Source organism: Micromonospora sp. NPDC023888, from assembly GCF_040639415.1.
GTDB lineage: Bacteria > Actinomycetota > Actinomycetes > Mycobacteriales > Micromonosporaceae > Micromonospora.
The window spans coordinates 56,025-167,693 of sequence record NZ_JBEZZW010000009.1 but is presented as its reverse complement, the minus strand read 5'-3'; the positions used below and the strand labels follow the sequence as shown (position 1 = coordinate 167,693).

Here is a 111,669-nt window from a genome sequence, read left to right as displayed (position 1 = left end):
GTTCGCTCGCCCTGGCCGGGGTCGGTCGCTCGGTGCGCACGGTGTTGTCGATCACCTCGGTGGACCGGGTCATCGACGTCTTCGACACGGTGGACGACGCCGAGAAGGCGGCACGGGTGGTGTCGTCACCACCCACGCTAGGGGAAGGTGCTGGCGCGGGCGGTGTCCGCGCCGGCGGTGCTCGACCGTGATCCCTGGCCCCCGTACCAGTCGATGATGAGCAGGGTGGCGTCGTCGGCCAGGACCGGCCCGGCGATCGCCAGCACCGCGTCGGACAGGGCCCGGACCGCCTCGCGTGGGTGCAGGTGGGAGATGTCGAGCAGGGCGGCGGGCAGGTCCAGGTCGGCGGCGTTGCGTTCGCGCATCCCGTCGGTGACGATGACCAGCCGGTCGCCGGGCAGCAGGGTCACCGCACCGCTGCGGTAGCCCTCGTCGGGAAACATGCCGAGCGGGAAGTTGGCGGGCAGTTCCAGCGGTGCGGCCCGGCCGTCGCGGACCAGCATCGGCGGAACGTGCCCGGCGTTGAGCAACTCGCACCGCCCGGTGTCCAGGTCGATGCGGCCCAGCACGGCGGTCACGTAGGCGCCGCGTACGTTCGCGTGCTCGGCGACGGCCCGGTTGGCTCCCTCGGCCTGTCCGATCAGGCTGTCACCGCGGCGACGGGTGTTGCGCAGGCTCCCCACGCCGAGGGTGGCGGTCAGCGCGCTTGCCACGCCGTGGCCCATCGCGTCGGTGACGCTGACGTGCAGCGCGTCGCGGGCCACGCTGTAGTCGAAGGTGTCCCCGCCGACGCTGGCGGCGGGCTCCAGCCAGCCGGAGAGCGCGAATGAGTCGGCCTCGCAGGTGAACGAGGCGGGCAGCAGGCGGCGTTGGATCTCGGCGGAGAGCGTGAACGGGGTGCTGCGTTGTCCCCATTCGAATAGGTCCGTGTGCCGGCGGTTGGCGATGACCACGAACGCCAGCGCGTGCGCGGTGCGGGCGATCTCCGCGACCGCGGCGGTGTCCGGCTCGTCGGGCAGGTCGATCTCCAGCAGGCCGATGGCCTCGCCGCGCTCGGTCACGGGCGCGAGCACCGTCCAGCGGCCGCCCCGGGGAAGCACCAGGGTGGTCTGCTGGCGCAGTGCCTGCTCGTAGGGCCCGCCGTCGAAGGGGAACACCTCGGCGGTCTCGGTGCCCTGACGCCGACTGGGGCGGCCGGCGATCGCCTGGTCGGTCAGCCGGACCAGTGCCCGGCCGCTGAGGTCGGCGATGAGCAGCGAGACGCCGAGCGCGTCCAACGCCGTCGCGATGGTGCCGGTGACCGCCTCGACCGCCTCGACCGGCGCGGCCTCCTCGGCCGACTGGAGCATCCCGGCCAGCACGGCCTGATCGTTGTCCTCCACCCGTCGAGCATAGGCAACCAGCGGATGCGCCGGCATGTTGTGCCAGCGGCGCGGCTCAGTCGGCCCCCACCGTGGCGGCCACCTTCTCGTCCGGCTGCCGCTCGTCGGACGGCAGCAGCGGTTCGGCGAGCAGGATCAGCAACGACGCGGCGGTCAGCGCACCACCCAGCAGGAACCCGGCCCGTGCGTCGAACGGCCCGAGCAGCAGGCCACCCATGAGCGCGCCGAGCGCCACGCCGATGTTGAACGCGGCCGAGTTGGCCGCGAACCCGATCTCGGTGCGCCCGGGTGCCACCCGGAGGATCCGTGCCTGCGTGGCCATGAAGACCGGTGCCGCGGAGCAGCCCAGCACGGCCAGCAGGATCACGACCGCTACCTGGTTTTCGGCGAGGACGCCGAGGCTGAGCAGGGCGACCGCCTGCACCCCGACCGTCAGGAGCAGTGATCCCCTGGGCATCCGGTCCAGCAGGGGTCCCACCGCCACCACACCCGCGGTGCCCGCCGCGCCGAAGACGAACAGCATGGTCCCGACGCTGTTCGCACTGAATCCGGACAGGTTGGTGAGGAAGTCCGTGATGTAGGTGAAGCCGGCGAACATGCCGGTCACGGAGAGGGCGGTGGTGGCGATGACGATGCCGAACCGCCGTCCGTCCGGGTGGGATCCGAAGGCGCCGTGGCTCTCCTCCGGCCGGCTCGTCGGCAGCAGGGTCGCGACGACGACAAGCGCCACCAGGGCCAGCGCGCTGAGCACGAGGAACGGCACCTGCCAGCGGCTGTGCTGGCCGAGCCAGGTGCCGGCGGGAACGCCGAGCACCGTGGCCAGCGACCCGAAGACCGACATCACCGCGATGACGCGGCCACGGCGCTCCGGGGAGAACAGCCCGACCGCCGTGGGGCCGAGGACCGCCCAGAACAACGCCTGCGCGATCGCCGTCGCCACGCGGGACCCGAACAGGATCGGGTACGACTCGACGAGCACCGAGGCGAGTGTGCTGACCACCAGGACGACGAGCAGTCCGCTGAGGACGTGCCGGCGCGGCATCCGCCGGGTCAGGAACGCCAAGGGTAGGGAGAACAACGCGACGGTGAGGCCGTAGCCGGTGACGAGGAAACCCGCCGACGGCAGTGACACGTCCAGATCCGCCGAGATGAGGCTCAGCAGACCGATGGGCAGGTTCTCCGTGGTGTTGAAGACGAAAGCCGACAGGGCCAGTGCCGCCAGGACTGTGACCCGGCTCCAGAGCGTGGACCGCATACGGTGAGAGCTCCTCTCGAATGACTGATTCACGTGCCGTTCACCTGTTGACCGTCGTCTAGTCCCCGCTGGATCAGCGCACCCATTGCCGCCAATGCCAGGCCATGCCAGATCGTATAGTGATCTCCCTTTATCGTGCAGTCGTCGAGGCTGTTGACGATCGCGCGCCACCGGTCGGCTTCCGCCGACGACTCGGTCGCCCGGATGAGCGTCACCGGGCCGGGATAGCTGCCGGTCGGCCGGTAGGAGCCGAGGGCGCGCAGGTGGGCGTCGAAGGGACCGTACCGGGCGTGCAGGAACTCGGCGTCACACTCCGGTGGCAGAACGCCGCTGCGGATCACCGCCGCGAAGACGTCGTCGACGTCCGCGTCCTCGGGGATCTGCGCCAGGGCGTCCCGGACTGGCTCACGCGGGCCGCCGCCGAGCGCGACGAGATCCTGCACCAGCAGACGCGCCGCGGTCCCCCGGGCGGGGACGGTGAGCGGGCCGGGTGCCGGCGGGTCGACGAGGATCAGGCTCGGGACGACGGCCCCGGCAGCGATCAGGCGACAAGCCAGGTCGTACGCCACGACAGCCCCCATCGACCAGCCCAGCAGCGCCACCGGACGACCCCCGCGGTGCCGGTGCAGCGCGGCCAGATAGCGCTCCGAGTGCGCCGGCACGGAGTCGAGTGGGCTCTCCTCGTTGTCGAAACCGGGTGCCTCCAGGGCGTAGACGGGCTGCTCGGGATGCAACAGCGGCACCAGGGGCCGGTAGCCGTGCGGCGACCCGGAGATCGGTGGTGCGCAGAAGAGCGGTGCCCGGGATCCGCCCTCGCGCAGGGGCAGCACCGGGTCGAAGCTGTCCGTCACGACGGGCCCCCGCCCGTCTTCGCCGCGCCACCGTCGATGCGTTCGGCGATGGCCCGGACGGTGGACGTTCCGTAGAGCTGCCGCAGGTTGAGCTTGACGCCGAACTCGCGGGTGATCCGGGTGATGACGCGCATCGCCTGCAACGACGAACCGCCGAGTTCGAACAGGTTCGCGTCGGCCCCCACGTCGGCGCGGCCGAGCACGTCGGCGAAGATCCCGACGAGTGCCGCCTCGGTGGCGGTGGCCGGGGGAGTGACAGTACCCGCGACGGGGTCGTCGGCGTCCGGGTCGGGCAGGGCGGCCCGGTCCACCTTCGCCGAGGACGTCATGGGCAGCTCGTCGCAGAACACCCACGCCGAGGGGATCATCGGCTGGGGCAGGGTCGCACCGAGGAACTCCCGCAGTTGGCTCGGGGTGGGGTGTTCCCGCCCCTCGGGGACGAGGTAGCCGACCAGGCGCTGACCGCCGTCGCGGTCGGGGCGTACGGCCACCACGGCCAGCCGGATCCGGGGGTGGGCCAGCAGGGCGGACTCGACCTCGCCGGGTTCGACGCGGATGCCGCGCAGCTTCACCTGCTGGTCGATCCGACCGAGGTACTCCAGGTCCCCGTCGGCGTTCCACCGGACGAGGTCGCCACTGCGGTAGATCCGGCCGTCGGGACGAAGCGGGTCGGTCTGGAACCGGTCGGCGGTGAGTTCCGGTTGGTTGAGGTAGCCACGGGCCAGGCCCGCCCCACCGATGAGCAGTTCCCCGGGCGCGCCGCGCGGCACGAGGCGATCGGCCTGGTTCACCACGTACAGCCGGCGACCCGGGTGCGGCCGGCCGATCGGCGGCGGTGTTCGCCAGGTGTCCGACCCGCAGTCGTGGTCGGTGCAACCCACGGCGACCTCGGTCGGGCCGTAGAGGTTGAACAGGGTGCGCCCGGGACGGATCCAGGCGTTCGCCAACTCCGCCGACAGGGCCTCGCCGAGGCTCACGATCCGAGTCAGCGTCGGGTACGGGTCGGTCTCCAGCAGGCTCAGCATGGTCGGTGTCAGCGCCGCGCAGGTGACCTCCTCGCGGCGTACCAGCGCCGCCACCTCGGTCGGTGACGCGCCCTCCTCGGGTGCCACGAGCACCAGCGTGGCCCCGGCGAGCAGGCTGGCGAAGATCTCCCCCCAGGACACGTCGAAGGTGAGCGCCGCGAACTGCAGGACCCGCTCGCCCGGACCCAGGCCGAGCAACTGCCGGTAGTGCTCGGCGTACAGCCCGATCGCGCCGTGCTCGACCTGGACGCCCTTGGGGCGGCCGGTGGAACCCGAGGTGTAGAGCAGGTAGGCCAGGGAGTCGGGGCCGGCCTGGTCCGGCAGCGCCGTGCCCTCCGGCTCCGCACCGGGCAGCTCGTCGAGCAGCAGGACGTGCCACCCGTCGGGTTCGGGCAACCGGTCGGCGAGCGCACGGCGGCTGACCACGACGCGGGCGTCGGCGTCGCTGATGAGGTACGACATCCGGTCCACCGGATCGCCCGGGTCGAGCGGGGCGATGGCACCGCCGGCACGCAGCACCCCGAGCATGGCGGGCAGGACGTCGAGGTCGCGGTCCAGGACCAGCGCCACGACGTCCTGATGGCGCACGCCCTGGGCGTGCAGCCGCCGGGCCAGCCGCTCGGCCTGCGCCCACAGCTCGCCGTAGGTCAGTTGCCGACCACGACAGATCGCCGCGACGGCGTCCGGGGTGGCCGCGGCGACTGCCGCGATGCCCGCGTACAGCGGTTGCCGCGGGACGCTTGCGGGACCGCCGTCGCCCAGTTCGAGCAACGCCTGCTGCTCCGCCTCTGACAGCAACGGCAGGCGGGACAGCGGCGTGGACAACTCGTCGGGCAGGACCCGTAGGACCCGCTCGATCTGGTCGGCCAGGGCTTCGATGCGCCAGCGGTCGAACAGGTCGGTCGCGTAGTCGACATGCAACGACAGGTGGTCGCCGCTCAGCGTGAAGTCGAGCGAGAGGTCGAACGGGGCGCGGCCGGAGGGGGGCACGAGCCGCGCGGCGGCGATGCCGGGCAGGTCGAGACCGTCTCCGGCGGTGCCGTCGCCGAGCAGTTGGGTGACGACCTGGAAGAGCGGGTTACGCGATCCGTCGCGCACCGGGCGCACCCGCTCCACGACCTTCTCGAACGGGACGTCCTCGTGGCCGTACAGCCCGAAGCTGGCGTCGACGACCCGCTCCAGCAGCCCGCCGAGGGTGAGGTCACCGCTGAGGTCGAGCCGCAGCACCACCATGTTCACGAACAGGCCGACGGTGTCCTCCAGGTCGGGGTCGGCACGACCGAGCATGGGTACGCCGAGCGGGATGTCCTCCTGCCGGGAGTGGGCGTGCAGCACCGCGGTCAGGCCGGTGTTGAGCACCATGAACAGCGATGCGTTGACCTCACCGGCCACCGTTCGCAGCGCGGTCAGCAGCGCGTCGTCGAAGTGGCGTACCACGGTGCCGCCCCGCTGGCTGGGCACCGGCGGTCGCGGGCGGTCGGCGGGCAGCTCCAGGGTGGGCAGCCCGCGCAGCGCCTCCTCCCAGTGCTGGAGTCCCTCCTCCAGGGCGTCGTCGGTCAGCCGCTTCGCCTGCTCCCGCAGGTAGCTGGCGAAGTCGGACCGGGGGACCGGCAGGTGCGGCGCCTCGCCCTCGACGAGGGCCCGGTAGACAGTGGAGAGGTCCCGCTCGACGATTCCGGTCGACCACCCGTCGGTGACCACGTGGTGGAACGCGAGTACCAGGATGTGGTCGGACTCGTCGACCCGGATCAACCGGAACCGGTACAGCGGGCCGACGTGCAGGTCGAAGGGTGCGGTGACCTCCGCGTGCAGCGCGTCGGTGATCGCCTCGTCGCGGTCCCCGGACGCGACGGCGGGCAGGTCGACGACGTCCAGCTCGACGTCCTCCGGTGGCGGACCGAGCACCTGGTACGGCACGCCGTCGCTGACGGCGAACCGGGTGCGCAGGCCGTCGTGCCGGCGCAGCAACACGGTCAACGCGGCACGCAGCGCCCCGACGTCGACCGCGCCACGCAACCGGTAGATCAGCGGGCTGTTGTAGGTGGACTCACCCGGGCTGAGCTGGTCGATGAGCCACAGCTGGCGCTGCGCGTGGGAAAGCGGCAGCCGTACCTCACTGGATGGCGTCGTCATGGCGGTCCTCCATCGGTAGGTTTAGCGGTGTCGATATTGCGCGGTGCCCGGGTGCTGGCCGACCCACGGCATCGGGGCATCGTGATCGGGGAGGCGGGGGAATGATGCGGGAACCAATCGCGGAGATCGCGGCCTTGTTCGACGTGTACCAGAGCGGGCTGGTCTTCCACTGCCTGTGCGCGGTCACCCGGCTGGGCGTACCTGACCAGCTCGGCGAGGAGCCTCGGCCGGTGACGGAGGTCGCGGCGGCGGTGGGTGCCGACGCCGACGCGTTGCGGCGGGTGCTGCGGTTGCTTGCCGGACACCACCTGGTCGACTTCGACCCCGGGACCGACGCGGTGACCCTGACCCCACGCGGGGTGCTGCTGCGCGGCGACCATCCGCTGTCGCTGGCCGCGACCTTCGCCACCCTTGGCGTGTCAGATGTGGCGCACCGGACGACGGACGCCCTGCGTACCGGGCGGGCGGCCGCGCCGGTGGCGCTCGGCGAGGACTTCTGGTCCTTCCTCGCCGCCCGCCCGCAGCGGCAGGCCGTCTTCAGCCAGGCCATGGCCGAACAGGCGCGGCTGCTGTCGCTGCCCTGCGTCGACCTCGTCGACTGGCCCACCGAGGGGGTGGTGGTGGACCTGGGCGGCGGTACGGGCGCCCTGCTGGCAGCGGTGCTGAACACCGCCCCGAAACTTCGGGGGGTGCTGGTGGACCAGCCGCAGGTGCTCGACCGGTCCCGTGCCGCCGTCGCCGAGCGGGGCCTGGCGGACCGCTGTGAGGTCCGGGCAGGGGATCTCTTCGGCCCGGCGCCGGCCGGCGACGTGTACGTGTTGTCGCGGGTGCTGCACGACTGGGACGACGAGGCGGTGGTGCGCATCCTGGCCGCCGCGGCGACGAACGCTCCGGCCGACGCGCGTCTGGTCATCTTCGAGGACGTGCTGCCCGAGGACGGCTCGGCCACGGCCGCCCAGGCATGGGCCGACATCGCGATGATGCTGCTGTACGAGGGTGCCCGCGAGCGCACCGCCGAGCAGTACCGGGTGCTGCTGGACCGCGGCGGCTGGCAGCTTCTGGAGACGGTGCCCGGACCGCCCGGAATGCACGTCATCGACGCGACCCGCCGGCCGGCGTGACAGTGGTGACCGCCGGGTCGAGGACCACGTCCAGTCGTCGCAGGCCGTTCAGGAAGTTGGAGGCCTGCCGGGCCGGCCGCACCGTCTCGTGGATCTCCGCGACGGTGCCGAGCATGCTCTCCAGCACGCAGCGCAGCTCCAGCCGGGCCAGGGCCGCGCCCACGCAGTAGTGCGGCCCGCCGCCGAATCCCAGGTGCTGGTTGGGTCGTCGGTCGACGAGGAACCTGTCCGGCTCCGGAAACACGTCCTCGTCCCGGTTGCAGGAGGGCAGCCAGACGACGACGCGGTCGCCCTCGGCGATGTGCGCGGCACCGAGGGCTGTGGGCCTGGTCGCGGTGCGCATCGCGTGCCCCGGTGGGGACGTGTAGCGCAGGATCTCCTCGATCGCGGTGTCCAGCAGTCCGGGGTCGGCGCGCAGCCGACGCCACTGCTCGGGGTGACGCGCGAAGGCCAGGATCGCACCGGAGATCGCGTGCGGGGTCGTCTCCAATCCACCGTTGAGCAGGCCGTCGCAGTTGAGCACGATCTCTTCGTCGGTGAGTGGTCGGCCGCCGTGGTCGGTGGTCGCCAGGGTGGAGATGATGTCGTCCCCCGGATCAGCGCGACGCTGCTCCAACAGGTCGAAGAAGTAGGCGAAGATCGCCGAATGGGCCGCCGTCCGCTCCGCCGCCGCGGCCGGTGTGGTGTCGGCGTCGTCGAACCCGGCCGCGGTGAGTCCAGCCAGTTCGTCCCAGTCCTCCCGGGGCACGCCCATCATGGTGAACAGCACCCAGGACGGCACCGGAAGCGCCAGCTCCGCGACCACGTCCACCGGCCCGCCGCGCCCGACCAGGTCACGCAGTCGGTGCTCGACGGTGTCGCGGAGGCCCGACGCCAGGTCCGCGAGCCCTCGACTGGAGAACCATCGGGCGTGCGCGGGACGCAACCGCTGGTGGTCGGCTCCGTCGGAGACGACGAGCATCCGGCCGCTGGCGGCCGCCACCGAGGCGCCACCGCCACCGAGGCGCATGCCCCGGGTCGAGGTGAAGGTTTCCGGTTGCCGCAACACCTCGCGGGCCGGGCGGTACGCGGTGACCGACCAGAAACCGTCGCGGCCCGGGTTGGTCCAGGCGACCGGATGCCGGCGGCGGGCCTCACCGGCGACGTCCAGGAAACGGTCTCCGGTGAAGAACTGTGGGTCCGCCAGGTCCACGTCCGACCCGCCGGCGACGAATAGTGGAGTGCGATCGGTCACAACCATCCTCCGATAATTCCTGCATTTGGGTCACGCAATTATTACCGATGCCGAAAAGCATCGGAAACGGTCTTTCCTCATTCCTCTTCTTTTGAAACTCTGGCAATTTCGCAGAGGCCCCCTACAATTGATTCATCCGGCCACCTAGCAGTCCGGGAGACCACGGGCACCCGCAGCGTCGCCCGACGTCCGGCATCGTCACGCCGATATTTCCCGCGCGCTGACGACCACCGCCAGGGCGTACCGCGCATTCATTTCGGCCTATCCGCCGTGGTGTGTGGCGGCAGCGGGCGCAGGGCGCGTGGTTGCCACCGCACCGACGCACGATCGACAAGTGGGAGAGGGAAGCCACCATGTTCGAAGAAGCCACCGTCTACTCACCGGTGATCCGGCAGGAGAACGGGACAGTCTCGGTGATATTCGCCCGCGAACATCCCGGCTTCGAGGATGCCGACTATCAGCGCCACCGCGCACGGATCGCGGAGCTGGCTCTGACGTACCAGCTCGGCGATCCGGTGCCCGAGGTCGAGTACACCGCCGAGGAGGTCGACCTCTGGCGACAGGTCGTCGCCGATCTTCAGGAGAAGCACCGCAGGTACGCCGCGCCGGAGTTCCTCGACGGATCGCGACGCCTCGACATCCCGACGGACCGGCTGCCGCAACTGCGCGAGGTCTCCGGTCGGCTGCGCACCCTGACCGGGTTCCACTTCACGCCAGCGGCCGGCATCGTCGGCCTCCGCGATTTCTACGGCTCCCTGAACGAGAGCCGGTTCCAGGCCACGCAGTACATCCGGCACTGCTCGATGCCGTACTTCTCGCCCGAGCCGGACATGATGCACGAGGTGATCGGTCACGGGAACGCCCTGGCCAACGACCGCCTCGCGGCGCTCTACCGCCGGGTCGGCCGGGCCGCGAGCCGCGCGAGCAGCAGGAAGGCTCTCGAGGTCCTCTCGCAGGTCTTCTGGTTCACCCTGGAGTACGGGCTGGTGCTCTCCGACGGCGAGCCCAAGGTGTACGGCGCGAGCCTGCTGTCGTCGGTCGGCGAGCTGGAGCAGTTCCGCAGCGCCGCGGAGGTGCGCCCGCTGGACGTCACGGCGATGGTCCAGCAGAGCTACACGGTGCAGAACTTCCAGCCGGTGCTCTTCTGCGCCGAGTCGTTCGACCAGCTTGAGGCGTTCTACGACGAGTTCCTGTCCTCCATCGAGGCCGGCGAGCCGGTGCTCACCGGCTCCTGAGCGGCGTACGCGGCCCCGGCGGCCGGCCGGTGTGCGGCACCGGCCCGGCCGGCCGGGCCGGTCGCCGGCCGGGTCGCCGGGCGTGCTCATGTCGTCGCTCCCGAGCGGGGGCGATCGGGGGTCGGCCCGGCGGAGGCAACGCTCGCCGGAGACAGCACCCGCAGCAGGTTCTCCCGCAGGATGAGGTCCTGGTCGCGCTGGGAGACCCCGGCGAACACCTCACCGCCGTCGCGGATCTCACCGACGAGTCCCTGGAGGCCGCCGGTGAGCTGGTTGAGGGGCCAGTCCGTACCGAAAATGATCTTGTGGTTGATGCCGAGGCGGAACAGCCGGTTCAGGTGCGCGGCCCAGCCGCCCATCACCGGGGAGCCGGCGAAGCCACCGGTGTCGACGTAGATGTTGGGCCGGTGCGCCGCCAGGTACGAGCTGACCTCGACGTCGGTCACCCCGCCATGGCCGAGTACGAAGGGCACGTCCGGAAAGTCCCGGGCGGCGCGGTCGACCAGGATGGCCTCGCTCGTGGTGAACGTCAGCGACTGCGCGGTCGGTCCGGTGTGGACGAAGACCGGCAGGGAGCGACTCCGGCACACCTCGTAGTAGGGGTGCAGGGACGGGTCCGAGGGCGAGTAGCCGCACGGCGGGTAGAGCTTCATCCCGTCGATTCCGAAGCGGTCCACGAGATCGGCGAAGGCGCGCGCACCCGCCTCACCCCGGCGCGGGTCGGCGCCCAGATACACCCAGAACCGGCCGGGGTGGCGCAGCCTGATCTCGTGGTGCCGCTGGGCCATCGCGGCGAGGTCGGGCTGACCCGGCATGACGTACCCGAAGTCGGGCACCATCAGCACCGACCGGGCGACGCCGGCGGCGTCCATCTCCGCGACCAGCCGGTCGGCGTCGTGATCCCGGTGCTGGGCGCGGTAGCTCTCGTGCAGCCGGTCCAGTGGAGGGCCGGCCGCCACCAGGTCCAACCGCCGGTGCATGCCGTAGGCGACGTCGCCGAGGAACGCGTCCGGGATGAAGTCCGTCGAGGCCACGTGGCAGTGACCGTCGTAGATCATGGCTTGAGGCAGTGCTCGACCGTCTGCCGGATGGTCGCGGCGCGGCCTGCGTTGAACGTCATGAGGTTGAACTTTCGGCCGGTGCGGTCCTCCAGGAACGACAGGTAGGCCACCATTCCCATCGAGTCCAGGAGGCCGGTGGTGAGCAGCGGGGTGTCCGCGGTCACCGCGGCCGTCGTCTCACCGTCGTTCCAGTTCTCGATCCACTCGATCAGCTCCTGGTGCAGGGTCGTGGTGTCGACTTCCATCGGTGCCTCCCGAGGCGACGGCGGCCGACGCCTCGCCGTACAGGCGAAGGGCGTTGCCACTCATGATCAACTGACGGTCCCGGCGCTTGACGCCGGCGAAGAGCGCGTCCCCGGTGAACTCCTCAAGCACGGCGGAGAGCGACACGGACAGGCGGAACGAGGGCCAGCACGTCCCGAAGAGGATCTTGTGGTTGATCCCCCTGCGGAACAGCCGGTTGAGGTGCGCCACCCAACCGTCGGCGCTGAGCATCGACGGGAACTGGCTGATGTCCAGGTGGATGTTCGGCCGGTGGGCGCACAGGTACGACGCCTCGTCCACGTGGGTCACCCCGCCGTGACCGAGGACGAAGTCCACGCTCGGGAAGTCCCGTGCGGCGTGGTCCACGAGCAGCGGCCGACCGAGCGTGAAGTCGAGCGGGCCCCAACCCGGTCCGGTGTGCGTGAGAACCGGAAGTCCCCGCGCCGCGCACACCTCGAAGTAGGGGTACAGCCGCCGGTCGCTCGGCGAGTAGCCGGTGAGCGGATAGAGCTTCATCCCGGCGAACCCGTACTCCGTCACGTACCGCTCGAACAGCTCCACCCCCTCCGTGCCGGCCCGGGGATCGACGCCCCACAGCACCCGGAAGCGGCCCGGGTGGCGGGCACAGACCCGCGCGTGCAGCGCTGCCAACTCCGCCGGGGCGACCGCGTGTGGGCTCGCCCACGAGTAGTCGGCGGCGACGAGCACCGCCTGGTCGATCCCGGCGTCGTCGAGTTCGGCGACCAGCCGGTCACCGTCATGGTCCTGATAGCCGGCGAGCAACTGGTCCAGGACGGCCCCGGAGCGGTCACCGACACCGTAGGCGGCGAGCCGGGCCGCGACGTTCGCCGCCTGCGCCGCAAGGAAGTCCCGCGGTGTGGCCCGGTCGCTGGCCAGCGTGACGTGCGCGTCGACGATCATGCGATGGGGACGGCCGAGTCCCGCCGCTCGGCGTAGTAGGCGGCAGCGGCCGCCCGGCTCAGCTTGAGGTTCGCGGTCAGGAACGCCGGATCGCTGCGCAGCGGCTTCGCGCTGAACAACACGGCGGTCAGGCGGTACTGGCCGTCCAACTGCTCGTTGACCTTGGCGATCCCCTCGACGATCGCGGCGCGCTGGCCGTCGTCGTCGTCGGTGGCCGTGCCGATGGCGGCGAGACCGTGCGAGTTCGGGGTGGGCACGACGATCAGGTCCGCGAGGCCGGGCACCCCCGCGAAGTGCGACTCCACCTCGCCGGGATGCACCTTGCGTCCGCTGGCCAGCGCGATGACATCCTTCTTGCGACCCAGCAGGGTGAGGTAGCCGTCCTCGTCCAGGCGCCCGTAGTCACCCGTGACGATGGTGCCGTCGGGCCGGAACGTCTCCTCGGCCACCTGCTGGTCCAGCCCGAAGTAGCCGATGCTCAGCGGTGCCGGACGGTGGATCAGCAGTTCGCCGTCCGCCAGCATGGTCACCGCGTCCGGGTCGATGAGCTTGCCGACCGTGCCCGGACGGTTCTCCGCCAGGGTGTTCCAGCCGATCATGCCGCTCTCGGTCATCCCGTACGCCTCGAGCAGCGGCACGTCCTGGGACCAGTAGGCATCCATCGTCTTGCGTCCGATGGGCGCCATGCCGGTGATGGCGAAGCGCAACCGCCCACCGAGGAACTCGCCGAGTGGCATCCCGGCGCCTGAGGTGGCGGCGAGCTGCAGCACGGCGTCGTAGAAGATCGGCGGCCCGATCAGGAACGTGGGTTTCTCGGCCCGCAGCGCGGCGAAGACCCGCTGGTACGGCGCGAGCACCAGGTCCGCACCGGTCCACAGGCAGCAGTAGACCGACAGTCGCTGCTGGTAGTTCGCGAGCGGCAGGAAGATCAGGTGCCGGTCCCCGGAGGTGACGTCGAAGCTGTCGATGAACCGCTGGATGACGTACTCGGTGCCCTTGCCGCTGATCCGCAGGCCCTTCAGCAGCCCGCTGGTGCCCGAGGAGTAGACCAGGCTGTGCAGGTCCGGGTCGGTGTGCGGGGCCGGACGGCCGGGATCTCCCGGGTAGGTCTCCTCGCCGAGCACCAGCAGCGCGAGACCGTGCTGCCCGATGAACGCCGGCACGTCGTCGACGGGAAAGTCGTCCGGGAACGCCTGGAGCACGGCACCGACGAGCAGGGCGCCGAGATCCCAGGCCAACCAGTCGATGCTGTTGGGCGCGCGCAGCCCCACCACGTCACCCGGTCGGACCCCGGCGGCGCGTAACTCCGCGGCCCGACGCTCGGCGAGATTCGCCAACTCGGCGTGGCTGATCTCCCGACGGTCGCCGGCGGCGTCGATCTCGACGACAACCGAGTCGGTGTTGTCGCGGTAGTGCTCGATCAGACTTGTCAGCTTCACGATCGTCCCTTCGCGTCGGTGGCGCCTGGCGGGCTGGCGTAGCTGGGTGAGCAGGGTGTCCAGGCGGTCGTGCGCGAGCCGGCCGAGGTGGCCGCCAAGCATCGGCTCGTACGGGCCGGTGCCGGCGTCCCAGTCGAGCCGGATGGTGAGCGCGCTGCCGCCCGCCCCGTCGGGTCGCCAGTGGACCGAGCGCTCAAGGGAGTTCCAGAGCCAGTCGGGATCGGCGCGGAGCACGACTCCGTCCGGGGTCAGCTCGACGCGGTCGGTCCAGCGCGCCGACCGGCCGCCGAGCGTCCCGGCGAAGTCCGGCTCGACGGCCCCCCTGGTGGCCGCCGGATCGGCGGCGAACGGGTCGAGCAGGTGCGGCCGCTCGTGCAGCAGCGCAGCCAGCTCGTCGGGGCTCAGCGCCACGGACACCGTCCGCGTCAGCGGGGGCAGCCGGACCGGCACCGGACCGCCGGCCCCGTCCAGGGTGTCGAGCACCTCGTCGAGCACCGCCAGGCCCGCGACCAGGTCGTCGGTGGAGATCACCATGGGCGGCTGCACCCGCAGGACCCGGTTGTTGTAGAGCGAGTACGTCGAGGTGACCCGGCGGCTCAGGAGTTCCCCGAGGACCATCCCGCCCAGCGACTCGTCGTGGAACTCCAGGCCGTGCATCATGCCGACGCCACGGTGCGCGCTGAGCAGCCGCGGATGGCGGGCCACCATGGCGGCCAGCCGCTCGGTGATCAGCGCCCCCTTGGCGACCACTGACTCGACGAAGCCGTCCGCGGTGGCGATCTCGAGCACCTCCAGGCCCACCCGGGAGGCCAGCGGGTTGCCGCCGAGGCTGGAACCGAACGTCGACGGTTGGTCGCGCAGCGACTCCCAGACCCGCGCCGTTCCCAGGACCGCGGAGATCGGCACGATGCCGCCGCCGAACGCCTTGCCGATGCAGACCAGGTCCGGAGCCACGTCGAAGAGCTGGTACGCGAACAGGGCGCCGCACCGGCCGAACGCGGTCTGCATCTCGTCGAGGATCAGCAGCGCCCCGCGCTCGTCGCAGATCCGCCGCACCTCGGCGAGGTAACCCTCGGGCGGCAGCACCACCCCGGCCTCGGCCTGCACCGGCTCCAGCAGCACCGCTGCCGTGTCGGTGCCGACCGCGCGGTCGAGGGCGTCCAGGTCACCGAACGGCACCTGCTGGAAGCCGTCCATGAACGGGCGGAACAGCGCGGCGTGCTCCGGACGGCCGGACGCGCTGAGGGTGGCGAACGTCTTGCCGTGGAAGCAGTCGACGGCGGTGACGAAGCCCGGCCGTCGGGTCGCCGCCCGAGCCAGCTTCAACGCGTTGTCGATGCTCTCGCCGCCGCCGTTGGCGAGGTACGCGTACGGCAACCGACCCTCGGTGACCTCCGCCAGGCGGGCGGTCAGCCGGATCTGCACCTCCTCGAACATGATCTTCGTACTGTTGAGGCGGCGACTGCCGAGCTGCTCCTCGATCGCCCCGATCAGCCGCGGGTGCGAGTAGCCGAACGACTGGTTGCCGTACTGGTCGAACAGGGCCAACAGCCGGGCGCCGTCCTCGTCGGCGACGAAGCTGTCCGACCCTTCGCCCTGGACGCCGCAGCCCATGACGAACGACATCGTGGCGTAGGTGGGATGGTTGTGTGCCGCCTTGGATTCGGCAAGCCGCTGTCGTTGAGATCGCACGATGCCCCGTTCCCCTCGCCGATGTCAGGCCGCGGTCGCGTACGCGTCGTAGTCGGCGAAGAAGTACTGCAGCAGGCGGTTGCTCCGGCCCTGCTCGGTGTGGCAGCGGCGGGCGGCCTCCTCGACGTCGAGGACTCCCACGATGCTCAGTGGCGCGTGGTGGAACCGCTCGTCCGCGTACGGCGCGGACAGCGCCACGAAGCCGACCTCCAGGTAGAACGGCCGCAGCCCGCCGGTGTCGTCGACGAAGAAGTCCCCGAGCACGTGGGTGGCGCGGTACCGGGCGACGCTGTGGACCAGCGCCTCCCGCATCAGAGCCATGCCCACCGACCGCTGCCGGATCCGCGGCAGCGTCATCAGGTGGCCGAACTCCACCAGCCGGTTCCCGGGTTGACGCAGGGCGCCGAGGTCCACGACGTCGTCACAGGGCAGGCCGATCTCCCCGTCGGGCACCACCTTGATGGTGCCCACCGCCTCGGTTCCGTCCTCGGCGAGGATGTAGCTGGCGTATCCGTCGAAGCGGTCGAACGTGTCGGCGGTGTCGGCGACGTCCGCGAGCCGGGACTGCTCGTGCACGTACACCGCCTCACGCAGCCGCCTCACCGCGCTCCAGTCCTCCGCCGACCGCGCCACCCGGAAGCACGTCACGTCCGCCATCAACCCCGCACCACCTTTCGGAAGAAGTCCACGTAACCGGTGTGGAAGTGCTTCAGCCGCGGCCGCACCTCTTCGTGCAGGGCCGGCAGCCGTTCGATCGGCAGGTTGGGCATGAGGTGGTGCTCGACGTGGAAGTTGTTTCCGTTCGTGAACCACGTCATCAGGCGGTTCGACCTGATGGTGCGGGTGTTGGCGAACGCGTCCTGGCTGAGGGTTTCGCAGCGGAAGTGCTCCGGCAGCTCGATGAGCGCGTGCACCGGGCCGGCGACCAGCAGCAGCGGAAGGAGCCACACCCACAGCACGACCGGCTCGCGCAGCACGACGGAGAGCAGCGTGAACGCCAGCAGGAGGGCGAGGATGACGTAGTGGTCGCGTCGGATGCGCCGGGACGTGGTCGCCGACTCACCCTCGTAGTCCCGGCGCAGCACCGCGCGGGCGGCGCAGGCCAGGAACTGCACGTAGAAGTGCAGCATCGTGAACCGGATGGTCCAGGTCAGTGCGGTACGCCACCGCGAACCGCCGCCGCCCACGCCGTACTGGTCGCCGTAGTCGAAGAACTCCCGGTTCTCTGGGGTGCCCAGGTCCCGGTGGTGCCGCATGTGCGTCGCCCGGTAGGCGGCGAACGAGATCAGCATGGGGATGCCGAGGACGATGCCGGCGACGGTGTTGGCACGCCGGTTCCGGAACCCGAGACTGTGCAGCGTCTGATGCTGCAACTCGGCGGCGTGCGCGAACATGCACCCGAGCAGCAACATCCCGGCGGCGCGGCTCCAGAGCGCCGGCTGTACGGCAAGCGCCGCGCCGGCACCGGTCAGCGCGGCCCAGAGAGCCAGCTTGGCGGCGAAGGTCCGGTCGCTGATCCTGGTACGCAGATGCCGGAACTCACCCCGTACGTCCGCCGGGGTGACCGGCGCGGCGCTGTCCAGCGACTGTCGGTCGTCGATCATCTTCATGTGCTCGTCACTTTCTGCCGCTGGCCGGTCTCCCGGTGGGGAAGGTCGGCGGCGGTCGCGGTCAGGCGGTTCGAAACGGCTTGCAGGATCGCCCCGAGGCGGGCCAGTGGCTCCGGATCGAACGGCTCCGCGGAATCGGGGCCGAGATCCTGCCCGGTGACGACGACGGTCTCGCCGCGGTACGCGGGTGCACCGAGACCCACCGGCCGCACCAGCACCAGGGTTCCCGCCGGTGCGCCGTCGGCCGACAGCGCGACGGCGAGCCGGCGGGCGAGGTCCGCCGCTTCGTCCACGCCGACGAGGTGGTACGGACCGGGCAACCCGGTCGCGCGGATGCGTTGGACGTGCGCCGCGATCTCGTCGTCGGTGACCGGAAGCGGCGTGGACAGGCCGTACAGCGGACGATCCGGTAGCTGCGGGGCCAGGCGTAGGTGGATCCACGGGTCCGCGCCGGGTGCCGCGACGCAGAACAGGGGCTCCCGGCCGCCGGCGGGCCGCAGCGGCACCAGCGGGTCCCGGCCCCAGTCGGCTCCGACCACGGCGGCGACCTTCTCGGCCACCGCCTCGACGGTCAGGTTCCGGAACAGTTCCCGGACGTCGAGTCGTACCCCGAACCGGTTGCGGAGCCGGCCGACCAGCCGTGTCGCCGACAGCGAGTGACCACCCAACTCGAAGAAACTGTCCCGGAGGGCGACCGTGGGGATCTGGAGAACCTCGCGGAAGGCGGCGGCGACCGCCTCCTGCACCGGCCCGCGCGGCAGCTTGTTGGCCGGTTCGGTGGAGCCGCGCAGGTCGGGCAGAGCCCGGCGGTCCAGCTTCCCGCTGCGGGTCAACGGCAGTTCGTCGAGTACGCCCAGCAGGTGGGGCACGAGGTGGGACGGGAGATCCGCGCTCAGCGCCCGGCGCAGGCCACGCGGGTCGACCTGGGTGCCGTGGACCGGCACGACGTAGCCGAGCAACCGCCGTTCGCCGGTCGGGTCCTCGTGGACGGTGGCGGCCGCCCGCGCCACACCCGGCAGCCGGACCAGCGCCGCCTCCACCTCGCCCAGCTCGATCCGGAATCCGTTGACCTTCGCCTGCCCGTCGTCCCGGCCGACGAACAGGAGCTGGCCGTCGGCGTTCCACCGCACCAGATCCCCACTGCGGTACATCCGCGCTTCGGGTCCGTCGAAGGGGTCGGGCAGGAAGCGTCGGTCGGTCAGCTCGGGCCTGTTCAGGTAGCCCAGCGCGACGCCCGCGCCGCCGATGTACAGCTCTCCCACCGCGCCGACCGGGACCGGGCGCAGTTGGTCGTCGAGCACGTGGACGCGCAGGTTGCGCAGGGGCGTGCCGATCGGCGGAGCGGTGGCGTCGGCCGGCGACAGCGGCGGACTCATCGCGGTCGAGATGGTGCCCTCGGTTGGGCCGTACCCGTTGATGAGCCGGCAGGCCGGGGCGAAGCGTTCGATGACCGTGGGCGCCGCCGCTTCCCCGACGATGGAGACCGTCGTGCCGGGTGGCAGGTCCGCCGGGGTGAGCTGGGCGAGGACCGACGGCACGAGCACGACATCGTTCACCCGGTGCTCGTGCAGCAGTTTCGACAGGTCGGGACCCGGGACGAGCCGATCCTGCGAGGCACCCACAAGCGTCCCGCCCAGGAAGATCGACTGGGTCATCTCCCCGACGAAGGCGTCGAAACTCGGTGAGGCGAACTGCAGCGTCCGCCGGCCCGGCCCCGGCCCGAGCCGGTCGACCATCGCGTTCGTCACGTTCACCACGCCCCGGTGTGCCACCACGACCGCCTTCGGGGTGCCGGTGGAACCGGAGGTGTAGATCAGGTACGCGGGCGACCGGGGCGAGAACGGAGCGAGCCGGTCGGCGTCGGTGAGCCGCGTCGGCGGCTGGGCGGCCCACGCCGACCTGGTCTCCGGCGCGTCAAGTACCAGGCGCTCGACTGTCTCTCCCGCCACGTCGGCGGTCTCCTCGTGCACCAGGATGACGCTCACCTCGGCGTCGGCCACCATGAACGCGATCCGGGCGGCGGGATAGGTGGTGTCCAGGGAGAGGAAGGCCGCACCCGTCTTCAGGACCGCCAGCACCGACACGATGAGGTCCGGGCAACGGGGCAGGGCGATGCCGACGGTCCGTCCCGGTCCGATGCCGTGCGCCACCAGGAGACGTGCCAACCGGTTGGCACGTTCGTCCAAGGCCCGGTACGCCACGACGGTGTCCGCGTAGTGCAGAGCCGGGGCCTCGGGCGTGCGGTCCGCCCACTCCTCGACCAGTTGGTGCACGCCGATGTCCGGAATCTGGTGGGTCGGGCCGGTGCCGAGGTCCCGCAGGCGGCGCGACTCCGCCTCGTCCACAAGTGGGACGTCGACAAGCGCGGTTGCCGGGTCGGCGTTCGCGGCACCCTCGAAGAAGTACAGCAGCCGCCGCAGGTGGGCGCGGAGCTCCGTGGTCGAATAACCGCCCGCGTCGACGTCGATTATCAGTTCGACGTCGCCACCCGGCAGGTGGAAGAAAATCGCAGAAAAATCCTCGATGTCGGGCTTCGATATCGTCCTGAGCTCGGATCGTTGGCCGGCGAAATCCAACATCGCGTCCGAGCCCATCACGTTGACAATCGGGCCCCACAGGGCGCGCCCCGTGCCGGTCATGCCCAGGTCAGCAATCATGCTGGGAGTGGGATAGCGGCTGTGCGACAGCGCTTCACGCAATTGCAGGGCAACCGATGTCAGAAATTCACCGAGCGTTACCCCCGAGGTCGGCCGCAGCCGTAGCGGCATCCCGTTCGTCGTCATGCCGGGGGTCGCCCGCTCGGCGCGGCTGATCCGGGCGGTCACCGGCATCCCGACCACCAGGTCGTCGGCACCGGTCATCCGGGCCACGTACGCGGTCACCAACCCGACGACCAACTCCGACCAGCCGACACCGCAGCGGTCGGCGGCCGCCCGCAACCGGTCCAGGAGGTCGGTGGGGATGACGGCGCGCTCCCGCAGGACGGTGCCGGAGGGCGCGTACCGCCGACCGGCGAGCCGGACCGGCTCCGGCAGGCCGCGCAGGTGCTCGCTCCAGAAGAGCCGATCCTGCGCGTGCCGGGGGCTGGCCCGATAGGCGACATCGGCGTCGACGAGGACCCGGTAGGGCGGGAACGGCCGGCCCACCTCGACCGCCTCGGCGCCGGGTGACGAGACGAAGGCGCGGTAGAGCTCGGCGGTGCGGCGGTGCAGCGCGGCCAGGCTCCAGCCATCGACCACCAGGTGGTGGACCCGGCGGTAGAGCACGTGGTGCCGTGGCCCGAGCCGGAGCAGCGCGGTCGTGCACAACGAGGGGCCGAGGGCATCGACCGGAGCGGTGGTGTCCGCCTCCATCCAGTCCGCCGCGGCGCGCTCCGGATCGGCCTCGCCACTGACGTCCACGAACCGCAGCGGTGTGCTCGCCGCCGCGTCCACGTACTGCACCGGCCCGTCCGCGGTGGCCCGGAAACGCAGGCGCAGCGCCTCCGCCTCCCGTTCGACCTGCCGATGCGCCGCGGCCATGGCCCTACGGTCCAGAGCGCCGAAGAGGTCGATGCGGTCGCTGATGCTGCTCGACGCGCCGCCGGAGCCGAGTGCCTCGGCCAGCCACACCCCCGACTGCGCGGGCAGCAGCGGCCAATGCTCCGGTTCGTTCGTAGACACGGTTGAGTCCTCCCCGTTGCACGCCGCTCCCTCCGACCGACTGTCCAACCAATTAGCACGGGCCGAAAGGTGTGGACGACACACATTTACCCGCGCGACTGGGAAACATCAAAAGGGCCCACTATTCGGAAGTGCAGATATAGCTAACGGCGATTGTGCGAGGTAATAACTTGTCGCCTAGTTCCACGGACGCCGATGTCTCGGCTACGCTTCGGGGAGCTGGCATTCACCGGGGGAGGGTGCCGTGGTCGATGAGTGAGCTGCCCGAAAGTTTCGCCAGGGAGTTCCGCCTCCTGGCACCGCATCTGGACGAACGTCAGCGTCGCCTCGTACTGGCCGCCCGCGCCGTGTCCCTGGGGCAGGGCGGAGCCCGCCGCATCGCCCGGGCCGTCGGGGTGCACCCGCAAACCGTGTCCAAAGGCATCCAGGAACTCCAGGGGCCCGAGGAGAGCGGCGGCAACCTGCGTCGGCCGGGTGGCGGACGTAAGAAGATCACGGAAAGTAACCCGGAAGTGCTGCCGGCCCTCCTCGACCTGATGGAACCGGGCCCCGCCACGTCGCCGTACCTGCAGTGGACGACCTCGTCCACCCGTGCGCTCGCGGCGGCCCTCAAGCGTCGCGGTCACCGCATCTCGGCCTGGTCGGTGGCGAGCCTGTTGCGGCAGAACGGCTTCCGTCTCTTTCCCGGCTCCCGCCCCACCGATCAGCACCGGCGGCTCGGCCAGCGCGAGCAGTACGAGCGGGTGAACGGCCGGGTCGGTCAGTGGTTGGCCGCGGAACTGCCGGTGGTGACAGTGAGTATTCGCCGCGACCGCCTCGGCTTGCTCCCCGCCGACCCGGATCCGGCCAGGCGGAGCACCGGCCGGCCGCCCCGCGCCGCCGCGGCCGTCACCGGGCCGGGCCGCCAGGCCGACGACGCGAGGCTGATACTGGCCTCCGGCACCATCCGCGCGTGGTGGGAACGGCAACCGGAGTGGAAGGGCCAGCTTCTGGTGGTGGCCGACAGCACACTGTGGACGGCGGGCAGCCGGTCCATCCGTCGGGCCATGACGAAGCTCGCGGGCGAGATGCGGGTCGCCGTCTCCGTCTGCTACCTACCGCCACTCACCATGCGGTGGACGTGGGTCAACGAATGCATCAGCTCAAGCATCGTGGTGCAGCGGCCCGGTCGGGAGGCCTACCGCCACGAGGTCGAGTTGGGCGTCATGGCCGGTGCCGGCCGGGGTGCCCAGTCGCCCGCCCCGGTCGTCGACGGCCCTCCGGCGTGGAACTACACCGTCGGCTCGGCGGCCTGAGCCCGGAGCAGCGGGTCGACGGGCGGCTGTCGACCGCTCAGGTGAGCGGCCGGCAGCCACGAATCGGGTACGAGCGGACACCAACCGGTCAGCCGCGGATCCACTGCTGGTTGCTGCCACCGGTGCAGGTCCAGACCTGGACGGCGGTGCCGTTGGCGGTGCCCGCGCCGTTGACGTCCAGGCAGAGCCCCGAACCGACCCCGGAGATGGTGCCGTCGGCGTTGACACGCCATTGTTGGCCGCTGCCGCCGTTGCAGGTCATGATCCGCGCGCGGCTCCCCGCCGCGGTGCCCGCCACGTCGAGGCACTTGTTGCCGTAGATGGTCAGTTGGTTGCTCGCTGTGAGCGTCCACTGTTGGTTGGCGCCGCCGTTGCAGTCCCAGATCTGCACGACCGCACCGTCGGCCTGGCTGGCTCCGTTGACGTCCAGGCACCGGTTGGAGCCCGCGCCCCGGATCGCTGTGGTCGCGCCCGGCTCCCCGGAGTTGCCGACCGGCGTGATGGAGAGGTTGTCGAACTGGGCGGAGACTCCCTGACCCGTGCCGTACCCGATCTGGCCGGCGACCCAGGTCGAGTCGGAGACCGTGCCGACGGTGTTGCCGTCGATGGCCGCGGTGAGGGTGCTCCCGTTGAGCGTCAGCGCCAGGGTGTGCCAGCGCCCGGTGCCCAGCGCCGAGGTGTTCCCGCTGGCAAGCGTGCGCCAGTTGCCGCTGGTGTTGTTGCTCCGGATGGACCACGCGCCACCGTCGGTCACCCGGAAGTAGTAACCGTTCAGGTTCTGCGGCCCCTGGTGGTTGTACGTGTTGGCGCGTCCGATGAGCTGCGCGTAGCCGGACTTCTCCAGCAGCACGTCAGAAGAGACCGTGTAGTTGCGCCAGGACAGGTCACCCAACAGCGTGTACGGCTCAGCCTGGCCGGACGTCCAGAAGATCGGCGTCTGCTCCGACATCTGGCGTACGCACTGACCCGCGCGACCGGCCGCGCAGCCGACGATCTCGAACGAGCCCTGCTGGTCCATCAGGTACCTGGCCTCGCGCCCCACCGCGTAACTGTCGAAGGTGTCGTTGTACGGCAGCTTCAGGGTGCCCTGCGCCGGGCTGACCGCGGTGCCTTTGCCCTGGCCGGTGGTGGTGGTGATGCTGTAGACGTAGCCGGGCTGGACGGTGAGCGAGAAACGCCCGCCGCTCGGCGTGATGTCGCTGCCGCGGACGAAGTGGTCGGCGGTGTTGTTCGACCGGACGTTCGTCGACCAGACGTGCACGGCGCCGGTGGACAACCCGCCGGTGACGGTGAAGTCGAGGGTCTGCGCGGAGCCGGCGTCCATCGTCTCGATGATGGTGCTGTAGTCGCTGTTGTTGGTGGACTTCAGCGAGACGTAGCTGCCGTTGTTGCGGTTGCCGGCGAGGTAGCCGCTCGATCCGTCGAGGTAGCGCCAGCCCGGGGCGGTGAACTGTGTGGTCTGCGCCATCACCCACGCGTTCTTGCCGATCGAGTAGGCGCCGGACCAGGGCTGCTGGGCCACCGCGACGCCCGTGGTCGCCCAGGGGATGTTGGGGGTGATGGCGGCGATGGCCGGCCAGTTGATGTAGCCGGTCATCTTGCCGTCGATGTAGCCACGGTTGATGCCGCGGGCGAGGGCCTGCGCCCCGGCGTTGTAGTCGTCGGAGCCGTTCTCGCTGGCCCACAGCGACTTGCCGGTGGAGACCGCGTTGCCGGAGCTGGGGCAGCTGGTCTGGGCGCTGCGGTAGCCGCAGACGTAGTGGCTGCCGAAGACCTGTACGGCGTTGGCGAACGCCGGGTCACGCAGCGATTCGTCGGCCGCGGCCCAGCCGAAGTCGTCCGAGGCGACGATCTTCACGTTGCTGTAGCCATGGGAGTTGAGGGCCGAGCGCAGATTCTTGTACCAGGTGGCGTTGTAACCCTTCTCGTTCCACCCGCCGAGGTAGTTGATTGTCAGCCCGTGGGTACCCGCGCAGTCCAACCAGGCCAGCAGGTAGTCGATCGAGTCGTTGGACCAGAAGTTGCCGTTCCCGATCCAGCCCGGCGCTCCCCAGGACAGGCCCGCCAGGGCGATGTTGGCGTTGCGCGCCCTCGCCTGCTCCATCAGCCACCACTCGTAGCCCCGGTTGCAGTTCACGTTGCCCCGGGTGTGTTCGTGGCTGGGCTCCGCGCCGGAGGTGGAGTTGGTGTCGCCGCCGATCTCCACCTTCAGTAGCTGCATCGCGGCGCCGCGACCCGGCTTGAACAGGTAGTCCAGGATGTCGCTCCGTTGCGGTTCCGGGTAGTCGATAAGCAACCTGCTGTTGCCGCCGCCACCACTGACCGCGCCGATCCCGTCGAGCGCCCGTCCACCGGACCCACCGTTGATCGTGATGGCGGTTGCCGCCTGGGCCGGGGAGGCGAAGCCGGTCAGCACAGCCGCCGCAACCACCACCGCCCCGACCACCGAAGCGGTCAGCCGGCGCGGACGCCGCGTGCTCCGCCATGACCGGACGCGTGACCCGATTCCGCCAGTACTGCGCCGATGACTCTCTCGATCGAACATCTGACCCGCCTCCCCAGCCGGTTTCGACTGCGAAGCCGTACGTCACACGTCGAGTTGGCGTACTGCACGCAGTCGCTCTGATCGAAGAACACTGATGATTAAACGTTGTATGTCAGGCAAGCGCCGAAATATCTGATTGATGTCGTCGGGCGGAGCCGGGTGGTGCGGCGGCGAAACCCTGTGGTTCCGCCGCCGAACCGGACCTACCGTCCCGAAACGCTCGCCGGAATCAGCTACGACTCCACCGTTGGTTGGCCGCGCCGTTGCAGTCCCAGATCTGGATGCGGGTGCCGTTGGCCGTGCCGCTGCTGACGACGTCCAGGCACCGGCCCGAGCCAACACCGGTGATCGAGCCGTCGGCGTTGAGCCGCCACTTCTGGTTGGACTGGCCGTTGCAGTCCCAAATGATCACCGAGCTGCCGTTCGCGGTGCCGGCCCCGTTGACGTCGAGACACTTCCCGCCGAAGACGCGCAGTTCCTGGGCGGCGGTCGAGGTCCAGCTCTGGTTGCTCTGGCCGTGGCAGTCCCAGATGATCGCCGCCGCGCCGTTGGTCTGCGAGGCGCCGTTGACGTCGAGGCACCGTCCGGAGGCCGTGTTGCGCACTGCCGACGTGCCATTAGGTGGCGGGGTGCTGGTCGGGCTGGCGGTGGGCGACGTCGTCGGGGTCGGCGTGGGGTCGGTGCTGCCGAACTGGGTGAAGAACCTCCACACCTCGCCCTTGGTCCAGGTCCGTGCGCCGCTGTCCCCGCCGCCGTCCACCGGGCCGGGGGTGTGCCCGCCGTCGAAGGCCGCCCACACCACCGGATAGCCCGATCGGCAGCCCGAGTAGGTGGTGGTGATGTGGGTCAGGCTCCCCGCCCTCGGCTCGGGCGGGCTCTGTGCGGTGCACCCGTTGTTCCGAACGAACGTGTCCCGCAGGGACCGTCCGGCGGAGACGTTCAGCACCGGGTCCCCGATGCCGTGGATTCCCATGTACGCGATCGGCTGGGTGCCGCCGCCGCACCCGCTGAGCTGCCCGCCCGAGTAGACCGCGACAGCGCGGAAGACACCTGCCCGGGAGCAGGCAAGCGAGTAACTCATGCCTCCCCCGTAACTGAAGCCGAGCGCGAAGAGCTGCGTCGTGTCGACGCACAGGTCCGCCTCGATCAGGCTGATCATGTTGTCGACGAAGGTGACGTCCTGGCCGCCGGGGTTGGCCCAGCCGTTCCCGTTGCCCTGGGGGGCGACGAAAATGGTGCTGTTGTTGGCCTGCTGCCGCAGCCCGTAGTAGGACCAGGCCGCCCCGTCCGACCCGCCGCCGTCGACGTCGTTGGCGGTGCCGCCGTTCCAGTGGAATCCGAAGATCAACCGGTAAGGGTGGTTCCTGTCGTAGTTGTCGGGAATCCTCAGGATGAAGCTACGGTTCTGGCCGCCGCTCTGGATGGTTCGTGAGCCGCTGGTCAGCGTGGGCGCCTTGCCGCACCCGGCGGTCGCCGCGGCCGGTGCGACGTCCGCGGCCGACGCGGTGGTGCCCAGGCCGCCGGCCAGTGCCGCAGCGCTCACGGTCACGACGACGGCCGCCGCCGATGCCAGGAAACCAAGGATGGGTCTACGTCTTGTCATGATGGGCTCCCGCCACTCGACACGAACTGACTCAGGTGCAGGGATCCACGGCGACACCCGCACCGCTACGACGCGCCACTCCCGGTCACCACACTCCTCGCGGAGGAAACCGCAGAAGGCGCGATGGGCCCACAGCGCCCGGCCGGCTCTCGCCACAGGTTCCCGCGGCTGGCCTCGCCGCCCAAGCGGGACCAGTCGTTCGTCGAATCGTTGGCGGCCGCAGCGCCGGTGCCCGAACACCGGCGAGCGACCGTCGGGCGGTGCCCGAAGCACCCGGCTCGACGTCGAATCGATTCGCCCCGACGCTAGATCGAGCAGTGAAGTATGTCAATGCTGTGTCCGGCAGGTTGCGGTCCCGTCCCGAGCCTGTCCGCACGATCGGGCTCAGGTGTGCCTGTCACTCGCGGACGAGCCCCGGTGGCAGCGCGTCCTCGTCGGGGTGGACCCGACGGGCGGTGGTGAGCGGGTCGCGTTCGAGGATGTGGATCAGCGGTTCCGGGCCGCCGACGCAGGCCCAGGTGTCGTCCCAGAGCGCGGAGACCAGCCAGGTCCGGTCGGCGGGGAAGAACAGGTCGGGTAGCGATCCGCGGCCGTGGCGCAGGTGGCCGGCCCGCCAGGTGAGAGCCTGCTCGGGGCCGGCCTCGACCAGCACGTAGGGCCAGTCCCAGTAGAGCGACACCCGCCGGGCGTCGGGAAAGACGACGTCGTGGGCGCCGGTGTCGAGGTAGGCCAACCACCAGGGCTGGTCCGGGGTGTACCTGCTGAGGTCTTCGACCAGGGCGCGCTCGTAGGCGGTAATGGTGACGTCGTCCGCCTGGTACGTGGTGGCGTAGGCGTCGAAGATGGGCGGGATGGCGGTGGTGACCGAGGTGCCGGCAGCGGTGTGACCGGCGATCCATCCCACGTCGGCGACAGCACCGATGCGCCAACTCCGTCCGTCCTTGCTGACCTGCACGCCACCATTCAAGTCGCTGCCACGCCGGTTGGCACGCAGAAGCAGGACGAGTCGTCGTCGTGGCCCTGCTGGGGCGCATCCCGGGGCTGTGGCTGCGTCACCGGCCGACGACGACCGGCTCGTCGCGATCGCGTTCCGGGTCCGACCCGGGATGGTCGGCGAGATCGTGAAGGTGACGGACCGGGGAGCAGAACAACACAAGCGGAGCGCAGACCACGGCGATGACCGAGGTCAGCAGGGCGACCCGGCTGCCGTGGAGGCTGGCGAGCGCGCCGGCTGCCAGGCCGCCGATCGGGATGGCGCCCCAGGTGACGAAGCGGACCGTCGCCAGCACCCGGGACAGCAGGTCGGGCGGGCTGGCCAACTGCCGGTAGGTGCGAGTGATGATGCTCAGCAGCACGACGCCGGCGGCGAAGACGGCGCTGCCGACGGCGAAGCAGAGATACCCGATGATTCCGCTGCCCAGCGGCACCACGATCGCGCCGACCACGCAGACCACACTGGACAGGAGCAGCGCTCGGGCTGAGCCGATTCGTCCGGTGAGTCGGGGGGTCAGGGCGGCGCCGATCAGCGAACCCACTCCTTCGACGGCGAGTAGCAGACCGACCAGGCCAGCCGGGGCTTCCAGGGTGCGCACCAGGTGGAGTGGGTAGAGCGCGATCTGGGCGCCACAGGCCACGCAGAGCGCGGTGGCCGCCCAGGTGCCGGGTGCCATCACCGGGTGGCCGGAGACGAAGTGCCACCCTTCGCGGATCATGGCGCGCACCGGCGGCCAGTGGTCCGGTTTCTGTCGGGGGCGGGCGGGCAGCGACCGCAGCAGCAGCGCTGACACTCCGTAGCTCGCCGCGTCGATCAACAGCGTCGGCGCCGCACCGAGCAACTGTACGGCGATGCCGCCAAGTGGCGGGCCGCTTACCTGGGAGACCGCGTGAGTCGCGGTGGTGAGGCTGTTGCGGGACTCCAACTGGTCGCGATCGACGATGCCGGGCAGGTAGGTGGCGTTCGCGACGTCGAAGAGCACGGTGCTGAAGCTGATCACCAACGCCACGACGACGAGTTGGGTGATGGTGAGATGCCCTGTCCACCAGGTGAGCGGGACGGACAGTACCGCCGCCGCCCTGGTGAGGTCCGTTGTCACCTGTATGCCGCGCAGGGGCACCCGTTGCACGATGACGCCGGCAGGTAGTCCGATCACCAGCCAGGCGACGTAGCCGGCGGCCGCGACGAGACCCATGTCGAACGCGCTTGCATCGAGGGCGATCAGCGCGGTCAGGGGCAGCGCGAGTGCGGTGACCGCCGAGCCGAGCGCGCTGATCGTGCCGGCGGACCACCATCTCCAGAAGGTTCCGGCACTGAACCCGTCACTCATCTGATCCGACCCCCGCAATCGCGATCCTGAGTTCCAATATGGAACTCACTATAGTCGGATCCTGGGCTGGCGCGCGGGGTGGCGAGGCCGGGCGAGTCGCAACACATAAACGACTGTCGTTGACCCAATGACGAGTCCGTGCGTCTTGGCAGCGGGGCGTGCCTCCGCTACCGTCCATGGGAACGCTCCCATGAATTCGGTAACATCTATGTGATCAGGAGGCAACACGTCGTGGCTATGCTCTCCTCGCTCCTCCGCAGATCGGTGGCCACCAGCGTGGCGGCCGTCGCGGGCGCCACCGCCGTCGGCGTCTGCCTCGCCGTAGGCAGCGCCTCCGCCGGCACGCTGTCCGGGTCGCTCTACCGCGACCCGAGTTCGGCAGTCGTCCGCTGGGTCGCCGCCAACCCCGGCGACTCGCGTACCGCAGTCATCCGCGACAAGATCGCGAGTCAGCCGCAGGCCCGCTGGTTCGCCAACTTCAACCCCTCGACAGTGCAGTCCGAGGTCTCCGGGTTCATCGGCGCGGCCAACGCGGCGCAGCAGATCCCGGTGCTGGCGGTGTACGAGATCCCCAACCGGGACTGCGGCGGGGCCAGCGCCGGTGGGGCGCCGGACCTCAACCAGTACCAGACGTGGGTGTCCAACTTCGCCAGAGGGCTGGGCAACCAGACCGTCATCATCATCCTGGAAACCGACTCGCTCGCCCTGCTGACCTGCCTGAGCAGCGCCGAGATCAGCGCGCGCAACGCGGCGATCTCGACGGCCACCCGGACCATCAAGTCGGGCAACCCCAACGCCAAGGTGTACCTCGACGGCGGCCACTCCACCTGGAACAGCGCGGGTGAGACAGCCAACCGGCTCCGGGCGGCCGGCGTGCAGTACGCCGACGGCTTCTTCACGAACGTGTCGAACTACAACTCGACCTCCAGTGAGGCGAACTTCGGCCGGTCGGTCATCTCCGCTCTCAACGGCATGGGCATCCAGGGCAAGCGCCAGGTGATCGACACCAGCCGCAACGGGGGCGCCAGCGGCGACTGGTGCGGCGACGACAACACCGACCGGCGCATCGGTCAGTACCCGACGACGAACACCGGCGACGGCAACATCGACGCGTACCTCTGGGTGAAGCCGCCGGGGGAGGCGGACGGCTGCCGCTACACGGCCGGTTCGTTCCAGCCCGACCTGGCCTACAGCCTTGCCAACGGCGCGCCCAATCCGCCGACGACCGCTCCGCCGACGACCGCCCCGCCGACCACCGCCCCGCCGACCACGGCTCCGCCCACCACGGCCCCGCCGACCATGGCTCCCCCCACCACCCCGCCGCCGACCGGTAACGGCTGCTCCGCGTCGGTTGTGGTCAACCAGTGGTCCGGCGGCTTCACCGCGAGCGTGACGGTCACCGCCGGCTCCGCGGACATCAACGGCTGGACCGCGACCATCACGCTGCCCAGCGGCGCCGCGGTCACCAGCGCCTGGAACGCCCAGGCCAGCGGTACCAGCGGAACCATCCGGTACACCAACGTGAGCTACAACGGACGCGTCGGCGCCGGGCAGTCGACCAACTTCGGCTTCCAGGGCACCGGCACCGGTCCGGGCGCGACAGCCACCTGCGCGGCCAGCTGACCCACCCGATGCCACGGGCCCCGGCGCGGAGGACCACTCCGCGCCGGGGCCCGTCCCCGTTTCGTGGTACGAGCCGGCCGGCGCCGGAATGACGGACGAGCCGATTGGCATCCGGTGGGTGAGCGGTTCGTCGTAGCTGTGGATTCGTCGGGTCAGTCGCTCTCGTCCACGAACCTGTAGTACCTCATCCGGAAGCGTTGCAGCAGCGCACGCATGAATTCTCGACCGGCCTCCGGCGGCACCCGCCCCGCACCGATCGGCACACCGTTGTCGTAGAAGTCCTGTGCGAGCGCGCCCCAATCCGGGTCGAGGACGCTCAGCGACACCGCTTCGCCAGGCTGCCAACGGAACTCCGCAACTCGCCGATTGGTGTGCTGGGCCAACGTGTACAGCGCCACGCAGGTAGGCGCCTGCTCGGTCATGCCTGCCTCCTGGGTTGCCACCGCCGGCACGGCCGGGTCGGTGACCGGACAACGGACCTAAACATGAGCCACAGAATGTCCGACCGGTGGTAGGTCGGGACTGCGACGGAGAGTGTCCCGGCGTCTCCTCCGGCGGGACATCTCGTGGCAGGCGAGCATCGCGAACGCCGTGGCGGTCAGCAGGCCAGCGAACAACGGGATGACGCGCGCTCCGGCCGTCGCCAGCAGGCCCGCCCCGATCAGCGAGCCGGCCGCGAGGCCGACGTTGAACGCGACGCTGAGGCTGGCCGACGCCATGTCGGTGGTCGACGGGGCCACCTGCATGATGCGGTGCTGGATTCCCGCAATCAGCGAGCTGAACGACATCCCGGCCACGGCGAGCAACGGGATCGTCAACGCCTTGCTCGTGCCAACCCCGTAGAGCCCGATCATCGCGGCGGTGAGGAGCCCGAGTAGACCCAGCACGACACCGACTGGAAACCGGTCCAGGACCCGGCCGGCCGCCCAGGTGCCGACGACGCCGAACGAGCCCTGGACGAAGAGCAGCATGCCGAGAGATGCCGCGGCGAACCCGCTGACGTCGAGGAGGAAGACGGTCATGTAGGTGAACGCGCCCATGGCGCCGGTGACCGCGAGGATGGTGGCGACGAGGAGCACTACGAAGCGGTGCCGATCCGGCATTGGCCCGATGTCACCCGCACTCTGTTGTGGTGTGACGCTCGGCAAAAGCAGGGCGACCGCGATGCAGGTGACGAAACCGAGGATGGACATCGCGACGAACGCGGCCCGCCACCCGGCCTGCCCGCCCAGCCAGGTGCTCACCGGCACGCCGAGGACCGGCCCGAGGGCGTTGCCGATCGACAGCCGGGCCACGATGCGGCCGCGGATGTTCGCGGGGAACATCGAGATCGCTACCGGGAACACCACCGCCCAGAAGACACCGTTGGTGGTGGCGGACACCAGCCGCGCGGCGAGCAACACCTCGTAGGAGGTCGCGGAGGCCGACACCGCCGTCGCCGCGGCGAACACACCGAGGGAACCGGCGAGCAGTGGACGCCGGGGCAGTCGCCGAGTGACGCGGGTCAGCGGGAGCGCCACAATCATGACCACCACGGCGTACCCGGTCACCAGCAGACCGGCCTCGGACCTGGAACGCCCCAGGTCCGGGGCGATCAGCGTGAGCAACCCGATCGGAAGCACCTCGGTGGTGACGTAACAGAACGTGGCGGCGGACAATGCGGCCAGGGCATAGGCCGCGCGTCGTTGGTGCGCCATCGGCTACCTCCCAGATCCTCGACAAGGTGCGGCAGGAAACCACCACGCGAGCGGTACGCAGGAGACCCTCGATCACCGCGACGGCACCACCCCATGGCAGCCGCGCCGCTGTGATTCCTGTAAAACTGGTTTTGACGGTAGCATAGACAGGTCGAGATCTCTCACCGTCCCCACCTACCTGGAGCTGGCCGAAGCGGCAGACATCGCCGCGCTACCCGGCCCCGTGTCGAGCAGTGCGCAACCCTCTTCACCGGCTTAGGTGGTAGCCTTTTCGGCATGCCGCTCGACGTGTCCCAGCTACCGTTGGTCGGCGGGCACCCTGCCCTCGACCTGGTGAACACACTCGAGCGAGGGGGCGGCGAGTCGCCGCACGACTTCCTGTCCGACAGTTCCGCTCTGCTGCGCTGGTCGGCCCGGCTGGGCGTGCTCAGCGACGCCGAGGCCGACCAGGTCGGTCAGGCGTGGCGCGACGATGCCGCGGCGGCGCACGCGGGACTGGCCGCTGTGCGGGACGTTCGTGAAGGGCTGCATCTCGTGATGCTCGCGACGATCACCGACGCGGCCGGTGGGACGGCAGGTGACCCCGTCGCGGCCGGCGCCGCGCTTGTCGCACTACATCAGCGCTGGGCCGGCGCGGCCGCCCGGGCACGATTCGTGCTCGACTCGTCGAGGGTACGGCTGACCTACGGCACGGTGCCGGCCATGGTGGTGCCCGACCGGATCGCCGAGGCCGCCCGCGACGTCATGCTGACGGCCGACCTGACCCGGGTGCGCCGCTGCCCGGTGCCCGAAGGTGGTTGTGGCTGGCTGTTCCTCGACCAGAGCCGCAGCGGTTCCCGTCGTTGGTGCCGCATGGCCGACTGCGGCAACGCGGTGAAGGCGCGACGGCTCACCGAGCGCCGCCGCGCCGCCCGGGCACCCCGCTCGTGAACAGCCAGCGCAGCTCGGCTGGCTTCAGACGTGATCGGGATGGGCTCGGTCGGTCCACTTCAGCGCGGCTGTCGTGGCACGGAGGGCACGTCCCGGCGGAGGAACAGGGCGGCGCCTACCGTGGCGGCCAGCATGAGGGCCCCGGCGACGACGATGGACAGGCCCGGGTTCTGGACCGTGGCGAGGATGCCACCTGCCAGGGCTCCCAGTGGGACAGAGCCGAGACTGAGCAGCCGGTACACCGAGGTGGTGCGGCCGGCGAACTCCGTCGGCGTGATCGATTGTCGGTAGGACCGGGCCACGACCGAGAACATGACGCCGCACAGGGCAGCGACGCCCTGCAGTGCGAACACCGCCACGAAGCTGTCCATCGACCCGAGCGTGAGCGTGCAGAGCGAGGCGAGCAGCGACGTGCTGATCATCATGGCTCGTCGGGGCACGTGTCGGGCGACCACGCCGGCCAGCCCTGCGCCCAGCACCCCGCCGATTCCGCCGGCGGTCAGCAGAGCCCCGTACGCCGTGCCGTTGAGGCCCAGGGTGTTCAGGGCGAAGAGCACGAACACCGCACCGACCGCGCCGTTCGCCGCGTTCATGACGCTGGTCCACGCCGCCTGCACCAGCAGGTCGCGGTTGCCGACCACCACGGCCAGCCCCTGCCTGGTCTCCCGGGGGATGGCGGCGGCGGCCTCCCGCCACCCGGAGCGGACGGGGGACAGGGCGGCGGTCGGCGACGTGTCCGTAGGGTCCGACGTCCGCGCGTCCGCGGCGCCGGATCTCCTCCGCAACCCTCCGTTCAGCACGAGCGCCGAGATGGCGTAGGCAAGCCCGATGCCGACGAAGGCCGGCCACCGACCCAGGCTGAACAGCCAGCCTCCGGTGGGTGGCCCGAGAAATTCCTCACCCAGCATCTGCCCGGCGACCACTCGGGAGTTCGTCCGCTCCAGCCGCTCGTCGGCAACCAGCAACTGGACGACGACCTGCGCTGCGACGTCGCCGAACACCTCCATCGCGGCCAGCAGCATCGCCAGTGCGTAGACCGCCGCGAGCATCGCGCCGACTCCCAGTACCCCCTGCGCGGCCACCGCACCGGCCAGGGAGAGCACCAGCACGACGCGGACCCGCTGACAGGCCACCATGACCCGGAACGGATCCACCCGATCGAGGATCACGCCAGCCGGCAGCGCCAGCACCAGCGGCGGCACGCGCTGGGCCAGGGTCAGCCCCGCGACCTGAAGCGGATCGTTGGTGATGGCGGCGACGGCCAGGGGCAGGGCGGCCAGTCGCAGTCCGTCGCCAATGCTGGCGCTCGCGGTGGAGACCCAGATCCGGGTTTCCAGGGCGGGCCGCGCCCGGTGACGGGCCGGGGCTTCGGCGCTGTCGTTCAACATGAACGTCGCGGCGTCTGCCACCACACCGGGGATGGCGCGTACCCGGAACGCGGGTTGATGTTTACCGTGGCGCCCGGGTTGACGGCGAACCTGCGCAGTACCGCCCTCGGCTGGGAGTCGAGAATGAACACCCCGTCCACGCTCTCGGTGGTCACCGACGTGACCGTGCCGTCCTCGGCCGAGAACGTGACCGGTGAGGTGTCCGGTGGGTAGACCTCCTGCAGCACCATCAGTGCCTGCTCGGAAGTCGCTTCGAGCCCGGCCCGGACGGCGGCGGCCCACTCGGCCGCGTTCACTTCGGAACCCACAGTGATGCCAAGGCCCGCGTGTCCACGAACGGGTTTGATCAACAGTCGGGTCTGGTGCGCGAGGGCGAATTCCGGCAAGGACACCCGATCACCGAAGTACGTCGTCCCGGCCGGCTGGATCACCCGGGTCCAGGGGACGTGTTTCCGCAGCCGCTCTGCCAGGGCCGTCGGCATCTGCCCGAGCAGGATGTCGTCGGACAGCAGCGAGAGCGAAAGCTTGGACGCCAGGATCTCCCCGCAGTATCCGGTGAACACTCGGACCAGCCCGTCCCGGGCGCGACCGAACACGGCGCGCAGCAGATTCAGCTCGTCGTCCTGGCCGACCTCCGGCGCCTCGAAATAGCGATAGACCACCGTGACGGGATCGCCTTGGTAGTGCAGTCCCCGACGGTCGATCTCCAGATCCTCCAGAGGACAGTGGAAGGCGTCGATCCCATGGCTTTTCAGCCCTTTCACGAAGGAGCCGTAGGACCAGACCGGCGGAGCGTCCGCGATTTCGTGCCGCCAGTAGCAGACCGCGACCCGGTCCACGCCCGGAGTCAGGGGCATCGTGTCGATGAGCGTCTGCAAGGCTCGCGGGGCGGCGGCTTCCACCTGAATACCGAGTTCAACCAGGAGTTCCGCCTGCACCTCCGCCAGCGCGTCGTGGAGGCTGAACAGCCCGGCCGGTGAGTCGCCGTTCATCTCCACGACCACCGGTCGCCCGTCACTGATCACCACGTCGGGTCGCGCGATGGTCTTCCAGTCCTGCCAGGGCTGCATGGCGATCAACTCGTACTCGGTGGGTGCGGCCCGACACAGCTTCGCCATCGCACTGAGGTCACCGTTACAGATCTCGTCCCGGATGGCGTTCAAGCCGTCGATGGCCGCGCTCGTCGCCGCGCCGAGTTGTTCCAGTGTCGCCATCGGCTCCGACGGCGGGGTGATCACGAATCGTTCCCGGATCCGGGCGGGCGCTGAGGGGCCGAGCCGATCCAGCGCACGCAGCACCTGGGCGGGAGACGGAGACATGTGCAGTGCGGATGCGGTCATGGGCGGCACCTCCGGTGAGAGGGAGTGCAGGAGTTGCTCGCGTTACCCGATCAGGCTGAGCGAGGCGGCGAACTCCCGCAGTAGCAGGTCACAGCGCTCGGGTTGGTCCCACAGCACCTGATGGCTGGCGTCCTCGACCTGGTGGACGGTCACTGCGCCGCCGGAGTGCTTCTGGATCTCCGCGGCGACATCGGGGGGAGTGAGCGGATCCCTGGCGCCGACCAGCACCAGGATCGGATCCCGGACGTCGGCCAGGTCCGGGCGCAGGTCCAGGTCGGCGAACGTCGCCATGAAGTGCTCGTTCACCTCGGGGGTCGCCACCCGCTCGGCGACGATGCGGGTCAGCACGTCATCGGGGGGTCGCAGTCGCGAGAACGGCGCACAGAACCGGGCCCAGTCCTGCTCGGCCTCGGGTGAGGGGTCGCGGAGCATCCGTTCCATCACGCGGGCAGGCACGTCGCCGCCGAGATCGCGGTAGCGTTCGGTGATCTCCTCGGCCGAGGCCCGCCGTGGTGACGATCCGATGACCACGCCGCCCCGGACCACGCCCGGGTAGTCGGCCAGGAAGCGCTGCACCACGAAACCTCCGAACGACGTGCCGACCAGGAGGACGTCCTCGAGTCCCAGCGCCTCGACGAGCTGGCGGATGTCACTGGCCCACTGCGCCAAGGTCCAGTCGTCGGGCGTCGATCGATCGCTGCGGCCGTGGCCGCGCTGGTCGGGGACGACCACGGTCGCCCACTCCTGCTGCGGCGTCAGGACGTAACGCATCTGCGATCCGTCGATGCCCGGGCCTCCGTGCAGGCCGAGGAGCACGGGCCCGCGCGGTTCCCAGGGCCGCCGGGTGGACGCGGTGACGTAGAGACCGACATCCGTCAGCTTGATGTGCATCGTGGTGTCCCGTTCAGCTAGGTGCCTCGTCAGGTAGTCAGGCGGTGAACCGCAGCCGCAGGTCCGCCGGAAACAGCGTGCTGGTCGTCGACATCAATTGCGGAGGGTCGCCACTCAGCCCGCTGGTCTGCTGCAGGACCTGGAGAATGAGCTCGTCGAGCCGTTGCAACGACAGTTCGGCTGCCATGCACCGGCGTGCCCCGGCCCCGAACGGGAAGTACTGGACGATGCTGGGGCGCAGGCCCGCCCATCGGTCGGGGGCGAACTGCTCCGGGTGCGGGAAGACCTGAGGGTCACGGTGGCTGACGTACGGTGAGATGACGACCTCGTCGCCCTCGCGCAGCCTCCAGCCCGCGTACACGCCGTCCTGTGCGACGGTTCGGCTGATCAGCCACGTGGGCGGGTACAGGCGCAGTGCCTCATTGATCACCCACGTCCTCACCGTGGGATCGGTGCGGGCCCGGTCCTGCCACTCCGGGTTGCCGGCCAGAAGCGCCAGGACCCACGATCCTGCGGCCGCCGGCACGAGGGTGCCGGCGAGCAGCACGGCCACGGCCAGGTTCGCGATGGTTGCCCGGTCGACCTCGGAGCCGACGAGCTCCCCGAGAATGCCGCTCGGACGCGCCGAGTCGAGCAGGTCGACGACGTGGCGCCGCAGTGCCTCGTCGTTGCGCCGCGCGGTCCGGTGTCGCCGGAACAGCAACGCGAGCGGGCGGGGGAGCCGGGTTCCCTTGTCCACGATCGCGATCAGGCTGGGCAGCAACGCGGAGGTGCCCGCTTCCAGACCCGGCTCGGGGCCACCCGCCACCAGTCGCACGGACGCGCGAAGGTTGAGGCGGGTGAGGTCCTCGACGACACGGACGGTTTCGGTCGCGGCGGTCCACTGGCTTATCTGGTCCGACAGTTCGGAACGCCCCCGAGGATCACCGCCGGTGGCGCTCCCGCGTATCGCCGGTGCCGCCCGTCGGCGGGCGCTCATCCACGCTTCCAGCGCCGCGTCGCCACGGCCTGCGGCGGTCGATTCGAGGCGGCGGTTCAGCGCCAACTGGAAGGCGGTGTTGGTGCCTCGGAACACCGTCTCGATCAGTGCAGGGTCGGACACGTAGACCAGGTTGGCCGCCAGCCGCACGACCGGGCCGACGGCCGGGAGCGCGCTCAGGAAGCCGAGTCGGTCGGCGTTGTAGGCGCGGGTGAAGGCGCGCCACCTCATGCCGATCTCGGCCGGCTCCCGTACGATGTCCATCCGATCGGTCGTGTCCGTTCCCGTCTGACGTGCTTGCAGGATCCGGTGCCGGGGTGTGGCCGGAGGGGACAGTGCTCGACATGGCGGCCCTGGCCCCCTCCAGCGTCGTCACCGTCAGTGCCAGGGGTACCGGCCCGGCATCGACTTACGCGTGAGGCGCGCGATGATCCGCTTCATTCTGATTCACCCCCTCCTCTGAATTCACCGAGTGAGAACGTCCACCTGCCGCACCAGGCGGGCAGGAGGTCTTCGGCGCGGCGCCAGGCCACAGCAGGTCGGGCGTGACCTCTGCTGGGAAGGTCGCCCCGAGTAGAGCCAGCATCTGCCTCAGCTCACCGTCCAGTACGGCGAGCAGATTGCCGACGGCGTCCGCTCCTCCGGCGGCCAGAGCCCACAGCACTGGTCGCCCGACCAGCACCATCGAGGCACCGAGGGCCAGTGCGACGGCTGCGTCCACGCCGCTGCGGATCCCACCGTCGACGAGTACCGGTGCTCGGCCGTGGACCGCCGCGGCCACCACGGGCAGCGCCTCGGCGGTGGACACCGCGCGACCGCACTGGCGCCCGCCGTGATTGGACACGATGATCCCGGCCGCACCGGCGTCCAGCGCGCGGAGCGCGTCGTCGGGCCGCAGCACACCCTTCACCAGTACGGGTAGGCCCGAGACCTCTCGGAGTCGTCGGATGTAGGCGTAGGTGGCGCCCGGACTCTCCTCGAGGGGCGCGAAGTCGCTCTGATCCGCGCCGGGCGTCGCCGGCACGTTGGAGAAGAACTGTTCGTCCGGCACGCGGATCCGGCGGCCGGCCACCCGGTACTTCGGCCCGACCACGGGGGTGTCGCCGGTCAGGACGATGGCCGTCGCCCCGAGTTCGCGGGCCCGGGTCACGAGGCCGAGGGCCGGCCCGGGATCACGGGTGGCGAAGGTCTGGTACCACCAGTCGCCCGAGCCGGCCGCGGCGATGTCGGCCAGCGGCAGGGAGCTGCGCATGGAGGCGACGAACAGCGAGCCGTTCTTGCTGAACGCCGACCGCGACGCCGCCTCTCCCTCCGGGTGGGCGAGCCCCTGGAAGGCGCACGGAGCGGCCCCGATCGGCGAGGTGAAGGTGGAGCCGAGGAGGCGCACCGACGTGTCGACCCGGGAGACATCCCGCAACACGTGCGGCGCGAACCGGTACTGCGACCAGCCGGCGGTGGCTTCCCGGGCGGCCTCCTCACCGAACGCCCCGGACTCGTAGTACGCGAAGACGTCCGCAGGCAGTGACTCCCGAGCCCGGCGCGAGTGGTCCCGGAGCACGGGCGCGGGATCGACGCTCATGAAGCCGGCTCCCGTAGTGCGGGCACCCGGTCATCCGGGCCGAGCCACGGCCAGTCCGTGCCGGGTAGCGGACGCAGGTCGTCGATCCAGGTCGCGGACTCGTCGTACTGGGCGAGGAAGGTCGACCCGACCAGCTCCGGATCGCGGGACTGCATCATCGAACAGACGAAGGCCGGGTCACCCCCGATCCGGACGACCCCGTTGAGCAGGATCTTGCCGTGGTACGTGGACATCACCGGCCCACGCGCGGTGCGCCCGAGGCCCGAGACCCGCTTGATGGCACCAACGTAGATGTCCAGCGCGCGGGCGAGCGGTATCGCGAAGTAGTTCTTGGCGCCGGTGTTTCGCTCCACGAACATGTAGTAGGGGCTGATGCCCAGGTCGGCCTGCCGTTGCCAGAGCGCCGCCCAGACCGCCGCGTCGTCGTTGACGTGCGCGACGACCGGCGCCTGGGAGCGGACCGTCAATCCCGCCCGGAGCATGGCGCGGACGGCCGCCTGCGCTGCCGGCGTCTCCAGTTCACGGGGATGGGAGTAGTGCGCCATGACGGCGACGGGGCGGCCTGCCTCCACAAGCCGGCGCAGTTCGTCGAGGAGGTGGCCCGCGTCCGGGTCGGAAAGGAAACGCTGTGGCCAGTAGGCCGGCGCCTTGGTGCCGATCCGGATCGTGCGGGGACGCGGACCGTCAGCCGCCTCCACCGCCCGGATCCAGGGCAGCAGGACGTGGGTCCGCATCAGCAGAGGGTCGCCACCGGTCAGGAGGACGTCGGTGACCTCGGGGTGGGCCCGCAGGTAGGCGGTGAGCAGGTCCGGTGAGGCGGTTCTGATCTTCCGTTGCGGCTCTCCCGTGAACTGCGGCCAACGAAAGCAGTATGAGCAGTACGCGTGGCAGGACTGGGCCTGGGCGGGGAAGACCAGCAGGGTTTCCCGGTACTTGTGCTGCAGGCCGTCCAACCGGATGCCGTCGAGCTCAGGCACGTTGGCGTCCTGCTGGCCGGCCGGGTGCGGATTCAGCTGCTCGCGCACCTTGGCCACCGCCTGGGCCAGGGCGAGCCGATCGTCGGAGCCGAGCGCGGACGCGACGAGGTCGAACTGCTCGGGATCGAGCATCTGACGGTGCGGAAAGGTCAGGTTGAGAATCGGGTCTTCACGCGGTCGCCGCCAGTCGATCAGGTGGTCCACGATGTAGTCGTTGACGCGGAAGGGAAGCACTGCGCTGACGACGTCGAATTCGCGCAGATATTCCTCACCCAGACCTCGGTCGCCGGCGATCGACCGCATACGGGCATGGCTGTAGAACGTCATTTCATGCTCCGGCCAGCCAATACCGGATCAGATGCCGCCGGGCGTCGGTATAGGGCGTGCGGGCGTGCGCCAGTCGGTGGTTGTCCCACACCAGCACCGCATTTTTGGGAATGCTTATCCGGTGTGCCGCCTCGCGGAAGTGCTCGTGCACCTGATGAGCCAGATCGAAGCCGAACTGGCCCCACGGTAACCGTTCCACCGGGACCTGTCTGCCGAGCTCCGGGTCGTATTCGCCACTGGTCAGGAGGTTGTAGCTGAAGCGGAGAACCTCATCACCCGACTCGTCGGTCGTCAGCATGGGGGCGACGACGCCGGCACTGCCCGTACCGCTCGTGTTCGTCCCGCCCCATGCGATGTCGTGGGAGCGCAGTCGCTCGACGACGGGCGGTTCAAAGCCCTTCAGATAGGCCCTGACGTCGGCCAGGCAAGTCTCGCCACCCTCGCCGCGTGCCTGGACACGGCACCAGAGTGCGAGGTATTTCGGCGGCGGATTCCAGCCCGGGGCCTCGGTGTGGGCGCGGATCTCGTTCCGGCTCTTGGAGTATGCCCGGTCGTCGAACCCCAGTTGAGCCTTGACCTCGTACGTCAGATTGCCGTCGTACTGTGGCATCATCCGGCCGAATTCGATCAGTGCGGAACTGACGTCCTCGTGGCTTTCGACGTCGTCAATCACCAAGAAGCCGTCCCGACGGACCTGGTCTATCATCGGGTTTTGGCGGACGTCAGCCCTGGCGGTAATGGAACGGCCATGATTTACGCCCGCGCGTGGAGCGCTCTGATGCACCGAAATCCCCCGTTGCTTGCTGTCGATCCCTGCTTATCGACGCCAACCCGCGTCAATGCGAAGCGTATCAATGCGAGCACTCTCTGTCCAGGGTGGAAAGGAGTTCCGGTGACTCGGTGAAGGCGTGCCGAATGACGCGCTGGTGTCGTCCGCCCGCACCGCAGCGCGTAGCCGCTGTTTGTTGGGGTTCGGAAGCCGTAGGCGTCGCGGGTGACGGTCTTGACGACCCGGTTGGTTGCTTCCGAGCCGGCGTTGCTGCCAGCCGGTGACCGCGGCGTTGGTGCGTGCCCGGTGCACACTGGATGGGTGCTGATCGGGCTGGGCGCGCTCGCCTTGGCGATATTCGGCGCGCTCGGCTGGTTCGTGGGCGAGATGGTGGGCGGGCACGGTGGGGCGGGCCTGGCCGTGGTGTACGGCATCGGCGTGCTCCTGTGGGCGCTGCTCGACGAGCACACCGGCGAGACGACCTTCATGGCGATCCTCGCCTTCGTCCTCGGCCTGCCGATCGTGTACGCCGTGGTCGTCGCGGTCAAGCTGCTCGTCCTGGCGTTCGGGCTCGCCGACCTGGGCACCCGCGATGTCCTGCTGTCGAGCCTGCTCAGCGCGCTGGCCGGCACGGGCATCAGCGTCGGGCTCTCGCTCGTCGGCGCGTTCAAGCGCGGCTTGGAGCCGTCGGCCAGCCCGGTCCGACAGAATCTGGAAGAGTCGTTCCTGTCCGGCCTGTCGTTTCGGATGCCGCTGGCGCTGCTCATCGCCGGCCTGATGGACCTGCCCGACACGCCCGCCGCTCGGGTCGTGACCGGCGCGGCATGGGGCGCCGCAGCCGCGGTCTGCGCTCTGGTGTACATCGGGGTCGTCGAGAAGGAACCGGTCCGTCGGGCGTGGTTCCACATCGTCGTGGTGCAGGTCGTCATCCTGGTCTGCGGCCTGTTCGCCGTCATCCAGAGCATCGGCGAGACCAACCTCGTCGACGAGGCCGTGCAACTCGCTGTCCCGGCCAGCCTGGCGTGTGGCTTGACCTACCTGCTTGCCCTGCTGGGGGCCACCGCCCGCGGATACAGCTCCGGAACGCGGCGAGCATGAGGTTGAGTTCGTGTTCGCGCTGGTGGCCGGTGGGTGACCGGCGGTGGTCCAGTCGGCTTCTCATACCCTTGTGACCTCGCCGAGTGCTCGGCACTGACGACGGGTTGCGCCAGCGGTTGGCTGGTCACAGGAACTCGCTGCGGTAGGTCGAGGCCAGCTCGGCAGCGCGGCGGCGGCGTTCGGCGAGTTCGTCCGGTGAGAGCTGCGGCGGCGGTGCGTCCTTGCCCGCGACGACGTCGCCGATGCGGGTGAAGTACTCGTCCTGCCCGGCCGGGGTGCACATGCAGAGCATGTGGGCTGGTGCACCGGAGGTGTTGCGGAAGTTGTGCGGTGCATTGGCCGGGATGTTGATCGTGGATCCGGCCCGCACGACGTGCTTCTCGCCGCGGAAGGTGAACTCGATTTCGCCCTCGAGGATCGTGAACATCTCCTCGAAGTCGTGCCGGTGCGGCGGCGGGCCGCCGCCGTCGGGGATGCGCATGTCGATCAGGCAGTACGCGCCGTTGGTCTGCTCGCCTGTGATCAACATGCCGTAGGTGTTGCCCACCAGCGAGATGTAGGTCGTGTCGGGATCGTCAGGGTTCGCCACGGTCAGCGAGCGGGTGGGATCGTCGGCGGGAATCACCGTGATCATCTCCTGGGGTGTGCGGTCGGTTGGTTCGATCCTCCGGGCGACGGCGCGTCTCCCGGAGGCACTCGACGAGGCTGCTCGTCTGATCCTCGTGGAGAACACCGCCACCTCGCGTGCTTTCCGGCCGGGACTTCTACAGCCGCCGCTCCTGCCGCGGTGTGGCGGCTTGACCGCCTGCCCCAGCGCCAGCTCGCGGCGGGCAGCACGTGGGGCGCCATCGCTGGCGCAGGGCTGGTGACCGTCGACCCGGGCATCGCCTCCCGGGCGGCGGAGGAACGCCGGTGGGCCGCGCGAGCGCCGAGGGGCGGTGGGTTGCCGAGAATCGCGGGGCCGCGCGCCGTGGTCGGCCACGATCTCGTCACGGCCCGCCGATCGCCCGGGCAGTTCCTCGTCGCCGCGGCGGCGCTGCTGGTGCCGGCTCTCGTAGGTGTGCTCACCGGCTGGGGGGTCGTGCTGGCCGCTGGCTGGTTGTTGAGCGGGCTCGCCGCCCTCGCACCGTTCACCGTCAACGCGCGACGGGACCGGGACCTGCCGGCGTTGCGTCGGCTGCTCAACCTTCCCGGGCCGGTCCTGCTCGGCACCCGGTCGGTACTGCCGGCCGTCCTCGCCGTCGCGTGGGGTGTCGGGGCGGGCCTGCTGCTGGCGGCCCGGACGCCGGGCGCGGACGGCTGGGCTTGGCCGGTGCTGGGCGCTGCCGCGGGGCCGGGCCTGGCGGCGGGGGCGGTACGTGCGGCCCGACGGGGTGCGGTCCGGCACGAGTTGCCGCCGATCGTCACCCCGATGGGTGTGCTGCCGACCGGCCCGCTGCACTGGGCCGCCACCGGCTGGGACATCGCCGTCCTGTGTACGCTGCCTGCCCTGACCGCCCTGGTCACGGGTGCGCCGACCGCCATGATCCTGCCGCAGGCGATCGTTTCACTGGTCGGGTTGGTGGCGTTCGTGCTTGTCGCCGGTCGCGGCGACGGTGGACGGTAGGGGCGGTCTGGCGCGAAGGACGTCTCACCGTCCACCGTCGAGCAAGGGGATCAGCGATGAAGCCGCGCCGCGCCGCCACCACGTTGGCCGACACCGCCGCTGGCATCGCGCACCTTCACAACATCGCACTTACCGCCTGAACGCAGCCGCTCTTTGAGAGCGACCCGCCTCGGGTTGCGAGACAGCGCTTTGCCGGTTGGCGTCGGACCGGGTGCCTTCGTTGACGCGAGCGGCCTGAGAGCAGGTTCTGAGAACGAATCCGGGATTGACGAGGATCCGGCAGTTCATTCTTGATCTTGCTCGCGCAAGGACTGTTTATGAAAGGAGTACGTAACCCACGGAGGCCCGCGAAGGTATCCCTGTTTGGGACAGGCAGAAAGCGGCGATCGGCGCGACGATGGGCTGGTGGTCAACAAAGGAGCGACCGATCTCGGCGGCTTTCTGCGTAGCCGACGCGAACGCCTGACGCCAGACGCTGCGGGTATCGAGCCCGGCGCTACTCGTCGGCGAGTCCCGGGACTGCGCAGGGAAGAGCTGGCCGAACTCGCCGGGGTCAGTATCGGCTACTACACGCGACTGGAGCAGGGGGTCAGCGGTAGCGCTTCTGGCGCCGTCATCGACGCGCTGGCCGCGGCGTTGCAACTCTCTCCGGCTGAGCACGAACATCTGCGGATCCTTGCTGCTCCGCGACGACCGACTCGTCCTCGTGCCCGTAGAAGCAAGCTGAGGGCCTCGGTACGTGAACTGCTCGCCGCCATGCCTAAAACACCGGCGATCGTGATCGATCACCGCGCCGACGTCCTCGCGTGGAACCGCCTCGGACACGCTCTGCTGGCCGGCCATGTCGACGTCGACGCCCCGGACATGCGGATTCGGCCGAACATCGCCCGAATGCTGTTCCTCGACCCGCACCACCGCGCGTTGTATTGCGACTGGCACGCCAAGGCACAGGTCACCGTCGCGGCCCTGCATCAGGCGGTTGCGCGGCACCCGGCCGACCCAGAGCTCGAACAACTCGTCGGCCAACTCGCCGTCGACAGCCCGGAGTTCGCGCGAATGTGGGTGCGGCGCCCCGTCCGAACGTGCTCGTACTACCTACGAGAACTCGACCATCCTGTCGTCGGGCGAGTGACTCTGGCGAACGAGACGGTCAGCCTGCCTGACGATGACCAGCAGATCGGCCTGTTCTACGCGCGTCCCGGCACATCTGACGCCGACGCGCTCACCTTGCTGGCACAGAGCCTCGAACGACGCGTCGCGCCAGGAACCCTGCCCCGGAAGGAGGAAGCACGATGAGGATCGTCGTCGTCGGCGGCGCCGGCACCATCGGACGACGTTTGGTGCCCGCGCTGCGATCGCGCGGCCACGACGTTGTCGTGGCCGGACGCACCTCAGGTGACGTCCACGTCGACCTGACCTCGCACTCGACCATCGAGGCCATGTACCGCGAGGTCGGGGCGGTCGACAGCGTCGTGAGCATCGCAGCGCATGGCGCGCTCGACGAGTTCACGACGCTGACATCCGACGCGCTGTTTGAAAACATGCGAGCCAAGTTCTTCGGGCAGGCAGATCTGGTGCTCACCGGCCAGCACCACTGCGCCGACGGCGCCTCCTTCACCCTGACCTCCGGTATCTTCGCCGACCAAGCATGGCCGCACGTCACTGGCGGCGGCGTCATCAGCGGCGCCCTGCACAGCTTCGGCTTGTCGGCCGCGATCGAACTACCGCGGGGTATGCGGATCAACGTGGTCAGCCCCACGATGATCGGCGACTCCCTCGACGCCTTCGCCGAACACTTCCCCGGCATGCGTCCGGTGCCGATGGGCGAACTCGTCGGCCACTACCTGCGCTGCGTCGAAGGTGACGACACCGGCCGCATCATCCGGGCGTACGGATGACCACGCGACTCGCGCTTACACATCGTCGCCACGATCATCACGGTTGAACGCGCTGGGCTGCCACCCTTCCGACTGGCACTGGAGCCGCTGACGATCGGTGTCAATCAGAACAGGGTGTCGCGCATACGCAGCGGCCGGTACCCGGTGGGGCCGAGTTGGGCGAGTTCGCCTTCGATGTCGGCGTCGATGGATGTGCGTGTCAGGTAGGCCTCTGAACTTGGTTGGGGTCTTCCGGCCCGACCGTGCCGAGACCGGCCACGATCGGCCAGAGCCCTTGTCGCGTGCGGCTTGTTCAGGTGCCGGAAATCGTCGACTCGACCTGTGGCCGGCCAGCGCCAGGATTCGGAACTTCCCGTCCGGCGAGCCTCCGGGTGCACTGGCTGCCTACGAGTCCGACGATCACGAACGGGCACCAGGCGCACGTCCCTACCGCCACCACTAAGAGGCGTTTCGGCATCACGATCGGCTGAGCGCGCTCTTCCGAACTGACGGCGCCGGGCACAAGTCAGTTGCCGACGCGCTTTTATTGATCTTGATGATGTGGTCGCGATGTGGTCTCCAGCGGAGGTCACCCCGGGTCAATCCGTGCCCACTCCAGGTCAACCGGGTCAACGATCATGGTCGCTGGCCCGTCTTGTGTGATCCGCGTGTGGTCGCCGGTCGGGGCGGTTCCCCCGGGTCAACGCGGGTCACTCCCTGCCAACGCGGGTCGACCCGCAGGTCGTTGCACTGACCACTCGCGCCCCCGTAGCTCAGGGGATAGAGCATCGGTTTCCTAACCCGACGCTCCGCCGGTGTCCACGGGCTGATGACCTGCGGCTTTCTGTCTTCCCCCGTTGGGTGCCGGTCGCTTCGTGGGCTCGCTGCGATCGCTTGCCGAAGATCAGCTGGAACGTTGTGGGTCCTGCGGGTGCAGCTCAACACTGCCGCGAGTCGGGAGCCGAGTCATCCTTGCTCGTCGTCGAGCAGTTCGCGGCGCCACTCCGCAAATCGGCTTCGGAGGTTGTCCAGCGCTCGGCTGGTGACGCCGTACTGCGCGAAGTCGTCAGGATCGAGCAGGGCGGCTTGCCCGAGAGCGTCAGCGAAGATGCGCGGGTCGAAGCCACGGTCGGCGCGCTGCGCGAGGGCGAGAAGGGTGTCGCGGGTGTAGCGACCGGATCGGAGCGTGGCGTCGATGTCGATGAAGTCCCGGGCGAACGCTCGTCCGTAGAGGGCGCTCATCTTGTTCGCGACCGCGTCGTCGGGGTGGAGTACCGGTCCGATCGCCATGAGGATCGGTTCGTTGGCGCGCCAGTCCACGCTGAGCTCGACCTTGGAGGCCCGCACGCCGTCGGTGACGGCCAGCGCGAAGCCGTATCGTTCGGCCGCTCGGAGCCCGGTCCGGGCGAGGCGTTCGTGGAAGGGGTCCACCGCTATGCCGCGTTGCTGCGGGTGGAGGCGAGTTCGGGAAAGGCTTCCTCCCAGCGCTGGCGGAGCTGGGGTGGCAGCCAGAGGGTGGGCCAGAGCATCCGGAGGAGGTCGGCGTCGAGCCAGGTGTGCAGATCCTCGACCGTGCTGGCTTCGGTGAGTACCACCTTGTACATGCTGGCCAGGCGTGCGGCTCGGTTCAGGTCATACTCGGCGTGCCCGGACCAGTCGAGATGACGCGGAAGCGTCACCGTGCCGTCGGTCGGACCGTGTAGCGCGGTAAGGGTTTCGACCACCACGTAGGGCTTCCGGTCTCCGTAGGGCTGGTAGTCCGCCGGCGGCTGGGGGGATGTCCTGCGCCGGCTGAGGTTGGTCGCCCGCCGGACTTCCGGTCGTAGTGCCTGCCGGATCGTCTCCCGGCTGTACCCGGTGACCCGCTGCAGATCCACCGGCCGCCAGCCAGCCGCGTGGAACGCCCGCAGCTGCTCGTCCCGCTCGGTCAACGCGGCAGCGCGCGTCGCCTCGTACCTAGAGACAACCGCGTGCAGCTCATCCTCGGAGAACCGGCCCATGTTCGCCAGTCTACTATGCTAGGCCCAGCACGCTTGGCGTTTGGTGGTATCTCTGTAACCGGCGGGACCAGCCATGGTGGTCGCGATCGGATGCCCTCATGTTCTGGTGAAGCCGAGGGCCCGGTATCCGGGCATGCGGCGTGGGAGTGAAGCGGCGAGGATGGGTGAGGTCCGGTCGTGGTAGTCGTTGACCTCGGCGACGTCCTTGCCGGGTGCGGCGCGCATGACGCGGCCGGCGCATTGGACGAGTATTCCGTCGTAGGAGATCGGGCGGCGAGGAAGAGGGTGTCGAGGGCGGGGCGTCGAAGCCTTCACCGATGAACGGTGTCGTGCCGATGACACCGGCAGGCTTCGTGTGGCTCATTTGGGGCGATCTAACCGCCGTGTACCGCCGCGGCCCGATCCAACTCGGCGCGTATCACCTCCGGCGGCTGCATGCCGGAGAACGGTCGGCCGCCGTCGATGACGAGTGTCGGCACGCCACTCACCCGCAACTCGGCAGCGCGCCGCTGATCCGCGGTAACGGCGTCGGCATACCTGTCACCGGCCAGCACCGCGCCTGCCTCCTCCGCCGGCAGACCCACCTCCCGCGCCAACTCCAGCAGGACGAGTTGGTCGGCGACGTTTCGCCCCTGCGCCTGGTAGGCCCGCAGCAGCGCCTCGACCAGCGCGCCGGCCCGGTCGTGGTCGGCCGCGAAATGGGTCAGGCGATGCGCGTCGAAGGTGTTGACGGGACGCGCCTTGTCGAGGTCAATAGCCAGACCCAGCTCCGCGCCCAGCCGCCTGATCAGGGTCAGCCGCCGGGGAAGCTGGTCCGGCGAGGTCCACGAGGCCATCGCCTCGGCGGCGGTCGGACCAGGGCTCCGCCCCTCGTCCGGTGACAGCTGATAGCTGCGCCACCGCAGCTGAACCTCGTCCCGGCCGGGAAAATCCGTCAGGACCCGCTGCAGCCGGTGCTTGCCGATGTAGCACCACGGGCACAGCACGTCGTAGAAGACTTCGATCAACATGCCGCTCACCCCCGGAGCAGGACGGCGGTCTTGCCGCGGGCGTGGCCGGTGTCGATCCGGCGGTGTGCGTCGGCGATCCGGTCCAGCGGGAAGGTCTCCGACACGGTCAGTGTCAGCCGGCCCGTGCGGTACAGGTCGGTGATCGCCTGTAGCCGCTGGGCTGAGCGCTGGCTGCGCAGGGGGCGTACGCCGAGCTTGTCCGCCCGGGTGAAGTCCACGAGTGTGCCGATCCGGTCCCGGTCGGCGACCAGCTCGAGGCAGGCGTCCAGGGCCGCGCCGCCCGCGGCGTCCAGGGCGACGTCGACGCCGCCCGGTGCCAAGGCTCGCACGCGGTCGGTCAGTCCGTCGCCGTAGCTGGTCGGTGTGGCGCCCAGCGAGCGCAGGTAGTCCTGGTTCTCCGGGCTGGCCGTGCCGATCACCGTCGCACCCGCAGCCAGGGCCAGCTGCACCGCGACGGTTCCGACGCCGCCGGAGGCGCCATTGATCAGCAGGGTGTCGCCGGCGCTGACCTTCAGCTCTTCCATCGCGGTGTGCGCGGTCTGCGCCGACGCCGACAGGGTGCCCGCCTGCGGCCAGGACATCCCGGCCGGCTTGGCCACGACCTGCCCGGTGGGAACGACGACGTACTCGGCGCAGCTGGCGAGCAGGGCCCAGCCGAGCACCTCGTCGCCTGTCCGGAAGTCGGTGACGCCGGGGCCGGTCTGGTCGACGACACCGGCGAAGTCGTTGCCGACGATCTGCGGGAACCGCACAGCCTGACCCGGCGGTGTCCAGCCGGACCGGACCGCCGAGTCGTACGCCTGCACGCCCGCGGCCTCGACTCGGACCCGAACCTCTCCCGGCCCAGCCACGGGCGTGGCCACCTCGATAACCTCCAGCACCTCCGGACCACCGAAGGTATGGAACGCCGCGGCCCTCATGGATCTCCTCTCGCGTCGCATTCCAGCGCCGGCCCACCTGGCCGGGGGACGTCAGGGCCCAGCCTGCAAGCTCAAGCGCGCTTGAGGTCAAGCTCCCCACGGGACGACCGGTGCACGGCGGATAGTCGTGCGCGACCCGCCCGGGACCGGTTGAGCAACTCATACTGGCTCGCCCGCCTCTTTGACGGCCACCGCCGCCCAGTTCCGCGAGGACCGCATCCTGGAAGAACCCGCGCCATCGACGGAGACCCGCTGCACATCGCCGCGATTTTCGGCCTCACCACCAAACCCGAGCGGTCGACCCGGCGGCGTCCGGATCTGCCGAAAGTGGTGTGTGGGCCGAAGGTGATATCCCCGACCGTCATGGTCCGCGTGTGGTCGTCGGTCGTGGCGGTCCGCCGGGTCAACGCAGGTCAACATGGGTCACTCCCTGCCAACGCAGGTGGACCCGCAGGTCGTTACACTGACCACTCGCGCCCCCGTAGCTCAGGGGATAGAGCATCGGTTTCCTAAACCGTGTGTCGCAGGTTCGAATCCTGCCGGGGGCACCAGGCAAGACAGCAATCCGTGATCGTCTGGCCGGCCGCGACTGCCCACCACCAGATTCACCCCGCGCCCACGCGCCGGTAGGTACCCACAAACAAGTGGCTACCGCAGGCGGCACGGAGCCGACGGATCACCAGTGGTAGGCCAGGCTCACCGCCAGCGTGGCGACGGTGGTGGCGAAGAACACCGCCCACCCCACCAGGTGGCGGGAGCCCACCCGCAGGTGCGCGATGAGCGCGCCGACGAAGTAGAGCACGAGGCCAGCGGCGGCGAGGGTGCCCAGCAGGGGTACGGCGAATCCGGCGAGCAGGCCCAGGGAACCCGCCGCCAGCGCCAGCCCCAAGCGGGGCAACCATGAGTGTGGCAGCCGCTTCATGTCGGCTTGGGCCTTCGGGTAGTCGTGGCCGATCAGGTAGGTGACGGCGGCGATGCCGGTGAAGACCGAGGCGAGAATCGTGACCGTGACGTATGCGGCGAACATGTGCCCTCCCTTGTGGTTGTCTGCCTCAAGGACGGGTCGGTGCCGCGGATTGTTACCTGCGGTGCTGTGACCTGGGGCACAGCGTAGACGCAGCGTGGGCTGCGGGAAGGACCCGCAGCCCACGCTTGTGATCCCGACGATGTGTCGGCCGCCTCAGAGGAACGCGTACATCTCGTCGGAGGCCGCCTCGGTGTCGCCGGCCGGCGGAGCCTGCACCGTCACCGGCTGGCCGAAGTCGCTCATCCGCATCTCGGTGACGAGGTCGCCCAACGACTTCGTGGCAATCGTGTAGGAGAGCACGGTCATCCGCCCATCGGCGTCGAGGGTCGCCTCGAACGGGATCGCCGTCGGGTCCTTCGCCAACTTGGCGGACGACTCGATGCCTTCCCGCATTCCGGCCTCGGCGCTCGCGGCCTCGGCGGCCTTGTTGAGGTCGGCGACGCCGGTGTAACGGCCACCGCCGACCTCCTGGGCGGACACGACGCCACCGATGAGGCCGGTCTGCGACTTGAAATCGAAGGACTGACGCAACGTGCTGCTCGGCTTGAGCTTGCTGAGGTCGATCTTCATCCAGGGCTTCTCGCCCTCCATGGACTCCGACTTGATGTAGGCGGCGTCGCCGATCAGCCGGACCTCGATCGGTTCCGGAGCCTTACCGCTGATCTGGATCGCGCGGGCGGCGGGGTCCATCTTTCCGCTGAGGGTGATCGACTGGTTGCCGGCCTTGACCGACGCGGCCATGCTGACCGGGCCGGCGAGGCTGCGGTCCATGCCCTGCTTGACGGCGGCCGCCGGCTCCAGCTTGGACGGTGCGGGGGCGGCCGAGGCGGACGTCCCCGGGTTGTCGGAATTGGTGCCGCAGCCGCCGACGAGGGCGACGGCGAGGACTATCGAAAGGGTAGGGATCAATCGGCGCATAGACGTGACCCTAATAGGCGACCGCTACCCGATTTCGCGCAGTGGTCGCACGCGCACGGACAGGCGTCCGGCACTCGCGCCGATCAGGCCGTCGGTAGCTGCTCGGCCCGGCTGAGCACCTGGTCGATGAGGCCGTAATCCCGGGCCTGCTCGGCGGTGAACCACCGGTCCCGGTCCCAGTCCTGCTGGATCTCGGCGAGGGTCCGTCCACTGTGCTTGGCGATCAGCTCCTGCATCGTCCGCTTCACGTGCAGCATGTTCTCGGCCTGGATGGTGATGTCCGAGGCGGTGCCGCCCATTCCACCGGACGGCTGGTGCATCATGATCCGCGAGTGCGGCAGCGCGTACCGCTTGCCGGCGGCGCCCGCACAGAGCAGGAACTGCCCCATCGAGCCGGCGAACCCGAGCGCCAGCGTGGCCACGTCGTTGCGCACGTAGCGCATCGTGTCGTAGACCGCCATCCCCGCGCTCACCGATCCACCCGGCGAGTTGATGTAGAGGAAGATGTCCCGGTCGGCGTCCTCCGCGGCGAGCAGCAGGATCTGCGCACAGATCTGGTTGGCCGACTCCTCGGTCACCTCGGTGCCGAGGAAGACGATCCGTTCCCGCAGCAGCCGCTCGAACACCTGGTCGCCGAAGGACGGCTGCGTGCCGTCGAGCATCAGTACCCCGGAGGAGATCATGCCGCCGCCTTCCACCACGCCGGCGAGCGGTGGGACCGCCCGATGGACCGGCCCCTTCAGCGTGCGGGCGGTGGTGGTCGCTGGCCCAGTGATTCTGCCGCCGGCAGATCCGCTGACGGCAGAACCAGGCGGCCTACACGGCGGTCAGCCGCCGCGCGCCCGCCCGGGCCCACGCGCAACCCCGCAGAGCGGCGGTACGCGGACCGGGGCGCGAGCCACCAGCGGAGGCCATCGCCCCGACGCAGAGGGTCGGGCCGTTCGCCCCGGGCGTCCGGTGCAGGACCGGCCTGCTCGTCCGTAGGGCGTGCTGGCTCGCGTCGCGTCGGGCGACCTCGGCCCGTTCGATCCGGGTGAGTTGCGCCCGTGGCGCGGCCGGGATGCGGGGTTCGACCCGACGCAGGTCGTCGCGGGCTTCCTCAAGCAGGTCGGACAGGCGGATGCCGAGCGCCCGGCAGATCGCCGCGAGCACCTCGGAGGAGGCTTCCTTGCGGCCCCGCTCCACCTCGGACAGGTAGGGCACGGAGACTCCGGCGGTGGCGGCCACCTCGCGTAGCGTGCGGCCCTGGGTCTGACGCAGTCGGCGTAGCACTCCGCCGATGACTCGTCGCAGCAACGACATGCCGGCCTCACTTTCGCGGTCGTCGTCGGGAACACCCTCATCATGCCCGTCCCCGGCCGTCCGGGCCGACCCATCCGGGCCCGCGCCGTCGAGCGGCGCGGGCCCGGGGCCCTCATTGGTGCAGGTGGCTGTGCCAGGAGACCGGCTCGGCCACCAGCGTGATCGCCGGGAACAGCGCCCGGGTCCCACCGGTGGGAAGCAGACCGCTGTCGTCGATCGACACGTTCGCCCCGTTGACGTCGTAGACGATGAGCGACTCGTTGCCGTCTCCGCTGAGGAACCGGGCCCGGTGCCCGTCCAGCGTGGTGTTCGGGTTGACGAACAACTTGTCGGCCGGGTCGGTGACGTTGCGGTAGCGGGAGACGACCACTGCCAAGGTACGGGCGCGTTGTCGGCCGGGGTCGGCGGTGGCCGGCTCCCGGGTCCAGGTCCACCCGACGTCCCAGGAGTTGGGCTCGTCACGTGACTCGCTCACGTTGACGGTGATCAGCCGTAGGTCGGCCGGCACGCCCGCCACCGTCGCCGGCATCGGGACGGGGTCGGCCCCAAAGCGCAGTGACTGGGCGACCTGCGTCGCCGTGGCGCGTACGTCCAGCCCGGTCCCGACCACCCGGACCTGCGCCCAGCCGTCCGGGGCATACCGCCAGCGCAGGATCGCCTCCGGAGTCTCGGCACCGGAGTAGTTGGCGAAGACACTGGGCCCGCCGTTCAGCGTGGGGCCGGCGACGGTGTCACCGGCCACGGCGGGCTCCGCGCTGTCCCGCTGGGGTGCCGACGGCTGCACGCCCTTCGGGAGGAGCGAGACCGCCACGAACTGCCGTTGGTCGTCGCTGCGGCCGTTGTTGGCACCCAGGTGCACCCCGTAGCCGGGAAGGAGCAGCCCGGCCTGGTACTGGCGATGCCGCAACCCGTCCGGCAGCCAGCCGAACCGGACGTACACCCGCTGGGGGTCGACGGTGGTGAGCGCGGCCGGTAGCCCGGTCCGGCCCTCGCCGGCGGCGGCGCCGATCGGGGCCCTTTCCGACGGGCGGTCAGCAGTGAGCAGGTCGGGGACGGTGAGCCCGCCGACGGTCAGCGCCACCGCCAGCAGCGCGGCGCCGGCTCCCTGGGCAAGGCGGCGTTGCCGCCGCGCGGTGGTCATCGCCCGGTCCACGTCCAACACCGCGGAGGGCTGCTCGGCCGATTCGATCTCGGCCAGCATCAGGTCGCCTATCTGGTGTTCGTCAAGCATCGTCGCTCCTCTCAGTTGCCGGTCAGGCTGGGGGTGAGCAGGGTGCGCAGGGTGGCCAGCCCCTTGGCGGTCTGGCTCTTGACGGTCCCCGTCGAGCAGCCCATGGCCCGGGCGGTCTCCTCGACGCTGAGGTCCTGGAAGTAGCGCAGGACCAGCGCCGCCCGCTGGCGCGGTGGCACCTGCCGCAGCGCGCCGACCAGGGTGATCCGGTCGGTCGGGTCGGCGGCGGTCGTCGACACGTCGGGCAGCGCGGTGCCGAGCCGGACCCGGGCCCAGCGCAGCCGCCGTTCGTCGATCAGCCGCCGCAGCAGCATGGTGCGGACCACCGCGTCCAGGTGGTCGGCCTGTCGCAGTCGCGCCCAGGAGCGGTACAGCTCGGTGAGCACGCGTTGCAGGATGTCGTCGCCCCGGTCCCAGTCCCCGCACATCAGGTAGGCGGTCCGTCGCCACTGGACCATCCGGGATCGGACGTACTCGGTGTAGTCGTCGTCGGCCTCGGCTCGCCGTCCGCCGCTGGTCGTCACGAGGGTCGTGCCCCCTCCGTCTGCCGGCCTGCACCGGTTCGTCGTTGTCATCAGGTAGTCGGGTGCGGGAGGGGTGCCGGTTGTCCGCGCCGCGCAACCCGGACGTGCCGGGGACGGCGTACCCGCTATGTTGTGCTCGTGCAGGCGACGGTGACGGGGCAGGTTCGACGGTGATCCATTTTCCCGCGCAGCGCCGGGGTCCGCTGAGCGCGCTGAGCCTGCGGCTCGCCGCAGCCCTGGGCCTGGTCTTCGCCGTGGTCACCGCGGTCTATCTGGGCCGGGAGGGCTACCGTGACGTCAACGAGGACGGCCTGACCCTGCTCGACTGCTTCTACTACGCGGTCGTGTCGCTCTCCACGACCGGCTACGGCGACATCACGCCGGCCGCGCCGTCGGCCCGGCTGGTGAACGTCCTCTTCATCACCCCGGCCCGAGTGATCTTCCTGATCATCCTGGTTGGCACCACCCTGGAAGTCCTGACCGAGCAGTACCGGACCGGCCGTCGCCTGTCGCGGTGGAGGAGAAGCGTGAAGGACCACGTCATCATCTGCGGCTACGGCACCAAGGGGCGCAGCGCAGTCTCCGCCCTGTTGGAGAACGGTCTGGACCGGTCGCGGATCGTGGTGGTGGAGCGCAGCGCCGCCGCGCTGCGGCAGGCCACCTCCGCCGGTCTGGTGGCGATCGAGGGCTCGGCGACCCGTTCGTCGGTGCTGAACGAGGCGCATGTCAAGAACGCGAAGGCCGTGATCATCGCGACCGACAGCGACGACGCGTCGGTCCTTGTCGCGCTTACCGTACGGCAGCTCACCGCCGGGCAGGTCCGAATCATCGCGGCGGCGCGGGAGGCGGAGAACGCGCCGCTGCTCAAGCAGAGCGGCGCGCACCACGTGATCGTCTCCTCGGCCACGGCGGGCCGGCTGCTCGGCCTGTCCACCTCGGCCCCGCCGCTGATCGACGTGGTGGAGGATCTGCTCACTCCGGGTCAGGGCATGGCGCTGGCGATGCGCTCGGCGGAGCGGGACGAGGTGGGTCGCTCGCCACGCGAGCTGGACTCGTTGGTGATCGCCCTGGTGCGGCGGGGCAAGGTGGTCACCCTGGCCGACCGGGCCGGCGCGGTGATCGAGACCGGCGACATGCTCGTGCATGTCCGCGACGATCGTCCGCAGTCGGCGACGACCGCCTGACCGTCGCGCCGTGCGGCGTCAGCAGGTCTCGTCGGCGGCGCAGATCGCCTCGGTGCAGTTCACCGGCGTCGTGGCGGACGCCCGCCGGAGCAGCTCGTAGAGCGTTTCCCGCTCGCTGGGAGCAAGTGCTCCCAGCACCTCGTCCTCGGCTCCGGCGAGGGCGCATTCGGCCTCGCTGAGGCGTTTCGCACCGTCTTCGGTGAGTTCGACGACGTGTCGGCGTCGGTCCTCCGGTGAGCGTCGACGCTCGATCAACTGCTCCGCTTCCAGGTCGTTGAGCAGCCCGACAATGTTGGTGCTGTCCATTTCCAGGATGGTGGCGAGCGCCTGTTGGCTGGTGCCACCGCCGGCGCGCAGCACGGTGAGCGCGACCAGATGCCGCGGCCGTAGGCCCAGCGGCGCCAGCACCGACTCCGACCGCAGCCGCATCCGCCGGGCCAGATGGTCCAGCAGCGCGCCCGAGCGGTGCTCCGAGGGGTCAGGCGACGGGGCGGACATGTGACCCAGTCTACCGACCAGGTGGAACATCGGCCTGCTATAAATAGTTGGTGCTGCACAGACGATCCTTGGAGGAGGAATAATGCATCTGCTGCATATCGACTCAAGCATTCGGGGTGACTGGTCGGTCAGCCGTCGGCTCACCGCCCGCGCCGTCGCCACCTGGCGTGCGGCCCACCCGGACGGCACCGTGACCTACCGGGACCTCGGCGCGGATCCGCTGCCGCACCTCGACGCGGCGAGCGGCCTGGCTCGGATGACGCCGCCGGACCAGCACACCCCGGCCCAGCGCGAATCCTGGGAACTCAGCGAGCGGCTGGTCGACGAGGTGAAGCAGGCCGACGTGGTGCTGCTCGGCCTGCCGCTCTACAACTACGGCGCGCCCAGCAGCGTCAAGTCCTGGGTCGACCACCTGATCGTGCCGGGGCTGGCGTACGACCCGACGACCCAGCAGGGCCTGCTCGGTGAGCGTCAGTTCGTGGTGCTGGCCACCCGGGGCGGCGGCTACGGCGAGGGCACCCCGCGCAACGGCTGGGACCACGCTGAGCCGTGGCTCCCGCACGGCCTGTCGTTGACCGGCCTGGAGCCGCGCTTTATCAGCACCGAGTTGACCCTGGCGCCTTCGGTGCCGGCGATGGCCGAGCTGATCCCGCTGCACGAGGCGAGTCTCGCGGCGACCGAGAAGGAGATCGACAACCTCTGGACGCCGGCCTCCGCCCAGCGCTGAGGCAGTGCCGGTACGAGGAAAGCGGCCGCCCCCGGTACGGGGACGGCCGCTCTCGTCAACGCTGTCGGATCAGAGGATCGTCCAGGTGTCGCCGCTGGACAGCAGGCCGGCGAGCTGCTGCTCGGGAGTCTCGGTGACAGTCGCCTTGGCGGCCGCGAGCTGACCCTGCACCACACTGTCGTAGGACGGTCGGTCCACCGAGCGGAACACCCCGATCGGCGTGTTGCGCAGGTCCAGGCCGGGCAGCCGGGACAGCGCGAAGGCGTACGCCGGGTCGGCCACCGTGGCGTCGTGCACGACGATCTCCTCCGGGCGGACCGAGCTGGTCTCCCGGACCTCCAGGCCGAAGCCGCCCGGCGGGTGCACCACGCAGAACTGCCCGTCGGCGCCGAAGGTGATCGGCTGCCCGTGCTCCAGGCGGATCAGGTAGTCGTCCCGCGTGGACGGGTCCTTGAGCTGCTCGAACGCCCCATCGTTGAAGATGTTGCAGTTCTGGTAGATCTCCACGAACGCCGAACCCTCGTGCTCGGCGGCGGCCCGCAGCACCGACTGGAGGTGCTTGCGGTCGGAGTCGATGGTCCGGCCGACGAAGCTGGCCTCCGCGCCGAGGGCGAGCGAGAGCGGGTTGAACGGGGCGTCCGCCGAGCCGGCCGGAGTCGACTTGGTGATCTTGCCGACCTCGGACGTCGGAGAATACTGCCCCTTGGTCAGACCGTAGATCCGGTTGTTGAACAGCAGGATCTTGAGGTTGACGTTGCGGCGGAGTGCGTGGATCAGGTGGTTGCCGCCGATGGAAAGCGCGTCACCGTCGCCGGTGACCACCCAGACCGACAGGTCCGGCCGGGACACCGACAGGCCGGTCGCGATCGCCGGGGCGCGGCCGTGGATCGAGTGCATCCCGTACGTGTTCATGTAGTACGGGAAGCGCGACGAGCAGCCGATCCCGGAGACGAAGACGGTCCGCTCGCGGGGGATGTTCAACTCCGGCATGAACTGCTGAATGGCCGCGAGGATCGCGTAGTCACCGCAGCCCGGGCACCAGCGCACCTCCTGGTCGGACTTGAAGTCCTTGGCGGTGAGCTTGAGGGCGATGGGCTCAGACATTCTTCAGCACCTCTTCCAGCGTCGTCTCCAGCTCGGCGGCCGTGAACGGCAGGCCGCGGACCTGGTTGTAGCTGATCGCGTCGACCAGGTAGCGGGCCCGGATGACGTGGGCGAGCTGGCCCAGGTTCATCTCCGGGATGACCACCTTGTCGTACGAGCGCAGCACCGCACCGAGATTGGCCGGCATCGGGGCCAGGTGCCGCAGGTGCGCCTGGGCGATGGACAGCCCACGCTGGCGCACGCCGCGACACGCCGCGCCGATCGGGCCGTACGTCGAGCCCCAGCCGAGGACCAGCACCCGGGCGTCGCCGTCCGGGTCCTCCACCTCGATGTCCGGCACCGGGATCGCCTCGATCCGGGCGGCCCGGGTGCGCACCATGAAGTCGTGGTTGGCCGGGTCGTAGGAGATGTCGCCGGTCTTGTCGGCCTTCTCCAGGCCACCGATCCGGTGCTCCAGGCCTGCGGTGCCGGGGATGGCCCACGGCCGGGCCAGGGTCTCCGGATCACGCAGGTAGGGCAGGAAGGTGGTGCCGTCCTCGCCGTTGGGCTCGGTGGCGAACTCGACCCGCAGGTCGGGCAGCGACTCCACGTCGGGCAGCAGCCACGGCTCCGAACCGTTCGCGACGTAGTTGTCGGACAGCAGGATCACCGGCGTGCGGTAGGTGAGCGCGATCCGGGCCGCCTCCAGCGCCGCGAAGAAGCAGTCCGACGGCGACCGGGGCGCGATCACCGCGACCGGGGCCTCGCCGTGCCGGCCGTAGAGCGCCATGTTGAGGTCGGCCTGCTCGGTCTTGGTCGGCATGCCTGTCGACGGGCCGGCGCGCTGCACGTCCACGATCACCAGCGGCAGCTCCAGCGCCACCGCGAGGGAGATCGTCTCGCTCTTGAGCGCCACACCGGGGCCGCTGGTGGTGGTCACGCCGAGCGACCCGCCGTACGACGCGCCAAGCGCCGCGCCGACCGCGGCGATCTCGTCCTCGGCCTGCACCGTGGTGACGCCGAAGCGCTTGTGCTTGCTCAGCTCGTGCAGGATGTCCGACGCGGGCGTGATCGGGTACGCGCCGAGGAAGACCGGCAGCCCGGAGCGGACCCCGGCGGCGACCAGCCCCAACGACAGCGCCGCGTTGCCGGTGATGTTGCGGTAGGTGCCGGGCTTCATCTTCGCCGGCTTGACCTCGTAGCGGACCGCGAAGTCCTCGGTCGTCTCGCCGAAGTTCCAGCCGGCCCGGAAGGCGGCGACGTTCGCCGCGACAAGCTCCGGACGGGAGGCGAACTTGCGCTCCAGGAAGCGCAGCGTGGACTCGTAGGGCCGCGAATACATCCAGGAGAGCAGCCCGAGGGCGAACATGTTCTTCGACCGCTCGGCGTCCTTCTTGGACACCTGGTAGTCGGCGAGCGCGCCGACAGTCATCGAGGTCAGCGCCACCGGGTGCACGACGTAGCCGGCCAGCGAGTCGTCGTCCAACGGGCTGGCCTGGTAGCCGACCTTGGCGAGGTTGCGCTTGGTGAACTCGTCGGTGTTGACGATGATGTCCGCGCCGCGCGGCAGGTCGGCCAGGTTGGCCTTGAGGGCCGCCGGGTTCATCGCCACCAGCACGTTCGGCGCGTCGCCCGGGGTGAGGATGTCGTAGTCGGCGAAGTGCACCTGGAAGCTCGACACACCGGGCAGGGTGCCGGCGGGAGCCCGGATCTCGGCGGGGAAGTTGGGCAGCGTGGAGATGTCGTTGCCGAGCTGCGCCGTCTCCGAGGTGAACCGGTCGCCGGTCAACTGCATGCCGTCGCCGGAGTCACCGGCGAACCGGATGACCACCCGGTCGAGTTGACGGATCTGCTTGGTCACTGTCCCACCTTCGTTCGCGACTGCGGGGCTCGCAAAACCTCGCCTTGCCCGGCCACCGAACCTCCTTGACGCGACGTTTCACCGCACCGCCCCAGGCTGGTCCGGTCGCTGTCGTACCTCATCTCAGAGCCTACGTCTAAGGGAGTCCTAACCAGCGCCGGAGGTCCGCCGACTGGGACCGGATTAGGCGGGGAAATGCCCGTCTTTGCGCCCTTATACCCCGCCCGCCGTAATTCAGATCACCACGGGTCCACTCCGGCGACCCCGAACACCAGCGGTCCGGGGTCGCTCGTCGATCACTCGGCGGTACGGGGCGCCGGCTCGGGCGCCGGGCCGGAGAGCCGGCGGCGCAGCGAGATGATGGCCAGCGCGAGAGCCAGCACCACCAGCAGCGCGGAGACCACGATCAGGATGATCGCGGTACGCCGCACCGAGGTCGTCCCGTCGTCGTCGGCGGCGGCACCCCCGGGGAGCACACCCTGGGAGCCGGTCGGTGCGGGCGGTGAGACCACCGGCGTGGCCAGCGCCGCCGCCGCGGTGATCCGGAAACTCATCTGCACCTGCCGGGTCGCGCCGCTGCGTGGGTCGAGTTGGCCGATCACCGCTCCGGACAACGGCGCTTCCCTCTGGGCCTGCGGCGTCGCCTCCACCGGCAGTCGCAACTCGGTGGTCCGGCCCGCCGCCACCGTGCCCGCGTCGCAGCGGGTCCGGGTCGGGTCGACAGCCACACAACCGGGCGGCGGGGTGGGCACTGTCACCCCGGCCGGCAGGACGACCTCCACCCGGCCGTCGGCGTCCACCGTGCCGGTGTTGCCCAGCCGGAGCGTGAGGGCGCTGGCGGCGCCACTGATGTCGAAGGCGACCTCGTCGGCGGCCAGCGTTATCCCGGGCACCGGCGGACCGGGCGGGAAGAGCACCGCGAAACCCTGGTCGTCTACCGCTTCCCCGGGCACTCCCGGCGCGTCCGCGACGACCTGGACGGAACCGGCGAGGGGCATCTTCCGCCACGCGGAGCCGTCGACCCGCAGACGGAGCAGAGCGCTGAACCGGACGCCGGCCCCGGCCGTCCAGGCCCCACAGTGGTACGCGCCCCCACCGGCGGCGGCGCAGCCCTTCGTCCCGGCATCGGTCAGCCCGGCCGGCAGCGTGTACGAGAGCCGGATCCGTTGCGCTGTCGTGCCTGTGTTGTTGATGGTGACCTGCAGGGTGGCGGCCGTGCTGGCCGCGTTCCAGTACGCCTTGGGGAGCGTGACGTCCTGGGTGGTGACCTGCACACCGAGCGGATTCGGCGGCGGCGCCTCCGGACCCGGGGCGGGCGGGCGGACCGGCGGGGCCGGAGGCGCCGGCGGCAGCGGGGGCGCCGGTGTGGGTGGTCCGCCCGGCGCGGGCGCGCTGTTGCTCGGTGCCGGCGGCACCTCCGGCGCGGTGGTCTCCGGTGCCGGTGGCGTCTCCGGCGGCGGCGCGGTGGTCTCCGGCGCCGGGTTGGTCGGCTCCGGAGACCCGCCCGGCTCCTCGGTCGGGGGCGGCTCGTCCGTTGGGCTGGTCCCGGGCTCACCCCCGGGCTCACCTCCGGGTTCGCTGACCGGGTCGGTGAGCGCCACGACCGGGTCCGCGTCCGGCGTTGCCGCGCTGGCCCAGGCCGGCCCCACGGCGAGCGCCACGAGCAGACCGAGCGCGAGTGAGGTCCCCAGCAGGGACATGGGGTGCCGCCCCTCCGCCCGCTTACCGGGCGATGCCTTCAGGCGGGCCATCTGTCCTCCGGTACATGGGTGGGTGTCCAATATTCGGCAACAGTTGCCCCGGCGCACTAGTCCCATCTGGAAACAAATCCGTAACGTGTTTGGGACGGCCCTCCCGGGCGGACGGTAGGCTCCGGACTGTGACCGGATACCTGGGCTCGTACGCGACGCTCGGGCTCTTGCTGCTCGCCAGCGTTCTGTTCTTTGTTACGGCGTTCTCGGCCAACCGGGTGTTACGCCCCGCCCGTCCGGCCGATCCGCCCGGCAAGCGGGCCAGCTACGAGTGCGGGCTGGACCCGGTGGGCGCGGACTGGGCTCAGATGCAGATCCGCTACTACGTCTACGCGTACCTGTACGTGCTGTTCGCGGTCGAGGCGGTGTTCCTCTTCCCCTGGGCGGTGGTCTTCGACCGGCCGGGCTTCGGCCTGGTGACGGTGGTGGAGATGGCGGTGTTCGTGGCGGTGCTCGCGCTCGGCATCCTCTACGCCTGGCGTAGGAACATCCTCCGCTGGACCTGAGCGTCACCGCCTCCGGCGATCGGGCCGGTCAACCCGGCCGTTGACGGTCGGTCCCGGCGACGACCGGTCAAGCCAGGCCGCGGCGGGTCGCCGACGGTGGGCGGTCGCCCCGGATCGAGGCCACCATGTCCAGCACCCGGCGGGTCGGGCCGACCTGGTGGGCCCGGAACACCCGGGCGCCCAGCCAGGCCGAGACCGCCGTGGCGGCGAGCGTCCCCTCCAGCCGGTCGGGCACCGGCAGGTCCAGCGACTCACCGATGAAGTCCTTGTTGGAGAGCGCCACCAGCACCGGCCAGCCGGTGTCGGTCAGCTCGCCCAGTCGGCGGGTGATCTCCAGGGAGTGCCGGGTGTTCTTGCCGAAGTCGTGTGCCGGGTCGATGAGGATGCCGTCGGGGCGTACCCCGGCCGCCACCGCTCGCTCGGCGAGCCCGGTCACGGTCGCGACCACGTCGGTGACCACGTCGGTGAAGGCGGCCCGGTGCGGCCGGGTCCGTGGGACCAGGCCGCCGGCGTGCGAGCAGACCAGGCCCGCGCCGGTCTGCGCGGCCACCCGGGCCAGGGTGGGGTCGGCACCCGACCAGGTGTCGTTGAGCAGGTCGGCGCCGGCGGCCACTGCTTCCGTCGCCACCTCGGCCCGCCAGGTGTCGATGGAGATCACCACCGCTGGGAACGCGGCCCGGACGGCGGCGATGGTGTCCACCGTGCGGCGGATCTCCTCGGCGACGTCCACCTCCGCGCCGGGGCCGGCCTTGACCCCGCCGATGTCGATGATCGCCGCGCCCTCGGTCACGGCCCGCTCCACCGCGCGCAGGGCGCTGTCCGCGGCGTAGGTGGCCCCCCTGTCGAAGAACGAGTCCGGGGTGCGGTTGACGATCGCCATCACCACCAGCTCGTCGGGGGCGAACGTGCGCCCGCCCAGCCGAAGCGCCCCGGCCATGCCCGCCTCCTGAGAGTCTGCCGTCGCCGCCGCGTCGGCCGTCCCCGACGCTAGTCGGTGGCCCGACCGCGACTCCGGGCGGCGTCGGTACGGATCGCGATCGGGACGGGTGGCGGGGTCGCTCCCGGCCGGCTGCCGTGCCACGATCAGTACATGGGTCAGCTTCTGCTCCTCCTGGTCGTGGCGTTGACGGTCGCGGCGGTGATTTTCGGCGTGACGGTGCTGGTCAGCGGCCGCGATCCCGGTCTGGTGCCGGCCGAGCCGGATTCGCAGGCCGTGGCGTTGCCGGGCACCCGGCCATTGCGTGAATCCGACGTGGGCGCGGTCCGTTTCGACACCGGGTTGCGCGGGTACCGGATGGCCCAGGTCGATCAGGCGATGCGCCGTGCCGCCTACGACATCGGCTACAAGTCTGAGCTGATCGGCGTACTGGAGGCGGAGGTCACCGCGTTGCGTGAGGGCCGCACCGACGACGCGGACGTGCTGCGCGACGCCCGTGAACAGTCCGCCAGCAGGGCGACGAGCCCGGACGCGGCCGACGCGGCGAAGTCCGACACGGCCGAGTCCGACGCGGCGAAGTCCGATGTCGCGGCCGGGTCGCCGGCCGACGAGGCCGGCTCCGGGGCCGCCCCGGTCGGCTCGACAAGCGCGGACCCGCTGCCCGCCGCCACCTCGTCAGCGGCCGATTCCGACGGCGTGGCGCCGGCCGTCGTGTCCAGTGGCGCGGCGGCCGATTCTGAACAGACCGACGGCGCACCCGCCGACGGCACCGGGCAGCACGGCGCGACGGTTCGGTCGGAGTCGGCGTGACCGGTCCGGGGGGCGCCGACGATCTTCGTGAGGCCGCCCAACCCGGTGCTGGTGAGGTAACCGCCACGGTGATCGTCGACGCTCCCGCCGAACGGGTCTTCGCCGCCCTGCTCGCCTGGGACCGTCAGTCCGACTGGATCCCGTTCACCCGTGTACGCGTGGTCGAGGGCGACGGGCGCGAGGGCAGCCGCGTCGAGGCGGTGACCGCGCTCGGCCGGGCCGTGCTGCGCGACGAGATGCGGGTGGTCCGGGTCGACGAGCCGTACGAGATCGGCGTGGTGCACTACGGCCAGTTGCTGCGCGGCCCGGGTGTGCTGCGCTGCACCCAACTGGGTCGGGACCGCACCCAGGTCGTCTGGCACGAGTGGTTCCACCTGCCGGGCGGCCGGGCCGGTCGACTGGCGTGGCCGGTGCTCTGGCCCGGCTCCAAGCTCGGCCTCACCCAGGCGCTGAAGAGGTTCGCCCGGCTGGTCGAGCAGGGCCGTCTGCCCTGAGCGCGCCCGGCGCCGGCTGCCCGCCCGGTGCCGGTGGCGATGGGCTGTCGGAGCGATGCCCTAGCGTGTACGACGTGACTGACCTGGTGATCGGTGCCGACGGGCTGCCTCGCTGCGCCTGGGGGTCGAGCACCCCCGACTACGCCGTCTACCACGACACCGAGTGGGGGCGGCCGCTGCGCGGCGACGACGCGCTCTACGAGCGGATGACGCTCGAGGCGTTCCAGTCCGGGTTGTCCTGGCTGACCATCCTGCGCAAACGTCCGGCGTTCCGGTTGGCCTTCGACGAGTTCCACATCCCGACCGTCGCCGGATACTCCGACGCCGACGTGACCCGGCTGTTGGCCGACGCCGGCATCGTCCGCAACCGGGCCAAGATCGAGGCCGCGGTCGCCAATGCCCGCGCCGCTATGGAGGTGCCGGAGGGGCTGTCCGCGCTGCTCTGGTCCTTCGCACCGGAGCCCCGGCCGACCCGCCCCACCTCGTTCGCCGAGCTGGCGCCGATCACGCCGGAGTCGACGGCGATGGCCAAGGCGCTCAAGAAGCGCGGCTTCCGGTTCGTCGGCCCGACCACCGCCTACGCGCTGATGCAGGCCACCGGCATGGTCGACGATCACATCGTCGGCTGTCACGTCACCCTCCCACCGGCGACATGATGGGATGGCTGACATGACGACCGAGACGGCGTACCGGGCCGGCGAATCCGGCCGTGCCGACGGCGTGGGCGCCTGGGCCGTGCTGCTGCCAGCCGAGCGGTACGAGGCCGAGCGGCTCGTGCACCACGACACGCTGGAGCTGACCGGGCTGGCGGACATCACCCTGCCGGGCCCGGGAGACCAGGTGGCGGTGCTTGTCGACGCGCCGCCGCGGCTTGTCGCGCTCGGCCGGGTCACCGGGCCGGGTCAGCGCCACCGCGAAGACCCGGACGACCCGCAGTCCCCGGTCGAGCCGGGGACCGTCGTCGTGGCGTACACCCGGCGGGCCTTCGACGAGCCGGTGCCGGCCGACCTGCTGACGCTCGACGGGCCGGTCACCGCGCTGGAGCCGGCGGCCTTCCGGGCGCTTGCCGACCAGCTCGGCCCGCCCCCGGCACGGCGCACCTGGCTGGTCAGCCTCGACCTGCCGATCGAGGCCGGCACGCGGGCCGAGGCGGTCCGGCTCTTCTGGTCCTACGTGCAGGAGCTGGGCCCTCGTGAGCTGCCCGCCTTCGTCTCGCCGTCCGACGACGAGCTGGCCATGCAGGCGTTCGTTTTGGGCGAGCAGGCCAACCAGGACCCGGAAGAGGACGACTAGAAGAGTTTGTCCACTCGTCCCCGCCAGTCGGCGAGGATCGGGCCCGGGTCGGTGTCCAGCACCCGCTCCAGCAGCGTGGCGTAGACATCGCGGAAATCGGTCGTGTATTTCAGGTCGCCGTCGTCGAGATCGGTGAGGCTCGGCGGCGCACCGTGCCAGCCGCCACGTACGCCGCCGCCCAGCAGCAGCAGGTCCGAGGCGGTGCCGTGGTCGGTGCCGTCCGAGGCGTTGGCCCGGACGCGGCGGCCGAACTCGGAGTAGACGGCCACCACCACCTTCCGGCCCGCCTCGGTGCGACTCATCCGGTCGGCGAACCCGGTGAGCGCCCGGTCGAGCTGACCCAGAAGGACGGCCTGCAACTGCTTCTCGTCGGCGTGCGTGTCGAAGCCGCCGAGCGACACCGAGAAGGCCCGGGTGGACACTCCCGCCTCGACGCACTGTGCGACCAGGTCCAACTGCGCGTCCAGCGGGGTGCGCGCGCCGCCGGTCGCCGTCGCGGGTGCCTGCTCGCCGTCCTGCTCTGCCGCGTCCGGGTCGGCCGAGTCGCGTACCTGGCGGATCATCTCGTCCACCGACCGCAGATCGGCGAAGCAGGCGGCGGCCCGGCCCCGGGCCGCCGACTCACCCGCCTCGGCGGCGGCGAGCGCGCCAAGTGTCTCGGCGGGCAGTCCCTTGGCGGCCTTCCGGTCGCTCACCGGCACGGCGGCACCCGCGCTCCGCGCCCCGGCCAGCAGCGGCGGCAGCGCCGGCTCGAAGGAGACCGCCAGCCGGGGGTCGCCGCCGGCGGAGTCCAGCCAACGACCCAGCCAACCGGTGTTGCCGGGCCGGTCCGGCTGCGCGGTGTGCCAGATGTCCATCGACCGGAAGTGGCTGCGGTCCGGCTTCGGGTAGCCGACTCCGCGCACGATCGCCAGGCCACCGCCGGACCAGCGCTGGTGCAGGCCGGCCAGTGCCGGGTTGAGGCCGAAGCCGTCGTCCAACCGCAGCACCTCCCCGTCCGGGTAGGCCAGCTCGGGACGGGCCGCCCGGTAGGCCGGATCGGCGTACGGGATGACCGTGTTCAGCCCGTCGTTGCCGCCGTAGAGGGTCACCAGCACCAGCGTGCGAGCCTGTGGATCGCGGTCGCCGCTGGTGTCCAGCAGGTCCCGCAGGCGGTACGCGCCGGCGCCGGCGGCCAGCGCGCCCGCGCCGACCACCCCGCTGGTCAGCAGGAACCTGCGTCGGGTCTGGGTGTCCATGTCGACTCCTCCGCTCAGCTGACTGTGTATTCGGGGCTGACCAGGCCGGCGGCCAGCAGCTTGCGGGGCTCGCCGGCCAGCGGGGTGAGCGCGGTGCGGGTACGCGCGCTCCAGCCGTCGACCACGAGCAACCGGGCCAGCGCGTCCGGCCGTCCGGCGGCGGGAGCGGCGGTCAGCCGGGCCAGCACCGCGGGATTCACCGCGGCGGCGAGCATTCCGGCCGTCCGCAGCCGGGCCTGCAACGACGAGGTGGTCAGCCAGGCGGCCCCGGCCGGCCAGCCGCCCACGCTCGGCGGTCGCAGCGGCACCTGGTCCAGCGCGTTCAGGCCGGCCAGCAGTTGTTTGTGTTGCTGCTCGGGCAGTGCCGAGGGTCGGATGCCGAGCTGTCGCAGCGCGCCGACAAGCCATTCCACCGGCTGCTTGACGAGCGTGCCCCGGGTCTGGGCGAAGGCCGGCGCCGAGAGGATCGCCCGCAGAGTCGCGACGGTGTCCGCGCCGGCCAGGCCCTCCGGTGCCGGGACCTCCGTGCCGGCGTAGCGGAACCAGAGCCGCCCGGCCACGAACGTCGCCGCCGCGGGTTGGGCGGCCAGCAGCCCGGCGTACGCCTCGGCGTCGAACCGGCCGCTCTGCCCGAGGATGGTCTTCTCTCCGGGGTCGTGCCGCTTGGCTTCGAAGCGGGCCACCCCGGTACGCCTGTCGACCACCCAGCCCGTCAGGGCGCGTGCGCCGGCCTTCACGTCCGCCTCGGAGTAGGCGCCGATGCCGAGGGTGAACAACTCCATCAGCTCGCGGGCCAGGTTCTCGTTCGGGGCCTTCCGGGTGTTCTTCTGCCCGTCCAACCAGAGGATCAGGGCGGGGTCGCGCACCATCGCGGCGACAAGTGGGGCCAGTGGCCCACGTCCGTGCCGGCGCAGCGTGTCCAGTTGGCCCTGCATCACCCGGGCCGACTTGACCTTCTGCGCGCTTGTCGCCCAGTGCCCGTGCCAGAAGAAGAGCAGCTTCTCGGTCAGCCCGTCCTCGGCGGCCACCATCCGGTCCAGCCACCAGGCGGTGACCTGTTGGAGCTGCTTGCGCCGCTCCGCGTTGGCCTGCTGTCGCTGCTCTCGGGTGGATTCGCCGGTCAGCCGGGCGTACGGGTCCGGGGCCAGCACCGGCGGCGGGGTGGCCGCCGCGCCACGGTCGCTGCGGGTGGGGGTGAGCAGGTTGTCCAGGGTGGCCGCCGGTCCGGCCCGCTCGGCGGCGTCCACCTCGTCTGCGGTCGGCCCGAAGGTGGCCCGGCGCAGCAGATGCGCCACCGCTTCACGATCGCTCATACCGGGCGACGCTAGGCGGTGAGTGTTCGAGGACGGTAAGGGCGGCGTGCGAATCGCGTTCAGCGTCCCTCGAAGACCGGTTTCTGCTTGCCGACGAAGGCGAACGTGGCTGCCCGGTGGTCGGCGGTGGCACCGCAGATCGACTGGGCCTGCGCCTCGGCCGCGAGGGCGTCGGCGAGAGTGCCGGCGTCGGCGATGGAGAGCTGCCGCTTGATCGCCCCGTAGGCGACAGTCGGGCCGGCGGCGAGGCGGGCGGCCAGCTCCTGGGCGGTTGGCAACACCAGCTCGTCGTCGTCGACCAGGCGGTTGAGCAGGCCGATCCGGCAGGCCTCCTCGGCGCGGACGGGCTCGGCCAGCATCAGCAGCTCCACCGCCTTGGCGTGGCCGACCAGCCGGGGCAGGGTCCAGGAGGCGCCGGTGTCGGCGGCGAGGCCGACCTTGGCGAAGGCCATCAGGAAACTGGTGCTCGGGCCACCGATGCGGATGTCGGCGAGGAAGGCAAGCGACGCGCCCGCGCCGGCGGCCATTCCACGGACCGCGGCGACCACCGGCTTGGGCAGGTTGGCGAGCCGGGCGGCGATCGGGTTGTAGTGCGCCCGCACGGTACCCAGGGGATCGCTTGCGGAGTTTTCCAGCGTCGACACGTGCTCGCGCAGGTCCTGACCGGCGCTGAACGACCCGCCCGCCCCGGCCAGCACGACCGCCCGGCAGGACCGGTCGGTCTCCAGCTCCGCCAGGGTGTCCCGCAGCGCCTCCTTCAGCGCCACGTCGAGCGCGTTCATCGCGTTCGCCCGGTTCAGCGTGAGGGTGACGACGGCGTCGGTCCGGTCGACAAGCAGCGGCTCGGTCACGTGTCTAACGACCCTTCTGTCGAACGAGGCGGTTGCCGGCGTCGAGGCACTGTTCGACGTACCGGTCCGCGGCCGGACGCAGGCGGGCCGCGTGCCGGTCGAAGAAACTGGCCGCGGCGGTGCCGGGCCAGCGTTCGGGCAGCAGCGCCGGAGGCAGCTGCGGGTCCCGGAAGAGGAACGTACGCCACGCGTGCACCAGCCGGAACCGGGTCGCGTACGCCTCCTCGTCGCTGCTGCGCACGGTGACGGCGGAGAGGAGTGGGCGCTGGTCCGCGACGAACTGCTCATAGGCGCGGCCGATCTCGGTCAGGTTCCAGGCTCGCCGGACCACGCCCATGGCACCTGGGGTGCCCGCGAAGTGCGAGGCGGTGAACCGTTCGAACCGGATGCCGGCCTCGGCCAGGATCAGGTCGACGTCCTCGGCGGGCCGGGTGGCGACCCAGGTCTGCTCGTCGAGCGTGCCGTAGCCGAGGAAGCTCAGGTTCGCGGCGAGCCGCTGCCGGTCCCGTCGGGAGCCGGGGGCCTCCAACACCAGCAGATCGAACCGGCCGTCCCAGGTGACCCGGCCGGTCCGGTAGATCCGGGAGGCCGCCTCGTCGAGTCGCCGGGCGGCTTTCGGTGTGATCGAATATCCCGGTCCGGAGATCAACCGGAGCGGTTCGAGCCAGCCCTGACGCACCATCCGGGACACGGCGGTGCGAACGGCTGGCGGTGCGATTCCCAGCGGCGCCAGCAGTTTGACCAGGGCAGCAACCGGTGCACGGCCACCCCTCGGCCGGAGGTGGTCGCCGTACAGGTCGAAGAGTGCCGACCGTGCCTGCATGACCGCACATTGTGACAGGCCTTCTCAAGATAAGCTAGATGCTGTTACATCAATGCTGCTCCGGTTTGGGTCCGGCGGTGTTCATCAGGGAAAATCGTCAGTCGACACCCCCGCGACCGTTGCGGGTGGTCGTGACGAAGTGGCTGTGGGGCAACCCACCGACCCTGGTGTAGGTCTGAGGGGAGACAACATGGCGGCGATGAAGCCGCGGACGGGCGACGGTCCGCTGGAAGTCACCAAGGAGGGGCGGGGCATCGTCATGCGGGTCCCGCTGGAGGGCGGTGGCCGGCTCGTCGTCGAGATGACTCCCGACGAGGCCAACGCGCTCGGTGACGCGTTGAAGGCGGCGGCCGGCTGAGTAAGGAGTGGTCCGGGCGGCTTCCACCGCCCGGAGCGTTCTTCGACCCTGAGCCACCGGTATCGCCGGTGGCTCAGGGTCTTCATCACTGCGGGCAGGCGGGCTGAGTTCCGCTCCGCGACATTCCTGGAGGTACGGTTCCGCGTGCTCGCCATCCGTCTGATCGCCGAGCCCGACCGGCTCGACGTCCTCGTCCTGCCTGTCCGCCCCGCCGATCCGGCAGCGGGAGGTGACGCCCCGGCCGAGCCGGTGTCGACCGCCGCGGCCCCGCCGGACGGCACGGCCGACGAGGCAGCCGCGCTGGTGTCGGCGGCCCGGCTGAACGGCCGAGCTGGCGAGATCCACACCCAGTTGCGCCCCGGACGTACCCCCGGCCGGCTCCTGCTGCTCGGCATCGGCGACGGTGGCGAGGCGGCCTGGCGGACGGCCGGCGCGGCCCTGGCCCGCTCCGCGGCGGATGAGACGCATATCACCATCGCGTTGCCGGCCGAGCTGACGCCGGCGGCAGTGCGCGGACTGACCGAGGGGCTGCTGCTCGCCCCGTACCGGTACCGGCTGACCCAGGCCGGCGACGCACCGACGCTCACCGGCGTCGACCTGCTGCTCGCCGACCCGGCCACGTTCGAGGCCACCGTCACCACGGCCCGGACCACCGCGGCGATGACCCACCTCGCCCGTGACCTGACCAACACCCCCTCCTCGGTGAAGACCCCGCAGTGGTTCGCCGACCAGGTGGCGTCCGCCGCGGCCGACCTGCCGGACCTGCGACTGCGGGTCCGCGGCCCGGACGAGCTGGCCGCCGAGGGCTTCGGCGGGATCCTCGCCGTGGGCGGTGGCTCGGCCAGTGGCCCCCGGCTGGTCGAGTTGGACTGGCACCCCGCCGACGCGCGTACCCACGTGGTGCTTGTCGGCAAGGGCATCACCTTCGACACCGGCGGCATCTCGATCAAGCCGGTGCCGGCGATGAAACTGATGCGCAAGGACATGGCCGGCGCGGCCGCGGTCGTCGCCGCCACCCTCGGCGCCGCCGCCCTGCGGCTGCCGGTCCGGATCACCACGCTCGCCCCGCTCGCCGAGAACATGGTCAGCGGCTCGGCGTTCCGCCCCGGCGACGTGGTCCGGCACTACGGCGGAACGACCAGCGAGACCACCAACTCCGACGCCGAGGGCCGACTGGTCCTCGCCGACGCCCTGGCGTACGCGGTGCGGCAACTCAAACCGGACCTGCTGCTCGACCTGGCCACCCTCACCGGCGCCAACGCCGTGGCGCTGGGCAAGCGCACCGCCGCCCTGTACAGCGAGAACGACAAACTGGCCGCTGACGTGCTGGCCGCGACCGAGGCGGCCGGCGAGTCGGCCTGGCGGATGCCGCTGCACAACGACTACGCCGAGTACCTGGGCAGCGACATCGCCGACCTCTACAGCGCGCCGGCACAAGGCGCCGGCTCGGTGCTGGCCGCGCTCTACCTGCGCGAGTTCACCGGCGAACTGCGGGACCGCTGGCTGCACCTGGACATGTCGGCCCCGTCCTGGGCGGACGGCGACCAGGCCGAGGTCAGTCGCGGTGCCACCGGTTGGGGCGTTCGGTGGTTGCTGCGTTGGCTGGCAAGCGTCGACTGAGCACCGGTCAGCACTTCACCGCGGCGAGCACCCCGTGCCCGACCGGAAGCAGCGCGGGGATCCAGTGCTCCGACTCCCGGACCGCTTTGATCGTCTCGCGGACCGTCACCGTCTCCGCGTCCCGGGCGGCCGGGTCACCGATCCGGCCGCCGGCCAACACGCCGTTGAGCGCGAGCACGCCGCCCGGGCGCAACAGCCGCAGCGCGGCTTCCACACAGGCGTGGAAGCCGGTCGCCTCCGCGTCCACGAAGACCAGGTCGTACGCGCCGTCGGCGAGCCGGGGCAGCACGTCGAGCGCCCGACCGGTGATGATCCGCGTACGGCCGGCCGCGAAGCCCGCCTCGGCGAAGATCCGCCGGGCGATCCGTTGATGCTCCACCTCCACGTCGATGGTGGTGAGCACACCGTCGGCGCGCATGCCGCGCAGCAGCCAGACCCCGCTCACTCCGGTGCCGGTGCCGATCTCCACCACCGCGCGGGCGTTGCCGGCGGCGGCAAGCAGCCGCAACGCGGCTCCCGCACCGGGGGTGACCGCGTCGAGGCCCACCTCCAGGGCCAGGCTGCGGGCGGTGCGCAGGACGAGATCCTCGGTGACGTAAGACTCGGCGAACTGCTGAGCCTGGGCCGTCGAACTGCCGGTACCGGCGACCGTGGCGATGGGGCACCTCCGGGGGCGGTGCGTGGTGCGGGGGCGGGTTGGCACTGTGAGCGTAGAGGCGACCGCCAGGGGGCGCAGCCGCGCCTCCGCCCGACGCGATCACCGGGGCAACCGCTGACTCCACAGCGGGCATCCGTGCAATCCTGGAAGCGGTATCCCGTCAGCCGCGACCAAACCGGCCCGTGGCCGGGCGACGCGGCGCGGGATCCGGGGACGGACTGGGAGGCACCGACGTGACCGACGGCTGGGACTGGCGCCGGGGCGGTGAGACTCCGGCTCCGGCGCGACCGCCCGGGGCAGACGCCCCGCCGGTGGGATCGCCAACCATGCCGGGGGCCGGCAGCACGCCTGCTGTGGTGCCACCGGGCAGCACGCCCGTCGTGCCGCCGGCCGGCGTACCGACATCCGGGTACCCGCCGGTGCCGCCCGTGGCGGGTGGGCAGCCCGTGGGGTCGTCGCCGAGTTGGCCGGCGCCGGTCGCGGGTGGGCCGGGCACGGCCGGGGCGTCGCCCTGGTGGTCGGACGCGCTCGCCGATCCCTGGCGGGACCCGGCGGCGCCGACCGCGGTGGTGGTGCCGGGGGTGGTGGCGGCCGGCTCCGAGCCCGAGCCGGTCACCGATCCGGACGCGCCGGGTCGGCCGACGCTACGTCACCTCTTGCTCATTCCCGTGATCACCGCGCTGCTGGCCGGCACCCTCGGTGGGGCGCTCGGCTACGCGTTCGCGGTCCGCGGCGGGGCTGGTGGGGTGGTGCTCGGCGGTGCGCCGGCGGAGCCGCCGGCGCTGGCCCAGCGCAAGCCGGAGTCGCTTGCGGGTGTCGCCGAACGTGTCCTGCCCAGCGTGGTCACCGTCCGGGTGAGCAGCCTCGGCGGGACCAGCGAGGGCTCCGGCTTCATCGCCACCGCCGACGGCCACGTGATCACCAACGACCATGTGGTGGCCGGCGGCAGCGGCAAGGCCTCGGTGGTCTTCAACGACGGCACCACCGCGCCGGCGACAATCGTCGGTCAGGATCCCGAGTCGGACATCGCGGTGATCAAGGTGAGTCGGAGCGGGCTGCGACCTGTGGAGTTCGGTGATTCCGACGCCCTGGCCGTCGGTGACCCGGTGCTCGCCATCGGCTCGCCGCTGTCGCTTGCCAACACGGTCACCGCCGGCATCGTGAGTGCCCTGGACCGGACGATGCAGGCCGGCGAGCCGGGTGGTCCGATCCGCTACTACGCGGCCATCCAGACCGACGCGGCCGTCAACCACGGCAACTCGGGCGGGCCGTTGGTCGACGGCGCCGGACGGGTGGTCGGGGTGAACTCGACAATCAAGTCACTTGTCGCCGAGGGGCAGGAGGCGGGCAACATCGGGCTCGCCTTCGCCATCCCGATCAACCAGGCCAAGCGGGTGACCCAGGACATCATCGGCACCGGCAAGGCCCGGCGTACGGTGATCGGCGCCCGAGCGGACGGCCCGACCGGCGTCGTCGGGGGTGGCCTGCGGCTGGCGGAGGTGGAGCCGTCCGGCCCGGCGGACAGCGCCGGGTTGAAGGTCGGCGACGTCATCCTCAAGATCAATGGGCGGCCGATGACCGAGCCGACGGACCTGACCGCGTTGGTCCGCAAGTTCGCGCCGGGCTCGGTGGTGTCCGTCGAGTTTCGACGGGGCTCCGCCCGGCAGAACACCTCGGTAACTCTCGCCGCGGACGCGAAGTGAACATGGCTCACCCCTTGCCCCAACGCCGTCCGACGTGCGTAGTCTTGCTGCTGAGGCGGAGAGGAGGCCAGCGGGATGTTCGAGAACCTTAACTGGTGGGAGATCGGGGCGCTGCTGCTCCTGGCGCTGCTGATCTTCGGTGATCGGCTGCCCGCGGTCATCAACGACGGCCTTCGGCTGGTGCGCAACCTGCGCAACATGGCCCGTAACGCCACCGGCGACCTGAGCCGTGAGCTGGGCACCGACATCCAGTTGGAGGACCTGCACCCGAAGGCCTTCATCCGCAAGCACCTCCTCAGCGAGGAGGACGAGGCGGCGATCCGCAAGCCGTTGCAGGGTGTCTACGACAACCTGCGCGCGGACGTCAGCGGCGTGCACGACGACCTGAAGGACGTGGCCAGCGCCGCGGATCTGCGGTCGAACGGGACCCGGCCCGGCACGGCCACCAGCACTCCCTCGACGCCGGCTCCTCGGGCCAGCTACGACGACGCCACCTGAGCGACCCGTAGCCTGACCGCCCTGACCGGCCTGACCGGCTGGTGCCCGCGCTGCCCGGACTCGGCCGGATCGTGCCCGCCTGAGCCCGGCGTCGGCTCTGATCAACTCGGGTTTTTGACAGTCGCGGTGTTCGACGCGGGTTGAAGGGCCGACTTCCGGAAACCCGAGTTGACCAAACCAGCCACGACTCAGCCCGCCGGCCAACAACGGCCGACGGGCTGACGGTGCTCGGGTGGTCAGCGACCGGCGGGCTTGAGGCCGAGCGGCTTGCCGAGCAGCGACTCACGGCGCAGCGCGAGCCGGTCGGCGACCGCCCCGAGGGCCTGCGCCGCCGGGGACTCCGGCTCGGCGAGCACGATCGGGTTGCCCGCGTCGCCGGCCTCGCGGACCCGGGTGTCGAGTGGGATCTGACCGAGCAGCGGCACCTGGGCGCCGATGGTCCGGCTCAGCGACTCGGCGACGGCCGTGCCACCCCCGGCACCGAAGATCTCCATCCGGGAGCCGTCCGGCAGCTCCAGCCAGGACATGTTCTCGATGACGCCAACCACCCGCTGGTGGGTCTGCAGGGCGATCGCACCGGCCCGCTCGGCCACCTCGGCGGCGGCGGTCTGTGGGGTGGTGACGATCAGGATCTCCGAGTTGGGCAGCAACTGGGCAAGCGAGATGGCCACGTCACCCGTGCCCGGGGGCAGGTCGAGCAGGAGCACGTCCAGGTCGCCCCAGTAGACGTCGGCCAGGAACTGCTGCAAGGCCCGGTGCAGCATCGGGCCGCGCCACACCACAGCGGCGTTGCCGGAGGTGAACATGCCGATGGAGATCACCTTCACGCCGTGCGCCTGCGGCGGCATGATCATGTCCTCGACGCGGGTGGGCCGCGCCTCCGTGCCGAGCATCCGGGGCACCGAGTGGCCGTAGATGTCCGCGTCGACCACGCCGACGGAGAGCCCGCGGGCGGCGAGCGCCGCCGCCAGGTTGACCGTCACGCTCGACTTGCCGACGCCACCCTTGCCGCTGGCCACCGCGTACACCCGGGTGCGCGAGCCGGGCTGGGCGAACGGAATGACGGGCTCCTCGGTGGCGCCCCCGCCGCGCAACTGCGACTGCAACGACTGCCGCTGCTCAGGGGTCATCACACCAAAATCGATCTCCACACCGGTCACGCCGGGCACCGCGGCGACAGCTGTGGTGATGTCCGTACGCAGCTTGTCCTTGAGCGGGCAGCCGGCGACGGTGAGCAGCAGCTCGACCCGTACGACGCCGCTTGCAGCGATCGTGGCGGAGCGGACCATGCCCAGCTCGGTGATGGGCCGGCGGATCTCCGGGTCGTTGACGGTGGCCAGGGCGGCCAGGATCGCGTCCTCGACGGTGCTCACGGGTGCTGACATGCCCGCAATGCTACGTCGCGGGGCATCCGCTGCCGCTGCTGCCCGGGTCGGTGTGAGCCAATCGATGACCCACGGATCAGGCGTCCGGCAGGCGCGGCCCGGTGCCGTCCGGGCGGGCGTCCCGGGCGAAGTCGCCGTCCAGGTCGTCGCGTGGTTCGTCCAGGCCGACACCGTCGGTCGGCCGCTGACTCCGCTTCTCCTGCCGGCTGTCCTTGTCGTGCTGGCGGCGCTCCAGCCGTTGCCGGCGCTGCCCCGCCTCGTCCAGCTCCTCGGCCAGCCGGGCCAGCTCGGAGCGGAGGAAGTCACGTGTCGCAACCTCACCAAGCGCGATCCGCAGTGCCGCGATCTCCCGGGCCAGGTACTCGGTGTCCGCCTTCTGCGCGGTGGCTCGCCGCCGGTCCTCCTCCAGGGCCACCCGGTCCCGGTCGGCCTGGCGGTTCTGGGCCAGCAGGATCAGCGGCGCCGCGTAGCTGGCCTGCAACGACAGCACCAGGGTCAGGAACGTGAAGGTGTACGGGTCGAAGCGCAGGTCCGCCGGGGCCACCGTGTTCCAGACGAACCAGATCGTGATCACCACCGTCATGACGACGATGAAGTTCGCGGTGCCCATGCCCCGGGCGATGCCCTCCGACCACCTGCCGAACGCCTCCGCGTCGAACCGGGGCAGCTTGATGCCCCTGGGCTCGCGCGGCTGGTCGAGCCGTTCGGTACGCCGCTGCTCAGCCATCCGCGCCGTCCAGCTCGGTGTCGGTGGTGCCCGGGGCGACCAGGGCGTCGCGGTCGCGCCAGTCCCGGGGCAGCGAGTGGTCCAGCACGTCGTCGACCGTCACGGCGCCGACCAGCCGGTTGTTCCGGTCGATCACCGGCATGGCGACCAGGTCGTAGGTGGCCATCCGACGGGTGATCTCCGGCAGCGGCGTGGTGGGGCGCAGCGGGTCGATGTCGTTGACCACCACCTTGCCCAGCAGGTCGGCCGGGGGTTCGCGCAGCAGCGCCTGGAAGTGGACCATGCCCAGGTAGCGGCCGGTCGGGGTGTTCTGCGGCGCCCGGGTCACGAAGACCTGGGCGGCGACGGCGGGGGAGAGCTGCGGCTCCCGGATCCGGGCCAGTGCCTCGGCGACCGTGGCGTCCGGCGGCAGGATGACCGGCTCCGAGGTCATCACACTGCCCGCCGTTCCGGGCGTGTACTTCAGGAGCTGACGCACCGGGTCGGCCTCGTCCGGCTCCATCAGGTCCAGCAGCACGTCCTGCTCCGGTGGGGGCAGCTCGTTGAGCAGGTCGGCCGCGTCGTCCGGGTCCATCTCCTCAAGCACGTCCGCGGCCCGTTCCCGGTCCAGGGCGGCGAGGATCTCCACCTGGTCGTGCTCCGGCAACTCGCTGAGCACATCGGCCAGCCGCTCGTCGTCAAGCGCGGCAGCGACCTCGTTGCGCCGGGCGTCGGGCAGATCCTGAAGCGCGTTGGCCAGGTCGGCGGGGCGCATGTCCTCCAGGACGGCGAGCAGATTCGCCGTACCCCGGTTGTCGGCGATGCCGCTGAGCCCGCGCACCCGGTCCCACTCGACCTGGTGCAGGTGCCCGCGGCGGGTGAGCCGCCCGGTCTGCTCGCGTACGGCGACGCGGGTCAGCGACCACTCACCGCCCCGGGTGCACTCCATCGCGACGTCCACTACCGCGCCGGGCTGGCCGCCCGGGTCGAGTTGCACCCGCCGGTCGAGTAGTTCCTGGAGGACCAGCAGCTCGTTTGGCCGCTTCTCGAAGCGGCGCAGGTTGAGGGTGCCGGACCCGAGCACGACGGCGTCCGCGTCGATGGAGGTGATCCGGTTGATGGACAGGAAGATCCGGCGACGCATCGGCATCTCGGCGACGAGGCCCACCACCTCCGGGGGTCGCTTGGTCGCCCGGAGCCGGGCCACGGCGTCGCGGACCCGGCCCACCTGATCGCCGTTCGGGTCGAAGACGGCGACTCCGGCGAGACGGGCGATGTAGACCCGGGTCGGCGTGCTCACGGGCACCAGCCTAAGCGCCTAGTGTTTATCAACATGTCGACCTTGGCCTACGAGATCGTGGACGTCTTCACCGACCGCCCCTTCGCCGGCAACCCGCTGGCCGTGGTGTTCGGCGCGGAGGCGCTGGCCACCGAGCAGATGCAGGCGCTCGCGCTGGAGTTCAACCTGTCCGAGACGGTGTTCGTGCTGCCGCCGACCCAGGTCGGTGCCACCTACCGGGCCAGGATCTTCACCCCGGTCGAGGAGTTGCCGTTCGCCGGGCACCCGAGCGTCGGCGCGGCGGTCACCGCGAGCCGGCGAGGCATGTTCGATGTGGGGCAGGTCACCCAGGAGTGCGGAGCCGGGGTGCTGCCGATCGAGGTGACCGCGACCGGGGCGACGCTTACCGGTGGCACCCCGACCCTCGGGCCGGAGTTGGACCCGGAGCCGTTGCTGGAGATCGCCGGGTTGACCGCGGACGACCACGTCGGGCCGGCACCCCGCGTCGCGGGCTGCGGGCTGGAGTTCCCGTACCTGCCGGTGCGGCCGGAGTCGGTGGCCCGCGCCCGGATGGAGCCGGCGGCGGCGCAGCGGTACGGGGTGTCGCAGGTCAGCGTCTTCTCCTGGGACGCGGCCGCGCAAACCGCGCACGCCCGGGTGTTCGTGCCGGGGATGGGCGTCCCGGAGGATCCGGCGACCGGCTCGGCGGCGCTCGGCCTGGGTGTCTGGCTGGTGGCGAGCGGGCTGCTGCCCGGTGCGGGGCTGTCCCGGTACTCGGTGCGTCAGGGTGTGGAGATGAACCGCCCCTCCGCGCTGGCCTGCACGGTCACCGCGGCGAACGGGGTGGCGGTCGGTGCGACGGTCGCCGGTCAGGTGATGCCGGTGGCCCGGGGCGAGATCACCGTCCCGCCCTTCGTGGGTTGAGCGCGGGCGCCGATGGGGGAGGATGCGGGTGTGACGGACGAGGACGCCCCGAGGGGCACACCGCTTGTCGACGAGGCGATGAAGAAGGCCGCCGTGGCCTGGGTCAGCGTGTCCGGCGGGCCGGCGCTCGCCCTCTGGTGCGCCCCGCTGGAGGGCGCGCTGCTGGTGGTCTCCGGGCCGGGCGAGCAGGCCGCGCCGGGTCTGGCCGACGCGACCGAGGCGCAGGTCACCCTGCGCGGTGATCACGGTGGTCGGATCGTCACCTGGCCGGCACGGGTGAGCCGGGTGCGGCCGGGCACCGAGGCGTGGGACACCGCCGCGCCGCTGGTGGCGGCGAAGCGCCTCAACGCACCCGGTCCGACGGCCGACCTGGTGGCCCGCTGGGCGTCCGACGGCTGCGCGGTGAACCGACTCACCCCGGCCGGTACGCCGCTGTCCGGCGCGGACCTGCCCGCCGACGCGCAGACCGAGCCACCCCGGGCCACCCCGGCGGTCCGGGCCACCCGCAAACCGTTCCGGCTGCACCGGGTCCGTCGCCGCTGACGGCGGCCACCCGCGACAGGGTCGCGGGCGCTGCTCGGGTCAGCCGGCCCGGACCACCTCGACGTAGCTGTCGACGACTGTGAGCACCTCACCCAGTGCGCCGAGCGTGGGGCCCCGCCAGTCCCGGTCGGCGTTGAACACCATGTGCGTGGCCAGGTCCGGCGCGGCGAGTCGGACGGCGGTCATCCCGGCCCGCTCGGCGCCGGTCAGTTCCTGGCTGCCGCCGTCACCGACGTAGAGGCAGTCGGCCGGCGTGAGCCCGAGCCGCTGGCAGGCGGTCAGGTAGAGCACCGGATCCGGCTTGCATCGCCCGACCTGCACCGAGAAGACCCGCACGTCGAGCAGCGGGGCGACCGCGAGTTGGGGCAGGAAGGCCGGCAACTCGTGCGTACAGTCGCTGATCACGCCGGTCCGCAGGCCGCGCTGGCGCAGGGCCGCCAGGACGGGCACGGCCTCGGCCCGCAACCAGGTGTCCGCGCGGACCGCCCGGTGCCGGGACGCCACGGCCGCCCGCACCGCGTGGTCGCTCGGGTGTACGCCGGCCTGGGCGCACACCCACCGCAGGGTCGCCTCGGCGTTGCCGAGCTGGCCGGTGGCCCGCTGGTAGTAGGTGCGGTCCAGCACCTCGGTCAGGGTGTCGGTGTGGCAGCCGAGCAGCTCGGCGGTGCCGACGTGCGCGACACCACGCTGCACCGAACGGGTCAGGGTGCCGAAGAAGTCGAACAGCACCGCCTGGTAGCTGGGCATGGGAAACGCCTCCGGGCGGTCGGGGGTCGCCGGCGGGACCCGCGTGATCGTAACGGAGTGCTGACCGTCCGTGTTGACCGTCATACGTGTGAGGATTACGTCCCGTGTCCCCAGCTCCGCACCGTCCGTCTCCGGACCTGTTGACCACCGGCGCCGTCGGCCTGGCCGTGGTCGCCGTGTCGTCGTCCGCGCCGCTTATCGCATACGCGGCCGCCCCCGCGCTGGCCATCGCGTTCTGGCGCAACCTGCTCGCGGTGGCCGTGCTGAGCCCCTTCTCGCTGGCCCGGCGCCGCGCCGAGTTCCGCAGGCTGACAGTGGGGGCGGGGCGGCGGGAGGGCCTGTTCTGCGTCCTGTCCGGGGTCGCCCTCGCCGGGCACTTCGCCACCTGGGTGCCCAGCGCCCAGCTCACCTCGGTCGCCACGTCCACCGCCCTGGTCGCCACGCAGCCGGTATGGCAGGGGCTGATCGCCCGCGCCCAGGGACGCCGGTTGCCGCGGGTGGTGTGGATCGGCATCGCGGTGGCGGTCGGCGGCGCGGCGATCGCCACCGGAACGGACGTGGGTGTCTCCGGTGCGGCGGTCCTCGGTGACGTGCTGGCGCTTACCGGTGGCGCTTTCGCGGCCGTCTACACCGCCTTCGGGGAGCGGGCCCGCGCCAGCATCAGCACCACCACCTACACCACCATCTGTTACGGGATCTGCGCGCTGATCCTGCTGCTCGTGTGTCTGGTCGGCGGCGTGCGGCTGACCGGGTTCGACGGGCGAACGTGGCTGGCCATCCTGGCCCTGGTGGCCGGCGCCCAGTTGCTCGGGCACTCGATGTTCAACTACGCCCTGCGGAAGGTCTCGGCGACCACGGTGAGCGTGCTGATCCTGCTGGAAGCCCCCGGCGCGGCCCTGCTCGGCTGGGCCTGGCTGGGTCAGCTTCCCCGCCCGTACGCGCTGGTCGGGATGGCGCTGCTGCTGGTCGGTGTGGCCGTGGTGGTGCTCGGTGGCCGTCGGACCGCGCCCGCCGCGCTGCCCACCGACCCGACCCCGCTCGACGACTGATCGCACGGCGCGAGGAATCTGGGCACCGGTTCCCTCCCCGGCGGGCCTGTCCGGCGTCTATCTCGGTGAGGAGGGCGATCCGTTGACGACTGAGGACCGCACCCGGGACGGCTTCGCCGACTTCGTCCGGGCCGAGACCGCCGGGCTGACCCGGCTTGCGTACCTGTTGACCGGTGACCGGCATCATGCCGAGGACCTGGTCCAGGTGGCGCTGGCTCGGGTCGCGGTGCGCTGGGAGCGGGTCGCGGACCCGCACGCCTACCTGCGCCGGGTGCTCTGCACGCAGGCGGCCAGTTGGTGGCGCTGGCGGCGGGCCCGCCCACCGGAGCGGCTGGACGGGGTGGTGCCGGAACGACCTGACCCGGCTGACGACGCCGACGTCCGGCTGGTGTTGTGGACAGCGCTGGCCCGGCTGACTGTGCGGCAGCGTGCGGTTCTCGTGTTGCGCTACTACGAGGACCGCACGGAGACCGAGACGGCCGCACTGCTCGGCTGTCGGGTCGGCACCGTCAAGAGTCAGACCCGGCACGCCCTGGGTCGGCTGCGGGTGCTCGCCCCCGAGTTGGCCGAACTCGTCGGCCAGAGCCCGCAGGAGGTGACCTTGCGATGACCGTCCGACTCTCCGAGGCGCTGCGCCGCCTCGCGGCCGATGTGCCACCCGCGCGCGTACCGGACGGGCTCTTCGACGCGGCGCGGACCCGGCACCGTCGTCGCCGGGCCGTCGTCGCCGGTGCGCTCGCCGTCCTGGTCCTCCTCCTCGGCACCGGGTACGCGCTGCACCCGGTGGCCCTCCCGCTGCCCGCCGGCCCGCGTCACGAGACCCCGGGCCTGCCCACCAGGCTCGTCGACCCGCCGCTGCGGACGGCCTCGGTCGGCTACTCGGCACCTGGCGTGGCGGCGATGCTCTTCGGTGGTCCCGCCGTGCGCACCAACTGGTTCGAGACCCGGATGGGTGTGGTGGCCGCCGACGACGACCGCTACCGCGTGCTGGACGGCGACCCGGCCGTTGCGGGTTTCGAGGCGTCGCTCTCCCCGGACGGCCGGTACGTCTGGGTGGGCGATTCCCTACTCGACCTGACGTCCGGGAAGACCACCCCGAATCGCCCGGACGGCTACCCGCTCGCCTTCGCGCCGAACGGGAAACGCCTGGTCTACGCCGACGACGACACCACGTTCACGTCCCCGAACACCTACTCCACCCCGTACGTGGGGGTCTACGACCGGGATCGCGGAACGGACGTGCTGCGGGTGCGGGTCGGCACCACCTGGATCCCGCCGGGGCGCACGGCCGCGCTGTCGTCGGACGGCGGCGATCTCGCCCTCCAGATCCGCGACGAGGTCTGGCTGACCCGGGTGGGCGACGCGGGCGCGGATCGGGTCGCCGAGCCATACCGGAAGCTGCCGCTGGCGGGCGGGCGGCTCGCCGGGGCCGGGTCGTGGCTGCCGGACGGCCGTTCGGTGGCTGTCCTCGGCCGGTCCACCTGTACCGACTGCCCGGTTCCGTCCTACCGGAGAACCTGGACACTGGCCCTACGGTCCACCGTCGACGGCGCCCCGTTGGCCGGCGCGGCGTTCCCGCCGTTGCGCTCCCGCTCGTTCGTGCAACTGCTCGGCTGGCGCTCGGCGGACGAAGCGGTCGCGTTGGTCGGTGTGCCGGGTCCGGCGGCGGTGGACCTCCCGGAGAACCACGACATCGCCTGGGGGCCGTATCACGAGGTCGGCACGGAGGCGGTGGAACTGGTGGCGCTACGTCGGGGGGCGACCGCGCCGGAAGTGCTCTTCCGAACGCCGGAGGGCATCACCGACCTGTCGGTCGCCGCCGACCTCGCGATCAGCGGGGCGGTACGCGAGTCCGGCCGCGCCCACTACGGGCCGCCGCCGTTCTGGGCGCTCGTGGTGGGGTTCGTCCTGGCGGTTCTCGTCGCCCGGCCCGTGCTGTCGCTGCTGCGCCGCTGGCGCGGCCTGCGAGGGCCCGGACCTAGACCTCGTGGACCTCGATGACCCGGGTGGTCGGCGCGGCGTCGCCGAGAGCCGCACGCAACGCGGCCCGCTCCGGGTCGGCGAGGAACGACTCGTAGCCGGCCCGGTCGTCGAAGATGATCACGTGGACCTCGGTCCGCCCGTCGGTGCCGCGCAGCCGTCGTTCCAGCCGGCCACCGTGCCGGTCGAGCAGCGTCAGCACGGTGTCCTCGTAACGCTGCCCGGCGGCCTCGGCCCCGGCCGGATACTCGACGAGCGCGACAAGTGTCAGCATGACGGCCAGGCTAGGTGTCGAGACCGACGGCCTTGGCGCTGGCTGCCCAGAGCCGGGCGGCGAGCTGCGGATCGGCGGCCTTCCGATATGGCCGGTGGAGTCGACGGTCGACGTAGTAGCCGCCGTCGACCAGTCGGGAACGGTCCTGGTTGGTCAGCCACACCAGGGTTTCGGCGGCCTTCTGCGGGCTGCGGAACGGCAGGAACCGCATGCCGAGCGCGACAAGGCGGCTGTCGTTGCCGAACCGGGTGCGCACCACCCCGGGGTGGAAGCTGTACGCGGGAGTGTCCGGCCAGCGCCGTGCCGCCTCGGCGGTGAACAGGATGTTCGCCTGCTTGCTGGTGCCGTACGCGCCCAACGGGCGGTAGCCGCGCAGCGGGGCGTTCAGGTCGTCCGGGTCGAGCGCGCCGAAGCGGTGTGCGCCGGAGGCGGTCACCACGATCCGGCCCAGCCGGTCGGCGAGCAGGTTGGTCAGCAGGAACGGGGCCAGGTGGTTGGCCTGGATCGACATCTCGAAGCCGTCGACGGTGCGCAGGGGTTGCAACGCGATCGCGCCGGCGTTGTTGGCGAGCACGTCGATCCGGTCGTACGCGGCCCGGAGCTGCTCGGCCAGTCGGCGTACGTCGTCGAGGATCGCGAAGTCGGCGCGGAACAGCTCCGGATGCTCGCCGGAGGTCTCCCGTATCCGAACGGCCGCGGCCTGGAGGCGGGCCGGGTCCCGTCCGACCAGCACCACCCGGTCACCCCGGCAGGCCAGGTGCACGGCGGCGGCCAGGCCGATGCCGGAGCTGGCCCCGGTCACCACCACCAGTCGACGCCCAGTGAGATCTTCCACAGGTCCATTCACCCCGGTCATGGCGCGAGGTTACCGTGGCGTCACAACGCCCTTTGGGATCGTTAAGTTTCCCTCGGAGTCAGGTGGCGTCGGCATGCCCGCCGGACGCTGGAAGGAGCACATCCATGGCCGCAGTCGGTCGTCCCCGCCGGTCGTGCCTCGCCGTGCCGGGTTCCAGTGTCAAGATGCTCGGCAAGGCGCAGGGGCTGCCGGCCGACCAGGTGTTCCTCGACCTGGAGGACGCCGTCGCCCCACTGGCCAAGCCGGACGCGCGCAAGAACATCGTGGCCGCTCTCAACGAGGGCGACTGGGCCGGCAAGACCCGGGTCGTGCGGGTCAACGACCTGACCACCCCGTGGACCTACCGGGACGTCATCGAGGTCGTCGAGGGCGCCGGCGCGAACCTGGACTGCGTCATGCTGCCGAAGGTGCAGACCGCCGAGCAGGTGCACTGGCTGGACCTGCTGCTCACCCAGATCGAGAAGACGCTCGGCCTGGAGGTCGGCCGGATCGGCATCGAGGCGCAGATCGAGAACGCCGCCGGTCTGGTCAACGTGGACGCGATCGCCGCCGCCTCGCCGCGCGTGGAGACCATCATCTTCGGCCCGGCCGACTTCATGGCGTCGATCAACATGAGGTCGATGGTGGTCGGCGGCCTGATCCCGGACTATCCGGGCGACCCGTACCACTACATCCTGATGCGGATCCTGATGGCCGCCCGCATGCACGACAAGCAGGCCATCGACGGCCCCTTCCTGCAGATCCGGGACGTCGACGGGTTCCGTGCGGTCGCCAAGCGCTCGGCGGCGCTGGGCTTCGACGGCAAGTGGGTGCTGCACCCGGGGCAGATCGACGCCGCCAACGAGGTCTATCAGCCGGCGCAGGAGGACTACGACCACGCCGAGCTGATCCTCGACGCGTACGAGCACTACACCTCCGAGGCAGGCGGCAGGCTGGGCGCGGTGATGCTCGGCGACGAGATGATCGACGAGGCGTCCCGCAAGATGGCGCTCGTGATCGCTGCCAAGGGCCGGGCCGCCGGGATGAGCCGTACCTCGTCGTTCACCCCACCGGCCGGCTGACCGGTCGGGCCGGGACGACCGCCACCGGCTGTCGATCCGGCCCGACGATCGGCGGTACGCCGACCCCGCCCGCCGGTCAGTAGCTACTGTTGTTGCTCGTCGCGATCGCGATGATGATCGCGACGACGTAGCCGACGAGCAGCAGCCCGAGCAGCCCGGTGAGGATCCAGCCGATGATGATGGCGGCCTTCGCCATCCCCGCACCGCCCTCGCCGGTGAGCCGGATCTGTTTCTGCGCCACGTGCCCGAGGATCGCGCCGACCGGCGCGGTGATGCAGGACGCGAAGCCGACAAGCGCGAGCACCAGCGCCGCGATCGCCATCCCGTTGGTCTTCTGCGCCGGCGGGTAGCCGTAGCCGGGGTACTGCGGCGGGTAACCGGGCGGCGGGTAGCCGGGCGGGGCGTAACCGGGCATCGGCTGGCCCACCGGCGGTTGCCCCCCGGCGTACGGGTCGACCGGCGCGTACGGGTCGGTGGGGCCGGGCTGGGCGGGCACCGGATGGCCGGCCACGAGGGTCGGGTCCGGTGCGGGGCTCGACGGCTGGGCCGACCACGTGGGATCGGACCAGTTGCCGGGCGGCGGGGGATTGGTCATGCCAGCTCTCTCCGTCAGGTCGGGGTGCGGCTGTCAGGGTAGCCAGCACGGCCCAAACCCGACGCCCCCACTACCGGGTGCCGCGTTGCTCGGACCGGTCCCAACGGGCAGGATCCTGGCATGGCATTCGACGCGCGCGCCGCGGACCGTTCCGGCAGCCGACCCAGACGGGACGTCAGCCGCCCGGGTGGGGCCCGGCGTGCCCGCGCGGCCACACCGGCGGGCAGCCCCGGCCCGGATGAGCCGGTCCCGCTCGCCGACCCGGTGACCATGCGCCTCGACGGGCGGGTCGCCCTGGTGACCGGGGCGGGCAGCCCGGACGGCATCGGGTACGCCACCGCCCGGCGGCTCGCCGACCTGGGCGCGCGAGTTGCCATCGTCTCCACCACCCGGCGTATCCACGAGCGGGCCGGTGAGCTGGGGGTGACCGGCTTCGTCGCGGACCTGACCGACGAGTCCGAGGTCGGCGCGCTCGCCGACGCGGTCGCCGAGCAGTTGGGCGACGTCGAGGTGCTTGTCAACAACGCCGGCCTCGCCAGTCGGGCCAGCCAGGGGGTGCTGCGGCCGGTCGCGCAGCTCACCTACGACGAGTGGCGCGGTGAGATCGACCGCAACCTGTCCACCGCGTTCCTGTGCAGTCGGGCGTTCATCGGTGGGATGGCCGAGCGGGGCTGGGGCCGGATCGTCAACCTGGCGGCCACCGCCGGCCCGGTCAACGCCCTGCCCACCGAGGCCGCGTACGCCGCGGCAAAGGCCGGGGTGGTCGGGCTGACCCGGGCGCTGGCCATGGAGATGATCGCGGACGGGGTGACTGTCAACGCGGTCGCGCCCGGCACCATTCACACCGCGGCGTCCACGGTGGCCGAGATCAAGCAGGGGCTGGGCACGCCTGTCGGTCGACCTGGCACTCCGGACGAGGTCGCCGCCGCGATCAGCTTCCTCTGTTCGCCGGCCGCCTCGTACATCACCGGTCAGATGCTCGTCGTGGACGGCGGCAACAGCGTCCGTGAGGCCCGGTTCCGCTGATCGGCGCGCGGGTCAGTAGCCGCCGCTGTCGCCGGTGTTGCCGAAGGCCACGAGTGCCAGCCAGCCGCAGCAGGCCAGCACGGTGAGCCCGGTGAAGACGTACCCGAGGATCAGCCCCCAGGTGGCGAGTTGGTCGCCTTCCTCGCCGCTGGTGCGGATCTGCCGCTTCGCCAGGTGGCCGAGCACGGCGCCGGCCGGCGGAAACACGAAGGCGAAGACGAGCGACAGGATCGCCAGCACGTTCGTGGGCCGACCCGGCCCGGACGGCGGCGGGCCGTACTGGGCGTAGGGGCCCTGCGGGGGGTACGGCGGCTGCTGACTCCAGTGCCCCGACTGGTGCGGTCCCTGCTGCCCGTACGGCGATGGTTCGTCCGCGGGCGGCCCGTACGGTGAGCGTTCCGCGGGTAGCTCGAACGCTTGCTGCTCGGGCTGTGGCGCGTACGGCGGCTGGCCGGGCGGCGGCGGCGCGTACGGCGACTGGTCCCGGGGTGGCTCGTAGGGTGACGGCGGTTGCTCGTCTGCTGGTGGTCCCGACGGCGGCGGGTGGCTCACGCGCTGTCCTCCTCCTGCCGGTGCCGGAAAAGTCCCTCTTGCCGGACGCTACCCGCAGCGGTGAACCTTTTCACAGCGGTTGTGTGGACTGGTCACCTTGGCCTGGTCGGCACGGGAGGCCGATACTGACCGAGCGTTCAGTTACCCACGAGTAGTGCGCGGATCCCCGGAGGCTGAGATGGCTCGACTCGCCCAGACGCCCGGCCTGACCGATGTGCAACAGTCGATCCTGGAGACCGTTCGGGACTTCGCCGACAAGGAGATCATTCCGCACGCGCAGCGGCTGGAGCACGCCGACGAGTACCCCACCGACATCCTCGACGGCATGCGCGAGATGGGGCTGTTCGGCCTCACCATCGACGAGGAGTTCGGCGGCCTGGGCGAATCACTGCTCACCTACGCGCTGGTGGTGGAGCAACTGTCCCGGGGCTGGATGTCGATCTCCGGCATCGTCAACACCCACTTCATCGTGGCGTACCTGATCTCCCAGCACGGCTCCGCCGAACAGAAGGCCCGCCTGCTGCCGAGGATGGCGACCGGCGAGGTGCGCGGCGCGTTCTCCATGTCCGAGCCGGAAACCGGCTCCGACGTCTCGGCGATCACGTCCCGGGCCGTCCGCGACGGCGACAACTACGTGCTCAACGGGCAGAAGATGTGGCTGACGAACGGGGCGTACTCCTCGGTCGTGGCCACCCTGGTGAAGACCGACACCGGCGCCGAGTCGGTGTACGGCAACATGAGCACCTTCCTGCTGGAGAAGGAGCCGGGCTTCGGCGAGACCGCCCCCGGCCTCACCATCCCCGGCAAGATCGAAAAGATGGGTTACAAGGGCGTCGAGACCACCGAGATGGTGCTCGACGGCGTGACCGTGCCCGACTCCGCCATCCTCGGCGGCCCGGACCAGGTGGGCCGCGGCTTCTACCAGATGATGGACGGCATCGAGGTGGGCCGCGTCAACGTGGCCGCCCGCGCCTGCGGCATCTCCATCCGCGCCTTCGAGCTGGCGGTCAGCTACGCCCAGCAGCGCAAGACGTTCGGTCAGCCGCTCGCCAAGCACCAGGCGATCGCCTTCAAGCTCGCCGAGATGGGTACGAAGATCGAGGCCGCGCACGCCCTCATGGTCAACGCCGCCCGCCTCAAGGACGCCGGCCAGCGCAACGACGTCGAGGCCGGGATGGCCAAGCTGCTCGCCTCCGAATACTGCGCCGAGGTCGTCCAGGAGGCGTTCCGCATCCACGGCGGCTACGGCTACTCCAAGGAGTACGAGATCGAGCGGCTGATGCGGGAGGCCCCGTTCCTGCTCATCGGCGAGGGCACCTCGGAGATCCAGAAGACAATCATCTCCCGCGGCCTGCTCAAGGAGTACAAGCTCTGATCCGCCGTCGCCCGGTCGGTCTGCCCGCGTCGTCGGTCAGGAGCGTGATGACTGTGAGGCATCACGATGACTCAGAGGCATCAGGCTCGTGACCGAGGCCGTCCGCGCCGACGCAGCAGGGGTCAGGCGAGGCGGGTGAGGCCGGCGGCGGCGCGTTCGACGATGAGACAGCGGTCCTCGACGTAGTCCATGCCTGCCTCCTCGGCGATCCGCCGCGCCTCGGCCGAGACGATGCCCAGTTGCAGCCAGACCGCCGGGGCGCCGATCGCCGCCGCGTCCCGGACCACCTGCACGGCGTCGGCGGCCGGCCGGAACACGTCCACCAGGTCGACCGGGTGCGGGATGTCGGCAAGCGACTTGTACGCCCGTTCCCCGAACAGTTCGTCGACAGTCGGGTTGACCGGGATGATGCGCCAGCCGTACTGCTGCATCTGCAACGGCACGCCGTGGGCGGCCTTCGACGGGTCGCGGGACGCACCCACGACGGCGATCACGGCGGAGTCGGCGAGGATCTGCGAAGCGGTACGCACCCGCCGACTGTAGCTCTGCCCCGGGCTAGAGCAGGGTGAGCTGTTCGGAGGTCGGCGGTGCGGGTGGCTCGGGCAGGCTGCGGTCGTCGCCCCGCTCGCCGCGGTGCAGCCCGTGCCGGCGGGACGCGATCCGCACCCGTGCAGTCAGCTCCCGCTGGTACGCCTGCGGGGCGTAGGCACCGGCGCGGTAGAGCTCGCGGTAGCGGGGCACGAGGTGCGGGTGCTCCCGGGCGAGCCAGTGCGCGTACCACTCCCGGGCGCCGGAACGCAGGTGCAGGGGCAGGGCGGTCACGCTGGTCGCGCCGGCTGCGGCGATCGCCGACACGGTGGCGTCGATCGACTCGTCGCTGTCGCTGAGGCCCGGCAGGATCGGGGCCATCAGCACCCCGACGGAGAAGCCGGCGTCGGTGAGGGCCCGGACCGCGTCCAGCCGCCGGCGTGGGTGCGGCGTGCCCGGCTCGACGGAACGCCAGAGCTGCTCGTCGACGAAACCCACCGAGAAGGAGATGCCCACCGTGGTGACCTCGGCGGCCTGACGCAGCAGCGGCAGGTCACGCAGGATCAGCGTGCCCTTGGTGAGGATCGAGAACGGGTTGGCGAAGTCCCGCAGGGCCGCGATGATCTGCGGCATCAGCCGGTAGCGCCCCTCGGCCCGCTGGTAGCAGTCGACGTTGGTGCCCATCGCCACGTGCGCGCCCGGCCACTTCGGCGCGGCCAACTCGCGCCGAACCAGCTCACCGGCGTTGACCTTGACGATCACCTTCCGGTCGAAGTCCGCACCGGCATCGAGATCGAGGTAAGTGTGCGTGTTTCGGGCGAAGCAGTTGTGGCTGACCACTCCGTTGGCGATGAAGTCCCCGGTGCCAGTCGTGATGTCCCAGAGCGGCAACTCCAGCCCGAGTGCCTCGATGCCGACAACCTTGAGGGCGCCCTGATGCTTCAGTGCGCCACCCTCGATCGACCGCTTCCGGGTGATGGCAGGGTCGGTCAGGTGAAAGAACCGGAGCCGGGCGGCGAGGCCCCCGGTCAACCTGATCTCCCGCACACGGTTGGGTAGGCCGCGGTCTTCTCGCACGCAGGCGAAACCGAAATGGCGCAATGCTGCCGTCGTCTGGTCGAGGATGGCGTCGTCGCTGTTGCTGATGCGCAGAATGCCTCTGCTGCAACTGCCCTCCGCGTCGAAGATGCCGGCCAGGAAGCCAAGCCGCCAGTCGTCACTGGGCTCGACCGGCCAACGAACGAGTTCGGTGATCGCCAGGATGTCCCGCTGTTTAGAGGTTCGGATTGCGGCCACTGCACGTCGCGTGGGACTGGCCGGGGTGAAATCGAAACGCTGTGTCTTGATCTCTTCGAGGGCGAGGTACCGCTCACTGCGGCTCAATGCCTCGCCATCGGCCAACGCCAGCCGGAACCGGTGCACAGTCCCGTACGAGTACGAGAACGTGCCCAGGTGCGCATCTCCACGGACCATGCCGCACAGGTATCCCCGGCGATAGTCGGGTGACTCCTTGGGCCCGGAGGCAAAACGACCGGTGCCGATCAGGCGGTTGTTGATGGTCAGGTAGGGGCGTCGGGCGTTGCCATGCATGGCGCCGGTGACGTACTTCCAGCCACGTTCAGAGAGGAACCGGTGGTCCCCGCTGGCGATGAGTGTCGTGCCGTCCTCCAGTGTGACCCGGTAGGCCGGCTTCACCGTGGACCACTTGTCGAGGACGGTGGTGGTCACGTATCGGCGGTAGGCGCCCCGTCGCTCGGTCCCGTAGATGCGGTCGCCCGGCTCCAGTTCGCTGATCGGCTTCGTGCGACCGTCCGCCATCAGGATCGGGGTGTCGGCGCCCAGGCAGTACACACACGCATGAGAACAGCCACGGTACGGGTTGATCGTCCACTCGAACGGGACGCGGGACTGCCCTGGCACGCGGTTGAGGATGGACTTGGCCTGCACCTCGTAGAAGGTCATCCCGGCGAACTCGGGAGTGTCGAAGGTGCGGGCGATGGCGCCGGGCAGCGCCAGCGGCAGGGGTGGCGTCGCTGGCGCTGCCCGCTCGGGGTCTCCCTCAACCGGGGGAGCGGTGAGGTTGTCCCAGCGCATGGGCACTATTCGAACACGCGTACGAGTGGAGTGCAAGTGACCCGCCGTACACCGGTGGTCGTTCGGGTGGCCGGAGAGGGGAGGATGGACGGCATGGAGACGTCGACCTTCGTCTACGACGGGGACTGCGCGTTCTGCACGCAGTGCGCCGAGTTCATCGCTCGCCGGATCCCCACGGGCGCGCGGGTGGTGCCCTGGCAGTTCTCCGACCTGGACGCGCTCGGCCTCACCGTGGCCGAGTGCGAGGAAGCCGTGCAGTGGGTCGGGGCGGACGGCGCACGTGCCGCCGGCCCGGACGCCATCGCGAAGCTGCTCGCCGACAGTGGCCCGGTCTGGCGGATGGCCGGGGCGGGCCTGCGGTTCCCGCCGGTCCGCGCGGCGGCCTGGCCGGTGTACCGGTGGGTGGCGCGCAACCGGCACCGCCTGCCGGGCGGCACGGCGGCCTGTTCGCTGCCCCAGGAGGCCCGCGAACGGCTCTACGGCCCGGCCGGACGCCCGACCACGGGGGCCTGATCGCCGAGCTGGGTCCGGTCCGCGCCGGCGCCGACCCGTTCCTGATCGGGCGGCGGCGATCCGGTGTCGACGTCCGCCGAGGTCGATCCGGGGATGTTCCGGCCGGCGAGCCGGCGGGCCCAGACCACCGGGCGGACCCGCTCCAGCGGCAGGAAGCTGGTCATCGCCGCCAGGTGTGGCGCGAACGAGATGGTGATGGTCGCGATGGTGACCACGTGGAACGAGTAGAAGAAACCGACCATGGCCAGCCGCCAGCGGGCCGGCAGCAGGAAGACGAGCGGGCTGAACAGTTCGAAGGCGACGATGCCGAACTGGGCGACGATCAGCAGGTACGGCACCTGGGCGATGAGGTCCGCGAGGTCGGTGCCGCGCCGGATGATCGCGCGGGCGAGCACCGAGCCGGTCAGCCAGTCCAGGCCGCCGAAGCGCAGCTTGGCCCAGGCGGCCAGGAAGTACGTGCAGATCACCGCGAGTTGGGTGACGCGCAGCGCCCACCCGCCGGCCTCGGTGCGCGTGGTGTCGCCGTGTCGGGCTCGACCGGCGGTGGGCAGGACGGCAAGTGCGACGAGCAGCCCGAACCGGTCGTGGTCGACCTTCCCGTAGCTCATCGCGATGATCATCCACTCCAGGTACAGCGCGCAGACCGCCCAGCCGAGCAGCCGGGGCGCACGCCCGGTCGCGGCGAGCAGCGTGAGCAGCAGCAGTAACCAGAAGATGACCGCCACCAGTGCCGGGGTGGGCGTCGGCAGTGGGAGGAGGCGGCCGACGAGCAGCGGCTGGTACAGGTCGCCGGGCACGCTGACCCGGGTGCGTACCCAGGGGGTGAAGATCACCAGGTCGGCGGCGACGAAGAGGTAGATCACGGTCCGGAACGCGGCGATGCGACCACGCGGCACGGCCTCGGTCAGCCAGCGGCTCATCGGGGGGCCTGCCAGCGGACCACTGTCTCGTCGGTGTGCTGCCCGGTCGGCCGGCCGGCACGGATGCCGTGCCAGCGGATGACGATGCGGATCTCGACGAGCGCGGCGGCATCCGGGTGGCGTTCGGCGTACGCGTCGGCGACCTCGGCGAGCAGCGCCGGGTCGGCGGCGTACCGGTCCTGCTGCCCCTCGATCTCGGCCCGGCGGATGCCTGTGGCGTCCTGGTCGAGGTCGACCACGGCGCCGGCGCTGTTAACCCCCTCGACCCGGGTGTCCGGGGCGGGTGCGTTCGGCGGGTTGGAGGTGGCGTACATCCGGAACGGGCCGAACGGGAAGTCGTCGTCGCTGCCCCAGAAGGTGCCGACCAGCAGCAGGGCGAGAACGAGTGCGGTCGCGCCCAGCCGGGTCACGCGCCCGCGGGTGGTCAGGGTCTCCATCAGCTCGTGACGATACGGGATGTACCGGCCGCCTCGGGTCCCTCCGATGGTCAGTTGGGCCTGCCCAGGCAGGTGATCACGGAGGGGACACGACGAAGGCCGGGCCCGCGTCGGGCCCGGCCTTCGGATGCCGTCGTGGAGACGACTCAGTGGTTGTGCTCGGCGAGCTGCTTCCGGACGTCGTCCATGTCCAGAGCCTCGACCTGCTCGATCAGGTTTTCCAGGGCGGACTCCGGAAGAGCGCCCGGCTGGGCGAAGACGATCACGCCGTCGCGGATCGCCATGATCGTCGGGATCGACCGGATGTCGAACTTGGCGCCCAGCTCCTGCTGAGCCTCGGTGTCGACCTTGCCGAAGACGATGTTCTGGTGCTTCTCCGAGGAGCGCTCGTAGACCGGGGCGAACCGCTTGCACGGACCACACCAGTCGGCCCAGAAGTCGACAAGGACGATGCCGTCGTTGCCGGTCACCTCGTCGAAGTTCGTCGAGGTCAGCTCAACGGTTGCCATTGCACTCTCCGATCACCGCGGTTTGTCTGCGTCCCGTAGAACCAGGGCTGACCGTATCGAATTCCCGGGCGCTCGGGCATGAAACGTGCTCGGCCTGCCGGAGGGTGTCGAGGGTCATCGACCCACGTCTGTTCATCTCGATCTGCGGAACGCAAATGCATGACGCACTTGCGTGACCTGCGGTAATGGGAGCGTTTCCAGGGAGATCCACCCGATCGAGCGCTACGAATCGGTAACTTGGTGCCTGACAAGGAGGTATCCGGCCTGCGGAGATCGCCGATCAACCCTCGCTTCGTCACGGAGAGTAGTGTTACAAAAAGATAAATGTGACCTCGGTCTCTGTCGGACCTACGCTGTCGTAGGGCAGAATTCTCCGCATCAGAGCGTGGGCGGCGGGTGCCGGGGAGGGCCCCGCCGCTCATTGCGTCTCCCCCCGTGTGAGTGACCGGTGTGACATTTCCGCCGGGGTCGCTCCCGGTCGGTTTCCTTAACCAGCGGTAAGGCATGCTGTCCCGAACTCCATCGCCGCCCGTCGAAGGGGACCAGGATGCAGTTCGGCCGCTACTACGAGGAGTTCGAGGTCGGCGCGGTCTACCGGCACTGGCCGGGCAAGACCGTGACCGAGTACGACGACCACCTCTTCTGCCTGCTCACCATGAACCACCACCCGCTGCACATGGACGCGCACTACGCCGCGACAGCCAGCCAGTTCAAGCGCAACGTCGTGGTCGGCAACTACATCTACTCCCTGCTGCTCGGCATGTCCGTGCCGGACGTGAGCGGGAAGGCGATCGCCAACCTCGAGGTCGAGTCGCTGCGGCACGTCGCGCCGACCTTCCACGGCGACACCATCTACGGCGAGACCACGGTGCTGGACAAGCGTGAGTCCGGCTCCAAGCCCGACCGGGGCGTGGTGTCGGTCCAGACCCGCGGCTACAACCAGGACGGCACGATGGTCTGCGTCTTCCGGCGCAAGGTCATGGTCCCCAAGCGGGAGTACGCGGCCACCGCCGTCCCCGAGGGAGTGGATCCGGAGCGGCCCAGCTTCCCCGAGCCCCGCTGAGCGGCGCGGCGGCCGCGGTCCCGGGCCACCCCCTCCCGACAACGGGTTCTGTTGCGAAGGGACGCTGTCCGGGTCGCGGGGGACATATGCTGACGCCGGAGGTTCCGATGAGCCACTCCGTCGCCGGAGAGCCGCCCTCTGCCGGCCGTCGAGCCGCACCCCTGACCACCGCTGTCTACTCCGCCGCCGAATGGGACCTGCTCGTCAGCCTGCCCGGTCGGGTTCTGGTGGCCACCGCGGCTCCCGCCCCCGGTCGCCCGGAACGGGGGGTCATGGCGGGTCTGGCCGGCCTGGATGCCGTGGCCGCGGGCCGAGCCTCCGACAGCGACCTGGTCCGTGCGGTGGTCACCGCCATCTACGCCCGTCCCGACGGCGCCTCGCCGCCCGCCGAACGGCTCACCGACCTGGTGGACCTGCTGGCCGCCTGTCGGGCGGCGAGCCGCTTCCTCAGGCGGCGCGCCGACCCCGCGGACTCGGCCGCGTACCGGCAGTGGGTGCAGTCGGTCGCGGCCCGGGTCTGCCGCGCGGTGCCCGGCCCCGGCGAACGCCGGGTGGACCAACCCGCCACCCCGGCGGACCGGCGCTTCCTGGACCGACTCGGCGCCGCGCTCGGGCTGGGCTGACCGGCGGGCCGTCGCGCCGGGCGCCGGCACGGTCCGTACCCTCTGATGACCGTGACCGACGACCAGCCTGAGGTGGGTGTGGGCCCCTGGCCGGGGGACCCACCGGAAGACCCTCGTTACGACCCGCAGTTGCTGGCGGAGGGGGACCGGCGCAACGTCGTCGACCGCTACCGCTACTGGCGGCACGAGGCGATCGTCGCCGACCTGGACCGGCACCGGCACGGCTTCCACGTCGCGATCGAGAACTGGCAGCACGACTTCAACATCGGCACTGTGGTCCGCAACGCCAACGCGTTCAACGCCGCCGGGGTGCACATCGTCGGGCGACGCCGGTGGAACCGGCGCGGCGCCATGGTGACCGATCGCTACCAGCACGTACGGCACCACGAGACGATCGAGGAGTTCGTCGCCTGGGCGGCCGATCGGCGACTGCCGGTGTTCGGCATCGACAACCTGCCCGGCTCGCTCCCGCTGGAGACCGGCACCCTGCCCCGGGAGTGTGTCCTGCTGTTCGGTCAGGAGGGGCCCGGTCTCTCCGCGCCGGCCCGCGCCGCGTGCGACGAGCTCTACTCCATTGCCCAGTACGGCTCGACGAGGTCGATCAACGCGGGCGTGGCGAGCGGTATCGCGATGCACGCTTGGATTCGTGCCCACGCCGGCGCGCCGCCGGACTGAGTCACGCCCGGGTGCCGAATCGGACGTTCCGGCTTGACGTGCCGCCGGTAGGGGGCGACGGTGGAGATGTGAGTGTCGCGGTGAGTTGTCCGAGATGCGGGGGCCCGGTACGGGCGCCGGATCTGATGCACACCGACTCGAGGTGTCTGCGGTGCGGCCCGGTGCCGCCGCTGCACGTGCCCGAGCACATCGGAGCGGAGATCGTGGCGAGCGTGGTGGAGCGGATCACCACGACCGCGGATCCGCCGGTGACGCCGTTGTGGTGCCCGTGGCCGCTGCCGGCCGGCTGGACGCTCACCGGCGTGGCGTACGCCGGGGACGAGCGGACGGGCGTGCGGGCGACAGCGGTGGCCTGTGCGGGCCCGGCGCCACTCGGCGGTGGCCCGGCGGACCTGGTCTTCGTGGCCGAGGAGCCGGGCGTCGGCCTGGGCACCCGGCTCGCCGGACTGTCCGGCCCGGACCCGGGACCGCAGTTGGCCGGCGCGCTCACCGACCCGGGGCCGGGTCACCCCGACCATGTGGGCCAGGCCAAAATCCGCGTCGGCGGGCATCCGACTCCACTGTGGTTGGTTAATTCTCCGACGGATCGGAGCGCGTACGCCGGCGAGGCTCGGGGAATGTGGCTCCATGCGATAGCCTGGCCGGCGAGTGCGGGTCATCTCCTCGCGGAAGACGTCGTGTTGCACGACCTGACCGAGTGGACTCCGCCCGAGCTCGTGTACGGCGCACCGTCTCCGTACCTACCCGGGAGGGCTTGACAACCTTTCCGGATTGACGGAGAACGGACGCAGATATTCACTGTACGACACCACACTGATACTCTGGGTGCCGCTGCGGTAATGGGACCCGGCGCCGCGCGAGAGGATGGCCCGCTATGGTCAGGAAGGTCCTCACCTGGGCTGGAGTTGCGTTCTTGATCTTCTTCGTCGCCTACCGACCAAACTCTGCGGCGGACGTGTTCAAGTCGCTCGGCGGCGGGATCATGGACATCGCCCAGGGTTTCGGCGACTTCTTCACAAGCCTCGTCGCTTAACCTCCGATGGGCAGCCCCTCCGGTCCACCCTTCGACCCGGACGACCCCGACCGGGAACGTCGCGAGCGAGACACCGAGCCGATCCCGCGGATCGGGCCCGATGACGGCCCGGACTACGGTGCCGGCCCCGGCCTGTCCGACGGTCCGTCCCTTTCGGACGACGTCGGCTACGGCGACGGGCCCGGCTATGCCGGCCAGGGTCGTTCAGGTCGAGCGTGGATCCGTGATCCGGAGGCCGGCTACCAGCAGCCGCAGATCTCCGAGGACGAGCTGGCCGGGTTGCGCGCCGACGCGACAGGCGCGACTCCTCGGCGGGTGCTGCCCCTGGAGGACGAGCCCAGCTCGCTTGTCGCCCGCTACCTCTTCCCCACCGAGCGCTACCGGGGTGAGTGGAAGCGGCACTGGATCCACCTCACCAACCCGCTCCTCATCGGTGTCGCGGCGACCTTCGTGCTCGGCTACCTCTCCGGCTTCCTCGCCGGAAACGACGTGGGCGCGCTGACCACCATCGCCGTGCTGCTCTGGTTCGCGGTGATGGGGTGGGTGGCGTGGAAGGTCGCCGACTGGTGGTATGACCGTTTCATCCTGACCAACAAGCGGGTCATGGTGGTCAACGGCATCGTCACCCGCAAGGTGGCGATGATGCCGCTGGTCCGGGTCACCGACATGAAGTACGAGCAGACGCCGACGGGTCGCGCCCTCAACTACGGCACCTTCGTGCTGGAGTCCGCCGGCCAGGAGCAGGCGCTCCGCGAGGTCAAGAATCTGCCCAACCCGAACGAGCTCTACCTGCGTGTGGTCGAGGAGATGTACGAGCCGCAGGCGGTCGAGGCGCGGCTCGGCAAGGAGGCCGACGAGGCCAAGGCCGACGACGGGGCGTGAAGGTTTCCGACCGAACATCGGAGTAAGTGCGCACCTTTCGTCATGGACCGGAACGCCTCTGACGTGGCACTCTGCCAAGACGGCTGGGGTGTGGAGGTGGGCGGTGGCGAGCAGGGACCCGTTGGAGGAGCAGTTCCGCGAGTTCGTCGCGGCCCGCTCCGCCGCGCTCCTTCGCACCGCCTATCTGCTCACCGGAGACTGGGCCACGGCCGAGGATCTGCTCCAGACCGCGCTGACCAAGACCTACCTCGCCTGGAAGCGGCTCGGGGGGATCGAGGCTGTCGAGTCGTACGCCCGACGTGTGATGGTCAACACGTCGACGAGCTGGTGGCGGCGACGTTGGCACGGTGAACGCCCCACCGAGGTGCTGCCCGAACGCGCCGGTGTCGACGAGATCGAGCAGCAACTCGACCGGGACCTGCTCTGGCGGCACCTCCGCGAGTTGCCCAACCGGCAGCGGGCGGTGCTGGTGCTGCGCTACTACGAGGACATGTCGGAGGCGCAGACCGCCGCGATGCTGAACATCTCACCGGGCACGGTGAAGAGCCAGGCGTCCCGAGCGCTGTCCACGTTGCGCCGGCGGATGGGCGCCAACGCACCGGACCTGACCACCGCCGCCGGCGCTGCCGGTCGGTCGGCCACTGCCGGCAATGCCGGTCGGTCGGCCACTGCTGGCGCTGCCGGTCGTTCGGCTACTGCCGGTGCCGCCCGGTCCGGCGGCTCGGGTGCCCCGACCGGTCCGGTCCCGGCCGCCGGTGTCGCCGCCACGCGCCAAGCCTCTCCGGCGGCCGGCCGACCCGTGCCCCGCCCGGCCGTCCCCCGCCCGGCCGCGCCGCGGCCGATCGGCCCGCAGGTCGTGCTCCCCTCCGCCCCGGCGGCCGTGCCCGTCGGCACGGGCCCCGGAGAGCAGCAGTGAGCGCATTCCCTGGTGAGCCCGACAACCTGACGGACGGCCCGCCGCGTTCTTACCAGGTGCCGCCTGACGAACTGGAAGGTGCGGTGCGGGAGACCCTCTCGCACCAGGTCGCCGTTGCCCGTCCACTGGGCGTCGACCCGGCGGGCCAGGCCATCCGCCGCGCGAACCGGATCCGGCGTCGGCGTACCGCGGCCGGTCTCGCCGTCGCGGCGGTCGCCACCGTCCTGCTCAGCGCCGGCATGGCACAGCTCGGTGCCGAGACCGGGCGCGACGGGGCACCCATCGTGGTGATCGGTGATCCGGACTTGTCCGGTCGGCCGTTCCCGACAGCCAGCGTTCCCGGCACCGATCCATCGCCCAGACCGTCGGCGGCTCTGCTCGGGAGCGAGACGCTCGTCAGCGCCGAGGGACGACGGCTGGTGCTGCCCGACGTCGGGCCGGCCGACCGCGTCCAACTCCTGCCCGACGGCGGCGGTTGGCTGGTGGTCAGTACACAGACCACCGCGGGCCGTTCCCTCCGGGTGGTGCAGAACGACGGACTGGTGCAGGTGCTGCTTGCCGGAGCGGGCCCCATCGTCCTGGCACCGGACAGCCGTCAGGTCGCCTGGCGGGACGGCGGCGACCTGCTGATGGCGGGGGTGGTCGGCGGTCAGCTCATCGGTGCGGCGCGTACCGCCGCGCCCGCGGGCGCGGTGCCGGTCGGGTTCGTCGGCGACAGCGTGCTGGTCCGACCCGACCCGGCGGACGCCGGCCACATCCTGTGGCGGCCCGGCGCGGGACCGTTGACCGAGGCCGTCGACCGGAAGACCGTCAACTTCTACGGAGGGCTGCCCGACGGGCGGCTCGTCGGGCAGATCTCCACCGATCCGGGCCGGACCTGCCTGGCCGTGCTCGACCCGAACCGTCACCTGACCCCGGTCGAGACCGGTTGCGGGCCGGACCTCAGCCAGGACGGAGTCGGCGGGATCTCCACCGACGGGCGGTGGCTGCTGGTGAACGGGCGGATCGGCAAGGCCAGTCAGGCACTGCTTGTCGACCTGCGGCAGCTCGGGTCGAACCCGGCTGCCGTCTCGGCCGGGCCGCCGATGACCGGCGCGGTCATCTGGACCGACGGGTCCCACGCCGCCTACCTCGACGCCGCCGGCAAGCTGGTCCGGGTCGACGTCGGCCGGGTGCGGGGAGGACAACCCGCCAGCCCCACCGCGGTGCCCGACGTGCCGGCCGGGGACCGGCCGGTCCTGGTGGCCCCCTTCTGACCCACGCGGTCGAGGTGACCTCCGTGAGTCGGGCTCGGTTGTTCCTCGGTAGCGTCGGACGGTGACCTCGCGTACCGGCTCCGCCCCGCGCATCGACCTGCACACCCACTCGACGGCCAGCGACGGCACGCTGCCCCCGGCCGAGCTGGTTCGCGCTGCCGCCGAGGCGGAGCTGGACGTGCTGGCGATCACCGACCACGACACCACCGCCGGCTGGGCGCCGGCCGTGGAGGCGCTGCCGCCGGGACTGCGCCTGATCCGGGGGGCGGAGCTGTCCTGTCGATGGTCCGGAACCCGGCCGGCGGTGCCGCTGCACCTGCTCGCGTACCTGTTCGACCCGGACCACCCGGAACTGGTGGCCGAGCTGGGCCGGGTGCGGGCCGCCCGGGAAGAGCGCGGCGAACGGATCGTCGGGCTGCTGCGCGCCGACGGCATCGACGTGAGCTGGCCGGACATCCTGGCCGGTGCCGGCGGCGGCACCGTGGGCCGCCCGCACATCGCGCAGGCGCTGATCCGGGCCGGCCTGGTCGGCAGCACCCGGGAGGCGTTCGGCCCGGACTGGCTGGGCGAACGCTACCGGCTGCCCAAGGACGACATCGACGTGTTCCGGGCGATCCACCTGGTCCGGTCGGCCGGCGGCGTGCCGGTCTTCGCCCATCCCCGGGCCACCCGGCGCGGTCGGGTGGTGCCCGACGAACTGATCGCCGAACTGGCCGTGGCGGGGCTGGCCGGGCTCGAGGCCGACCACGAGGACCACAGCCCCGCCGAGCGGGAGCACGTGCGGGCGCTCGCCGCCGAGTTGGGCCTGTTCGTCACCGGCTCGTCGGATTTCCACGGCACCCACAAGACCGTCCAACTCGGTGCCTTCTCCACGAGCGCCGATGCGTACGAGCGGATCGTCGCCGCCGGGGTGACCGAGGTCGCTTCGGGGTGATCCGGGTATTTCGTCCACTGCGCCGCGGCTAGGTTGATCACGTGGATCTGAAGCTGTTCGGCGAGGTCTTCGTGACCCTGCTGGTGATCACCGACCCGCCGGGCATGATGCCGATCTTCCTGGCGTTGACCGGCCCGCTGCCCGCCCGCGACCGTAACCGGGCCGCCTGGCAGGCCGTCACGCTGGCGTTGGGCGTGATCGTGGTCTTCGCGGTGGCGGGGCAGACCCTGCTCGACTACCTGCACGTCGACCTACCGGCATTGCAGGCGGCCGGTGGGCTGCTGCTCGTGCTCGTCGCCCTGGAACTGCTCACCGGGAAGACCGACGGCCCGAGCTCGGACGCCACCTCGAACATCGCCCTGGTGCCACTGGGCACCCCGCTGCTGGCCGGGCCGGGCGCCATCGTGGCGACCATGCTCTTCGTCCAGCAGGCCGACGGGTGGGCCGACTTCACCGCCATCGCCGTGGCCATCCTCGCCGTGATGCTCGCGGTGTGGATCGTCCTGCGCTTCTCCGGCGGCATCGTGAAGATCCTCCGGCCGGGCGGGATCGAGGTGCTGACCAGGATCGCCGGCCTGCTGCTGGCCGCGATCGCCGTCCAGCTCATCGCCGACGCGGTGTTCGCCTTCGTCACGCAGTACGTGAACATGACCTGACCGGCGTACGCGCGGTGTCGGGGGTGGGTGGCAGGATCGCAGGGGTGCGACGATCCTCCTCAGCGGGACGGCCGGCGGCCGGTGGCCGGGCTCCCCGACAGCGCGCCGGCGATGCCGAGCAGCTTGGCTTCGAGGGCATGCCGGAACGCCTGTTCGTCTGCACACCGAGCAAGCTCGGCGCGTACGCGGACTGCCCTCGCCGCTACCGCTACTCCTACGTCGACCGGCCCGCCCCGCCCAAGGGTCCGCCGTGGGCACACAACTCGCTCGGTGCCAGCGTGCACACCGCCCTGAAGAACTGGTACGCGCTGCCCGCCGACCGGCGCCGCCCCGAAGCCCTGGCCACCCTGCTCAAGGGCACCTGGGTGCGCGAGGGTTACCGCGACGACGAGCAGGAGCGGGCCGCCTACCGGCGGGCGTTGGGCTGGTTGGAGGCGTACGTCGAGACGCTGGAGGCCGACTCCGACCCACTCGGCGTGGAGCGGGTGGTGGCGGTCAAGACCGCCGTGCTGGCGTTCAACGGCCGAGCCGACCGGATCGACTCGCGTCCCGGGCCGGACGGGCCCGAGTTGGTCATCGTCGACTACAAGACCGGTCGCACCGGGCTGGACACCGACGACGCCCGAGGCTCGCAGGCGTTGGCGCTCTACGCGTACGCGGCCGAGCGGGTGTTCCGCCGGCCATGCCGTCGGGTGGAGCTGCACCACCTGCCGACCGGCACGGTCGCCGGCCACGACCACACTGTCGAATCGCTGGCCCGGCAGTTGACCCGCGCGGAGGAGACGGCCCGCGACATCATGGCCGCCGAACGGGCGGTCACGGACGGTGCCGACGCGGACGAGGCGTTCCCGGTGGCACCCGGCCCGCGCTGCGGTTGGTGTGACTTCCGGCGGCACTGCCCGACCGGAGCGCAGGTGCCGGGCAAGGAGCCGTGGGCGGCCATGGACCGGCACACCGACGGCTGACCTCCGGCGGCGGCCCGGGTCAGCCGACCAGCGGGGTCGCCGCGTGACGGGCGGCCCGCTCCTTGGCGGCCTGGATCAACGGCCCCTCCAGATAGCGACGGGGCACGGCGGCGAACGCGAGCCGCAGCGCGCGCACGCTCAGGTCCGCCGACACCGCTGTGGTGGGCAGACCGAGCCCGCCGTACATCCGGTGTGCCCAGGCCGGCAGCAGTGCGAAGGCGGTGCCGGCGAGCCCCAGGTACGCCCAGCGTGGCGGACCGAGGGTGAGCCCCAACCGGGCCGGCAGGCTGAGCTTCCACGGCAGCGGCGGGGCGGTGAGGAAGAGCGCCGTCTCGGCGGCCTCCCTGGTCATCCGCAACTGCGGCCGTACGGCGCGGTAGTAGTCAGTGACCTCGGCCGCCGAGCCCGGCACGGTGCCCGGGTCCAGGCCGACCAGGGCGGCCGAGCGGCGCTGCTCGGTGTAGTAGCCGTCCACCTCGTCGTCGGTGAGCGGCAGTCCGGCCCGCCGGGCCGTGCTGAGGAACGTCTCGACCTCCGTGACATGCACCCAGCGCAACAGGTCCGGCTCGTCGATCCGGAACTCCTCGCCGGTACGCGGGTCGGTGGCCCGCAGCCGGTCGTGCAGCCGGCGGAGCCGGGCTCCGGCCGCCTCCGCCTCGGCGGTGGTCCCGTAGACGGTTGTCGCGACGTAGGTGGCGGTGCGGACCAGACGGCCCCAGGCGTCGGTGCGGTAGTTGCTGTTCTGCGCGACCCCGGCCATCGCCAGAGGGTGCAACGCCTGGAGGTAGAGCGAGCGCAGGCCGGCGACGATCAGGATCGGCTCCTCGTGCACCTTCCACGTGACCGAACCCGGACCGAAGAGGCCGAGGTCATCGGAGTCCACCGCCCAAGAGTGCCACGCTCGGGCCGACCCCGTCGGGCACGTCCCGGCGGTGCCGCCGGGTCACACGTCGGCGGAGCGGCGTGCTCGGCAGCCCGGGCAGAGACCCCAGAACGTCACTTCCGCCTCGTCCACCTCGAACCCGTGCGCCACGTTCGGCTCCAGACACGGGGCGCTGCCCACCGCGCAGTCGATGTCGGCGATCTCGCCGCAGCCCCGGCAGACCACGTGATGGTGGTTGTCGCCGACACGTGCCTCGTAGCGGGCGGGACCGCCGGCCGGCTCGATCCGGCGGGACAACCCGGCCCGGGACAGCGCACCCAGCACGTCGTACACCGCCTGGGTGGAGACCGAGTCGAGGCGTTCCCGGACGCGCCGGCTGATCTCGTCGACCTCCAGGTGGCCGCCGCCGGCAAGCACGTCGAGCACCGCGAGGCGGGGCCGCGTGACACGCAGGCCCTTCGATCGCAGCAACTCCTCGGCGGTGGACATGCGCCAATGACAGCACGCCCGACAAGCGTCGACAACCGTCGCCCGGCCCGGGTGGTCACCGACACAGACCGGGAAGATCGCGTCTGCGGCCCGCGACGGTGAACCCGATCGACGTGGCGCGCGTGTGACCGGTCGAGAGCCTCGGGACGGCCGGTGGACCGTACGCTGGCCCTCCCCTGACCGCGTGATCCACCTGGAGGGTTCGATGTTCGAGGAGATCCTGGGTCTACCGGGACACGTCCTGGTGGTCCACGCGGTCGTCGTGTTCGTGCCGTTGCTGGCGGCGCTGGCCATCGCGTACGTGGGGCTGCCGCGGTGGCGGCACCGGCTGGACTGGGCCCTGGGCCTCCTGGCCGTGGTCGCGCCGGTGACCGCGTTCGTGGCCGTCAAGTCGGGTGAGGTGTTCACCGACGCGCTCGTCGCCCGGGGCTTCCAGGGGCCGATCCTCGACCAGATCTTCGAGCACTCCCGCTACGGCGACATCCTGTTCCGCATCGTGGTGCCGCTCGGGATCGCGGCCATCCTGCTGCTGGTGGCGACCAGTGGGCATCCCCGGGTGCCGCGACTGCCGGCGCTCGTCACCCCGGTGCTGGCGGTGGCGGTCGTGGCGCTGTCCATCGCTGCCCTGGTCTACGTCTACCTGACCGGCCACAGCGGCGCCGAGGCCGTGTGGGGCACCACCCTCTGACCCGCTCGGCTCGTCGTTCAGAAGATGATTCGTGAACAGAGCAGGCAGACCACGACCACCAGCACCACGCCGGCCGCCACACCGAAGCCGTAGGTGACCCGCTGCGAGCGCTGCTCAGCCACGTCCAGCTCGGCCATGTCCTGCGGCGGCAGCCGTCGTGGGGGTGCCGGCTGCAGATGCACGGGGGGACGCCACCCGGTCGGCGGCGGCACGCTCGGCGGCGGGCCGGCATAGCCGCTCGCCGGGTTGTTCGTGGACGTGGCGGGAGGCTGGCCCGCCACCGATTCGGCACCGGCGCCGGGCCGTCGCCAGTAGTCGTCGGGGGTGCTGCCACCGCTGGGGGTCGTCACGCCGTCCGACGCTACCAACGCGGCCGGCGGCCCGTCCGCTTCTGCACGACGCGCCACCGTCGACTGCCCGTCCGCGGCCCGCCGGCGAGCGGTCCGCTGCCCGTCCGCGGCCCGTCCGCTGCGCTAGTCTTGCCGCTCGTGAGCACCATGGACCCCGGCACCCAGGCCGCGCCCGACGACGACCGCACCGTCGACCTGAGCGAAGACTTCGTGGTGTTGCCCGAGCAGACCTCCGACGACACCGACCAGGGCTGGGGCGAGCGGGCCAGCGGCAACGACGACTGGCTGCTCGCCGAACGTCCTCCGCACTGGGAGTGACGCCGAGCGCCAGCTCCCGTGGCGGTTCAGTCGCGGACGACAACGGCGAAGCGGGTGCCCTCCGGGAGGCCGACGGTGCGTTGCGCCTGGTCCGGGCGGAGCGCCAGGTAGAGCGCCGAGGACCCGTCGGGCGTGGCGGCGCCCAGCACGCCGAGCACCAGCGCCGCGGGAGCGAGTAACGCCCGTTCCGCGCCCGCCCCGCCCGGTGCCGCCGCGAGCAGGTCGACCCGGGCTCCTGGGCGGACCACCGCCGGGGCGGCCGGCTCGGCCAGCCGGACCGGCACCCCGACCGCGCCGCTCGGCACCGGCAACGGGCTCACCGTGCCGGTCCCGGTGCCGTGGGTGATGGGAGTGCCGTCGGCGGCCTGTCCGGACGTGGCAGTCGCTCCCGCCGGCCCCGGGGAGGGCGCGGTGGGCGGCGGGCAGCCGGTCGGGGTGTGCAGGACGGCGGCGGCCAGGCCGAGGAGGGCGGCGACCAGACCGGCCCGGAGCAGGGTGGGCCCGCCGGGCAGGGTGGGTCGGCGCAGCGGACGTAACGCCCGCGCGGAGTCTGGATCGCCCATCGCCTCTGTCGCCTCCCGCCCGGGGATGTCGCAGTGACAACCCCGTGGGCGGCAGACTAGGCAACTCAAGCCCTGGTCAGCCGGCCGTTCGTCGGTGCCTGTGGACAACCGGACGGCCTGTGGACAACGCCCGCCTGCCGGCTCGGTCTGCTAGGCGGACGGATGTGCCGAGCCCCGCAGCCCGCTGATCGACCCGGGGTCACGGAAGCCGGGGTATCCGGTCCGCATGGACGGGCCGATTTCCGTGAACCCGAGTGGATCAAGGTTGGGTCGCCGAGCGCGTCGGCGCTGGCGGATCAGGACGCGGAGCTGGCCGCCGGGGCCTTGCCGCCGCTCGACCCGCCGGACGAGGACGAGGACGACCCGGACGACGACGAACCCGACGACGAGGACGAACCCGACGAGGACGAGCTCGACGAGGACCCCGAGGACGAGGACGAACCCGACGATCCGGAGTCGCCACCCGAGGACGACGACTCGGACTTGCCGGGCTTGCTGGTCGTGCCGCCGGCCGTCGCTTCAGAGCCGGACGCCCGCGAGTCGGTGCGGTAAAAGCCCGAACCCTTGAAGACGATGCCGACCGAGTTGAAGACCTTGCGCAGCCGCCCCTGACACGCCGGGCACTCGGTCAGCGGCTCGTCAGAGAAGGACTGCACCGCCTCGAGCTGGTGACCGCACGTGGTGCAGGCGTACTGGTACGTGGGCACGTTCTCCTCCGGATCTGGGCTCAGCCAGTTGGCACTCGACGTATTCGAGTGCCAATGGTGCGTCATTCGCCCCGGGTTCGTCCAGCGGACGTGTGGGGCGCGACACCGTGCGGCGCACCCGGGCCGGCGTCAAGCGTACGCACCCCGTCGGCCGGGGTGACGACCGCGCGGACACGACGGTCGTGCGGTTCCGCCGGTAGCGCCTCGACCAGCTCGCCATCGTGCAGCGGCACCACCGTCAGCGTCGCCCCGGGCACCCGGGCGAGTGCCCTGTCGTACGAGCCGCCGCCGCGTCCGAGTCGCCGACCGACGCGGTCGACCGCGAGAGCCGGTACGAGCACCAGGTCCGCCTCGGCCACGGCGTCCACCCCGAGACGGGCGCCGGCCGGCTCCCGGATACCCCGACCCGCGGCGATCAAGGCTCCGGGCCCGGTATAGGCCGCCCAGTCCAGATCCAGATCGGCGAGGAGCACCGGCAGCAGCAACTCGGCGTCGGCCGGAAGTGCCGCTCGCAGCACCTCCGGCAGGTCCGCGCCGCCCGGTTCGGAGCCGACCGGCACGTACGCCGTGATCAGGCGCGGGCGCAGCCGGCGTACCAGTGTGACCAGCTCGGCCTGCACGCGCCCGGCGGCGACGGCCCGGGTGGGGCCGGTCAGCGACCGGCGGCGGGCGAGCAGCTCGACGCGTGCGTCCCGCTTCGCCAACCGGGTCACTTCCGCTTCATCAGAAAATTCCGCCACGCAACACTCCTGACGCAACGCCTCTCTCACGGTTGCACTGTGTCAGCATCGCAAGCAACGGAGGCGGAACTTCCGGGGGGACCGAGTGACGCTACGCGGGCGGTTGACAGCAGCCTTCCTCGTGGTGGTGCTCGGGCCGGTCCTGCTCGGGGCGCTCTTCGTCGCATCCACCGTCAGCGCCGTCGATCGCAGCCGCTCCACCGAGCGCCTGGCGGTGGCCGCGTCCACCGTGCGTACCTCGGTCGACGCGCTCTGCCAGCAGCTCCGCGCCACCGCCGACGTGGTGGCCCTCACCGCCGACCCGGCCGTCGCCGCCGCCCAGTTGATCGGCCGGGGCCTCGTCGCCGCGGTGCTGATCACCGACGTGAAGGGCGAGGTCACCTACGTCTCGCCCGGGGCGCCGTCGACCCCGTGGCGGGACTGCTCCGGCCCGACCACTGATGCGACAAGTCCGGTCCGCGCGCTGGCCGCCCACGTCGACCTCCGCGACCGCGCTGGTGCACTGCTGGGCACGGTGACCGCCGCGCAACGTGTCGACCCGGACTTCGTGGCCCGGCTGGCCGCGGTGACCGGGGTGGCGGTCACCCTGCTCGACAGCGGGGCCAGCGCCGCCCGGGTCACCCACACGACCGAAACCCGCGAGGTACGCGACGCGGTGCTGGCCGCCGCCAGCGCCGTCGACGGTGAGCGGGTGACCGAGACCAGCCAGGGCCGGTACGTGCGCAGGATCGGGCCGTCCGACACGCAGCCGCTGCCACTTGTGGTCTCCGTGCCCAGCGAGCGCCCAGCGGGGCTGCACGCCACGCTGATCGGGGTGGTCGTGGTGGCCGCGTTGCTCGCCGTGCTGACCGCCTGGCGGCTGGCCCGGATGACCACCCGACCGCTCATCGAGTTGGCCGGCGCGGTCGACCGGGTGGCCCACGGCGACCTGACCGCCCGGGTGCCGGTCCGCAGCCGTGACGAGCTGGGCACGCTGGCCGCCGCGTTCAACCGGATGACCCGGGAGACCGGGGCCTACGTCGCGGCGCTGACCAGCAACCGCGACCAGCTCCGTGGTCACCTCGCGGTGCTCGGGGACACCCTGGCCAGCACGCACGACCTGCAACGCATCCTGCGGGTCATCCTGCACAGCGCCATCGGCGCCACCGGCGCGCGGGCCGGCGCCGTGCTGCTTGTCGAGACCGGCGGGATGCTCGTCGCACAGTGCACCGAGGGGTTGGACGGGCGCTGGCCCGAGGTGAGCGGGGACGGGTCGCCGACGCTCCGGGTGCCGGTCGGGGTCGGCGTGGTCGGCGCCGTCGCCGCCACCGGGGAACCACAACGGGGGAGGGCGGAACCGACCGACGCCCCGTCGATCGAGCCACGCTGCCGCACGTACGTCGCCGTCCCGTTCGCCACCCCCGGCTCGGCCGCGGCCACGCTCAGCGGATCCTCCGGCCCGGCCGACGAGGCCGGCGTGGCGGCGGCGCTCGGCGTGCTGGCCCTCTACGACCGCCTGGGCGCCGACGAGTTCGACGACGACGACCTTGCCACCCTGCGCACCTTCGCCGGACACGCGGCGGTGGCCGTCGACAACGTCCGGGTGCACGAGGAGGCCCAACGGCTCTCCCTCACCGACCCGCTCACCGGGCTGTGGAACTACCGCTACCTGCGCGAGTCGATCCGCCGTGAGGTGGAACGGGCCAGCCGCTTCGGGCGGATGCTCAGCGTCCTCGCCCTGGACCTCGACCGGTTCAAGGACGTCAACGACACGTACGGGCACGCCGCGGGGGACACCGTGCTTGCCGAGTTCGCCAGGCGGGTGCGCGGCGAGATCCGCGAGGTCGACCTGGCCTTCCGGCAGGGCGGTGAGGAGTTCGTGCTGCTGCTGCCGGAGACCGACGCGCGGGGCGCGGCGATCGTCGCCGAGCGGCTCGGCGCGGCGGTCCGCGAGACGCCGATCGCCGTCGAGGCGTACGCCGGGCCGGTGATGGTGACGGTGTCGGTGGGTATCGCCGTCTACCCGGACAACGGCAGCACCGGGCGGGAGGTGCTGGAAGCCGCCGACGACGCGCTCTACGCGGCCAAGGCGGCCGGCCGCGACACCTACCGGGTCGCCGAGGTACGCCCGGACGTGGACACGCGGGAGATACCGGTGCTCGCCGGTGCCGTCAGCCCACCCGACGGGCTGCCGCGCGCCGGCCAACCGGTGCCTGTCAACCGGGAGCCGGGCGGTCCCGCCCGGTCGGAGCCGGCGGTGGGCGTACCGGAAGGGTCACCGGCGCACGCGTGGCCCGACCCGGCCGACGACCCGGCGGACATCGACGCGGATGCGGCTCGGGCCGGCCCGGACGCCGCGCGGCCGGGGGCGGGTGGCGGCGCGTCTTCTGGGCCACACCCGCCGCGGCAGAGCCGTGGCCGATAGTCTCGCGGCATGTCGGAGCACTCAGCGAACCCCTCATCGGCGGCCGCCGCAACCGGCCGTCCCCTGGCGGTCAAGGCCGTCATCCCGGCCGCCGGACTGGCCACCCGGTTCCTGCCGGCCACCAAGGCGGTGCCCAAGGAGTTGCTGCCGGTGGTGGACCGGCCGGTGTTGCAGTACATCGTCGAGGAAGCCACCCAGGCCGGCATCGGTGACGTGTTGCTGATCACCGGTCGGGGTAAGACATCGATGGTGGACCACTTCGATCGTCGTCCGGACCTGGAGACCAGGCTGGAGGAGAAGGGTGACGTCGAGCGGCTGGCCGCGGTGCGTCGGCCCAGTGAGCTGGCCGAGATCTACACAGTGCGGCAGCCCGAGCAGCTCGGGCTCGGTCACGCCGTCGGGTACGCCGAGTCGCACGTCGGCGACCAGCCCTTCGCGGTGCTGCTCGGCGACGAGTTCGTCAAGCCGTCCGAGCCGCTGCTGCCGGCGATGCTCGAGTTGCAGGCCCGCACCGGCGGTGTGGTGCTCGCCTTCTTCGAGGTCGACCCGGCCGAGACCAAGCGGTACGGCATCGCCTCCGTCGAGCCCGCCGAGGCGGAGCTGACCGACATCGGTGAGGTCGTCAAGGTGACCGGGATGGTGGAGAAGCCGCAGCCCGAGGACGCCCCGAGCAACCTCGCGGTGCTCGGCCGGTACGTGCTGCCGGGCAAGATCTTCGACGCGATCCGGCGGACCAAGCCGGGCAGTGGCGGCGAGATCCAGTTGACCGACGCGATGGAGCTGCTGCGCACGGAGGGCACTCCGGTGCACGCCATCGTCTACCGGGGCACCCGTTACGACACCGGCATGCCGCTGGGCTACCTCCAGACGGTGGTGCAGATCGCCGCCGAGCGCGAGGACCTGGGCGCCGAGTTCCGGTCCTGGCTGGCCGACTTCGTCAAGGCCGACGCGGCAGGCGGATCTGGTACATGACCGCGACGGCCGACGCCGAGGCGGCCGCGAACGAGTTGACGCCGCTCGCCGACTACCTGGGCAGCGTGCTGCGCAGGTTGCGCGCGCTGCCGCCACTCGACCTCGACCTCACCCAGGCGCACGGCAACGTCCTCGCCGAGGACGTCGTCGCGCCGCACGCCTTCCCGGCCTTCGACCAGGCGGCCGTGGACGGGTATGCGGCCCGCTGGGAGGACATTTCCGGAGGGGGCCGGGGCCCGAGCTACGTCCCGGCCCCCTCCGGCACGCCCGGCGGGCGGACCATCCGGCTCAACGTCGTCGGCGATCTGGGGGCGGCGAGCTGGCGGCC

At 71.1% G+C, this 111,669-nt stretch carries 111 protein-coding genes, 1 tRNA gene and 1 pseudogene (2 of these 113 running past the window's edge); 48 read left to right on the top strand and 65 right to left on the bottom strand.

The features are described 5' to 3' along the window. A protein-coding gene (locus AB0F61_RS11150) for an STAS domain-containing protein (RefSeq protein WP_357806988.1) crosses the window boundary here: on the top strand, positions 1-191 show its final stretch. The gene continues 223 nt to the left of window position 1, outside the view; 191 of the gene's 414 nt are visible here — the last part of the coding sequence; the start codon falls outside the window, past its left edge; its stop codon occupies positions 189-191. Here the strand turns inward: AB0F61_RS11150 and AB0F61_RS11145 are convergent. The 4 genes from AB0F61_RS11145 to AB0F61_RS11130 are packed head-to-tail and all read right to left on the bottom strand — an operon-like array spanning position 138 to position 6,646. Continuing rightward, positions 138-1,382 (bottom strand): PP2C family protein-serine/threonine phosphatase, encoded by a 1,245-nt coding sequence (locus AB0F61_RS11145; protein WP_357806985.1) that lies wholly within the window; start codon positions 1,380-1,382, stop codon positions 138-140. The two genes, AB0F61_RS11150 and AB0F61_RS11145, sit on opposite strands and share 54 nt — an antisense overlap. A 55-nt stretch (positions 1,383-1,437) precedes the next feature. Then, a complete protein-coding gene (locus AB0F61_RS11140) occupies positions 1,438-2,637 on the bottom strand; it encodes an MFS transporter (protein ID WP_357806982.1) in 1,200 nt (399 codons plus the stop codon). Positions 2,638-2,666: 29 nt separating this feature from the next. Further along, positions 2,667-3,488, bottom strand: a complete 822-nt coding sequence (locus tag AB0F61_RS11135) for an alpha/beta fold hydrolase (protein ID WP_357806979.1) — start codon at positions 3,486-3,488, stop codon at positions 2,667-2,669. Next, positions 3,485-6,646: an amino acid adenylation domain-containing protein gene (locus tag AB0F61_RS11130; protein WP_357806976.1), complete on the bottom strand. Its 3,162-nt coding sequence runs from the start codon at positions 6,644-6,646 to the stop codon at positions 3,485-3,487. The genes AB0F61_RS11135 and AB0F61_RS11130 overlap by 4 nt, the downstream gene beginning before the upstream one ends. Before the next feature lie 101 nt (positions 6,647-6,747). Here AB0F61_RS11130 and AB0F61_RS11125 point away from each other — a divergent pair, with 101 nt between their 5' ends. Continuing rightward, positions 6,748-7,767, top strand: a complete 1,020-nt coding sequence (locus AB0F61_RS11125) for a methyltransferase (protein ID WP_357806973.1) — start codon at positions 6,748-6,750, stop codon at positions 7,765-7,767. Here the strand turns inward: AB0F61_RS11125 and AB0F61_RS11120 are convergent. Then, positions 7,739-9,007 (bottom strand): cytochrome P450, encoded by a 1,269-nt coding sequence (locus tag AB0F61_RS11120; RefSeq protein WP_357806970.1) that lies wholly within the window; start codon positions 9,005-9,007, stop codon positions 7,739-7,741. The two genes, AB0F61_RS11125 and AB0F61_RS11120, sit on opposite strands and share 29 nt — an antisense overlap. Before the next feature lie 347 nt (positions 9,008-9,354). Here AB0F61_RS11120 and AB0F61_RS11115 point away from each other — a divergent pair, with 347 nt between their 5' ends. Continuing rightward, complete coding sequence (locus AB0F61_RS11115; protein WP_357806967.1) at positions 9,355-10,236, top strand: phenylalanine 4-monooxygenase; 882 nt, start codon at positions 9,355-9,357, stop codon at positions 10,234-10,236. A gap of 86 nt (positions 10,237-10,322) precedes the next feature. Here the strand turns inward: AB0F61_RS11115 and AB0F61_RS11110 are convergent, their stop codons facing one another. Genes AB0F61_RS11110 through AB0F61_RS11080 form a run of 7 tightly spaced genes read right to left on the bottom strand, consistent with a single transcriptional unit; the run spans position 10,323 to position 20,885 of the window. Continuing rightward, a complete protein-coding gene (locus AB0F61_RS11110; protein ID WP_357806964.1) occupies positions 10,323-11,294 on the bottom strand; it encodes an amidohydrolase family protein in 972 nt (323 codons plus the stop codon). Continuing rightward, the gene (locus AB0F61_RS11105; protein ID WP_355027173.1) at positions 11,291-11,542 is read right to left on the bottom strand and encodes a hypothetical protein; all 252 of its coding nucleotides are present in this window, start codon (positions 11,540-11,542) and stop codon (positions 11,291-11,293) included. Before AB0F61_RS11105 ends, AB0F61_RS11110 begins: the two co-directional genes overlap by 4 nt. Beyond that, positions 11,475-12,482 (bottom strand): amidohydrolase family protein, encoded by a 1,008-nt coding sequence (locus AB0F61_RS11100; protein WP_357806960.1) that lies wholly within the window; start codon positions 12,480-12,482, stop codon positions 11,475-11,477. Before AB0F61_RS11100 ends, AB0F61_RS11105 begins: the two co-directional genes overlap by 68 nt. Then, the gene (locus tag AB0F61_RS11095) at positions 12,479-15,613 is read right to left on the bottom strand and encodes an aminotransferase class III-fold pyridoxal phosphate-dependent enzyme (protein ID WP_357806957.1); all 3,135 of its coding nucleotides are present in this window, start codon (positions 15,611-15,613) and stop codon (positions 12,479-12,481) included. Before AB0F61_RS11095 ends, AB0F61_RS11100 begins: the two co-directional genes overlap by 4 nt. Before the next feature lie 24 nt (positions 15,614-15,637). Further along, positions 15,638-16,270 carry a GNAT family N-acetyltransferase gene (locus tag AB0F61_RS11090; protein ID WP_357806954.1) on the bottom strand — a complete coding sequence of 211 codons (633 nt, stop codon included), beginning with the start codon at positions 16,268-16,270 and terminating at the stop codon, positions 15,638-15,640. Next, positions 16,270-17,223 carry a fatty acid desaturase gene (locus AB0F61_RS11085; protein WP_357806952.1) on the bottom strand — a complete coding sequence of 318 codons (954 nt, stop codon included), beginning with the start codon at positions 17,221-17,223 and terminating at the stop codon, positions 16,270-16,272. Before AB0F61_RS11085 ends, AB0F61_RS11090 begins: the two co-directional genes overlap by 1 nt. Then, positions 17,220-20,885 carry an amino acid adenylation domain-containing protein gene (locus tag AB0F61_RS11080; RefSeq protein WP_357806950.1) on the bottom strand — a complete coding sequence of 1,222 codons (3,666 nt, stop codon included), beginning with the start codon at positions 20,883-20,885 and terminating at the stop codon, positions 17,220-17,222. Before AB0F61_RS11080 ends, AB0F61_RS11085 begins: the two co-directional genes overlap by 4 nt. A gap of 251 nt (positions 20,886-21,136) precedes the next feature. Between AB0F61_RS11080 and AB0F61_RS11075 the strand changes: the two genes are divergently transcribed. Beyond that, a complete protein-coding gene (locus AB0F61_RS11075) occupies positions 21,137-22,180 on the top strand; it encodes a hypothetical protein (RefSeq protein ID WP_357806947.1) in 1,044 nt (347 codons plus the stop codon). An 88-nt stretch (positions 22,181-22,268) separates the two neighbouring features. On the opposite strand, the gene AB0F61_RS11070 is transcribed toward AB0F61_RS11075, so the two are convergent. The 4 genes from AB0F61_RS11070 to AB0F61_RS11055 all read right to left on the bottom strand — a co-directional run bounded on the left by AB0F61_RS11070 (position 22,269) and on the right by AB0F61_RS11055 (position 28,652). Next, a complete protein-coding gene (locus AB0F61_RS11070; protein ID WP_357806943.1) occupies positions 22,269-24,725 on the bottom strand; it encodes a ricin-type beta-trefoil lectin domain protein in 2,457 nt (818 codons plus the stop codon). A gap of 229 nt (positions 24,726-24,954) precedes the next feature. Further along, a complete protein-coding gene (locus AB0F61_RS11065) occupies positions 24,955-26,328 on the bottom strand; it encodes a ricin-type beta-trefoil lectin domain protein (protein WP_357806941.1) in 1,374 nt (457 codons plus the stop codon). Positions 26,329-26,725: 397 nt separating this feature from the next. Further along, entirely contained in the window at positions 26,726-27,283 is a 558-nt protein-coding gene (locus AB0F61_RS11060) for a hypothetical protein (protein ID WP_357806939.1), read from the bottom strand. 97 nt (positions 27,284-27,380) lie between these two features. Beyond that, positions 27,381-28,652, bottom strand: coding sequence for an MFS transporter (locus AB0F61_RS11055; RefSeq protein ID WP_357806936.1), 1,272 nt, complete (start codon positions 28,650-28,652; stop codon positions 27,381-27,383). A gap of 237 nt (positions 28,653-28,889) precedes the next feature. On the opposite strand from AB0F61_RS11055, the gene AB0F61_RS11050 reads away from it, so the two are divergent. After that, on the top strand, positions 28,890-30,275 hold the full coding sequence (locus AB0F61_RS11050) for a glycoside hydrolase family 6 protein (RefSeq protein ID WP_357807148.1): 1,386 nt from the start codon (positions 28,890-28,892) through the stop codon (positions 30,273-30,275). Between the two features lie 152 nt (positions 30,276-30,427). Here the strand turns inward: AB0F61_RS11050 and AB0F61_RS11045 are convergent, their stop codons facing one another. Both AB0F61_RS11045 and AB0F61_RS11040 read right to left on the bottom strand, forming a co-directional pair. Then, positions 30,428-30,697 (bottom strand): hypothetical protein, encoded by a 270-nt coding sequence (locus AB0F61_RS11045; RefSeq protein ID WP_357806934.1) that lies wholly within the window; start codon positions 30,695-30,697, stop codon positions 30,428-30,430. A gap of 57 nt (positions 30,698-30,754) precedes the next feature. Further along, entirely contained in the window at positions 30,755-31,972 is a 1,218-nt protein-coding gene (locus AB0F61_RS11040) for an MFS transporter (protein ID WP_357806931.1), read from the bottom strand. 276 nt (positions 31,973-32,248) lie between these two features. Between AB0F61_RS11040 and AB0F61_RS11035 the strand changes: the two genes are divergently transcribed. Continuing rightward, complete coding sequence (locus AB0F61_RS11035; protein WP_357806928.1) at positions 32,249-32,902, top strand: CGNR zinc finger domain-containing protein; 654 nt, start codon at positions 32,249-32,251, stop codon at positions 32,900-32,902. A 59-nt stretch (positions 32,903-32,961) separates the two neighbouring features. Here AB0F61_RS11035 and AB0F61_RS11030 read toward each other — a convergent pair whose 3' ends face one another. The 7 genes from AB0F61_RS11030 to AB0F61_RS11000 form a co-directional block, all read right to left on the bottom strand. Continuing rightward, positions 32,962-34,311 (bottom strand): MFS transporter, encoded by a 1,350-nt coding sequence (locus AB0F61_RS11030; RefSeq protein ID WP_357806926.1) that lies wholly within the window; start codon positions 34,309-34,311, stop codon positions 32,962-32,964. Continuing rightward, positions 34,284-35,369 (bottom strand): hypothetical protein, encoded by a 1,086-nt coding sequence (locus tag AB0F61_RS11025; RefSeq protein WP_357806923.1) that lies wholly within the window; start codon positions 35,367-35,369, stop codon positions 34,284-34,286. The genes AB0F61_RS11030 and AB0F61_RS11025 overlap by 28 nt, the downstream gene beginning before the upstream one ends. 303 nt (positions 35,370-35,672) lie before the next feature. Next, a complete protein-coding gene (locus AB0F61_RS11020; RefSeq protein WP_357806921.1) occupies positions 35,673-36,521 on the bottom strand; it encodes an alpha/beta hydrolase in 849 nt (282 codons plus the stop codon). Between the two features lie 37 nt (positions 36,522-36,558). Next, positions 36,559-37,764, bottom strand: coding sequence for a cytochrome P450 (locus AB0F61_RS11015; RefSeq protein WP_357806919.1), 1,206 nt, complete (start codon positions 37,762-37,764; stop codon positions 36,559-36,561). 145 nt (positions 37,765-37,909) lie between these two features. Continuing rightward, positions 37,910-39,079: an alpha-hydroxy acid oxidase gene (locus AB0F61_RS11010; RefSeq protein ID WP_357806915.1), complete on the bottom strand. Its 1,170-nt coding sequence runs from the start codon at positions 39,077-39,079 to the stop codon at positions 37,910-37,912. Beyond that, the gene (locus AB0F61_RS11005) at positions 39,076-40,383 is read right to left on the bottom strand and encodes a lysine 2,3-aminomutase (protein ID WP_357806912.1); all 1,308 of its coding nucleotides are present in this window, start codon (positions 40,381-40,383) and stop codon (positions 39,076-39,078) included. The genes AB0F61_RS11010 and AB0F61_RS11005 overlap by 4 nt, the downstream gene beginning before the upstream one ends. Position 40,384: 1 nt before the next feature. Then, on the bottom strand, positions 40,385-41,089 hold the full coding sequence (locus tag AB0F61_RS11000) for a TauD/TfdA family dioxygenase (protein ID WP_357807144.1): 705 nt from the start codon (positions 41,087-41,089) through the stop codon (positions 40,385-40,387). Positions 41,090-41,473: 384 nt separating this feature from the next. Between AB0F61_RS11000 and AB0F61_RS10995 the strand changes: the two genes are divergently transcribed. Further along, positions 41,474-42,250 carry a hypothetical protein gene (locus AB0F61_RS10995; protein ID WP_357806909.1) on the top strand — a complete coding sequence of 259 codons (777 nt, stop codon included), beginning with the start codon at positions 41,474-41,476 and terminating at the stop codon, positions 42,248-42,250. A gap of 124 nt (positions 42,251-42,374) precedes the next feature. Here the strand turns inward: AB0F61_RS10995 and AB0F61_RS10990 are convergent, their stop codons facing one another. Further along, positions 42,375-42,884: a cupin domain-containing protein gene (locus AB0F61_RS10990; protein ID WP_357806906.1), complete on the bottom strand. Its 510-nt coding sequence runs from the start codon at positions 42,882-42,884 to the stop codon at positions 42,375-42,377. Between AB0F61_RS10990 and AB0F61_RS10985 the strand changes: the two genes are divergently transcribed. The 3 genes from AB0F61_RS10985 to AB0F61_RS10975 all read left to right on the top strand — a co-directional run bounded on the left by AB0F61_RS10985 (position 42,822) and on the right by AB0F61_RS10975 (position 45,754). After that, a complete protein-coding gene (locus tag AB0F61_RS10985) occupies positions 42,822-43,856 on the top strand; it encodes a DUF6297 family protein (protein ID WP_357807141.1) in 1,035 nt (344 codons plus the stop codon). The two genes, AB0F61_RS10990 and AB0F61_RS10985, sit on opposite strands and share 63 nt — an antisense overlap. A gap of 363 nt (positions 43,857-44,219) precedes the next feature. Continuing rightward, a complete protein-coding gene (locus AB0F61_RS10980; protein WP_357806904.1) occupies positions 44,220-45,152 on the top strand; it encodes a helix-turn-helix transcriptional regulator in 933 nt (310 codons plus the stop codon). Beyond that, positions 45,149-45,754: a short chain dehydrogenase gene (locus AB0F61_RS10975; protein WP_357806901.1), complete on the top strand. Its 606-nt coding sequence runs from the start codon at positions 45,149-45,151 to the stop codon at positions 45,752-45,754. The genes AB0F61_RS10980 and AB0F61_RS10975 overlap by 4 nt, the downstream gene beginning before the upstream one ends. 945 nt (positions 45,755-46,699) lie before the next feature. Here the strand turns inward: AB0F61_RS10975 and AB0F61_RS10970 are convergent. The 4 genes from AB0F61_RS10970 to AB0F61_RS10955 form a co-directional block, all read right to left on the bottom strand. Next, positions 46,700-47,164, bottom strand: a complete 465-nt coding sequence (locus AB0F61_RS10970; RefSeq protein WP_357806899.1) for a nucleotidyl transferase AbiEii/AbiGii toxin family protein — start codon at positions 47,162-47,164, stop codon at positions 46,700-46,702. A gap of 2 nt (positions 47,165-47,166) precedes the next feature. Then, the gene (locus AB0F61_RS10965; RefSeq protein WP_357806896.1) at positions 47,167-47,733 is read right to left on the bottom strand and encodes a hypothetical protein; all 567 of its coding nucleotides are present in this window, start codon (positions 47,731-47,733) and stop codon (positions 47,167-47,169) included. Between the two features lie 374 nt (positions 47,734-48,107). Then, a complete protein-coding gene (locus tag AB0F61_RS10960; RefSeq protein WP_357806893.1) occupies positions 48,108-48,743 on the bottom strand; it encodes a DsbA family oxidoreductase in 636 nt (211 codons plus the stop codon). 5 nt (positions 48,744-48,748) lie between these two features. Beyond that, positions 48,749-49,663: an NADP-dependent oxidoreductase gene (locus AB0F61_RS10955; RefSeq protein WP_357806890.1), complete on the bottom strand. Its 915-nt coding sequence runs from the start codon at positions 49,661-49,663 to the stop codon at positions 48,749-48,751. 475 nt (positions 49,664-50,138) lie between these two features. Here AB0F61_RS10955 and AB0F61_RS10950 point away from each other — a divergent pair. Then, positions 50,139-50,214 (top strand) — tRNA-Arg (locus AB0F61_RS10950). A 125-nt stretch (positions 50,215-50,339) separates the two neighbouring features. On the opposite strand, the gene AB0F61_RS10945 is transcribed toward AB0F61_RS10950, so the two are convergent. From AB0F61_RS10945 to AB0F61_RS10920, 6 genes are all read right to left on the bottom strand, one after another. Next, positions 50,340-50,690, bottom strand: coding sequence for a DoxX family protein (locus AB0F61_RS10945; protein WP_357806887.1), 351 nt, complete (start codon positions 50,688-50,690; stop codon positions 50,340-50,342). Between the two features lie 153 nt (positions 50,691-50,843). Then, on the bottom strand, positions 50,844-51,608 hold the full coding sequence (locus AB0F61_RS10940) for a hypothetical protein (RefSeq protein WP_357806884.1): 765 nt from the start codon (positions 51,606-51,608) through the stop codon (positions 50,844-50,846). Between the two features lie 83 nt (positions 51,609-51,691). Continuing rightward, complete coding sequence (locus tag AB0F61_RS10935) at positions 51,692-52,291, bottom strand: ATP-dependent Clp protease proteolytic subunit (protein WP_357806881.1); 600 nt, start codon at positions 52,289-52,291, stop codon at positions 51,692-51,694. Between the two features lie 133 nt (positions 52,292-52,424). Next, positions 52,425-52,910, bottom strand: coding sequence for a helix-turn-helix transcriptional regulator (locus tag AB0F61_RS10930; RefSeq protein WP_357806878.1), 486 nt, complete (start codon positions 52,908-52,910; stop codon positions 52,425-52,427). A gap of 112 nt (positions 52,911-53,022) precedes the next feature. Further along, positions 53,023-54,141, bottom strand: a complete 1,119-nt coding sequence (locus tag AB0F61_RS10925) for a hypothetical protein (RefSeq protein WP_357806875.1) — start codon at positions 54,139-54,141, stop codon at positions 53,023-53,025. A gap of 11 nt (positions 54,142-54,152) precedes the next feature. Beyond that, entirely contained in the window at positions 54,153-54,665 is a 513-nt protein-coding gene (locus AB0F61_RS10920) for a SigE family RNA polymerase sigma factor (RefSeq protein WP_357806872.1), read from the bottom strand. A gap of 170 nt (positions 54,666-54,835) precedes the next feature. On the opposite strand from AB0F61_RS10920, the gene AB0F61_RS10915 reads away from it, so the two are divergent. After that, positions 54,836-55,849 carry a potassium channel family protein gene (locus tag AB0F61_RS10915; protein ID WP_357806869.1) on the top strand — a complete coding sequence of 338 codons (1,014 nt, stop codon included), beginning with the start codon at positions 54,836-54,838 and terminating at the stop codon, positions 55,847-55,849. 18 nt (positions 55,850-55,867) lie between these two features. Here AB0F61_RS10915 and AB0F61_RS10910 read toward each other — a convergent pair whose 3' ends face one another. Beyond that, on the bottom strand, positions 55,868-56,347 hold the full coding sequence (locus tag AB0F61_RS10910) for a MarR family winged helix-turn-helix transcriptional regulator (protein WP_357806866.1): 480 nt from the start codon (positions 56,345-56,347) through the stop codon (positions 55,868-55,870). 82 nt (positions 56,348-56,429) lie between these two features. Here AB0F61_RS10910 and AB0F61_RS10905 point away from each other — a divergent pair, with 82 nt between their 5' ends. After that, positions 56,430-57,074, top strand: a complete 645-nt coding sequence (locus AB0F61_RS10905; protein ID WP_357806863.1) for an NAD(P)H-dependent oxidoreductase — start codon at positions 56,430-56,432, stop codon at positions 57,072-57,074. Positions 57,075-57,143: 69 nt separating this feature from the next. Here the strand turns inward: AB0F61_RS10905 and AB0F61_RS10900 are convergent, their stop codons facing one another. The 3 genes from AB0F61_RS10900 to AB0F61_RS10890 form a co-directional block, all read right to left on the bottom strand. Then, the gene (locus AB0F61_RS10900) at positions 57,144-58,178 is read right to left on the bottom strand and encodes a 2-oxoacid:ferredoxin oxidoreductase subunit beta (RefSeq protein WP_357806860.1); all 1,035 of its coding nucleotides are present in this window, start codon (positions 58,176-58,178) and stop codon (positions 57,144-57,146) included. Further along, the gene (locus AB0F61_RS10895) at positions 58,171-60,018 is read right to left on the bottom strand and encodes a 2-oxoacid:acceptor oxidoreductase subunit alpha (protein WP_357806856.1); all 1,848 of its coding nucleotides are present in this window, start codon (positions 60,016-60,018) and stop codon (positions 58,171-58,173) included. The genes AB0F61_RS10900 and AB0F61_RS10895 overlap by 8 nt, the downstream gene beginning before the upstream one ends. A 296-nt stretch (positions 60,019-60,314) precedes the next feature. After that, on the bottom strand, positions 60,315-61,718 hold the full coding sequence (locus AB0F61_RS10890) for a hypothetical protein (RefSeq protein ID WP_357806853.1): 1,404 nt from the start codon (positions 61,716-61,718) through the stop codon (positions 60,315-60,317). Positions 61,719-61,897: 179 nt separating this feature from the next. Between AB0F61_RS10890 and ndhC the strand changes: the two genes are divergently transcribed. Beyond that, complete coding sequence (ndhC, locus tag AB0F61_RS10885) at positions 61,898-62,275, top strand: NADH-quinone oxidoreductase subunit A (protein ID WP_088986508.1); 378 nt, start codon at positions 61,898-61,900, stop codon at positions 62,273-62,275. A gap of 67 nt (positions 62,276-62,342) precedes the next feature. Here ndhC and folP read toward each other — a convergent pair whose 3' ends face one another. Next, positions 62,343-63,212, bottom strand: coding sequence for a dihydropteroate synthase (gene folP / locus AB0F61_RS10880; RefSeq protein WP_357806851.1), 870 nt, complete (start codon positions 63,210-63,212; stop codon positions 62,343-62,345). Positions 63,213-63,365: 153 nt separating this feature from the next. On the opposite strand from folP, the gene AB0F61_RS10875 reads away from it, so the two are divergent. The 4 genes from AB0F61_RS10875 to AB0F61_RS10860 all read left to right on the top strand — a co-directional run bounded on the left by AB0F61_RS10875 (position 63,366) and on the right by AB0F61_RS10860 (position 65,809). Further along, positions 63,366-64,022, top strand: a complete 657-nt coding sequence (locus AB0F61_RS10875) for a DivIVA domain-containing protein (protein WP_357806847.1) — start codon at positions 63,366-63,368, stop codon at positions 64,020-64,022. Continuing rightward, entirely contained in the window at positions 64,019-64,516 is a 498-nt protein-coding gene (locus AB0F61_RS10870) for an SRPBCC family protein (RefSeq protein ID WP_357415431.1), read from the top strand. Before AB0F61_RS10875 ends, AB0F61_RS10870 begins: the two co-directional genes overlap by 4 nt. A 74-nt stretch (positions 64,517-64,590) precedes the next feature. Further along, positions 64,591-65,172 carry a DNA-3-methyladenine glycosylase I gene (locus AB0F61_RS10865; protein WP_357806845.1) on the top strand — a complete coding sequence of 194 codons (582 nt, stop codon included), beginning with the start codon at positions 64,591-64,593 and terminating at the stop codon, positions 65,170-65,172. Between the two features lie 13 nt (positions 65,173-65,185). Continuing rightward, a complete protein-coding gene (locus AB0F61_RS10860; protein ID WP_357806843.1) occupies positions 65,186-65,809 on the top strand; it encodes a hypothetical protein in 624 nt (207 codons plus the stop codon). Here the strand turns inward: AB0F61_RS10860 and AB0F61_RS10855 are convergent. Genes AB0F61_RS10855 through AB0F61_RS10840 form a run of 4 tightly spaced genes read right to left on the bottom strand, consistent with a single transcriptional unit; the run spans position 65,806 to position 70,034 of the window. Beyond that, entirely contained in the window at positions 65,806-67,047 is a 1,242-nt protein-coding gene (locus AB0F61_RS10855) for a DUF1501 domain-containing protein (RefSeq protein ID WP_357806840.1), read from the bottom strand. The genes AB0F61_RS10860 and AB0F61_RS10855 overlap by 4 nt on opposite strands. A 14-nt stretch (positions 67,048-67,061) precedes the next feature. Then, a complete protein-coding gene (locus AB0F61_RS10850; RefSeq protein ID WP_357806837.1) occupies positions 67,062-68,360 on the bottom strand; it encodes a DUF1800 domain-containing protein in 1,299 nt (432 codons plus the stop codon). A 59-nt stretch (positions 68,361-68,419) separates the two neighbouring features. Then, entirely contained in the window at positions 68,420-69,211 is a 792-nt protein-coding gene (locus tag AB0F61_RS10845) for an enoyl-CoA hydratase-related protein (RefSeq protein WP_357806835.1), read from the bottom strand. 4 nt (positions 69,212-69,215) lie between these two features. Next, positions 69,216-70,034, bottom strand: a complete 819-nt coding sequence (locus AB0F61_RS10840) for a PaaX family transcriptional regulator C-terminal domain-containing protein (protein WP_357806832.1) — start codon at positions 70,032-70,034, stop codon at positions 69,216-69,218. Between the two features lie 190 nt (positions 70,035-70,224). Here AB0F61_RS10840 and AB0F61_RS10835 point away from each other — a divergent pair, with 190 nt between their 5' ends. Beyond that, positions 70,225-70,392 (top strand): DUF3117 domain-containing protein, encoded by a 168-nt coding sequence (locus tag AB0F61_RS10835; RefSeq protein WP_007455245.1) that lies wholly within the window; start codon positions 70,225-70,227, stop codon positions 70,390-70,392. Positions 70,393-70,536: 144 nt separating this feature from the next. After that, entirely contained in the window at positions 70,537-72,012 is a 1,476-nt protein-coding gene (locus AB0F61_RS10830; RefSeq protein WP_357806829.1) for a M17 family metallopeptidase, read from the top strand. Between the two features lie 7 nt (positions 72,013-72,019). On the opposite strand, the gene AB0F61_RS10825 is transcribed toward AB0F61_RS10830, so the two are convergent. After that, positions 72,020-72,670, bottom strand: a complete 651-nt coding sequence (locus AB0F61_RS10825) for an O-methyltransferase (RefSeq protein ID WP_357807138.1) — start codon at positions 72,668-72,670, stop codon at positions 72,020-72,022. 326 nt (positions 72,671-72,996) lie between these two features. Between AB0F61_RS10825 and AB0F61_RS10820 the strand changes: the two genes are divergently transcribed. Both AB0F61_RS10820 and AB0F61_RS10815 read left to right on the top strand, forming a co-directional pair. Continuing rightward, positions 72,997-74,373: a trypsin-like peptidase domain-containing protein gene (locus AB0F61_RS10820; protein ID WP_357806826.1), complete on the top strand. Its 1,377-nt coding sequence runs from the start codon at positions 72,997-72,999 to the stop codon at positions 74,371-74,373. A gap of 75 nt (positions 74,374-74,448) precedes the next feature. Then, positions 74,449-74,871: a preprotein translocase subunit TatB gene (locus tag AB0F61_RS10815; RefSeq protein WP_357806823.1), complete on the top strand. Its 423-nt coding sequence runs from the start codon at positions 74,449-74,451 to the stop codon at positions 74,869-74,871. 236 nt (positions 74,872-75,107) lie between these two features. Here the strand turns inward: AB0F61_RS10815 and AB0F61_RS10810 are convergent, their stop codons facing one another. The 3 genes from AB0F61_RS10810 to AB0F61_RS10800 form a co-directional block, all read right to left on the bottom strand. Then, positions 75,108-76,256: an Mrp/NBP35 family ATP-binding protein gene (locus AB0F61_RS10810; RefSeq protein ID WP_357806821.1), complete on the bottom strand. Its 1,149-nt coding sequence runs from the start codon at positions 76,254-76,256 to the stop codon at positions 75,108-75,110. A gap of 76 nt (positions 76,257-76,332) precedes the next feature. Then, a complete protein-coding gene (locus AB0F61_RS10805) occupies positions 76,333-76,983 on the bottom strand; it encodes a DUF1003 domain-containing protein (RefSeq protein WP_357806819.1) in 651 nt (216 codons plus the stop codon). After that, positions 76,976-78,262, bottom strand: coding sequence for a CBS domain-containing protein (locus AB0F61_RS10800; RefSeq protein ID WP_357806817.1), 1,287 nt, complete (start codon positions 78,260-78,262; stop codon positions 76,976-76,978). Before AB0F61_RS10800 ends, AB0F61_RS10805 begins: the two co-directional genes overlap by 8 nt. A gap of 33 nt (positions 78,263-78,295) precedes the next feature. Between AB0F61_RS10800 and AB0F61_RS10795 the strand changes: the two genes are divergently transcribed. Continuing rightward, entirely contained in the window at positions 78,296-79,165 is an 870-nt protein-coding gene (locus AB0F61_RS10795; protein ID WP_357806814.1) for a PhzF family phenazine biosynthesis protein, read from the top strand. Positions 79,166-79,177: 12 nt separating this feature from the next. Next, positions 79,178-79,708: a hypothetical protein gene (locus AB0F61_RS10790; protein WP_357806812.1), complete on the top strand. Its 531-nt coding sequence runs from the start codon at positions 79,178-79,180 to the stop codon at positions 79,706-79,708. 39 nt (positions 79,709-79,747) lie between these two features. On the opposite strand, the gene AB0F61_RS10785 is transcribed toward AB0F61_RS10790, so the two are convergent. Next, positions 79,748-80,455 (bottom strand): HAD family hydrolase, encoded by a 708-nt coding sequence (locus AB0F61_RS10785; protein ID WP_357806809.1) that lies wholly within the window; start codon positions 80,453-80,455, stop codon positions 79,748-79,750. 104 nt (positions 80,456-80,559) lie between these two features. Here AB0F61_RS10785 and AB0F61_RS10780 point away from each other — a divergent pair, with 104 nt between their 5' ends. From AB0F61_RS10780 to AB0F61_RS10770, 3 genes are all read left to right on the top strand, one after another. Continuing rightward, complete coding sequence (locus tag AB0F61_RS10780) at positions 80,560-81,504, top strand: DMT family transporter (protein ID WP_357806806.1); 945 nt, start codon at positions 80,560-80,562, stop codon at positions 81,502-81,504. A gap of 82 nt (positions 81,505-81,586) precedes the next feature. After that, positions 81,587-82,114, top strand: a complete 528-nt coding sequence (locus tag AB0F61_RS10775) for a SigE family RNA polymerase sigma factor (protein WP_357806804.1) — start codon at positions 81,587-81,589, stop codon at positions 82,112-82,114. Next, entirely contained in the window at positions 82,111-83,505 is a 1,395-nt protein-coding gene (locus tag AB0F61_RS10770; protein WP_357806802.1) for a hypothetical protein, read from the top strand. The genes AB0F61_RS10775 and AB0F61_RS10770 overlap by 4 nt, the downstream gene beginning before the upstream one ends. Here AB0F61_RS10770 and AB0F61_RS10765 read toward each other — a convergent pair. After that, positions 83,483-83,758 (bottom strand): hypothetical protein, encoded by a 276-nt coding sequence (locus AB0F61_RS10765; protein WP_357806800.1) that lies wholly within the window; start codon positions 83,756-83,758, stop codon positions 83,483-83,485. The two genes, AB0F61_RS10770 and AB0F61_RS10765, sit on opposite strands and share 23 nt — an antisense overlap. Before the next feature lie 10 nt (positions 83,759-83,768). Continuing rightward, the gene (locus tag AB0F61_RS10760) at positions 83,769-84,593 is read right to left on the bottom strand and encodes an SDR family NAD(P)-dependent oxidoreductase (protein ID WP_357807135.1); all 825 of its coding nucleotides are present in this window, start codon (positions 84,591-84,593) and stop codon (positions 83,769-83,771) included. Between the two features lie 125 nt (positions 84,594-84,718). On the opposite strand from AB0F61_RS10760, the gene AB0F61_RS10755 reads away from it, so the two are divergent. Continuing rightward, on the top strand, positions 84,719-85,675 hold the full coding sequence (locus AB0F61_RS10755) for a CoA ester lyase (protein WP_357806798.1): 957 nt from the start codon (positions 84,719-84,721) through the stop codon (positions 85,673-85,675). A gap of 76 nt (positions 85,676-85,751) precedes the next feature. Here AB0F61_RS10755 and AB0F61_RS10750 read toward each other — a convergent pair whose 3' ends face one another. Then, positions 85,752-86,270, bottom strand: a complete 519-nt coding sequence (locus AB0F61_RS10750) for a DUF4190 domain-containing protein (RefSeq protein ID WP_357806794.1) — start codon at positions 86,268-86,270, stop codon at positions 85,752-85,754. A 120-nt stretch (positions 86,271-86,390) separates the two neighbouring features. Between AB0F61_RS10750 and AB0F61_RS10745 the strand changes: the two genes are divergently transcribed. Beyond that, on the top strand, positions 86,391-87,296 hold the full coding sequence (locus AB0F61_RS10745; RefSeq protein ID WP_357806791.1) for an SDR family NAD(P)-dependent oxidoreductase: 906 nt from the start codon (positions 86,391-86,393) through the stop codon (positions 87,294-87,296). Between the two features lie 12 nt (positions 87,297-87,308). Here AB0F61_RS10745 and AB0F61_RS10740 read toward each other — a convergent pair whose 3' ends face one another. After that, positions 87,309-87,848: a DUF4190 domain-containing protein gene (locus tag AB0F61_RS10740; protein ID WP_357806789.1), complete on the bottom strand. Its 540-nt coding sequence runs from the start codon at positions 87,846-87,848 to the stop codon at positions 87,309-87,311. A gap of 178 nt (positions 87,849-88,026) precedes the next feature. On the opposite strand from AB0F61_RS10740, the gene AB0F61_RS10735 reads away from it, so the two are divergent. After that, the gene (locus tag AB0F61_RS10735) at positions 88,027-89,223 is read left to right on the top strand and encodes an acyl-CoA dehydrogenase family protein (protein ID WP_357806786.1); all 1,197 of its coding nucleotides are present in this window, start codon (positions 88,027-88,029) and stop codon (positions 89,221-89,223) included. Between the two features lie 122 nt (positions 89,224-89,345). Here the strand turns inward: AB0F61_RS10735 and AB0F61_RS10730 are convergent, their stop codons facing one another. Both AB0F61_RS10730 and AB0F61_RS10725 read right to left on the bottom strand, forming a co-directional pair. Then, positions 89,346-89,753: a CoA-binding protein gene (locus AB0F61_RS10730; protein WP_357806782.1), complete on the bottom strand. Its 408-nt coding sequence runs from the start codon at positions 89,751-89,753 to the stop codon at positions 89,346-89,348. Positions 89,754-89,778: 25 nt separating this feature from the next. Continuing rightward, positions 89,779-91,845: an intein-containing Rv2578c family radical SAM protein gene (locus tag AB0F61_RS10725; RefSeq protein ID WP_357806779.1), complete on the bottom strand. Its 2,067-nt coding sequence runs from the start codon at positions 91,843-91,845 to the stop codon at positions 89,779-89,781. 93 nt (positions 91,846-91,938) lie between these two features. Between AB0F61_RS10725 and AB0F61_RS10720 the strand changes: the two genes are divergently transcribed. Further along, complete coding sequence (locus AB0F61_RS10720) at positions 91,939-92,358, top strand: DUF393 domain-containing protein (RefSeq protein ID WP_357806776.1); 420 nt, start codon at positions 91,939-91,941, stop codon at positions 92,356-92,358. Here AB0F61_RS10720 and AB0F61_RS10715 read toward each other — a convergent pair. From AB0F61_RS10715 to trxA, 3 genes are all read right to left on the bottom strand, one after another. Continuing rightward, the gene (locus AB0F61_RS10715; protein WP_357806773.1) at positions 92,322-93,278 is read right to left on the bottom strand and encodes an MFS transporter permease; all 957 of its coding nucleotides are present in this window, start codon (positions 93,276-93,278) and stop codon (positions 92,322-92,324) included. The two genes, AB0F61_RS10720 and AB0F61_RS10715, sit on opposite strands and share 37 nt — an antisense overlap. Next, positions 93,275-93,715 (bottom strand): hypothetical protein, encoded by a 441-nt coding sequence (locus tag AB0F61_RS10710; protein ID WP_357806771.1) that lies wholly within the window; start codon positions 93,713-93,715, stop codon positions 93,275-93,277. The genes AB0F61_RS10715 and AB0F61_RS10710 overlap by 4 nt, the downstream gene beginning before the upstream one ends. 146 nt (positions 93,716-93,861) lie before the next feature. Continuing rightward, the gene (gene trxA / locus AB0F61_RS10705; protein ID WP_007455291.1) at positions 93,862-94,224 is read right to left on the bottom strand and encodes a thioredoxin; all 363 of its coding nucleotides are present in this window, start codon (positions 94,222-94,224) and stop codon (positions 93,862-93,864) included. A gap of 547 nt (positions 94,225-94,771) precedes the next feature. On the opposite strand from trxA, the gene AB0F61_RS10700 reads away from it, so the two are divergent. The 11 genes from AB0F61_RS10700 to AB0F61_RS10650 all read left to right on the top strand — a co-directional run bounded on the left by AB0F61_RS10700 (position 94,772) and on the right by AB0F61_RS10650 (position 103,227). Continuing rightward, positions 94,772-95,287 carry a MaoC family dehydratase gene (locus AB0F61_RS10700; RefSeq protein WP_357806767.1) on the top strand — a complete coding sequence of 172 codons (516 nt, stop codon included), beginning with the start codon at positions 94,772-94,774 and terminating at the stop codon, positions 95,285-95,287. A gap of 86 nt (positions 95,288-95,373) precedes the next feature. Continuing rightward, complete coding sequence (locus tag AB0F61_RS10695) at positions 95,374-95,910, top strand: hypothetical protein (RefSeq protein ID WP_357806764.1); 537 nt, start codon at positions 95,374-95,376, stop codon at positions 95,908-95,910. 51 nt (positions 95,911-95,961) lie between these two features. Further along, a complete protein-coding gene (locus AB0F61_RS10690; RefSeq protein WP_357807132.1) occupies positions 95,962-96,585 on the top strand; it encodes an RNA methyltransferase in 624 nt (207 codons plus the stop codon). 11 nt (positions 96,586-96,596) lie between these two features. Then, the gene (locus AB0F61_RS10685; protein ID WP_357806761.1) at positions 96,597-97,343 is read left to right on the top strand and encodes a DUF6758 family protein; all 747 of its coding nucleotides are present in this window, start codon (positions 96,597-96,599) and stop codon (positions 97,341-97,343) included. 116 nt (positions 97,344-97,459) lie between these two features. Next, positions 97,460-97,618 (top strand): hypothetical protein, encoded by a 159-nt coding sequence (locus AB0F61_RS10680; protein ID WP_357806758.1) that lies wholly within the window; start codon positions 97,460-97,462, stop codon positions 97,616-97,618. A 6-nt stretch (positions 97,619-97,624) separates the two neighbouring features. Beyond that, positions 97,625-98,500, top strand: coding sequence for a PH domain-containing protein (locus AB0F61_RS10675; protein ID WP_357241182.1), 876 nt, complete (start codon positions 97,625-97,627; stop codon positions 98,498-98,500). A gap of 103 nt (positions 98,501-98,603) precedes the next feature. Beyond that, on the top strand, positions 98,604-99,416 hold the full coding sequence (locus tag AB0F61_RS10670; protein WP_357806754.1) for a SigE family RNA polymerase sigma factor: 813 nt from the start codon (positions 98,604-98,606) through the stop codon (positions 99,414-99,416). Continuing rightward, positions 99,413-100,672: a hypothetical protein gene (locus tag AB0F61_RS10665; RefSeq protein ID WP_357806751.1), complete on the top strand. Its 1,260-nt coding sequence runs from the start codon at positions 99,413-99,415 to the stop codon at positions 100,670-100,672. Before AB0F61_RS10670 ends, AB0F61_RS10665 begins: the two co-directional genes overlap by 4 nt. Before the next feature lie 61 nt (positions 100,673-100,733). Further along, a complete protein-coding gene (locus tag AB0F61_RS10660; RefSeq protein ID WP_357806748.1) occupies positions 100,734-101,606 on the top strand; it encodes a PHP domain-containing protein in 873 nt (290 codons plus the stop codon). A 41-nt stretch (positions 101,607-101,647) separates the two neighbouring features. After that, a complete protein-coding gene (locus AB0F61_RS10655; protein ID WP_357806744.1) occupies positions 101,648-102,262 on the top strand; it encodes a MarC family protein in 615 nt (204 codons plus the stop codon). Positions 102,263-102,306: 44 nt separating this feature from the next. Next, the gene (locus AB0F61_RS10650) at positions 102,307-103,227 is read left to right on the top strand and encodes a PD-(D/E)XK nuclease family protein (RefSeq protein WP_357806741.1); all 921 of its coding nucleotides are present in this window, start codon (positions 102,307-102,309) and stop codon (positions 103,225-103,227) included. 19 nt (positions 103,228-103,246) lie between these two features. Here AB0F61_RS10650 and AB0F61_RS10645 read toward each other — a convergent pair whose 3' ends face one another. Together AB0F61_RS10645 and AB0F61_RS10640 are read right to left on the bottom strand one after the other, a co-directional pair. Then, the gene (locus AB0F61_RS10645) at positions 103,247-104,110 is read right to left on the bottom strand and encodes an oxygenase MpaB family protein (protein ID WP_357806738.1); all 864 of its coding nucleotides are present in this window, start codon (positions 104,108-104,110) and stop codon (positions 103,247-103,249) included. A 60-nt stretch (positions 104,111-104,170) separates the two neighbouring features. Further along, positions 104,171-104,599 carry a Fur family transcriptional regulator gene (locus AB0F61_RS10640; protein ID WP_357806735.1) on the bottom strand — a complete coding sequence of 143 codons (429 nt, stop codon included), beginning with the start codon at positions 104,597-104,599 and terminating at the stop codon, positions 104,171-104,173. A 205-nt stretch (positions 104,600-104,804) separates the two neighbouring features. Between AB0F61_RS10640 and AB0F61_RS10635 the strand changes: the two genes are divergently transcribed. Next, the gene (locus AB0F61_RS10635; RefSeq protein WP_357807129.1) at positions 104,805-105,287 is read left to right on the top strand and encodes a DUF2231 domain-containing protein; all 483 of its coding nucleotides are present in this window, start codon (positions 104,805-104,807) and stop codon (positions 105,285-105,287) included. 17 nt (positions 105,288-105,304) lie between these two features. Here the strand turns inward: AB0F61_RS10635 and AB0F61_RS10630 are convergent, their stop codons facing one another. Continuing rightward, the gene (locus AB0F61_RS10630; RefSeq protein ID WP_357806732.1) at positions 105,305-105,637 is read right to left on the bottom strand and encodes a hypothetical protein; all 333 of its coding nucleotides are present in this window, start codon (positions 105,635-105,637) and stop codon (positions 105,305-105,307) included. Between the two features lie 138 nt (positions 105,638-105,775). Between AB0F61_RS10630 and AB0F61_RS10625 the strand changes: the two genes are divergently transcribed. Next, positions 105,776-105,955: a hypothetical protein gene (locus AB0F61_RS10625; RefSeq protein WP_357806730.1), complete on the top strand. Its 180-nt coding sequence runs from the start codon at positions 105,776-105,778 to the stop codon at positions 105,953-105,955. Positions 105,956-105,981: 26 nt separating this feature from the next. On the opposite strand, the gene AB0F61_RS10620 is transcribed toward AB0F61_RS10625, so the two are convergent. Continuing rightward, positions 105,982-106,518, bottom strand: a complete 537-nt coding sequence (locus tag AB0F61_RS10620) for a flagellar biosynthesis protein FlgA (protein ID WP_357806727.1) — start codon at positions 106,516-106,518, stop codon at positions 105,982-105,984. Between the two features lie 162 nt (positions 106,519-106,680). On the opposite strand from AB0F61_RS10620, the gene AB0F61_RS10615 reads away from it, so the two are divergent. Beyond that, a complete protein-coding gene (locus AB0F61_RS10615) occupies positions 106,681-107,070 on the top strand; it encodes a hypothetical protein (RefSeq protein ID WP_357807154.1) in 390 nt (129 codons plus the stop codon). A 14-nt stretch (positions 107,071-107,084) separates the two neighbouring features. On the opposite strand, the pseudogene AB0F61_RS10610 reads toward AB0F61_RS10615, so the two are convergent. Continuing rightward, positions 107,085-107,291 (bottom strand): annotated as a pseudogene (locus tag AB0F61_RS10610) (FmdB family zinc ribbon protein); the annotation flags it as partial. Beyond that, positions 107,288-107,965 (bottom strand): 5-formyltetrahydrofolate cyclo-ligase, encoded by a 678-nt coding sequence (locus AB0F61_RS10605; protein WP_357806725.1) that lies wholly within the window; start codon positions 107,963-107,965, stop codon positions 107,288-107,290. The gene AB0F61_RS10605 and the pseudogene AB0F61_RS10610, both read right to left, overlap by 4 nt. An 85-nt stretch (positions 107,966-108,050) precedes the next feature. On the opposite strand from AB0F61_RS10605, the gene AB0F61_RS10600 reads away from it, so the two are divergent. The 3 genes in view from AB0F61_RS10600 to glp are tightly spaced (at most 9 nt apart) and all read left to right on the top strand, a layout consistent with a single transcriptional unit that may run on beyond the window. Next, the gene (locus AB0F61_RS10600; protein ID WP_357806722.1) at positions 108,051-110,369 is read left to right on the top strand and encodes a diguanylate cyclase; all 2,319 of its coding nucleotides are present in this window, start codon (positions 108,051-108,053) and stop codon (positions 110,367-110,369) included. 9 nt (positions 110,370-110,378) lie between these two features. Further along, entirely contained in the window at positions 110,379-111,341 is a 963-nt protein-coding gene (locus tag AB0F61_RS10595; RefSeq protein WP_357806719.1) for a UTP--glucose-1-phosphate uridylyltransferase, read from the top strand. Then, a protein-coding gene (gene glp, locus AB0F61_RS10590) for a gephyrin-like molybdotransferase Glp (protein ID WP_357806717.1) crosses the window boundary here: on the top strand, positions 111,338-111,669 show its start. It continues 982 nt past the right edge of the window; the window shows 332 of its 1,314 coding nt (coding positions 1-332); its start codon is at positions 111,338-111,340; the stop codon falls past the right edge of the window. The genes AB0F61_RS10595 and glp overlap by 4 nt, the downstream gene beginning before the upstream one ends.

Bases quoted from the DNA above. Each gene is read 5' to 3' on its own strand.
- AB0F61_RS10955 (WP_357806890.1), bottom strand. From the start codon at position 49,663: ATGAGGGCCGCGGCGTTCCATACCTTCGGTGGTCCGGAGGTGCTGGAG.
- AB0F61_RS10735 (WP_357806786.1), top strand. From the start codon at position 88,027: ATGGCTCGACTCGCCCAGACGCCCGGCCTGACCGATGTGCAACAGTCG.
- AB0F61_RS11070 (WP_357806943.1), bottom strand. From the start codon at position 24,725: ATGTTCGATCGAGAGAGTCATCGGCGCAGTACTGGCGGAATCGGGTCA.
- AB0F61_RS11115 (WP_357806967.1), top strand. From the start codon at position 9,355: ATGTTCGAAGAAGCCACCGTCTACTCACCGGTGATCCGGCAGGAGAAC.
- AB0F61_RS11040 (WP_357806931.1), bottom strand. From the start codon at position 31,972: ATGGCGCACCAACGACGCGCGGCCTATGCCCTGGCCGCATTGTCCGCC.
- AB0F61_RS10900 (WP_357806860.1), bottom strand. From the start codon at position 58,178: ATGTCTGAGCCCATCGCCCTCAAGCTCACCGCCAAGGACTTCAAGTCC.
- AB0F61_RS10990 (WP_357806906.1), bottom strand. From the start codon at position 42,884: ATGATCACGGTGATTCCCGCCGACGATCCCACCCGCTCGCTGACCGTG.
- trxA (WP_007455291.1), bottom strand. From the start codon at position 94,224: ATGGCAACCGTTGAGCTGACCTCGACGAACTTCGACGAGGTGACCGGC.
- AB0F61_RS11045 (WP_357806934.1), bottom strand. From the start codon at position 30,697: ATGACCGAGCAGGCGCCTACCTGCGTGGCGCTGTACACGTTGGCCCAG.
- AB0F61_RS10750 (WP_357806794.1), bottom strand. From the start codon at position 86,270: ATGACCAATCCCCCGCCGCCCGGCAACTGGTCCGATCCCACGTGGTCG.
- AB0F61_RS10755 (WP_357806798.1), top strand. From the start codon at position 84,719: ATGGCCGCAGTCGGTCGTCCCCGCCGGTCGTGCCTCGCCGTGCCGGGT.
- AB0F61_RS10960 (WP_357806893.1), bottom strand. From the start codon at position 48,743: ATGTTGATCGAAGTCTTCTACGACGTGCTGTGCCCGTGGTGCTACATC.
- AB0F61_RS10975 (WP_357806901.1), top strand. From the start codon at position 45,149: ATGAGGATCGTCGTCGTCGGCGGCGCCGGCACCATCGGACGACGTTTG.
- AB0F61_RS10905 (WP_357806863.1), top strand. From the start codon at position 56,430: ATGCATCTGCTGCATATCGACTCAAGCATTCGGGGTGACTGGTCGGTC.
- AB0F61_RS10890 (WP_357806853.1), bottom strand. From the start codon at position 61,718: ATGTCCCTGCTGGGGACCTCACTCGCGCTCGGTCTGCTCGTGGCGCTC.
- AB0F61_RS10790 (WP_357806812.1), top strand. From the start codon at position 79,178: ATGGGGGAGGATGCGGGTGTGACGGACGAGGACGCCCCGAGGGGCACA.
- AB0F61_RS11100 (WP_357806960.1), bottom strand. From the start codon at position 12,482: ATGATCGTCGACGCGCACGTCACGCTGGCCAGCGACCGGGCCACACCG.
- AB0F61_RS10745 (WP_357806791.1), top strand. From the start codon at position 86,391: ATGGCATTCGACGCGCGCGCCGCGGACCGTTCCGGCAGCCGACCCAGA.
- AB0F61_RS11035 (WP_357806928.1), top strand. From the start codon at position 32,249: ATGCCGCTCGACGTGTCCCAGCTACCGTTGGTCGGCGGGCACCCTGCC.
- AB0F61_RS10615 (WP_357807154.1), top strand. From the start codon at position 106,681: ATGTGCCGAGCCCCGCAGCCCGCTGATCGACCCGGGGTCACGGAAGCC.
- AB0F61_RS10850 (WP_357806837.1), bottom strand. From the start codon at position 68,360: ATGAGCGATCGTGAAGCGGTGGCGCATCTGCTGCGCCGGGCCACCTTC.
- AB0F61_RS11130 (WP_357806976.1), bottom strand. From the start codon at position 6,646: ATGACGACGCCATCCAGTGAGGTACGGCTGCCGCTTTCCCACGCGCAG.
- AB0F61_RS10820 (WP_357806826.1), top strand. From the start codon at position 72,997: ATGCCGGGGGCCGGCAGCACGCCTGCTGTGGTGCCACCGGGCAGCACG.
- AB0F61_RS11010 (WP_357806915.1), bottom strand. From the start codon at position 39,079: ATGAGCGTCGATCCCGCGCCCGTGCTCCGGGACCACTCGCGCCGGGCT.
- AB0F61_RS10940 (WP_357806884.1), bottom strand. From the start codon at position 51,608: ATGCGCCGATTGATCCCTACCCTTTCGATAGTCCTCGCCGTCGCCCTC.
- AB0F61_RS10930 (WP_357806878.1), bottom strand. From the start codon at position 52,910: ATGTCGTTGCTGCGACGAGTCATCGGCGGAGTGCTACGCCGACTGCGT.
- AB0F61_RS10720 (WP_357806776.1), top strand. From the start codon at position 91,939: ATGGAGACGTCGACCTTCGTCTACGACGGGGACTGCGCGTTCTGCACG.
- AB0F61_RS10855 (WP_357806840.1), bottom strand. From the start codon at position 67,047: ATGGACACCCAGACCCGACGCAGGTTCCTGCTGACCAGCGGGGTGGTC.
- AB0F61_RS11015 (WP_357806919.1), bottom strand. From the start codon at position 37,764: ATGGACATCGTACGGGAGCCGGCCGAGATCGGCATGAGGTGGCGCGCC.
- AB0F61_RS10700 (WP_357806767.1), top strand. From the start codon at position 94,772: ATGCAGTTCGGCCGCTACTACGAGGAGTTCGAGGTCGGCGCGGTCTAC.
- AB0F61_RS11085 (WP_357806952.1), bottom strand. From the start codon at position 17,223: ATGAAGATGATCGACGACCGACAGTCGCTGGACAGCGCCGCGCCGGTC.
- AB0F61_RS10815 (WP_357806823.1), top strand. From the start codon at position 74,449: ATGTTCGAGAACCTTAACTGGTGGGAGATCGGGGCGCTGCTGCTCCTG.
- AB0F61_RS10835 (WP_007455245.1), top strand. From the start codon at position 70,225: ATGGCGGCGATGAAGCCGCGGACGGGCGACGGTCCGCTGGAAGTCACC.
- AB0F61_RS10595 (WP_357806719.1), top strand. From the start codon at position 110,379: ATGTCGGAGCACTCAGCGAACCCCTCATCGGCGGCCGCCGCAACCGGC.
- folP (WP_357806851.1), bottom strand. From the start codon at position 63,212: ATGGCCGGGGCGCTTCGGCTGGGCGGGCGCACGTTCGCCCCCGACGAG.
- AB0F61_RS11125 (WP_357806973.1), top strand. From the start codon at position 6,748: ATGATGCGGGAACCAATCGCGGAGATCGCGGCCTTGTTCGACGTGTAC.
- AB0F61_RS10945 (WP_357806887.1), bottom strand. From the start codon at position 50,690: ATGTTCGCCGCATACGTCACGGTCACGATTCTCGCCTCGGTCTTCACC.
- AB0F61_RS10695 (WP_357806764.1), top strand. From the start codon at position 95,374: ATGCTGACGCCGGAGGTTCCGATGAGCCACTCCGTCGCCGGAGAGCCG.
- AB0F61_RS10715 (WP_357806773.1), bottom strand. From the start codon at position 93,278: ATGAGCCGCTGGCTGACCGAGGCCGTGCCGCGTGGTCGCATCGCCGCG.
- AB0F61_RS10935 (WP_357806881.1), bottom strand. From the start codon at position 52,291: ATGATCTCCTCCGGGGTACTGATGCTCGACGGCACGCAGCCGTCCTTC.
- AB0F61_RS10725 (WP_357806779.1), bottom strand. From the start codon at position 91,845: ATGCGCTGGGACAACCTCACCGCTCCCCCGGTTGAGGGAGACCCCGAG.
- AB0F61_RS10910 (WP_357806866.1), bottom strand. From the start codon at position 56,347: ATGTCCGCCCCGTCGCCTGACCCCTCGGAGCACCGCTCGGGCGCGCTG.
- AB0F61_RS10680 (WP_357806758.1), top strand. From the start codon at position 97,460: ATGGTCAGGAAGGTCCTCACCTGGGCTGGAGTTGCGTTCTTGATCTTC.
- AB0F61_RS10675 (WP_357241182.1), top strand. From the start codon at position 97,625: ATGGGCAGCCCCTCCGGTCCACCCTTCGACCCGGACGACCCCGACCGG.
- AB0F61_RS10795 (WP_357806814.1), top strand. From the start codon at position 78,296: ATGTCGACCTTGGCCTACGAGATCGTGGACGTCTTCACCGACCGCCCC.
- AB0F61_RS10640 (WP_357806735.1), bottom strand. From the start codon at position 104,599: ATGTCCACCGCCGAGGAGTTGCTGCGATCGAAGGGCCTGCGTGTCACG.
- AB0F61_RS11105 (WP_355027173.1), bottom strand. From the start codon at position 11,542: ATGGAAGTCGACACCACGACCCTGCACCAGGAGCTGATCGAGTGGATC.
- AB0F61_RS10875 (WP_357806847.1), top strand. From the start codon at position 63,366: ATGGGTCAGCTTCTGCTCCTCCTGGTCGTGGCGTTGACGGTCGCGGCG.
- AB0F61_RS10925 (WP_357806875.1), bottom strand. From the start codon at position 54,141: ATGCTTGACGAACACCAGATAGGCGACCTGATGCTGGCCGAGATCGAA.
- AB0F61_RS10810 (WP_357806821.1), bottom strand. From the start codon at position 76,256: ATGTCAGCACCCGTGAGCACCGTCGAGGACGCGATCCTGGCCGCCCTG.
- AB0F61_RS11020 (WP_357806921.1), bottom strand. From the start codon at position 36,521: ATGCACATCAAGCTGACGGATGTCGGTCTCTACGTCACCGCGTCCACC.
- AB0F61_RS10620 (WP_357806727.1), bottom strand. From the start codon at position 106,518: ATGGGCGATCCAGACTCCGCGCGGGCGTTACGTCCGCTGCGCCGACCC.
- AB0F61_RS10635 (WP_357807129.1), top strand. From the start codon at position 104,805: ATGTTCGAGGAGATCCTGGGTCTACCGGGACACGTCCTGGTGGTCCAC.
- AB0F61_RS10840 (WP_357806832.1), bottom strand. From the start codon at position 70,034: ATGCAGGCACGGTCGGCACTCTTCGACCTGTACGGCGACCACCTCCGG.
- AB0F61_RS11065 (WP_357806941.1), bottom strand. From the start codon at position 26,328: ATGACAAGACGTAGACCCATCCTTGGTTTCCTGGCATCGGCGGCGGCC.
- AB0F61_RS11005 (WP_357806912.1), bottom strand. From the start codon at position 40,383: ATGACGTTCTACAGCCATGCCCGTATGCGGTCGATCGCCGGCGACCGA.
- AB0F61_RS10860 (WP_357806843.1), top strand. From the start codon at position 65,186: ATGACGACCGAGACGGCGTACCGGGCCGGCGAATCCGGCCGTGCCGAC.
- AB0F61_RS11000 (WP_357807144.1), bottom strand. From the start codon at position 41,089: ATGATAGACCAGGTCCGTCGGGACGGCTTCTTGGTGATTGACGACGTC.
- AB0F61_RS11050 (WP_357807148.1), top strand. From the start codon at position 28,890: ATGCTCTCCTCGCTCCTCCGCAGATCGGTGGCCACCAGCGTGGCGGCC.
- AB0F61_RS10770 (WP_357806802.1), top strand. From the start codon at position 82,111: ATGACCGTCCGACTCTCCGAGGCGCTGCGCCGCCTCGCGGCCGATGTG.
- AB0F61_RS11090 (WP_357806954.1), bottom strand. From the start codon at position 16,270: ATGGCGGACGTGACGTGCTTCCGGGTGGCGCGGTCGGCGGAGGACTGG.
- AB0F61_RS10785 (WP_357806809.1), bottom strand. From the start codon at position 80,455: ATGCCCAGCTACCAGGCGGTGCTGTTCGACTTCTTCGGCACCCTGACC.
- AB0F61_RS10805 (WP_357806819.1), bottom strand. From the start codon at position 76,983: ATGGCTGAGCAGCGGCGTACCGAACGGCTCGACCAGCCGCGCGAGCCC.
- AB0F61_RS11055 (WP_357806936.1), bottom strand. From the start codon at position 28,652: ATGAGTGACGGGTTCAGTGCCGGAACCTTCTGGAGATGGTGGTCCGCC.
- AB0F61_RS11075 (WP_357806947.1), top strand. From the start codon at position 21,137: ATGAGTGAGCTGCCCGAAAGTTTCGCCAGGGAGTTCCGCCTCCTGGCA.
- AB0F61_RS10710 (WP_357806771.1), bottom strand. From the start codon at position 93,715: ATGGAGACCCTGACCACCCGCGGGCGCGTGACCCGGCTGGGCGCGACC.
- AB0F61_RS11110 (WP_357806964.1), bottom strand. From the start codon at position 11,294: ATGATCTACGACGGTCACTGCCACGTGGCCTCGACGGACTTCATCCCG.
- AB0F61_RS10765 (WP_357806800.1), bottom strand. From the start codon at position 83,758: ATGCTGACACTTGTCGCGCTCGTCGAGTATCCGGCCGGGGCCGAGGCC.
- AB0F61_RS10965 (WP_357806896.1), bottom strand. From the start codon at position 47,733: ATGGGCCGGTTCTCCGAGGATGAGCTGCACGCGGTTGTCTCTAGGTAC.
- AB0F61_RS11120 (WP_357806970.1), bottom strand. From the start codon at position 9,007: ATGGTTGTGACCGATCGCACTCCACTATTCGTCGCCGGCGGGTCGGAC.
- AB0F61_RS11140 (WP_357806982.1), bottom strand. From the start codon at position 2,637: ATGCGGTCCACGCTCTGGAGCCGGGTCACAGTCCTGGCGGCACTGGCC.